Below are 111087 nucleotides of genomic sequence, written 5' to 3' on the forward strand. Positions count from 1 at the left end.
CCGCAAGCGGTTGGAGGCCCTGACCGACGCCGACCTCGGGACCGACGGCATCGCCTTCCACGAGCCGTTCGGACTCTTCGACTACGTACGCCTACAGAGCCAGGCCCGGTGCACCCTCTCTGACAGCGGGACGATCAGCGAGGAGGCGGCGATCCTCGGCTTCCCGGCGGTCACCCTGCGCGACTCGATGGAACGCCCGGAGGCGTTGGACGCCGGCGGCATCATCATGACCGGCCTCGACCCGGAGGGCGTGATCGAGGCGATCCGGGTCACAGTGGCCCAGGTCGCCGCGCAGGGGGTGCCCTGTCCGGCCGACTACCAGGTGCCGGACACCTCCCGCCGGGTGGTCGACTTCATCCTCTCCACGGTTCGCCGGCACCACGACTGGGCGGGCATCCGCCGCTGATCCGCGTACCCGACGAACGGGCCGGCGACCCTCGCGGTCGCCGGCCCCGTTCGTCTGGTCCCCGGCGTCGTGGCCGGGGTTGGTCAGCGCGACTGGAGTGGCACGCCGCGCGGGCTGTCCACCACCGGCCCGGTCGGCTGGGCGCAGAGCAGGGCGAGGTGCTCGACGACCTTCGCCGCGTCCTCGTACGGGTCGAGTCCGCTGACCTCCATCGGGTCCAGCGGCGGCACGCTGACGTGCGACACCAGCGGGTGCAGCGGTCTGTTGTCGACCTCGCCGGTGCCGAGCAGGTCCTCGTGCAGCTTCTCGCCCGGGCGCAGTCCCGTGTAGACGATGGGCACGGTGCTGGACGCCTGGTCGGCCATCTGGCGGGCCAGGTCGACGATCCGCACCGGGTCGCCCATGTCGAGCACCAGCGCCTCGCCGTCGCGACCGATCTCGGCGGCCTGGAGCACCAGGTGGACGGCCTCCTGGAGGGTCATCAGGTAGCGGGTGACCTCCGGGTGCGTGACGGTCAACGGCTTGCCGCTCTCGATCTGTCGTTGGAAGGCCGTCACCACCGAGCCCCGGCTGCTCAGCACGTTGCCGAACCGGACGCTGAGGAACGTGCCCGGGAACCGGGACGCGGCGTGGGCGGTCAACCGCTCGGTGATCCGCTTCGAGTAGCCGAGGACGCTGATCGGGTCGGCCGCCTTGTCGGTGGAGATGTTGACGAACTTGGCGACGTCCTGGCAGGCGTCGAGCACCGACAGGGTGCCCCAGACGTTCGTCTTGATCGCCTCGCCCGGGTGGCGTTGCAGCAGCGTCAGGTGCTTGAGCGCCGCCGCGTGGAAGATGATCTCCGGGCGGCGTTCCCGGATGATGCGCCGGATGCCGTCGTCGTCGCGCAGGTCGGCCAGGATCAGCTCGGGTCCGTCCAGCATGGCCCGTCCGGAGAGCGACATCTGGAGGCTGTGCAGCGCCGACTCGTCCCGGTCGAGCATCATCAGCTCGCCCGGGTTGGCCTTCATCACCTGCCGGCAGAGTTCCGAGCCGATCGACCCGCCCGCCCCGGTGACCAGGATCCGCCGCCCGGTCAGGCTGTTGGTGCTCACCGGCAGGTCGCCGACCACCTGCCGGCGGCCCAGCAGGTCGCTGACCTGCACGTCCCGCACGTCGGTGACGGTGATCCGGTGGTCGACCAGGTCCCGCACCGGCGGCAGCACCTTGAAGACCGCGCCGGCCCCGAGGGTGGCCTCGCGGATCTGCCGGATCAGCGCGGCGTCGGCGTTGGCCACCGAGAAGATCACGGCGGCGGCGCCGGTCCGCCGGACCGTGGCGGCGACATCCTGCCGTCCGCCCAGTACGCGTACCCCACCGATGCGCAGGTCGCGTTTGTCCGGGTCGTCGTCCAGCGCGCCGATCGGCAGGTACCGACCGCGCGGGTCGCTCAGCATCGCGCGGAGCAGGCCCTGGCCGGCGTCACCCATCCCGAACAGCAGCACCGGCGTCGACGACCGGACGTTCGGCCGCATGGCGAGATCGCGCCGGTGCCGGTACGCGAACCGGGCACCCAGCATGAACAGCAGGGCGAGCGCACCGCCGACCAGCGGGGTGCTCGCCGGCACCGGCCAGTCGCTCGACGGCAGCAGGCCGAGCAGCACGATGGCCGCCGTCGTGATCGTCGTACCGGCTACCCACTGCACCTCCTGAAGGCTGCCCAGCGGGTGGCGTCCGGAGTGAAGCCGTCGCAGCGCTGCCACCGCGACGTACATGGCGGCGGCGCCCGCACCGACGATCGCCGTCGGGCTGAGTTGATCCGGGGGGAGTTGGAACTCGTACCGGGTCCAAGCGGCGGCGATGAATCCACCGACCCAGGCGGCGGTGTCGGTGGCGAGGAAACCCGCGACGCGAAGTCGGGTCCTGATCCGGCGCGACCGCTGGTCTGCGCGTTCGGTGCTCGCTATGTCCTGCGGCATGGTGGCTCCCTGTTCCCTCTCCGACCGCTTCCGCCCTGGGGGCAGAAGGAGCGTTGGCCCTCTTTGTCCTTGTTACAGGCACGAGAGTGTTGTTTGGTTGTTTTCATGTTTACAGCGGCATATATCCTGTTTTTTCGGTTAGTCAGGCGAGCGCGTACGGGCGGCCACCGGGCGGGCGGGTCCCACGTCCTTGGGGCTGCGCCCCGACGGTGCTGGCCGGTCGAGGTCCAGCAGGCGCGGCGGTGATTACGCCCGGTATTCCGCCGATAGGTGATATTGAGCGAACCTGGGCGGCGCTGCGCCGCCACGGGAGTCAACCGTGAGCAGCGGCGGCGAGCGGAGTGCCGGGCCGATCGACCGCCGAGTAGCCGCCGGTCAGAGCGTCACCGGTTCGGCCCCGCCAGGCTCCGCCGCATCCGTGCGAAGCGGGCGAAGGCCGGCTCCGCGTTCGGCTGACCGCTCGCTGTCGTCACGTACCACCTGTCGATGCCCAGGAGCGGCCCGAGCACGGCGCGGACGGCCGTCCCTACGGCGCCGCCGGGTACCCGTGCCGCACGGTCGACGCAGCGGACCCTGAACTCGTCTGCCCCCATCCGGATCCGCAGGTCGCCGAAGCCGTACGCGCGTTGGTGGACGATGAACGACGCCCAGTCGACGATCCGCACCGCGGTGTCCGCCGGCGGTGTGCTCAGGTCGAGGTGGGTCCAGACCTGGTAGCCCTGGTCCTCGAAGCCGGCCCGGCGGTACAGGTGGCGGGCGGGCGCGTTCTCGACTGAGACGTCGAGCAGGAGTTCGAGGCACCCCAGCCGGCGCGCGAGTCGGGCGCCGTCCTCGAGGAGGAGCGAGCCATGTCCGTGACCCCGGTCCTCTGCCCGTACCGAGATGCCGTTCAGCAGGAGTTGGCGGCCGAGCAGCCGCCAATCCGCCACCGCCCGCACCCCGGTTTCGTCGCACACGCAGCGCAGCAACAGTGTGGCCAGTGCAGGCGGCACGAGTGAGGCCTTGAGGAAGGCCGTGAAGTCCGGGGCGTGGTACGCGACCAGCCCGGCGCACGACGACGGCACCGCCTCGGTCAGCAGGCGGGCGGCTGCGGTGACGACCGGGTCGTCCGGACGGGTCGGCGTCATGACCGCCTCGGCCGTGACCGTGTTCAGGACCCTGTCCACAACAGCTGCCGCTCCTTGTCCAGGTCGAGCATGTCCGCCGCCGGATCGGTGGCGACTCCGCTGCCGTGCAGCACCTTGCCGATGGTCCGGGCGAGGATGGCCATGTCGAGCCGCAACGACCACGAGGTGACGTACTCGACGTCGTACTCCAGTCGCTCGTTCCATGGCACGCCGTTGCGCCCACCGATCTGGGCGAGTCCGGTGATGCCGGGCCGTACCTGGAACCGGACCCGCTCCCGCTGGGTGTACCAGGGGTCGTAGCGGGGGAGAAGGGGTCGCGGACCGACCAGGCTGAGGTCTCCGCGGAGCACGTTCACCAGTTGCGGCAACTCGTCGACGCTGAGCTTGCGGAGCAGTCGCCCGATCCCCCGGCAGCGCACCCCGTCGGGTAGGAGGTCACCGTTCGCGTCCCGCTCGTCGGTCATCGTGCGGAGTTTGATGATTCGGAACGGGCGCTCCCACCGGCCCGTCCGTTCCTGCACGAAGAAGACCGGACCGCCGAGTTGGGCCCTGATGAGCAGCACCGCTATGGCCAGGACCGGACCGGTCGCGATCAACATGACCGTGGCAATCGTCAGGTCGATCAGCCGTTTCATCCACTGCTGTGCTTGGTATGACAATGCTTTGCCCTCACAAAGACCGATGGCCATCAGGATCATCTGCCCGGCAACTCGGACATCCAGCCGATCTCTATCCGTTCGTTGGTTGTCGCCAGGCAGGTCGCTCCATGGAGCAGGGGAGGTCAATGAACAGTGGCGCGATAGGCGGGAAAGAAGCCGGTCGACACCAGCTCGTCGGTGGATCTGCCCAGTTGCCGGGCGCGCGCCGCGACCAAAGCCGGGTAGCGGTCCGGATCGACCACCATGGAACCCGTCCAGAACGAGGTCCTGGTCCCTCCGAAGGACCGCTTGAATCGGAACAGGCCGTCATCGGGCCGAACCCCACCGCCGAGGTGAACCACGCGGCAGCCGCTCTCCGCGGCCCAGCTGAGGATCGTCCAGACCAGCAGGTTGTTGGCGCCGAGACGGCTGGCGGTCGGATCCGAACCAGCCAGGTGGTAATGAGCCCGGTCCCGATGGCGCAGCACGAGCGCGGACGCCACCACGTTTCCTTCCGCGTCGCGGACCTCTGCCAGGGACAGCGCCTTGTCCAGCCCGGCGGCCAACTGCCGGTAATAGTGGTCGGGGAAGAGGTACCACGGCTGGCTCTCGAGCCGGATCATGGTCGACTCGTACAGCCTCCGGAACGGAGAGCCGGGCACGAGGTCGGGTGGGCCGGCCGGCCGGACGGCGGCGGTGAGTCCGCAGGTGTGGGCCTTCCGGATCGCCGTGCGGGCGCGCCCCTGCATGCCGTCCCACACCCGGTCGGGCCCCTGGGACACTGTCACGCAGATCGTGTCTTGCCGCTGGGCGAGGTCGACCTGTCCGAGTCTCCGGACGGCCTCCAGCGACGCCGGGTCCAGGGGCGAGAAGCGCAGGAACACGGTGACGGTCCTGGTCTGCCGCCAGTGGGCGACCGTCCGGCTCCAGAACCGTGCGAGGTCGGCTGACGAGCAGCCGGGATCGACGTGGACACCGGCATATCCGTACGGAGTCACGGCGTCGGTCTCTGTCTCACTCGCGGGACGCGACACGTACGGCACGATCAACCGGTCGTGTTCGTGGGCGACCTGCCAGCGGCCGGAGTCCACCGCTGCCGTAGCCGTTCCGTACGCCGAGGTGAAGTACACGTCCGGGCAGTCGGCATCAAGTAGGCCCGACTCACCGTTGGCGCCCCCGACCGCGAACGTCGCGCTCATCGGCTGGTCAGGAAGTCGTCGATCGCCTGCCCCACTCGCGCGCGCTGGGACTCGGTCATCGCGGAGCCGCTGGGCAGCGTCAGCCCGGTGGTGAAGAGCCGCTCGGCGGCTCCGGTCAGCGCCGCCTCGACACCGATGTGGACCGGTTGCAGGTGCATCGGCATCCAGACCGGTCGGGTCTCGATGTGCCGATCGGCGAGGTAGCCGGCCAGGTCCCGGGCTTCCCAGCCCGCCTCGCCGGGGTCGACCACGATGACCGTCAACCAGCAGTTGTCGCCCTGGTCGCCCTCTCCCAGTAGGTGGACACCGGGCACGGCGGCGAACATCTTGGCGTACTGCTCCCGCATGTCCCGCCGTCGACCGATCATCGAGTCCAGGCGCCGTAGCTGTGCGCGCCCGATCGCGGCGAGGATGTTGCTGAGCCGGTAGTTGTAACCGATATCGGCGTGTTCGTAGTGCGACACGGGTCGTCGTGCCTGCGTTGCCAGGTATCGGACCCGATCGGCGACAGCCGCGTCGTCGGTGAGCAACATGCCGCCGCCCGACGTGGTGATGATCTTGTTGCCGTTGAACGACAGGACTCCGGCGCGCCCGAAGGATCCTGCCGCCTGTCCCGCCCGGGTGGAGCCGAGCGCCTCCGCCGCGTCCTCCAGGACCGGCACGCCGGACTGCGCGCAGATCGGCAGGATGCGCTCGTAGTCTGCGCACCGTCCGAACATGTCCACCGGAATCACTGCCGCTACCTGACGACCGTCCCGCCGCAGCCGGGTGAGGGTCTCGTCGAGCAGGCCGACGTCGAGGTTTCCGGTCGACGGGTCACAGTCGACGAAGAACGGTCGCGCGCCGGTGTAGACGACCGCGTTGGCGGTAGCCGCGAAGGTCAGCGTCGGCACGACCACGACCCGTTCGGGTCCGGCCCCCAGTGCCAGCAGCCCGAGGTGCAGAGCGGCCGTTCCCGAGTTGGTCGCTACTGCGTGTGCCGTGCCGACCCGGCGTGCCATCTCCGACTCGAAGGCGTCGACCTCCGGGCCCAGCGGCGCCACCCACCCGGACCTGATCGCCGCCGTCGCGTATTGCTCCTCGAGCGGGCCGATGTCGGGCGGGGACAGATGGATCGTGTCACTCGTCATGCTTGTCACCCCAGGTCCGGGATTGCGGACTCATGGCCGAGGCCGCCCCGGGGCTCCGACGCCAGGACACCAGCACCGCCCACCCTCCGATCGGCTAATTCATGTGAAACCGGTTATATAACCCAAAAGCAGAAAAGCCTTCAAATGTCGTACTGGGGACCAGCCCTCTTGAACAACGTGAAGCAGGCCGGACGGACACGGGTACTCCGGCAGGGTCATCCAGCGGGGACCCGTGCCGGTGGACGTCGGGTGCAGGACGGTCGGGCGGCTCTCGCTGTCGGACGACGCCTCCGCCGGACCGGCGGTGCGCTGCGGCCCTAGTCGTCGCTGGCGTCGAGCCGGCGGGCGAGCAGGGCACGCAGCGGGATCGACTCCCCGTCCCGGCCGCCCGCGCCGACGATCAATGGCGGTGCGGTCGGTTCGGGCTCGGCGCCGAGGACCCAGGCCCGCAGACCGCCCGCCACGGTCAGGAGGTAGAAGTTCCCGTCCACGTCGACCGCCCGGCTCCGGGCCTGGTCCACATACCATCCGGTGAGCCGGGTCCGGTACCGGCCGCGGGCATCGTAGGCACGGGCGACGAGCCGGGTGGGAGGAAGCCCGCGCCGGGTCGCCTCCGCCACGAACCAGGCCACCAGCTCCGCCGCCTCGGCCCGCTCTGCGGCCCGCCGCCGCGCGTCCGCGTCGGCGTGCGCGCGCACCGCGTGCCGCTGCTGCTCCCGCCACGTCCGGCCGTCGGGCTCACTCACGACGTCGACGGTACGCGACCGGGCCTGTTCGAGTACGACCCGCAGCGTACGCCGGGCGATCGCCGCCATCACCGGGTTCGTCTCGACGTGGTACGGAAGCGCGGTGGTCGCCTGTTCCGGTGCCCATCCGCGCCCGCCCAGGTCGGGCCGTCCACACCCAACGCCGGCCGGTACGTCTCCCGGCGACCCGGCGTCGAACAGGTTCCGCGCCTGCCGCAGCCCTGGCTGCGCCCATCTGCCGGCCCGGTCGCCCGCCGGTCCACTCGAACGACGGCCACCGGTTGAGCCCGCCCGCCTAACGGGAACTGTCCGAGATCTACCCGCGAACGTCGCCCGGGATGCCCGCCGTCCTGGAGGCACCCCGGGCGGTGTCGCCGTTGGTCTGGTCAGACCAGTCCGGCGCGGCGCAGGGCCTCCGCCATCGCGTCATTGGTCGGAGCCGAACCGCCGTGCCGTTGCTGACCACCGCGACCACCCTGACCACCGCGACCACCCTGCGAGCCGCGACCGCCCTGCCCGGTCGGCGAGCCCTGGCCGCCGCGACCGCCCGGGCCGCGCTGACCGCCGCGACCCTCCTGGTTGGTCCGGCCGCCCCGGCCGGCGTCGGCGCCCGGCTCGTCCTCCAGGCGCAGGGTCAGCGAGATGCGCTTGCGGGGTACGTCCACGTCGAGCACCCGCACCTTGACCACGTCACCGGACTTCACCACCTCGCGGGGGTCCTTGACGAAGGTCTGGGACATCGCCGAGACGTGCACCAGACCGTCCTGGTGCACCCCGACGTCGACGAACGCGCCGAACGCCGCCACGTTGGTGACCACGCCCTCCAGCACCATGCCCGGCGTCAGGTCGCTGATCTTCTCCACGCCCTCGACGAAGGTCGCGGTACGGAACTCCGGCCGCGGGTCCCGGCCCGGCTTCTCCAACTCGGCGAGGATGTCGGTGACGGTGGGCAGACCGAACCGGTCGTCGACGAAGTCGGTGGCCCGCAGGCCGCGCAGGATCGCGCTCCTGCCGATCACCGCGCGCAGGTCCTGCCCGGTGCTGGCGAGGATGCGCCGCACCACCGGGTACGCCTCGGGGTGCACGCTGGAGGAGTCCAGCGGGTCGTCGCCGTCGGGGATGCGCAGGAAGCCCGCGCACTGCTCGAACGCCTTCGGCCCGAGCCGGGCCACCTTCTTCAGGTCGGTACGCGAGCGGAACGGCCCGTTGGCGTCCCGGTGCAGCACGATGTTCTCGGCCAGCCCGGCCCCGATCCCGGAGACCCGGGTCAGCAGCGGCGCGGAGGCCGTGTTGACGTCCACCCCGACGGCGTTGACGCAGTCCTCCACGACCGCGTCCAGCGACCGGGACAGCTTCACCTCGGACAGGTCGTGCTGGTACTGACCCACACCGATGGACCGCGGGTCGATCTTGACCAGCTCGGCCAGGGGGTCCTGGAGGCGGCGGGCGATGGACACCGCGCCGCGCAGCGACACGTCCATCCCCGGCAGCTCCTGCGCCGCGTACGCGGAGGCGGAGTAGACCGACGCGCCGGCCTCGGAGACCATCACCTTGGTCAGGTTGAGCTGCGGGTGCCGGGCGATGAGGTCGCCGGCGAGCTTGTCGGTCTCCCGCGACGCGGTGCCGTTGCCGATCGCGATCAGCTCCACCCCGTGCGCGCCGGCCAGCCGAGCGAGGGTCTCCACCGACGCGTCCCACTGCCGGCGCGGCTCGTGCGGATAGATGGTGTCGGTGGCGACCACCTTGCCGGTGGCGTCGACCACGGCCACCTTCACGCCGGTGCGCAGGCCCGGGTCCAGTCCCATCGTGGGTCGGGTGCCGGCCGGCGCGGCGAGCAGCAGGTCGCGCAGGTTCGTGGCGAAGACCCGCACCGCCTCCTCCTCGGCCGCCTGCCACAGCCGCATCCGCAGGTCCGCGCCGAGGTGGATGAGGATCCGGGTACGCCACGCCCAGCGCACCGTGTCGGCCAGCCAGCGGTCGGCCGGGCGACCCGCGTCGGACACCCCGAACCGGCCGGCGATCATCGCCTCGTAGCGGCTCGGGCCGGTCGGGACGGCGTCGGCCTCGCCCGCCTCGTCGGGCTCCATGGTCAGGTCGAGCACGCCCTCCTTCTCACCCCGGAACATGGCCAGGATGCGGTGCGAGGGCAGCTTCGGGTACGGCTCGGAGAAGTCGAAGTAGTCGGCGAACTTCGCTCCGGCCGACTCCTGCCCCTCGCGTACCCGGGACACCAGGCGGCCCCGCGACCACATCTGCTCGCGCAGCGTGCCGATCAGGTCGGCGTCCTCGGCGAAGGTCTCGATGAGGATCGCCCGCGCGCCCTCCAGCGCGGCGGCCGCGTCGGCGACGCCCTTCTCCGGGTCGACGAACCCGGCCGCGGTGGCGCGCGGGTCCTGACCGGGGTCGGCCAGCAGCGTCTCGGCCAGCGGGGCGAGGCCGGCCTCCCGGGCGATCTGTGCCCGGGTCCGCCGCTTGGGCTTGTACGGCAGGTAGATGTCCTCCAGCCGGGACTTCGAGTCGGCGGCCATGATCTGCGCTTCCAGGGCCTCGTCCAGCTTGCCCTGCCCGCGGATCGACTCCAGCACCGCAGCCCGCCGCTCGTCCAGTTCGCGCAGGTAGCGCAGCCGCTCCTCCAGGGTGCGCAGCTGGGTGTCGTCGAGCAGGCCGGTGGCCTCCTTGCGGTAACGGGCGATGAACGGCACTGTGGCGCCGCCGTCGAGCAGCTCCACGGCCGCCCGCACCTGACGCTCCGCCACGCCGAGCTCGTCGGCGATCCGCTGATGAACAGACTGGGTCACGATCTCGATCCGCCTTCAGAAGTGGGTACCGCCTGCATTCTGCCGGGCGCCCCCGACGGCTGTCGTCGCGGCTGGCCGCCGACCGGCGGCGGTCCCGCGTGGCCTGCGCTAGCGTGGCGATCATGGAAACCGCTGCGGAGCCCCGCGCCCGTCGGCTCTTCGGCGGCAGCGCCCGAGCCCTCGGCGACCTCACGGCCAACCCGTTCCGGGCCGACCGGGACCGGATCGTCGGCTCGCCGTTCTTCGCCCGCCTCGGCGGCGTCACCCAGGTGATCAGCCCGGTCGGCTCCGGGCTGCTGGTGCACAACCGGCTCACCCACAGCCTCAAGGTCGCCCAGGTGGGCCGGGCGATCGCCGAGCGGTTGACCGCCGACGAGCGCTGGCGTGACCTGCTGGACAAGCTCGGCGGCCTCGACCCCGACGTGGTGGAGGCGGCGGCGCTCGCCCACGACCTCGGCCACCCGCCGTTCGGACACCTGGGGGAGCGGGTGCTGGACCGGCTGGCCCGGCAGCGCCTCGGCCTCGCCGACGGCTTCGAGGGCAACGCGCAGTCGTACCGGATCGTCACCAGCACCGAGATCGGCGGCGCGGCCACCACCGGCCTGGACCTGACCGCCGCGGTGCGCGCGGCGATGCTGAAGTACCCGTGGACGCGGCTGGACCACCCCGACCCGCACCCGCGCAGCATGGACCCGCGGCCGCGCGGGGCCACCCCGCCGCCCGACGACCCGGAGAGCGGTTCGTCGAAGTTCGGCGCGTACCGGACCGAGCTGGACGACCTGCGGCAGGCCCGGGAACCGTTCGTCGGCCGCATCCCGGACTGGCAGCAGACCGTGGAGGCGTCGGTGATGGACACCGCCGACGACATCGCGTACGCCATCCACGACGTGGAGGACTTCTACCGGGTCGGCGTGCTCCAGCAGGGAGCGGTCTCCGCCGAGCTGATGGCCTGGCAGCGGGAGAGCGGACACTTCCGGGCGATCACCGACGCGGCGCTGGCCACCGCCGCCCGTCGGCCCGGCGCGGCGATCGAACGGCTGCGGCGGCAACTGCATCGCAAGGACGCCTGGGTCGCCGACGACGACGCGTTCGCCGCCGCCGTCGAGCACGTCCGGGAGGAGCTGGTCGACGGGCTGCTCGCCATGCCGTTCGACGGCTCGATCGAGGCCGAACAGTACGTGTCGCGGTTCTCCGCCCGCTGGTCCACCCGCTTCGTCGAGGCGATCACCGTCACCGACGCGCCGTCGGTGCGCTCCGGGCACGTGCTGCTGGGCTGCGCCCAGTGGCACGAGGTGCAGGTGCTCAAGTTCGTCCACCACCGGTTCGTGCTGGCCCGCCCGGATCTGGCCCTGCACCAGCGCGGCCAGGCCCGGCTGCTGGGCACCCTGGTCGAGGCGCTGTGGGAGTGGCTGCTCGACCCGGCGGAGGAGTCCCGGCTGCCCCGCCGGCTGCACGACCTCGTCGAGTTGGCCGAGGCGGAGCTGCACCCGCGTACCCCGGACCGGATCGGCCGGGCCCGGGGCCGGGCCATCGTGGACTTCGTCGCGCAGCTCACCGACGGTCAGGCGGTGGCGATGCTGGACGCCCTCTCCGGCCGCTCCGGCGCCCTCTGGACCGACGCGTTCGTGCTCTGAACCGGCCCGGCCGAGCCGGGCCGCGCCTGGTCGGGCTGTCCCGCCCCGGTAGGTCAGGCGACGGCCTGCCACCAGCCGTCGACGGCGGGCGGCTCGTCGACCACCACCCGCTCGCCGGGGCGGGGCACGGCGAGCCGGACGTCGCGCGCCTTCGCCTCGGCCCACAGCCTGTCGACCGGCTCGGACCAGTCGTGCAGGGCCAGGTTGAACGTGGCCCAGTGCACCGGAACGAACAGCCCGCCGCGCAGGTCGAGGTGGGCGCTGACCGCCTCCTCGGGGAACATGTGGATGGCCGGCCAGGCCCTGTCGTACGCGCCGATCTGCATCAGCGTCACGTCGAACGGGCCGTGCGCGGCGCCGATCTCGGCGTACCCGTCGAAGTAGCCGGAGTCGCCGGTGTAGAAGACCCGGCGGCGTGCCCCGGCCACCACCCAGGAGCTCCAGAGCGTGCCGTCGCGGCGCAGCCCGCGCCCGGAGAAGTGCTGGGCGGCGGTGGCGGTGATCGTCAGCCCGGCGACCCGGTGCGACTCGGACCAGTCCAGCTCGATGATCCGCTCGGCGGGCACGCCCCACCGGTCCAGGTGCGCGCCCACGCCGAGCGGCACCAGGAACGGCGCGGACTGCCCGGCGAGCAGCGCCCGCACGGTGCCCATGTCGAGGTGGTCGTAGTGGTCGTGCGAGATCAGGATGGCGTCCAGCGGAGGCAGCTCCTCGATGCCCACCGGCGGCTCGTGCAGTCGGCGCGGGCCGACCAGAGCCGAGGGTGAGCACCTGTCGCTCCACACCGGGTCGAGCAGCACCCGCCGACCCTCGATCTCGACGAGCGTGGACGCGTGGCCGTACCAGACGACGGCGAGTTCGTCGGCGGCCCGCGCCGGGTCGCCCGCCGGCGCGGTGGGCCGCAGCAGTGGCACGGGCGCGCTCGGGCGGCGCTTCTGCTTGCCGAAGACCAGCTCGCGGAGCAGGTTGCGGCCCGGCTCGGCGACCATGGTGCGGGTGCCGGCCCGGTTGTGGAAGGTGCCGTCACGGAACTGGGGTGAGCGCGCGGCCCGCTCGGCCCGCGCGCCGCTGAGCCGACCGCCCAGCGCCGCCGGCACATCCCGGGCGACCCACGCCAACCCGGCCAGCGCGGCCAGGCCGGCCGCCCCCCGCATCCGTCGCGCGAGCGACCGTTCGACGTCCGTGCCCTGCGCTCGTGCCATTGCCGTCCCTCCGACGTGTCCGCCCTCCACGGTAGCCACCCGGGTCGGCCCGCGCGTCGGCGGTCGCCACCCCGGGTCGGTCGCCCGTGGCGACCGACCCGGGGACGCGGATCAGCCGCCGTTGCTCGGGCGTCGGGCGGCGCTCCGGTACGTCGTGCCCACGCCGGCGATCCGGTCCACCGCCGCCAGGAACCGGGGTCCCATCTCCGCCCGCGCCTGCACGGCCGGGTGGGTGGCGCCGAAGTCCTCCGGGTCGGCCTGCCCGTCGGCGAAGAGCGCGTAGGTGAGCACCGCCGCGCCGGAACGGTCGAAGATCACCCCGGCCTCGTGCCGGGCGTCCGCGTACCAACCGGCCTTGGTGGCGACGCGGGTCCGCTCGTCCGAGGACATGGTGCGCCGGATGCCGTCGGTGAACGCCACCGGGGAACGCAGGAGGCCCAACAGGTACGTCGTCGAGGCGGGGGAGAGCAGCGTGCCGCCGACCAGGGCGCGCAGCAGGTCGTGCGTCTCCCGGGGGGTGCTGGTGCCGAGGAAGAACCGGTTCGGGTTGGCCACCGGCTGGACCTGGGTGTTCGGGAAACCCTTGGCCAGCAGAATCGAGTTGATCTCGGCGGCCGGGGCGACCAGCCCGCACAGCCGTACCGCCGTGTCGTCGGAGACGGTCAGCAGGTTGACCAGCACGTGCCCGAGGGTCACCAGGCTCGGGTACGCGCCGTCCAGGCTGAAGATGCCGTCCCCGCCCGGCACGACGATCGCCTCGGTGACCTCGACCCGCTGGTCCAGGGTGAGCAGCCTCCGGTCGACCTTGTCGAGCACCGCCGTGGCGACCGCGATCTTGTTGACGCTGTACGCCTCGATCCGCCGGTCCGCGTCCGCCGCCACCGCCACCACCGGCGGGCCGGCCGGGTCAGCCACGCTGACGTACGCCTGCCAGTTGCCACCGGCCTCGGCGCGGTACCTCTCGAAGGTGGCGGCGACCCGGCGGGCGGCCCGGGTCGGGGTGGTCGGCGACGCGTCGGTGCTCGCGGCGGCGCCGGCCGGTGCGGCGGTGCCCAACACCGTGCCGGCGGTGGCCATGGTGCCGAGCCCGAGGGCCGTCCTGCGGTTCAGCCGGATAGTCAATCGTCTCCCCCATCGTGGTGCGCCGGAGCGCTTGCTGGCACACCAAGCTAGGCGAGATGATCGACTCAATCGATGTCCCCGATCAGTTCCGAACGATCCCGAACAGTCGGCCCGGCCCTCGACGCAGCGCGGCGCCGACCGCGTTGACCGGTCCGGACACCAGTTGCCGCAGGTCCGGCAGGTGGCCGCCGCTGACCGCCTCGCCGGACGGGTTCGGGGCGAAGACCGAGCCGTCGTGCGCCGCCACCGGCTTTCCGCTCAGCCCGGCCAGCCGCATCAACGGCCCGACCAGGACGTCGTAGACCCCCGGCAGCGCGGTGAAGCCGACCCGCATCACCACGTTGAGTCGGCCCACCGAGACCTCGCGGCGGGGCCGGTCGACGCAGTCCACGATGGCCCGCGCCACCCGTCGCGCGCTGGCGACCGGCGGCGGGGGCCGGCCGATCCGGCCCAGGTAGTTGGCCGCCTGCTGGTACACGGGCGTGTCCACGCTGCCGGGATTGACCAGGCACAACCGGATACCCGGGCTGTCCCGCAGCTCCTGCTGCACCGTCCGCGCCAGACCCTGCAAACCCCACTTGCTGGCCACGTACGCGCTCAGGTACGGCGCGGTGATGTGCCCGAGCACCGAGCCGGTGAGGATGACGGTGCCGGCCCCGGCCGCCCGGAAGTGCCGCAACGCCACCCGGACCGAGCTGGCCGCGCTGAGCAGGTCGGTGCGTACCACCTGGTCGAAGACCCGTTCGGGCACCTGCTCGAAGCTCCCGTAGACCATCACCGCGGCCGTGTGCACCCACACGTCGATCCGGCCGAAGCTGTCGATCGCCGCCGCCGCCAGCGCGTCCAGCGCCTCCGGCTCGCTGATGTCGGTCGGCACCGTCACCACCTCGGTGTCGGCGCACTCCGCGCGTACCTCGGCCAGGGTGTCGGTGGCGCGGGCGGCGAGGACGAGGCGGTCGCCGCGCGCGGCGAACGCCCGGGCTGTCGCCCGGCCGATCCCGCTCGTCGCGCCGACGACCACCACGACCCGACTCACGGTGCCTGCCAGGTGCGTGACTGCGGGGCTCGCAACCCCGGCTCACTCCTCGCACTCACGGTTGGAGCACGACCTTGATGCAGCCGTCCTCCTTCTTCTGGAACATCTCGTACGCCTGCGGCGCCCGGACCAGCGGCATCCGGTGGGTACGCAGGTCCTCCACCCCCAGCGGGTCGTCGTCCCCGGCGAGCAGCGGCAGGATCTCGTCGGTCCACCGCCGCACGTGGCACTGCCCCATCCGCAGCTGGACACCCCTGTCGAACATCTCCATCAGCGGCATCGGGTCGGCCTCGCCGCCGTACACCCCGGAGATCGACACGGTGCCACCGCGACGCACCGCCTTGAGCGCGGCGTGCAGCACCGACAGGCGGTCCACACCCACCCGGTCGGTCATCGTCTGGGCCAGCTTGTCCGGCAGCAACCCGGCGGCGGTCTGCGCCAACTTGCCGGCCGGCGAGCCGTGCGCCTCCATGCCGACCGCGTCGATCACCGCGTCCGGGCCGCGCCCGTCGACCAGGTCGATCAGGGCGCCCGGCACGTCGGACAACTCGCGCACGTCGAGCACCTCGATGCCGTGCCGGCGGGCCAGTTCCAGCCGCTCGGGCACCAGGTCCAGCCCGATCACCCGGCCCGCGCCGAGGTGCCGGCCAATCCGCGCGCAGAACTGCCCGACCGGACCCAACCCGAACACGGCGAGGGTGCCGCCGGGCGGGGTGTCCGCGTACTTCACCGCCTGCCAGGCGGTGGGCAGGATGTCGGACAGGTAGAGGTACCGCTCGTCCGCGCCGGTCTCCGGAATCTTGATCGGCCCGAACTGGGCCTGCGGCACCCGCAGGTACTCCGCCTGCCCGCCGGGGACCGCGCCGTACAGCGAGGTGTAGCCGAACAGCGAGGCACCCTTGCCCTCCGCGGTGACCTGGGTGGTCTCACACTGCGCGTAGAGCTGACGCTCGCACATCCAGCAGTGACCGCAGGCGATGTTGAACGGCACCACCACCCGGTCGCCCGGCTTCAGCCCGGTCACCGCCGGCCCGACCTCCTCGACGATGCCCATCGGCTCGTGACCCAGGACGTCACCCGGCTTCAGGTACGGGCCGAGCACCTCGTACAGGTGCAGGTCCGAGCCGCAGATCGCGGTCGAGGTGATCCTCACGATCGCGTCGGTCGGCTCCTCGATCCGGGGGTCCGGGACGTCCTCGACCCGTACGTCGCGCTTGCCCTGCCAGGTCAGTGCCTTCATGTCCCTCGTCCCCTCTCGCGGTCCGTCTCGACAGACTGCTACCCGGGTCGGGGCACTTGAACCTGCCGGGTTGGCCGTTGTCTCGCCGTCGACTCGCGGCCGGGTGATCGAGTCGGTTCCCTGACGGCGGGCCTACGACCACGCGCGGATCGCCCGACGTCAGGAAAGCCGAGTGGATCATCGCCAGGCAGCCAGGCAGCCAGGCAGCCAGGCAGCCAGGCAGCCAGGCAGCCAGGCAGCCAGGCAGCCAGGCAGCCAGGCAGCCGGGCAGCCGGGCGGGTCCGGAAACGCCGCACCGCCGCACCCGGGCGACCCGGGACACGGCGGTGCGGCACCCGCGGGTCAGGAACCGGGGGTGTTGTTGGCGCCCTTCGCGGTGGCCGCCAGGTAGTCGCGGTTGAGCCGACCGATGGTGTTCAGCGGGATGCCCTTCGGGCAGGCCGGGGTGCACTCGCCGGCGTTGGTGCAGCCACCGAAGCCGGCCTCGTCGTGCGCGTCGACCATGCCGATCACCCGGGTGTAGCGCTCCGGCTGGCCCTGCGGCAGCAGCGAGAGTTGGGTGAGCTTGGCGGCGGTGAAGAGCATGCCGGAGCCGTTCGGGCAGGCCGCCACGCAGGCGCCGCAGCCGATGCAGGCCGCCGACTCGAAGGCGGCGTCCGCGTTGGCCTTGGCCACCGGGGTGGCGTGCGCCTCGGGCGCGCTGCCGGTCGGCGCGGTGATGTAGCCGCCGGCCGCGATGATCTTGTCGAAGGCGCTCCGGTTGACGACCAGGTCCTTGACGACCGGGAAGGCGCTGGCCCGCCACGGCTCGATGTCGATCGTCTCGCCGTCCTTGAACTGCCGCATGTGCAGTTGGCAGGCGGTGGTGCCGCGCTGCGGACCGTGCGCGTCGCCGTTGATCATCAGACCGCACATGCCGCAGATGCCCTCGCGGCAGTCGTGGTCGAACGCCACCGGGTCCTCGCCGGCGAGGATCAGCCGCTCGTTGAGCACGTCGAGCATCTCCAGGAACGACATGTCCGGGGACACGTCGTCGACCGGGTAGGTCACCATCCGACCCTTGTCCTCAGGGCCCTTCTGGCGCCAGATGCGCAGGGTCAGGTTCACTTGTAGCTCCGCTGCGTGGGGTGGACGTATTCGAACTTCAGGTCTTCCTTGTGCAGCACGGACGGCTCACCGGTGGCGGTGAACTCCCACGCCGCCACGTACGCGAAGTGGTCGTCGTCGCGCTGCGCCTCACCGTCGGGGGTCTGGTGCTCGGCCCGGAAGTGGCCGCCGCAGGACTCCTCGCGGTGCAGGGCGTCGATGCACATCAGCTCGGCCAACTCGAAGAAGTCGGCCACCCGGCCGGCCTTCTCCAGCGACTGGTTGAGCTCCTCGCCGGTGCCGGACACCTTGACCCGCTGCCAGAACTGCTCGCGCAGGTCGCGGATCTCGCCGATCGCCTTGCGTAGCCCGGCATCGCTGCGCTCCATGCCGCAGTGCTCCCACATGATCTGGCCCAGCTCCCGGTGGAACGAGTCCACGGTCCGGTCGCCGTCGACGGCGAGCAGCCGCTGGATGCGGTCCTCGACGTCGGTACGCGCCTCGACCGCCGCCGGGTGGCTGGCGTCGACCTTGTCGAGGGGGCCGGAGGCCAGGTAGTTGGCGATGGTGGTGGGCAGCACGAAGTAGCCGTCGGCGAGGCCCTGCATCAGCGCCGACGCGCCGAGCCGGTTCGCGCCGTGGTCGGAGAAGTTGGCCTCGCCGATCACGAACAGGCCGGGGATCGTCGACTGGAGGTCGTAGTCGACCCACAGGCCACCCATCGTGTAGTGCACGGCGGGGTAGATCCGCATCGGCACCTCGTACGGGTCCTCGCCGGTGATCCGCTCGTACATCTCGAAGAGGTTGCCGTACTTGCCCTCGATGGCCTTGCGGCCCAGCCGGTCGATGGCGTCGGCGAAGTCGAGGTAGACGCCGAGCTTGGTCGGCCCGACGCCGCGCCCCTCGTCGCACACGTTCTTCGCGGCCCGGGAGGCGATGTCGCGGGGGACCAGGTTGCCGAAGGAGGGGTAGATCCGCTCCAGGTAGTAGTCCCGCTCGTCCTCTCCGATGTCCTTCGGGCTGCGGTCGTCGCCCTTGGCCTTCGGCACCCAGACCCGACCGTCGTTGCGCAGCGACTCGCTCATCAGGGTCAGCTTCGACTGGTGGTCGCCGGAGACCGGGATGCAGGTCGGGTGGATCTGCGTGTAGCAGGGGTTGGCGAAGTACGCGCCCTTGCGGTGCGCGCGCCAGGTGGCGGTGACGTTGCAGCCCTTGGCGTTGGTGGAGAGGTAGAAGACGTTGCCGTAGCCGCCGGAGGCGAGCACCACGGCGTCGGCCATCTCGGTGCTGATCTCACCGGTGACCAGGTCCCGCACGACGATGCCCCGGGCCTTGCCGTCGATGACGACCAGTTCGAGCATCTCGTGCCGGGCGTTCATCTCCACGTTGCCCAGGCCGATCTGCCGCTCCAGCGCCTGGTACGCGCCGAGCAGCAACTGCTGGCCCGTCTGGCCCCGGGCGTAGAAGGTGCGCTGCACCTGCGCGCCGCCGAAGGAGCGGGTGTCCAGCAGGCCGCCGTACTCGCGGGCGAACGGCACACCCTGGGCGACGCACTGGTCGATGATGTTGACCGACACCTCGGCGAGGCGGTGCACGTTCGACTCCCGGGAGCGGAAGTCGCCGCCCTTGACGGTGTCGTAGAACAGCCGGTGCACCGAGTCGCCGTCGTTTCTGTAGTTCTTCGCCGCGTTGATGCCGCCCTGGGCGGCGATCGAGTGCGCCCGGCGCGGGCTGTCCTGGTAGCAGTAGGACTTGACGTGGTAGCCCTGCTCGGCCAGCGTCGCCGCGGCCGATCCGCCGGCCAGGCCGGTGCCGACCACGATCACGGTCATCTTGCGGCGGTTGGCCGGGTTGACCAGCTTGGCCTCGAAGCGCCGGGTCTCCCAACGCTTCTCGACCGGGCCGGTGGGCGCCTTGGTGTCGGCGATCGGGTCGCCCTCGGTGAAGAGTTCCATGTCAGGACACCAATCCGGTGAGTACGGCGAACGGGACCACCAGGTACCCGGCGCAGAGCAGCACGGCGAAGAGCAGGGCCGCGGTACGCGCCGTGCGCTCACCGCGCGGGGTCTGCTGGCCGAGGCTGCGGAACGCGCTGAACGCGCCGTGGCGCAGGTGGAAGCCCACCGTGACGATGGCGAGCGTGTAGAAGAGCGTGACGTACCAGCGTTCCGGCGCGAAGTCGGCGACGACGTTGCCGTACGGCTTGCTCTCGTTCCCGACCGGGTTCAGCGTGCCGGTGGTCAGGTCGAGGATGTGGTAGATCACGAACAGCAGGATGATCACGCCGCCCCAGCGCATCGTGCGGGCCGCGTAGCTGCCGTTGATCTTCTTGCGGTGCGCGTACTTGACCGGGCGGGCGGCTCGGGCGCGCCGGGCCAGCACCGTGGCGGCGACGATATGGGCGACGACAGCGACCACCAGCACGGCGCGCAGGCCCCACAGGAACCAGACGCCGGGCAGCAGCGGCTTGCCGATGTCGCGCAACCAGTGCGCGTAGTGGTCGAACGCGGTCTCCCCCGCGAACACCTTGAGGTTCCCGAGCATGTGGGCGATCAGGAACAGCACCAGCAGGATGCCCGTCACCGCCATGACGGCCTTGAGGCCGACGTTCGAGCGGATGGGCGACCGAGTTTTCGTCATTACCACGAGACCGACGCTAGGAGCACTTGGATCAGTCGTCCAATGCATCAAACTCGCAGTGTTGATAGCCGTAAGCTATTTAGATGCAGCTCCATCAGCTCAGGTACTTCGTCGCGGTGGCCGAAGTACGACATTTCACCCAAGCCGCCGACATCGTGGGCATCACCCAGCCATCTCTCAGTAAGCAAATTCACGCTCTCGAGGCCGACCTCGGGGCGCCGCTGTTCGAGCGGGTAAGGGGCAACATCGCGCTCACCGCGGCGGGCGAGGTGCTGCTGCCGTTGGCGACCCGGATCCTCGCCGACGTGGAGACCGCGACCCGCGAGGTGCAGGAGCTGGTCGGCTTGCGCCGGGGCCGGGTCCGGCTCGGGGCCACGCCCAGCCTGGCCACCTCGCTCGCGCCGCCGGTGCTGCGCCGGTTCCGCGACGCGCACCCGACCATCGACCTGCGGGTCGAGGAGGGCGGCTCCCAGGACCTGGTGCGCGACCTGCTCCGGGGTGACCTCGACCTGGCCCTGATCATCATGCCCGCGCAGGGCGCCGACCCGGGGCTGCGGGTCGACCCGATCCTGCGGGAGAGCCTGGTGGTGGCCTCGGTGGACGAGGTGCCCACCGCGTCGACCACCCGGGAGCTGCGCATAACCGACCTGCGCGACCAGCCGATGGTGATGTTCCGGGAGGGCTACGACCTGCGCGACGCCACCATCCAGGCGTGTCGGGAGGCGGGGTTCGAGCCGACCTTCGCGGTGGACGGCGGCGAGATGGACGCCGTGCTCAGCTTCGTCGAGGCCGGGCTCGGCATCGCGCTGGTCCCGGGCATCGTGCTGGCCCGCCGGCCGGGCGTACGGATCACCCGGCTCGCCCCGCCCGGTGTGCGGCGGACCATCGCGGTGGCCCGCCGGCGCGACGTCGTGCCCACCCACGCCGGTCGGGAGCTGCGGCGCATCCTCCTCGACTACGTCCATTCGGCGATCGACCTCGGCGAGCTGCCGCCCGGCGTGGAGCCGCTGACCTGAGCCCACCCCGCGCGGCGCAGTGCCGGCCGGCCGGGACGGGCCAGCGGGTGCCGCGCCGGCCGGAGCGAGGCGCCGGGGAGCGCCCGTCCCGACCTCAGCGGCCCTCGGCGTCGTCCATCGCGCGGTAGATCCGCTGTTCCGAGACGGGGTACGGGGTGCCCAACGCCTGGGCGAACACGTTCACCCGCAGCTCCTCGATCATCCAGCGGATCTGCCGGACCGCCGCCTCCTGCCGGCGGGCCGGTGGCAGCGCGGCGAGCAGGTCGTCGTACTCCTTCTGCACCACGGCGATCCGGTCCTGCTGCTGGCGGTCGCGCTGCGGGTTGCCGCCGAGGCGGTCCAGGCGACGCTCGATGGCGGTGAGGTAGCGCAGCAGGTCGGGCAGGCGGGCGTACCCGGTCTCGGTGACGAAACCGGCGTGCACCAGCCCGGCGAGCTGCTTGCGGATGTCGGCGAGCGCGGCGACCACGGCCAGGTTGCGGGTCGCGCCGAGGCGCTGCTCCACGGCGTACGCGGCGGCGAGCACCCGGCGGACCCGGTCCATCACCTCGACGACCGTGTCGACAAGGTCGGCGCGGACCTTCTCGCGCAGGGCGGCGAAGCCGTCGGCGTCCCACGCCGGACCGCCGGCCGCGTCGATCAGCCGGTCGATGGCCGCGCCCGCGGCGTCCTCGATCAGCTCCTGCACCCCGCCGTGCGGGTTGCGGCTCAACGCCAGCTTCGCCTCGTTGCTCAGCCGCCCCTGCAGGAACCGCGCCGGGGACGGCACGGTGAGCCGCAGCAGCCGGCGGGTGCCGGCCCAGTGCGCCGCCTCCGCCTCGGCGGGGGAGTCGAAGACCTTCACCCCGACCGTCGCGCCCTCGTCGACGAGCGCGGGGTACGCGGTGACCGCGTACCCGGCCCGCACCTGCTCGATGGTCCGTGGCAGGGTGCCGACGCTCCACTCGCGCAGGCCCGTCCGGGCCACCTCCGGCGCGGCGGCCGCCACGACCTGGCGTACCTCCTGCCGCAGTTGGCGTTGCAGGGCCGGCAGGTCCTTGCCCTCGGCGACCGGCTTGTCGTCGTCGCCGAGCACCCGAAACGTGACGCGCAGGTGGGTGGGGAGCTTCGCCGGCTCCCACGCGTCGCGCGGCACGGTGACACCGGTCATCCGGCGCAGTTGGCGGGTGAGCGCGTCGAGCAGCGGCTCCTCGCCGGGGGTGATCGCCGCGAGGGCGGCGCGGGCGTAGTCCGGCACCGGGACGAAGTTGCGCCGGATCGCCTTGGGCAGTGTCCGGATCAGCGCGATCACGGTCTCCTCGCGCAGCCCCGGCACCTGCCAGTCGAAGGTCTCCGCCGGCACCTGGTTGAGCAGCGGCAGCGGGATGTCCACTGTGACGCCGTCGTCCGGCGTGCCCGGCTCGAACCGGTAGGTCAGCGGCAGACGTACCCCGTCGGCCTGCCACTCGTCCGGGTAGTCGCCCTCGTCCACCCCGGCGCGGCCGTCGTTGACCAGCAGGTCGCGGGTGAAGGTCAGCAGGTCGGGCCGCTCCCGGCGGGTCTTCTTCCACCAGGTGTCGAAGTGCCGGCCGGAGACCACGTCGGCGGGGATCCGCTGGTCGTAGAAGCCGAAGATGGTCTCGTCGTCGACCAGGATGTCCCGGCGTCGGGCCCGGCTCTCCAACTCCTCGATCTCGCCGAGCAGCCGCTTGTTGTCGGCCCAGAACCGGTGGTGGGTCTGCCAGTCGCCCTCGACGAGGGCGTGCCGGATGAACAGCTCCCGGCTCAGCGTCGGGTCGATCCGCCCGAAGTTGACCTTGCGCGACGCGACCAGCGGCACGCCGTACAGGGTGACCTTCTCGTAGGCCATCACCGCGGCCTGCTTCTTCTCCCAGTGCGGCTCGCTGTAGCTGCGCTTGACCAGGTGCTGGGCGAGGGGCTCGACCCACTCCGGTTCGACCCGACCGGCGATGCGGCCCCACAGCCGGGACGTCTCCACCAACTCGGCGGCCATCACCCAGCGCGGCGGCTTCTTGAACAGCGCCGATCCGGGGAAGATCGCGAACTTCGCCCCCCGTGCCCCCAGGTACTCGTGCTTCTGGGCGTCCTTGAGGCCGATGTGCGACAACAGGCCCGGCAGCAGCGACTGGTGCACCTTCGGGGTGTCGATCTCCTCCGGCAGGTCCGCGCCGCCCCGGCGACCCCGGCCGGCGTCCGCGTCGGCGGCGGCGTCGCGTGGCGGTCGCCCGCCGCGCCGGTCGCCCTCGCCCGGGGTACGCAGCACCTGGCGCAGTTGGCTGACGATGTCCTGCCACTCGCGGATGCGCAGGTAGTTCAGGTACTCCGCCTTGCACATCCGGCGGAACGCGCTGGAGGACAACTCCCGCTGCTGCTCGCGCAGGTAGCGCCACAGGTTGAGGTACGCGACGAAGTCGGACTCCCGGTCGGCGAACCGGGCGTGCGCCTGGTCTGCCTGGGCCTGCTTCTCCGCCGGCCGCTCCCGGGGGTCCTGGATGGAGAGCGCGGCGGCGATCACCAACACCTCGGTGGCGCAGCCGTTGCGTTCGCCCTCGACCACCATCCGGGCCAGCCGCGGATCGACCGGCAGCTGGGCCAGCCGTCGGCCCAACGCGGTGAGCCGCTTGGCCGGGTCCTCCTCGGTCGGGTTCAGCGCGCCCAGCTCGTGCAGCAGGTTGACGCCGTCGGCGATGTTGCGCTTGTCCGGCGGGTCGACGAACGGGAACGCGGCGAGGTCGCCGAGCCCGATCGCTGTCATCTGGAGGATGACCGACGCCAGGTTGGTGCGCAGGATCTCCGGGTCGGTGAACTCCGGCCGGGACAGGAAGTCCTGCTCGTCGTAGAGGCGGATGCAGATGCCGTCCGAGGTACGACCGCAGCGGCCCTTGCGCTGGTTCGCCGATGCCTGCGAGATCGGCTCGATCGGCAGCCGCTGCACCTTGAGCCGGCTGGAGTAACGGGAGATCCGCGCGGTGCCCGGGTCCACCACGTAGGTGATGCCGGGCACCGTCAGCGAGGTCTCCGCGACGTTGGTGGCGAGCACCACCCGGCGGTTGGTGTGCGCGGCGAAGACGCGGTGCTGCTCGGCGGCGGAGAGCCGCGCGTACAGCGGCAGGATCTCGGTGCCGAGCAGGGACCGCTTCTTCTGCACCAGCTTGTTCAGCGCGTCCGCGGTGTCGCGGATCTCCCGTTCGCCGCTGAGGAAGACCAGGATGTCGCCGGGGCCCTCGGCGGCCAACTCCTCGACGGCGTCGCCGATCGCCTGGATCTGGTCGCGGACGTTCTCCTCGTCGCCGTCGCCGTCCTCCTCGCCCTCGGTGACCTCCAGCAACGGCCGGTAGCGCACCTCCACCGGGTAGGTGCGTCCGGACACCTCGACCACCGGCGCGGGCACGCCGTCCGGCTGGTCGGCGGTGGGTGGCCCGGCGAAGTGTCGGGCGAACCTGTCGGTCTCGATGGTCGCCGAGGTGATGATCACCTTGAGGTCGGGTCGCCGGGGCAGCAGCTCCCGCAGGTACCCGAGGATGAAGTCGATGTTCAGGCTGCGCTCGTGCGCCTCGTCGATGATCAGCGTGTCGTACTGGCGCAGCATCCGGTCGGTCTGCAACTCGGCCAGCAGGATGCCGTCGGTCATCAGCTTCACCAGGCTGCGCTCGCTCACCTGGTCGGTGAAGCGCACCTTGTAGCCGACCACGTCGCCCAGCTCGGTGCCCAGCTCGTCGGCGATCCGGTCGGCGACCGTCCGGGCGGCCAGCCGCCGGGGTTGGGTGTGCCCGATCACGCCGTGCACGCCGCGCCCCAGCTCCAGGCAGATCTTGGGGATCTGGGTGGTCTTGCCGGAGCCGGTCTCGCCCGCCACGACCACCACCTGGTGGTCACGGATGGCGGCGGCGATGTCGTCCTTGCGCTCGCTGACCGGCAACCCCACCGGGTACGTGATGACCGGCACTGCCGCCTGGCGGGCGGCCAACCGCTGCTCGGCCCTGCCCACGTCGGCGGTGATCTCGGTGAGCGCCGCCTCCCGGCGCTGCGGGTCGCGCAGCTTCCGGGTGCCGTCCAGTCGCCGCTGGAGGCGGCGCTGGTCGCGGAACATCAGCGGGGCGATACGGCGGTGCAGCTCGCGTACCGGGTCGGTCGCGACGGAGGCGGTTGGATTCTGCATGTCGTGCCCAAGGATAGGCAGCCCGGCGACGTAGCGCCCCTGGGTTACCGCCGGACGCCGGCCGGGCGCCCGCCCACCGGCGTGATCTCCGCTGGCGCGGCGTCCGCCGGACCCGTGCGTGCCTGTTGCGGGGTGCGCAGGCCGCGGATACGCCGAGTCAGCATGGGTGCGGTTCGCCACCGTCGCCGACCTGGTCGACTTCTGCGCATCGCACGGCCTACCGGCCACCACCGTCGGCGCGGCGGACCTGGCGGCGGCCCGCCGCCTGCGTGAGGCGGTGCGGGACGCCTGCCAGGCCCACACCGGTGTGGATGTGCCGCCGGACACCGCCGCCGCACTGGCCGAGCTCTTCCGGGACGCGCCGCTGACCGTCGAGATCGACAGCGTGGGGCGGGCCCGCCCGGCCCCCCGCCCCGGACTGACCGGGGCCGCCGCGCTCACCGCCCGGGTGGGTTGTACCGTCCTCCTCGCCGAGGCCGACGGCACCTGGCCGCGACTGAAGGCGTGCGCCGCGCACGAGTGCCGCTGGGTGTACTACGACCACAGCCCGGCCGGGCGCAGCCGCTGGTGCACGATGAGCATCTGCGGAAGTCGGGCCAAGATGCGGGCGTACCGCGACCGCAGCCGACCCGACCGGGATCGGACGACGACGAGCAACCGGGGTCGACAGTGACGATGCGGGACACCGACCGGGCGTTGGTGCAGGCCGCGACGGCGGTCGCCAAGCTGCGCTGCCGCAGCCAGCGGCACACCGTCGCCTCGGCTGGCCGCACCGCCGACGGGCGGGTCTTCAGCGGGGTGAACATCGCGCACGCGAGCGGAGGCGTCTGCGCCGAGCTGGTGGTGATCGGCACCGCCGCCACCCAGGGCGTCACCGAGCTGGAGACGATCGTCACGGTCGCCGACCGGGGCCGTGCGGTGACAGCGCCGTGTGACGGCTGCGTACACGTGCTGCGGGAGGCTTTCCCGGCGCTGCGGGTGATCGTCGGCCCGGTGGACGACCCGCGGGTGGTCGGGCTCGCGGATCTGCCGACGACGGCCGGGAGCGGCGCGGCCGGCTGACCGGCGCGTCAGTCGCCGGAGGCCGCCTCCAGCATCGACCGGGGCACCGGCACGCCCTCGAACCGCAGGTTGCCCTCCGGCAGCAGCCAGGTGGTGACCCGCGCGACCAGGCGCCCGGCGCGTACGGCCGGGTCGTTGGCGAAGAGGGCGCGCGCCTCGTCGGGCGCGATGGAGAGCACGACGAACCCGCGGAGGTGCTCGTCGTCGCCGTGCAGGAACGGCCCGGCGGCGAGCACCAGTCCCTGCTCCACGAGGCCCGCCTGGTGGGCCAGGTGCGCGTCCTGCAACCTGTCGATCGCGTCCCGCGGCAGCTCCGGCGGATCCGACGGGCGGGCCAGGAGCACGACCGTGTGCTGGTCGAATCGCATGCTCGTACCCTATGGCGCGAATGTCCCCCTGCTCCGGCTGCTGGTGATTGTCGCCCCCGCCGACGTCCGGGGAGGACTCCCGGCGGCATCGACGACCACCGGTTAGGTCACTTTCCGCAGGTCGGCTAAGGTTAGGCGAACCTAAGCCTGATCGTGCAGGAGATCCGTGACCACCCTCGCCAGCCGGCCGACCCGCAGTCGTGCCAGCACCCGCACCGGGCGTCGGATCACCGTCACCGTTGGGGCCGCGCTGGTCCTGCTGCTCGCCGTGCTGGCCAGCTTCGCGCTCGGCAGCCGGCAGCTCGGCGTCGACGAGGTCTGGCGCGCCCTGGTCGCCCCGGACGGCAGCGACGCCAGCACCATCGTCCGGGAGCTGCGGATGCCCCGCACCGCGCTCGGCCTCGCCGTCGGGCTCGCGCTCGCCGTGGCGGGTGTGCTCTTCCAGGCGCTCACCCGCAACCCCCTCGCCGAACCCCGCATCCTCGGCATCAGCGCCGGCGCGTCGTTCGGGGTGGTCCTCGCGATCTCCGTCTTCGGGGTGGGCACCCTCGCCGGGTACGTCTGGTTCGGCATCGCCGGGGCGTTCATCGCCGGACTGCTGGTCTTCGCCATCGCCACCCGGGCCCGCGAGGGCGCCAGCCCGGTCACCCTCGCGCTGGTCGGCGCGGCGCTCGACGCCAGCCTGGCCTCCGGGGTGTACGCGCTGCTGAGCATCGACGCCCGCACCTTCGAGGAGTACCGGTTCTGGGTGGTCGGCGGGCTGACCGGACGGGACCTGTCGGTCACCGCGCAGGTGGCGCCGTTCGTCCTCGCCGGGCTGCTGCTGGCCGCCGTGGTCGCCCGCGGGCTGGACGCGCTGGCCCTGGGCGACGACGTGGCCCGAGGTCTCGGCCACCGGATCGGCCTGGTCCGCCTCGGTGGCGGCCTCGCCGCGGTGCTGCTCACCGGGGCTGCGGTGGCGGCGGCCGGGCCGGTCGCCTTCGTCGGACTGGCAGTGCCGCACCTCGCCCGCGCGCTGGTCGGCGCGGACCACAGGTGGACCCTCGCCGTCTCCGCGCTGCTCGGCCCGGCGCTGCTGCTCGGCGCCGACATCATCGGTCGGCTCGTTGCCCCGCCCGGCGAGGTCCCTGCCGGGATCGTCACCGCGCTGATCGGCGCGCCGCTGCTGGCCGTGCTGGTCCGTCGTGCCCGGGTGGTGACCGCGTGACCGCCACGCCCCGGACCGGCTCGTCGCGCACCGCGCCGGTCGACGACGGGGCGCGGGTGCCCGGGCGCGCGCTGCTGCGGGTCGGGTCGGTGAGCCTGCTGATCCGTCGCCGGGCGACGCTGGTGGCCGCCGTGCTGACCGTGCTGCTCCTGCTGGCCGTCGTGCTCAGCCTCTCGCTGGGCACCCCGTACGTCGCCCCGGCCGACGTGCTGCGCGCGCTCTCCGGCGCCGGCACCCCGTACGACCTGGTGGTCTTCGATCTTCGGCTGCCGCGCGTGGTGCTGGCGGCCGTGGCCGGCGCGGCCTTCGGCGTGGCCGGCACGCTGATCCAGAGCGTGGCCCGCAACCCGCTCGCCAGCCCGGACATCATCGGCATCACCCAGGGTGCGGGCCTCGCCGCGACGGTGGCGCTGACCAGTGGCATGGCCGCGGTGCTGGTGGCGCCCACCGCGCTGGTGGGCGGCCTGCTCGCGGCGGCGCTGCTGTTCGCCCTCGGCGCCCGGCACGGGCTGGCCGCGCAGCGGTTCGTGCTCGCCGGGGTGGCTGTCGCGTTCGGCTTCCGGGCGCTCACCGAGGTGGTCATGCTCACCGCCGACCCGATCGACGGGCTGCGCGCGCAGATCTGGCTGATCGGCACCCTGGCCGGCAAGGGCTGGACCGAGGCCGCGTGGATCGGCGGCACCCTGCTCGTGCTGCTGCCCGTGTTGCTCTGGGCCGGCTGGGCGCTGAACAGCACCGCGCTGGACGACGACACCGCCCGGGGCGTCGGACTACGCCCGGTGGCCCGCCGGATCGGCCTCGCCGGCACCGGCGTGCTCGTCGCCGCGATGGTCACCGCCCAGGTCGGCGCCGTCGACTTCGTGGCGCTCGTCGCACCGCAGGTGGCCCGTCGACTGGTCCGCGCCGAACGGCCACCGCTGCTCTGCGCGGCGCTGCTCGGCGCGCTCCTGCTGGTGCTGGCCGACCTGGCCGGCCGCCGGCTGCTCGCGCCCACCCAACTCCCGGCCGGCGTGCTGACCGCCGCGATCGGTGGGCCGTACCTGATCTTCCTGTTGCTGCGCGGCCGGCGGCGGTCGTCGTGACGCCTCAAGGAGTCGTGTGATGCTCTCCACCCGCGACCTGGTCGCCGGCTACGACGAGCGGACCGTGCTCGACGGGCTCGACCTGGACCTGCCCACCGACGCGTTCACCGTGATCGTCGGCCCCAACGCCTGCGGCAAGTCCACCCTGCTGCGCACGATGGCCCGGCTGCTCACCCCGCGCCGCGGCAGCGTGCTGCTGGACGGCGCCGCGATCCGCGACCTGCCGACCCGGGAGGTCGCCCGGCGTCTGGGCGTCCTGCCGCAGAGCCCGCTGGTTCCCGAGGGCGTCACGGTGGCCGACCTGGTCGGGCGCGGCCGGCAGCCCTACCAGCGCTGGTGGCGGCAGTGGTCGGCCGAGGACGGCGCGGCGGTGCGGCAGGCGATGGCCCTCGCCGACGTGACCGACCTGGCCGACCGGCCGGTGGACAGCCTCTCCGGCGGCCAGCGGCAGCGGGTGTGGATCGCCATGACGCTCGCCCAGGACACCGACGCCCTGCTGCTGGACGAGCCGACCACCTTCCTCGACCTGGCCCACCAGGTGGAGGTGCTGGATCTGCTGCACCGGCTGCGCTCCGAGCGGGGCCGGACGGTGGTCGCGGTGCTGCACGACCTGAACCAGGCCGCCCGCTACGCCGACCACCTGGTCGCGATGCGCGCCGGCGCGGTGGTGGCCGCCGGACCACCCCGGGAGATCCTGACCGCCGACCTGGTCCGCGACGTCTTCGGCCTGGCCTGCGTGGTGGTGCCCTGCCCGGTGACCGGAGCGCCGCTGGTGGTGCCCGCGTACACGGGCGGTCCGGCCGCCGCCTCCCGTGTGGGCGGCGCGGCCGCCGCCCCGTCCTCCGCTGCGGGCGGCGCGATCGCCGCCCCGTCCTCCGGTGTGGGCGGCGCGATCGCCGCCTCCGCCGACCCCGAATCGCCGACGGCGTCCGTACCGGACGCCCGACCCGCCCCCGATGCAGCGGCCAACCCGCGCGCCGGCTCGTACCCCTCGAAAGGACTCTGATGCGTCGTCTCGTCGCCGCCCTCGCCGCGGCCGTCGCCCTCGGCGTCGGACTCACCGCCTGCGGTGAGAGTGACCCGGTCGCCGGCTCCACCACCGGGGAGACCCGGGAGATCACCCACGCCATGGGAGCCACCAAGGTCCCGGCGGACCCCAAGCGTGTCGTCGTGCTCGACACCGACAAGATCGACACGGCGCTCTCGCTGGGCGTCACCCCGGTCGGCGCCGCCACCGCCGGTGAGGCGAAGAGCTGGCCCACGTACTTCGGCGCGGACAAGCTCGCCGGCATCAAGGAGGTCGGGACCCTCACCGAGCCCGACCTGGAGGCGATCAACGCGCTCAAGCCCGACCTGATCCTCGGCAGCAAGTTCCGCCAGGAGAAGTTCTACGACGAGCTGGCCGCCATCGCCCCGACCGTCTTCACCGAGAAGGTCGGCATCACCTGGAAGGACAACCTCCTCCTCGACGGCAAGGCGCTCGGCCGCGAGCAGCAGGCCAAGGACCTGCTCGCCGCGTACGAGAAGCGGGCCAAGGACTTCGGCGCGACCCTCGGCGACCCTGCCGCCCGCAAGGTGTCCATCGTGCGGTTCATCCCGGGCAACATCCGGGTGTACGGCCCGGAGTCCTTCTCCGGCATCGTCATCGGCGACACCGGCCTCGGCCGCCCGGAGCGGCAGCTGCTCGCCAACAAGGAGGACAAGCGCTTCGACCTGGTCAGCCCCGAGCGGATCAACGAGGTCGACGGTGATGTCATCTTCGTGACGGCGTACGGCGACAAGGCCGCCGCCGAGCAGAGCACGGTGACCGGCGGGACCCTCTGGAAGGGCCTGAGCGCGGTCAAGGCCGGTAAGGCGTACCCCGTCTCCGACGAGGTCTGGATGACCGGCATCGGCGTCGGCGCCGCCAACAAGATCCTCGACGACCTGACCAAGTACCTCCCCGCCGCCTGACGACATCCCACCCGCGTGCTCCGACCGCCCGCCCGCGCGGGAAGCCAAGATCCGCGCAAGTTCGGGGAAACTGGGGTCTCACGAGCTGATGAGACAGCAGGATCCCTGAAATTGCGCGGATCTTGGCGTGTCCCGATCAGGATCGGGTGGTCCGGGACCGGGAATGGAGGGCTTGGCGGAGTTCGGACAGGAAGGCGTCGAAATCCTCGCGGAACCGTTTGGCGGTGACGTGCAGAACGATCCAGTCCGCACCCACGAGACGGTTGAGGCGGCGTCGGTCCCGGTGGAACTGCTCGGGATCGTCGTGCCACAACCCGTCGTACTCGACGGCGACCTTGAGATCTGGCCACGCGAGGTCGAGGCGGGCCACGAACCTCCCGTCGCGCTCGACGATGAACTGGGTGACGGGTGCCGGAAGCCCGGCGAGCACGATCCGGACCCGCAGTAGGGACTCCGGGGTCGATTCCGCGCCCGCATCGGCCAGCTCAGCTACCCGAGCCAGCCTTCTCCAGCCCCGGTTTCCGACCCGGGACCGGGACTCTGTGCGTAGCTCGGAGACCGCCACCAAACGGTGGCTGGCCAGGTGATCCACGATGGCGACGGCTTCCTCGGTCGGCAGCCACTGAGCCAGATCCCAGCAGGTGCGTGTTGGTGTGGTCAGCGGGATCTCCTGACGCAGCGCGATGTCGGTCGCGGCGAGCTGGCTGGAATGCACAACGAACCCGGCGACCGGACCGAACCGCTGACCGGAGGGTACGAGCACATCGAGTGGCTCGTGAGTGGCGACCGATGCCGCCCCGTAGAGTGCCGCCGCGCTGCGACCGGCGATCACCACACCACTTGGCAGTACCCACCGCGCCGCGGCGGCGCAGCGAGTGCGATGAGTGACCGCCAGCCGGGCATCCATGTAGACATCCCGGAACAGCGGACGCCATGCCGCGCTACGTAATTCCGACCGGGTGAGCAGACCTTGGGCAACGACCAGGGAGCCGCGGAACACTCGGCCCTGCAGGCTGGCCGGCCGTCGAGGGGGAACAGGCATGACGACACCGTGACCGGCGGACGTGTTCGCGCGCAGCCCCTGTGGATAACCCCGGCCAAGAGTTCTGGACGCCATGATCCGCGCAACTCCGCTGTTCTTGCTGCCTTCCGGTGGCCCCGAGGCAGCAGTATCACGGCAGTTGCGCGGATCATGAGGGAATAGCGCGTGGGTGTTGGGGTGAGGGTCAGGCGGCGGTGGACCAGATGGCGCGGAAGGCGGCGGCTTCACCGGCCAGCCAGCGCTCGATCTGCTCGGGCTTGGCGTCGGTGGGCATGTGGTGGGCCGTTCCGCGACGGACGTCGACCAGGACCGGATCGGCGTGCGGCAGCACCGCGTCCATGTGCCGGGCCATCAGGTGCAGGGTGGCGAGCACCGACTCGTCACTCGGCGGGGCCTCGTCGAAGTGCAGGCGCACCGCTTCGGCGCGACCGTCGGCGTGGCGTACCCCGAAGTGGGGGTTGATCTTGACGGGTAGGTCGCCCAGCATGGCCAGGGCGTCGCGGGTCTGGGCGAGATCGATGGCGGCGGGCTCGCCGAGGGAGCGCAGCCAGGTCGTGGCGCCGGGGACGAGCGCCTGGTAGAGCGGGCGCCAGCGGGGCTTGACCAGATCGGCCACCCCGGCCAGGTGGGTGCCGCCGGTGTGGAAGGCGATGTCGGCCTTGAGCGCCTTGACGAACTGGCCGTGCGGGTTGAAGCCGGACCGACTCGCGCGCTGCTTGCGCAGGCCGCCCACGAAGGTCGCCTTGGTGGGGCCGGTGCGGTCGACGTAGCGGGTGAAACCGAGCAGGGTGGCGTAGGGGGTGAGGGGCGTGGAGGCGGGCGCGGTCACGGGCGTCCTCCCAGGTCAGGAACTCGATTAGTACATACATTCTAATCGACACCTCTGACATCGCCCAGCGATTCCGGGCACCGGAAGGGTGGTCCCGTCGGCTGATTTCAGCGCCCCGCCGGTGCGGGTCTCGGGTCAGGAGCGCAGGGCGGCGAGAATGACGTCCGCGTAGCGACGCCAGACCGCCGGCTCCCGCTCGTCGAGCACGATGAGCTGGCGGACGACGCCGCAGAGGACGATCCGGACGTCGAGCGCGCCGGCGTCCGGGTGGAGTGGACCGGCCACCCTCGCCGCCTCCACCAGTCTGCCGATCAGGTCCACGAGCCTCGCGGCGGGCACCAGTCGGGCCTGCAAAAACGCCGTCGCGAGGCCGCGGTCGCGACGGAGGGTATCGAGGAGGTCAGGCACGTAGGCCACGAGGGCGCGGTAGGCGTCGTCGGCGGCGAGGGCGGCCAGCGTGCGCTCCTCCAGCGCGTGGAAGCTGTCCCGCGCGACGGCCAGCACCAGATCCTCCTTCGTGGGGTAGCTCCGGTAGACCGTGGCCCGTCCCACCCCGGCCCGCGCGGCCACCTCGGGCACCGTGACGTCGAGGCCACGCTCGGCGAACAGCTCCCGGGCGGCCGTGACGACCCGCTCGTGGTTGCGCAGCGCGTCCGCGCGTCGGGGCGCGTTTCCGGTCGCCGTCGGTCCGGGCGCCGGGGTACGGGTGTCGCGGACCCCCTGGTCAGTCAACGTCGAAGCCGGTCTCGTGAACGTGCTGGAACCGGCCGTCCGCGGCCAGCGTCGCGAAGTAGTAGATCTCGCGGTGCACGACGGTCCCGTCGGTCAGGGTCATCCGGTAGCGGTGTCGCTCGGCGTACCGCGAACCGTCGTACAGCTCGTCGAGCACTGTCACCTCACCCCCGGCGACCTGGCTGCGGATGCCGGCGCACATGCGGGCGAACGCCTCGCGGTCGCGGGTACGGCCGTCGCTGGTGTGCGTGAAGGAGCCGACCGGTCGAGCGCCCGCGGTCAGCCGGTGCGCGGCGGTGTGTCGGCGCTGAGTGCGGCGGCCAGCCGGGTGATGCCGAACTCGAAGGTCTCGTCGAGGTCGCCGCCCAGGTTGAAGGCGCCCGCCAGCTCCATGCTGACGAAGCCGTTGGCCCAGGCGGTGATCATGCGGGCGCCGGGTAGGGCGTGCTCGGGTCCGGCGAGGTCGGCGGCGACGCGCAGGGCGGGAGCGCTGGCGGCCGCGAGGATGTCCAGGTCGGGGCGGGTCTCCGCCGGTCCGTTGTGGAAGATCAGGTGGTAGCTGGCCGGGTGGGCGTGGGCGAACGCCCGGAAGGCGTGTGCCAGCTCGCGCAGGTCCCGGCGCGGGTCGCCGCTGCCGGCCACGGCGTCGAGTTGCTCGCCCATCTCGCGGACGCTGGCCTCGGCGACGAGCCGGATCAGGGCGTCCCGGTTGCGGACCCGTTTGTACAGCGAGGGCGCGCGCACGCCGACCTGTTCGGCGACCGCCTGCATGGTCAGTCCCGGCAGTCCCTGCGACTCCAGGATCCGCCGGGCGGCGGCGACGATGTCGGCCAGGGAGGTGCGTTCGGGGGTGGGCATGCGGTGCTCCTTTGCCGGTGGTGATGCCGGACACCAGCATAGCTATGGACCGTAGGCATGATGGCTATGTATCGTAGCTATCAGATCGCATCATCGTCGAAGGTAGGCACTCATGAAGCTCGGGCCACACCTGCACCGCATCGGCAACGACATCGTCGCCGCCTACCTGATCGAGACCGAGGAGGGCGTGACGATCGTGGACGCCGGCCTCTCCGGTCACTGGTCGGATCTCGTCGCGGAGCTGTCCAGCATGGGCCGTTCGCTCGCCGACGTCCGGGGTCTGATCCTCACCCACGGCGACACCGACCACCTCGGCTTCGCCGAACGGCTGCGGCGTGAGCAGGGCGTACCGGTCTACGTGCACGCCGCGGACGCCGCCCGCGCCCGCGGCGAGGTCAAGTCCAAGGCGCCGTTCGGCGCGTTCAAGGTGGGTGCCACGGCGGGTTTCCTCTGGTACGCGAGCCGCAAGGGCGGGCTGCGCACCACCTATCTCAGCGAGGTGCACACCGTGCGCGACGGCGAGGTGCTCGACCTGCCGGGAGAGCCGCGCGTGATCGGAATGCCCGGCCACTCGCCGGGCAGCATCGCCGTGCACGTGCCGATCGCCGACGCCGTGTTCGTCGGCGACGCGCTGACCACCCGGCACGTGCTGACCGGCCGGCCGGGTCCGCAGCCCGCGCCGTTCACCGACGATCCGGCGCAGGCGCTCGCCTCCCTCGCCCGCATCGAGGACCTGGGGGCGACCTGGATCCTGCCCGGTCACGGCACGCCGTGGAACGGGGGCGCGGCCGAGGCGGTACGCCGGATCAGGGCCGTCGCTGAGTCCCGCTAGGCCGCGTCCTGGTCCAGACAATTACGTCCCTTATACGACGCTATAGTGTCGCGTGACCATTTTGTGGACGCCTCGGGTGATCGATCCCGGGCGAGGCGCACAGGTGCGATCCGTCCGACCCGCCGACCCGGGCGTGGACCGGGACCGCTACCTGGACCTGCTCCGCGCGGCGGCGCTGGTCCGCGTCGTGGTCTACCACGTCACCGGCTGGGTCTGGCTGAGCCTGCTGGTGCCGGCGATGGGTCTGATGTTCGGCATCGCCGGCTCGCTGATGGCGGCGTCGCTGGACCGGCACGGACCGGCGGCCGTCGCCCGGCGACTGCGCCGGCTGCTGCTGCCGTTCTGGGCGTTCGGCGTGGCCACCCTGGGCGTGCTCGCCGCCGCCGGTTGGCGTCCGTTCGCCCGTGGCGTGTCCGGTTGGATGGAACTCGTCTGGTGGGTGCTGCCCCTGCGGGTGCCCCCGGTGGGCGGGCCGCACTGGGCCTGGGCCTTCCACGTCGGGCTCTGGTACGTCGTCACGTACCTGTGGTTGGTGCTGCTCTCGCCGGTCCTGCTGGCGGTGTTCCGTCGCTGGCCCTGGCCCAGCGTCGGGGTCGCCACCGCCGCACCGGTCGCGATGCACCTCGCCGGCGTGCGGACCGGCTACTTCGTCGCCGCCTACCTGTCCTGCTGGCTGCTGGGCTTCGCCCACCACGACGGCCTGCTGCGCCGCGTCCCGTCGCGTGCGTACGCCTGCCTCGTCGCCGCCCTGGTCGCCGTCGGCGGGACGTGGGTGCTGCTCGCCACGATGACCGGCCGGGCCGGCGACCTCAGCCACATCGCGGGTGGCACCACGCTGTGGTCGATGGCTCTGGTCGCCGTACTGCTGCGACTCCAGCCGCGGCTGACCGGCCGGTCGCTACCCGGCCGGACCCTCCGGTTGGTCAACGCGCGGGCGGTCACCATCTATCTCTGGCACATCCCGGCCAGCCTCGGGATGTTCCTGTTGTTGGCCCCGGTGCTGCCGTACACCTCGGCCGTCTCGATCGTGCTCCGGCTGGCCGGGGTGTGCGTGCTGACCGCCGGAGCGGTGCTCCTGCTCGGCTGGATCGAGGACGTCGCCGCCCGGCGTGCCCCGACACTGCTCGGCCCACCCCCGCCCGGCGGCCGGCGGGCGCACCGGGGTCGGCACCTCAGAGTTGGCCGACGTCGGTGATCCTGACGACCGCGGCCCCGACCTCGTCCGACGCGGCCAGGTCGACCTCGGCGCTGATGCCCCAGTCGTGGTCGCCGTCCGGGTCGTCGAAGATCTGCCGCACGGTCCAGCGTTCCCGACCCTGCTCGATCATCAGCAGCGCCGGGCCGCGGGCGTCCGGGCCGACCCCGATCGAGTCGTACGCCTCGAAGTACGGGCCCAGCGCGTCGGCCCAGGCGTCGTAGTCCCAGCCGTCCTCGGCGTCCAACTCGGCGAGCAGGTCCCAGCGGCGCAGCGCGGCCAACTCGACCCGCCGGAACAGCGCGTTGCGGACCAGCACCCGGAACGCCCGCGCGTTGCGGGTCACCGCCGGCGGCCGGTCGGCCAGGGCGGCGTGCGCCTGGGCCACCTCGGCCACGTCGGACGGGTTGCGCAGCCGCTCCCACTCGTCGATGAGGCTGGAGTCGACCTGGCGGACCAGCTCGCCCAACCACTCGATGAGGTCGATCAGCTCCTCGGTCTTGGCGTCCTCGGGAACCGTCTGCCGCAGCGTCTTGTACGCGTCGGCCAGGTAGCGCAACACCAGGCCCTCCGAGCGGGTCAGCCCGTAGAACTGCACGTACTCGGTGAAGGTCATGGCCCGTTCGTACATGTCGCGGACCACGGCCTTGGGAGAGAGCTGGTGGTCGGCGACCCAGGGGTGGCCCTGCCGGTACATCTCGTACGCGGCGTCCAGCAGCTCCGCGAGGGGCTTCGGGTGGGTCACCTCCTCGAGCAGTTCGAGGCGTGCCTCGTACTCGATGCCCTCGGCCTTCATCGCGGCCACCGCCTCGCCGCGTGCCTTGAACTGCTGCGCGGAGAGGATCTGCCGGGGGTCGTCGAGGATCGACTCGATCACGCTCAACACGTCGAGGGCGTACGACGGGGACTCGGCGTCGAGCAGTTCGATGGCGGCCAGCGCGAGGGGGGAGAGCGGCTGGTTGAGCGCGAAGTCGAGCTGAAGGTCGACGGTGAGCCGGATCCGCCGGCCGGTCTCGTCCGGCTCGGGCAGTTCCTCGACCACCCCGCCGGCGCGTAGCGCCCGGTAGATGGCGATCGCCCGGCGGATGTGCCGGCGCTGCGCGGCGGCGTCCTCGTGATTGTCGGTCAGCAGGTGGCGCATCGCGGCGAACGCGTCCCCGGGCCGGCCGATGACGTTGAGCAGCATGGAGTGGCTGACCTGGAAGCTGGAGGTCAGCGGCTCCGGCTCGGAGTCGACGAGCCGGTCGAAGGTGGGCTGACCCCAGCCGATCGAGCCCTCCGGTGGCTTCTTGCGGACCACCTTGCGCCGCTTCTTGGGGTCGTCGCCCGCCTTGGCGAGGGCCTTCTCGTTGTCGATGACGTGCTCCGGCGCCTGCACCACGACCCGGCCGATGGTGTCGTAACCGGCCCGACCGGCCCGACCGGCGATCTGGTGGAACTCGCGGTTCTTGAGCAGTCGGGTACGGACCCCGTCGTACTTGGACAGGCCGGTGAACAGCACGGTGCGGATCGGCACGTTGATGCCGACACCGAGCGTGTCGGTGCCGCAGATGACCTTGAGCAGGCCGGCCTGGGCGAGGGTCTCCACCAGGCGGCGGTACTTGGGCAGCATGCCGGCGTGGTGCACACCGATGCCGTGGCGCACCAGCCGGGAGAGCGTCTTGCCGAAGCCGGCGGTGAACCGGAAGTTGCCGATCGCCTGGGCGATCATGTCCTTCTCGGCGCGGGTGCAGACGTTGACGCTGGTCAGCGCCTGGGCGCGCTCCAGCGCGGCGGCCTGGGTGAAGTGGACCACGTACACCGGGGCCTGCTTGGTCTCCAGCAGCTCCTCCAGCGTCTCGTGCAGCGGCGTCATCGCGTACGAGAAGATGAGCGGGACCGGTCGCTCGGCCGAGCGCACGACGGCGGTCGGCCGGCCGGTGCGCCGGGTCAGGTCGTCGACGAACCGGGTGGTGTCCCCCAGCGTGGCGGACATCAGGATGAACTGGGCCTGCGGCAACTCGATGATCGGCACCTGCCACGCCCAGCCCCGGTCGGGCTCGGCGTAGAAGTGGAACTCGTCCATGATCACCTGGCCGACGTCCGCCCGATCGCCCTCGCGCAGGGCCAGGTTGGCAAGGATCTCGGCGGTGCAGCAGATGATCGGGGCGTCGGCGTTGACGCTGGCGTCGCCGGTGAGCATTCCGACGTTCTCCGCGCCGAAGACCTCGCAGAGCGCGAAGAACTTCTCCGACACCAACGCCTTGATCGGCGCGGTGTAGAAAGTCGTCCGGCTGTCGGCGAGGGCCGCGAAGTGCGCGGCGATCGCCACCAGGCTCTTGCCCGAGCCGGTGGGCGTGTTCATGATCAGGTTGGCGCCGGAGACGATCTCGATGACCGCCTCCTCCTGATGGGGATAGAGGTCGAGGCCGCGATCCTTCGCCCAGCCGGCGAACGCGTCGAAGAGGGTGTCGGGGTCGGCGCTTCTCGGCAGCGCGGCGGTGAGCGTCATAGCCTGTCCATGGTGCCTGGATCATGCCCCGCTACGCCAACCCGGCCTCGACCGGGCCCCCGTCCGCCGGGTCCGGACGCCCCCTCGGGCCGGCCCCGGTCGGTCAGCGGCGGCTCGTCGCGTGCGGCGGGTCCCGTGCGCGCGGTGTTGGCCAGCGGTGGCTCGTCGCGTGCGGCGGGTCCCGTGCGCGCGGTGTTGGCCAGCGGCGGCTCGTCGGGGGCGGCAGGTCCCGAGCGCGACGTGTTGGTCAGCGGCGGCGGTAGAGCAGGTCGGCGACCGGCCGGCCGGCGGTGATCGCCCGCCGCTCGAACTTGGTCACCGGGCGGTGCGCCGGACGCGGCGCGAAACCGCCGTACGCGTCCACCAGCTCCGGGTCCGCCTCCAACGTCTCCCGCATCGCCTCGGCGTACTCGGCCCAGTCGGTCGCGCAGTGCAGCATGCCGCCGACCCGCAGGCGGGACCGCAGCAGAGCCACGTGCGTCGGCTGGATGATCCGCCGCTTGTGGTGGCGCGACTTCGGCCACGGGTCCGGGAAGAACACGTGTACGGCGTCCAGCACGCCCTCTGGCAAGCCGCTGACCAGGGACAGCGCGTCGCCCTGGGCGACCCGGACATTGTCCAGGCCACGACGGGCCACCAGGTCGACCAGGTTGGCGATTCCCGGCGTGTGCACCTCGACCGCCAGATAATCTCGATCCGGGTCGGCGGCGGCCATCGCGGCGGTGCTGTCGCCCATGCCCGAGCCGATCTCCAGCACCACCGGGGCCCGACGTCCGAACAGGTCGGCAAGATCGACGGGTACGACGGGTCCGTCCGGAACGTCAAGGCCGTAAACGGGCCAGAGTCGGCGCAGCGCGTCGGTCTGCCGCTCGCTCATCCGACCCCGACGGGGATGGAACGTGCGGATCGTCCGGCTCGCGGGCGGGACGGCGGGGTCATGGTCGGTGACTGTCACAGCGACCCGAGCGTACGCGACGGCGTCGGCGGATCGGATGTGATGTGCGACGGGAAGTGAGAGGATCAAACAGGTACGGCGGGTGGGGTGCTCCGCTGCCCGACCCGGCCGCACGGCGTCGAGAGGGGGCATCGTGACACCGAACCGCGGCGTCGTGACCCTGTCGGTGGCGGCCGTGCTCGCCGCGCCGCTGCTGGCCGCCGTTCCTGCCGTCGCCGCGCCGGTTGTCGCCGCTGTTCCTGTCGCTGCGCCGCTGCCTGTCGCTGCGCCGCTGCCTGTCGCTGCGCCGCGGCTTGCCCCCGCCGTCGCGCCCGCGCCGCAGCCCGGGGGCCCGCCCGGCGGCGCGCCCCAGCCAACGTCGGTGCAGGACATCTTCGTCGAGGTGAGCCCCAGCACCGTGCAGCCCGGCTATCTGGTCGGCATCCGTGCCAGCTGTCGGGACAACTCGGTGGGCGCCACCGTCGTTTCCGACGCGTTCGGGGCGGTCGGGGTGCAGCCGCAGGGTGGGGTGCTCACCGCCGCGCCGATGGTCCGCGAGCGCACCCGGCCCGGCAACTACCGCGTCAAGCTGGAGTGCCGCGACGGCGAGACCGCCTCGACAATGCTCCAGGTGGTCAAGAAGGTCCCCAGCTACCCGAGTCGTGGCCCGGCCACCGGCTTCGGTGGTGGCGCCGGTGGGATGACCGGCTCGCTGCTGCTGCCCGGCGGCGCGGCGTTGACCGTCACCGGCCTGATCCTCGCCGTGGTGACGCTGCGCCGGCCCCGGACCGCCCGAGCCGCCCGCCGCTGAGGCCGCCATGGAGATCTTCCGTCCCCCGTCGCCGCCGGGCGATCCCCGCCGGTCAGGTGCTCCCGGCTCCGTACCCCTGCCGGGTTCTGGCCGGCCCTCCGGCGCCCGCCCGCCGCGCGACGACCGGTGGCCGGACGACGACCCGCGAAACAGCCGCCCACCGGTGGCCGACCGCCGGTCGCCGGACGCCAGGCAATCGGTCACCGAACGCCCGCCGGGGGCGGGGCGTCCACCGGTCCCCGATCGTCCGGCGGTGGCTGCTCGCCCGGCGACGGCCGTCGCGCCCCGACGGAGTCGTCCGCCCGGGCGCAGCCCGTGGTCGGTGCCGGTGGCCGTGCTACTGGTGCTGCTGGGGGTCTTCGCCACCGGGGCCGGGCTCGGTCGCTCGGTCGGCCCGCTCGACCTGACGCCGGCAGCCGGCGACCGGCCATCCCGCAGCGAATCGGCGGGCCTGTCCGCCAGCCGTCCGATACGCCTCACGGTTCCGGCGATCAAGGTGGCCGCGCCGGTGGCGCCGGTCGGGCAGGCACGGGACGGCTCCATCGCCGTACCGCCGCTGGAGAAGCACAATGAGACCGGCTGGTACGACCGCGGGCCGACCCCGGGGGAGCCCGGCCCGGCGGTGATCGTCGGCCACGTGGACACCAAGACCGGCCCGTCGGTCTTCTACGACCTGGGCAAACTGAAGCCCGGCGACCTGATCGAGGTGACCCGGGCGGACCGGTCCGTGGTGGTGTTCCGGGTCGACACTGTCGAGCACTTCCCGAAGGATCGGCTGCCAGCCGAACGGATCTACGGCACGGGCGGGCCACCCGGGCTGCGCCTGATCACCTGCGGCGGGCAGTTCATCGGCGGCCGCACCGGCTACGCCGACAACGTCATCGCCTTCGCCACCCTCCAGTCCTCCCGCAAGCCCTGACCGGCCACAACCATCCAGGGCTCGCCAAGATCAACACGCCCTCCCTGAATCCGGGCCATCCACACCCCCGGATACCCCGCTGTCATGAACCCCGAGTGGATCACCCCGGCCCCGCCCACCCTCCGCCCACCCTCCCCGGCGCAGCCCCGCACCGAGGCTCCGCGCCGCGCCCCTCCGCCGCTCCGCTCCGCTCCGCTCCGCTCCGCGCAGTTGATCATGAAGTTATTGCCCCGGAAAGCGCTTGCCGGGGGCCATAACTTCATGATCAACCGGTTGGGTCGGGGGGCAGGGTGGGGGTGGGGCGGGGGTGGGGTTGGTTAGGGGTGGGGGACCTGGAGGGCCACCTCGAACTCCAGCAGGGTGGCGCCGGTGGAGACCGGCGGGCGGGGCTTCTCGCCGGGGGCGGTGGCGTGGGCGGCGCGTGACGGGCCGGCGGCCCACGCCTGGTACGCCTCTTCGCTCTCCCACTTGGTGTAGACGAAGTAGCGGGTCTCGCCGGCTACCGGCCGCAGTAGTTCGAAGCCGAGGAAACCGGGGGAGTTCTCCACAGTGCCGGCCCGCGCGGCGAACCGCTTCTCCAGCTCCGCACCCCCACCGGGCGGGACGTCGATTGCGTTGATCTTCACGACTGCCATCTGCCCACCCTAGCCACCCCGGCCGCCCCCAGCGGTCGGTCCATCGGAGGTCGCGCCGGCGGCCGTCCGGCACCCCCGCGCCGGGTGGTGCCGCCAGTTGGGTCCTCGGCGCCGGCGGTGCCGGCAACGGTGTTTTGAGATCTTGGACAGTTTTCGTTCGCGAAGGACGGAAACTGTCCAAGATCTCCCGTTCGGCAATGTAGCGGAGTGGCGTGCGGTGGGCGCAGCGTGATCCGGACGGCAGAGAGTACGCATTTCCGGGCGGGCCGGTGGGGAGATGGCACTGACTAACGGCGCGGACGGTCAACCGCTCGCAGAGCACGGCCGGCCCAGGCCGACTGCCGGCCCGTGCCGACTGCCGGCCGATTCCAACGGCCGGCCCGTGCCAGCAGTCGGATCGCCCTGCGGCCGGTCCGGTTGAGCTGCCGGCCCACCGCCGGGCGGGTGAAAAACCAGGAGCTCAGCGCGACCGCGCAGGGTCAGAACGCCTCAACCGCCGGGACCAGGTCCGCGTCGACCACGATCGGCGCGTGGTCGGATGGGCCCTTGCCCTTGCGGGCCTCGCGGTCGACGTAGGCGGCCCGGACCGCGCGGGCGAACGGCGCGGACGCGTACACGAGGTCGATGCGCATGCCCTTGTTCTGGTGGAACATGCCGGCCCGGTAGTCCCAGTAGGTGAAGGGGTGCGGACCCTTCATCGGGGTCGGTACGACATCGTTGAGGCCCAGGTCGCGTAGTGCCGCCAGGGCTGCCCGCTCGGCCGGGGTGACGTGCGTGGAGTGGGTGAAGACAGCGGGGTCCCACACGTCGGCGTCGGTCGGGGCGACGTTGAAGTCACCGCTGACCACCAGCGGGAGCCCGCCGGTCAGCTCCGCCTCCAGCGCGTCGCGCAGCGCCGCGAACCAGGCCAACTTGTACGCGTAGTGCGGGTCGTCGGGGGTCCGGCCGTTGGGCACGTACACCGACCAGATCCGTACCCCGTCGCAGGTGGCGGAGATGGCGCGGGCCTCCGGCTCGGGAAAGCCGGGCTCGCCGGCGAACCCGACCCGGACGTCGTCCAGGCCCACCCTCGACAGGATGGCGACCCCGTTCCACCGGCCGTCGCTGTGGCTGGCCACGCGGTAGCCCAGCGCGCCCACCTCGGCCACCGGGAAGGCGCCGTCCGGGCACTTCGTCTCCTGCAGGCAGGCGACGTCCGGCCCGGTGTCGGCCAGCCACTCCAGGAGCCGGGGCAGGCGGGCCTTCACCGAGTTGACGTTCCAGGTCGCCAGGCGCATGCCCCCAGCCTGCCCCATTCGCGGCCGGGCCGCCGGGTCAGCTGCCCGGGGTGTCGCCGGGACGGGTCTGTTCGGCGAGGAAGCGTTCCAGCTCCGCGCCGAGTTCGTCGGCGGTGGGCAGTGGGCCGGCGTCCGGGGCGAGCAGGCTCTTCTCGCCCCGGCCCCGGGCGAACGCGTCGTACTGCTCCTCCAGCGCCTGGACCAGAGCGGCGGCGTCGTCGGTCTGGGCGACCTGCCGGTCGATCTCCACCCGCACCACCTCGGCGGCGGAGCGCAGCCCGTCGCCGGGCAACAGCAGGCCGGTGCTGCGGGACACCGAGGAGAGCAGCACCTCGGCGGCGGCCGGGTACTCGGTCTGCGCCACGTAGTGCGGTACGTGGGCGGCGAAGCCCAGCGCGTCGCGCCCCTGCTGGCCGAGGCGGAACTCCAGCAGGTGACCGACGCTTCCGGGCACCTGGACGCGTTGCAACCAGGGCTCGTAGCCGGCGATCAGCTCGGGCCGGGTGGCGTGTGCGGTCACCCCGGTCGGCCGGGTGTGCGGAACGGCCATCGGGATCGAGTTGAGCCCGACGGTGAGCCGGACGTCGAGCCGGGCGGCGAGCCCGGCGACGGAGGCCACGAAGCGTTCCCACTGTAGGTCCGGCTCGGGGCCGGTGAGCAGCAGGAACGGCGTCTCGTCATCGTCGTGGAGCAGGTGCAGCACCAGCTCCGGGGCGTCGACGCTCTCCCAGTGGTCCTCGACGAAGGTCATCACCGGCCGTCGCGAGCGGTAGTCGAAGAGCTGGTCGACGTCGAAGGTGGCGATCGGCCGGCCTTCGAGCGAGGTGAGCAGCTGCTCACGCGCCAGTCGGCTGGCGTTCCCGGCGTCCACGAACCCGGTGAGGGCCTGGATCATGACCGGCTGCCCGAGGTCGGGCAGATCGTCGGTGAGCTGGTACAGCTCGTGTGGGTCGAGCACCGGTGCGGACCTCCCTGGAATGTGCCTGCGGGGCGCCCACACGCGGAGGGCACCCGTTCGGGCAACGTACCCGCCATCCTGGTGCATTCCTGCGCGGGGCGATCCGTTGACCGGGGCGTGGGAGTGACCGGACCAATCACCCGATTACGCCACCGGGCCGCCAGCTCTGGCCATTCGGCGGAGGGGTGGTTCGACCCAAAGGCCTAGTTTGTCGATCATGTCGGCGTCGCCGGTGTCCTGTCCGGTGTTGTCCGCCGCGATGCCGGTCCGCGTGCCGCGCCGGCTTCATCCGGTACGCGAGGTGCGTTCCCTGGTGGAGTCACCCCACCCCGGTCGTCCCCCGGTGGCCGTCGGATCTGTGGCGATCGCCACGTGATCACCGTGCGTGATCGGCGGTTGGGCCTGCCTAGCCTCGGCTGATGCGTGACGACGGCACCCTCGACGACCCGTACGCCCCGAGCACCCCCACTACCGGTACGGAGGATGGCACCTCAGCCGAACGGACAACCGCCGCGAGTCGGCTCCGGGCGTACACCCGGGACCTGACCGGACGGCGGCGGGCGCAGCTCGCCCTCGCCACCGGTGTGGTCTGCTGCCTCGGCCTGACCGCCGTCGCCCAGGTCCGGAACGAGAGCGCCGACGCGTCGACGGGCGGCGGGTCGCCCTCCAGCGCGGCGCTGGCGCAGCGCGCCGAGCAGCAGTCCGCCTCCCGTGGCCTGGACCGCGCGGCCTCCCCGACCGCGACCGCCACTGCGACACCCGCCGACCCGGACACCACCGCCCCGGCCCATACGGTCGCCCCGGCGCGCCCGACCCGCCCGGCTCCCGTCGCCGGCCTGGACCGGGACCAGATGCGCAACGCCGAGGCGATCGTCCGTACCGGCCGCAAGATGGGTGTGCCGCGCCGGGGTCTGGTGATCGCGGTGGCCACCGCCATGCAGGAGAGCAACCTCTATAACGTGGCCAGCGGCGTGCTGCCCGAGTCGCAGGAGTACCCGCACCAGGGTGTCGGTTGGGACCACGACTCGGTCGGGTTGTTCCAGCAGCGCTCCAGCAGCGGCTGGGGCCCGGTGGGTCGGCTGATGGACCCCGAGTTCGCCACCCGGCAGTTCCTCTCCGCGCTGGAGCAGGTGCCCGGCTGGGAGGGGATGCGGCTCACCGACGCCGCCCAGGCCGTGCAGGTCTCCGCGTACCCCGAGCACTACCAGCAGCACGAATGGCGGGCCACCCGGGTCGTCGACGCCATCGTGCCGGCGGGGCGGTAACCTACCGACCACTATGGACGGTCAGGGTTGAGGCTGTCGCATCCCGGGTACATGTGTTGCGGGTTCGGGGTACACATGACTGAGGGATCACCGACAGGAGGACGCCATGTCACTGATGCAACGGATCATCATGTTCCTGCGATCACCGAAGGGGCAGCAGTTGGTGGAGCGGGGTCGTCGGGAGATGGCGAAGCCGGCCAACCAGCAGAAGCTGAAGGGCCTCGCGGCGCGACTGTCCAACCGCCGCCGCTGAACGCCGCATCGGCCGCCCCGTCCGCCGTTCCCACCCCTGGGGAGACCTGGTGACCGACACCCCGCCCGCGGGCGGACAGCCCGCCGTTCCCGGTTCGCAACCGTCCGCGAGCCCGCCCTCCGGCCCGGTGGCCGCCCCCGACGGTCCACCGGCCCGGCTCTGGGACCGGATGCGCGACGACCCGCAGTACGCGCCGGAGCACCTCGCCCTGGAGGCGGTGCGCCGCCTCGGGCCGGAGGCCGCGCAGTGGGCGGCTCGGGCCCGGACGGAGCAGCCCGGCGTCTCAGCCGACGTCCTGGCCGACCAGGCGGCCCGCAAGTTCGTCAACCTGGCCCGTCTCTCCGGCGCCGTCTCCGGCGCGGCTGGGCTGCCCGGCGCGGTGATCGACGTGGGCGTGCTGGCCTGGACCCAGGCGCGGATGGTGCTGCACATCGCCGCCGCGTACGACGTCGACCCGCTGCACGGCGATCGGGCCACCGATCTGTTGGTCCTGCAACGGGTGCACAAGGTCGCCGAGAGCGCCCGACTGGCGCTCGGGGTGGCGGCCGGTCGGGAGCGCGCCGACGCGCTGTTCGGGTTGGGCGGTCAACGTCCGCTCGGCCGGGTCATGCTGCAACTCGGGGTCCGGCTCGCGCAGATGGCCGGCGTGCGGGCCGCCAAGCGGATGGTCGCCAAGATCGTGCCCGGTGCGGCCATCGTGCTCGGCACCTGGGCCAACTCGTCGGCCACGAAGGACCTGGCGCAGCGCTCCCGGGCGCTCTACCGCAGCCGCGGCACGGCCGTCCCGGAGCCCCGCCAGCCCTGACGCCCGTCCGACGTGCTCAGCCGGCCAGGCCGGAGGCCCGCCAGGTCACCTCGGCGATGCGACCCTGGCCGGTGGCGTTGGGGTGGAACCAGTCCAGCGGGTTGAGCAGGTCCAGCGTGAAGCGCACCCGGTGCAACGCGCCGCCGTCGTGCCGGCAACGTGATCCGTACGCCCGGCAGGCCGCCCTCAGCTCGGCGTTGTACGCGTCGATGCGGGCCCGCACGGCGGCCCGGCGCGCCCTGTCGGCGGGCGCCGTGGACGTCGCCTCGGCCAGCAGGGCCGGACAGATGCCGCGCCGCCAGGCGCGGGTGGCCCGGGAGTCGTCGTGCCCGACCTCCCAGAGCCGGTACAGGTCGGGGATGCTGACCACCAGCACCCGGGCCTTCGGCCGGCCGGTCCGCAGCACCCGCAGCCCCCGGTCCACAGCGGCCCGGAACTCCGCGACCGGCGTCATCGCGTCCACGCCGCCCCGGCAGACGTCGTTGGCGCCGATCAGCACGGTGACGTAGTCGGGCCGGTCGCGTACGGCTGCCTGGGCCTGGCCCTCCAGCGCGTCCGCGCGGGCGCCGGGGCGGGCGTGGTTGTACCGCCGGTCGCGGATCGCCGGGTTCTGGTCGAGCAGTCGCCGGTAGTGACTCTGCACCCGCAGCCCGTCCCCGGTGGACCAGGAGTTGCGCTCGCAGGAGGTGAGCACCAGGCAGGAGGCGAAGCCGGTGCTGATCGAGTCGCCGAGCGCGGCGATGCCGCCGGGCCCGCCGGCCGCGGGGGCGCTCTTGGTGGGGCGGGGCGTCGCGGAGGTCCCGCCCTCGCAGGCCAGCGCGACGAGCGCCGCCAGGCAGGCAACGGCGGTGACCCAGCGTCGAGGCATGACGTCCCCCGTTTCCGCAGCAGAGCGCGACAGCGCGGTAACTCTATGCGCAGGACGGTGCTGACCGGGAAGTTGCTGTCGGGTATGCGGCAGAGCGCGCACAAAGGTGTCGCCGAGGTGGTAAGGCGCTCGGGTTAATCGGCGGGGCCTCGCTCCGCTGGTTAACCCGGACGATCGGGGGTAGGTCGGTGGGTATGACGAGATCGCAGCCCCGGCGCGCCCGTGGCACGGTCGGCCACGCCTACAGCGCGCTGAACCTCCGCCTCACCCTCGCCAGCTTCGGCCTGGTGACCATGGTGGTGTTCGCGGTGCTCGCGTTCTGGGCCGGCATCGCCTGGCTCGGCGTCCTCTGTGCGATCTTCGCAGTGGTCGCCGTGGTCGACCTGGTCGTGATCCAGCGCCGCCGCGCCGCCCGCCGCCGCGAGGAGCCGGGTGTACGACACTCGCTGTTCGAGTGACAGGAGGACGAGATGCCCCACATCGCCACCACCAACCCCGCCACCGGACAGGTGCTCAAGACCTACGAGGCGATGTCCACCGAGCAGCTCGACGGCGCCATCGAACGCGCCCACCTCGCCTTTGGGCAACTGCGGGCGACGACAGTCGACCAGCGGGCCCGGTGGATGAACGCCGCCGCCGACCTGCTGGACGCCGAGCGCGACGAGATCGCCCGGATCATGACCACCGAGATGGGCAAGACGTACGTCGCGGCGCAGGCCGAGGTCACCAAGTGCGCCGCCGCCGCACGGTTCTACGCCGACCAGGCGCCGGCGTTCCTCGCCGACGAGCCGGCCGACGCTCCCGCCGTGCAGGCCACCCGCGCGTTCATCAGGTACCAGCCGATCGGCGTGGTGCTCGCGGTGATGCCGTGGAACTTCCCGCTCTGGCAGGTGATGCGCTTCGCCGCCCCGGCGTTGATGGCCGGCAACACCGGCCTGCTCAAGCACGCCTCGAACGTGCCGCAGACCGCGCTGCTGCTGGAGGACGTGTTCCGGCGTGCCGGTTTCCCCGAGGGGGCGTTCACCACGGTGTTGGTCGGCTCGGACGCCGTCGAGCGGATCCTCGGCGACCCCCGGGTGCGCGCCGCCACCCTGACCGGCAGCGAGCCCGCCGGCCGGTCCATCGCCCAGATCGCCGGGCGGGAGCTGAAGAAGACGGTCCTCGAACTCGGCGGTAGCGATCCCTTCGTGGTGATGCCCTCGGCCGACGTGGATCGGGCCGCCGAGGTCGCCACCACCGCCCGCTGCCAGAACAACGGCCAGTCCTGCATCGCCGCGAAGCGGTTCATCGTGCACACCGACGTGTTCGACGCCTTCGCCGAGAGGTTCGCCGCGAACATGGCGGCGCTGCGGGTCGGCGACCCGATGGACCCGGACACCGACGTGGGACCGCTGGCCAGCGAGCGGGGGCGCGACGAGGTGCACGCCCAGGTCCGCGACGCGGTGGACAAGGGGGCGACGGTGCTCTGCGGGGGCGAGCCGCCGACCGGCGACGGCTGGTTCTACCCGCCGACGGTGGTCACCGACCTCACCCCCGAGATGCGGATGTGGACCGAGGAGGTCTTCGGGCCGGTCGCCGGCCTGTACCGGGTCTCGTCGTACGACGAGGCGATCGCTGTCGCCAACGGCACCAGCTTCGGGCTCGGCTCCAACGCCTGGACCCGGGACCCGGCCGAGCAGGAGCGCTTAGCCACCGACCTGGACGCGGGCAACGTCTTCATCAACGGGATGACCACGTCGTACCCGCAGTTGCCGTTCGGGGGCGTGAAGAACTCCGGCTACGGGCGGGAGTTGTCCGCGCTGGGCATGCGGGAGTTCTGCAACACGAAGACGGTCTGGGTGGGCGAGGGTGCCGCCTCCGCCGGGGCGGGCGCGCACGCCGAGTAGCGCACGCATCAGCGGCGGTCGTCCTGGGTAGGTACTGCGCCCATGACGACGTTCGGCTTCCACGCCTCGCACGAGCAGATCGGTCCGCGCGCCCTGCTGGAGGCGGTGACCCACGCCGAGCGGGCCGGCTTCGACGCCGCCATGTGCTCCGACCACTTCTCCCCGTGGAGCGCGCGGCAGGGTGAGTCCGGCTTCGCCTGGTCCTGGCTCGGGTCCGCGTTGCAGGCCACCAACCTGTCCTTCGGCGTGGTCAACGCGCCCGGCCAGCGCTACCACCCGGCGATCATCGCGCAGGCCATCGGCACCCTCGGCGCGATGTACCCGGGCCGATTCTGGGCGGCGCTCGGCACCGGCGAGGCCAGCAACGAGCACATCACCGGCGACCCGTGGCCGCGCAAGGACGTCCGCGCGGCCCGGCTGCGCGAGTGCGTCGACGTGATCCGGGCGCTGCTCGCCGGCGAGGAGGTCAGCCACGACGGTCTGGTCCGGGTGGACCGGGCCCGGCTGTGGACCCGCCCCGAGCAGCCGCCCGCGCTGGTCGGCGCCGCGGTCAGCGTCGCCACCGCGCGCTGGTGCGCCGAGTGGGCGGACGGGCTGATCACCGTCAACGCCCCGGTGGCGCACCTGCGCGAGATGATCGACGCCTACCGGGACGCCGGCGGGCGCGGGCCACTGCACCTGCAGGTGCACGTCTCCTGGGCCCCGGAGCAGGCGCAGGCCGAGGCCATCGCGTACGACCAGTGGCGCAGCAACGTCTTCGCCCCGCCGGTCTGCTGGGACCTGGAGACCGTCGAGCACTTCGACGTGGTCTCCGCCGAGGTGCCGGCGAGCCGGGTGGGTGAGGTGGTGAACATCTCGGCGGACCTGGGCCGGCACGTCGGCTGGCTGGAGGAGTACGTGGACCTCGGCTTCGACCAGATCGCCCTGCACCACGTCGGGCAGGAGCAGCGCGGCTTCATCGACGCGTTCGGCGCCGAGGTGCTGCCGAAGCTGCGCCCGGCCGGCTGATCAGGAGCCGATTCGCGTACCCCTAGGCTCGTACCCCATGGAAAGCCTGTTTCCGGTCATCGTCTTCCTGGCGATCGCCACCCTGGGCGCCGCGCTGGCCCGCCGTCTCGGCCTGCTCGCGCCGATCGTGCTGGTCGTGTTCGGCCTGGCGCTCTCCTTCGTGCCGGGCTTCCCGCAGGTCGAACTGGACCCGGAGCTGGTGCTGGTCGGCATCCTGCCGCCGCTGCTCTACGTGGCGGCGCTGGAGACCTCGGTGCCGGCGTTCAAGACCAACATCCGTCCGATCCTGCTGCTCGCCGTCGGCCTGGTGCTGTTCACCGCGTTCGTGGTCGGGCTGGTGCTGCACCTGCTGCTGCCGCAGCTACCGTTCGCGATCTGCCTGGCCCTCGGCGCGGTGGTCGCCCCGCCGGACGCGGTCGCCGCCACGGCGGTGGCCCGGCGGGTCGGCCTGCCGCGCCGGGTGGTCACCATCCTGGAGGGCGAGAGCCTGGTCAACGACGCCACGGCGCTGGTGCTGCTGCGGGTCGCCACGATGGCGACCGTCGGCTCGGCGGTCGGCAGCGTGGACGTCGCCATCGAGGTGCTGCGCTCCACCGGCGGCGGCATCCTGGTCGGGGCGCTCGGCGCTGTCGTCTTCGGCTTCCTGCACCGGCGGATCACCGATCCACTGCTGGACAACGCGCTGTCGTTGATCATCCCGTTCGCCGTGGTGTTCACCGCCGAGCACCTGCACGCCTCGGGTGTGGTCGCGGTGGTGGTCACCGGTCTGGTGCTCGGCCACCAACTGCCGCAGCTGATGTCGGCCGCCTCCCGGTTGCAGACCGGCGCGTTCTGGCGGCTCATTCGCTTCCTGCTCGAAGGTCTGGTGTTCCTGCTGGTCGGGCTCCAACTGCGGGAGGTGCTGGGCGACCTCGACGAGCCGGTCGGCTCGGTCGTCCTGATCACCGCCGCGGTCCTCGCCACCGTCTTCCTGAGCCGGTTCGTCTGGCTCTTCCCGGCCACCTACCTGGCCCGGCTGGTCCCCCGGGTACGACAGCGCGAAACCCGGCCCTCACCGAGGTTCCCGATCATCATCGGCTGGGCCGGCATGCGCGGCGTGGTGACCCTGGCCGCCGCGCTGGCCCTGCCGCTTACACTGGCCGGCGGCGAGTCGTACCCCCGGGGGTTGTTCATCTGGCTGGCCTTCGCGGTGATCGTGTTCACACTGGTCGGGCAGGGCGCCACGTTGCCGATGGTCGCCCGCCGGCTGAAACTGCCGCAGGACGACCCGGTGCAGGACGCGCTGTCCGCCGCCGGGGTGCAGCAGCAGGCCAGCCGGGCGGCCCAGGAGCGCCTGGACTCGCTGGCCGACAGCGCCCCGGCCTCGGTGGTGGAGCGGCTACGTCGGGCGGTGGAGGACCGCACCAACCTGGCCTGGGAGCGGCTCGGCGGCTCCGAGCGGGAGACCCCGTCGCAGGCGTACGGTCGGCTACGACAGGAAATGATCGACGCCGAGCGGGAGGTGTTCCGGGCTGCCCGGGACTCCGGTCGGATCCCCGAGGAGGTGCTGGTGCGGGCCTACCGTGACCTGGACCTGGAAGAGTCGTTGCTGCGGGAGGTCGAAAAGTGAGCTGTGTACATCTGACCGAGGCCGGCGTCGCCGAGCCGCGTACTCCCGACGAGTGCGCGGACTGCGTCGCCAGCGGTGAGACCTACTGGGTGCACCTGCGCACCTGCCTCAGTTGCGGCCAGGTCGGCTGCTGCGACTCGTCACCGAACCAGCACGCGAGCAAGCACTTCGCGTCCACCGGTCACCCGGTGATCCAGTCCGCCCAGCCGGGCGAGGCCTGGCGCTGGTGCTACGTCGACGAGGCGATCGGCTGACTACTGTCCCGGACCGGCCCGGCGCGCCAGGACGGGGGTTGGCATGATCAGCGCGGTCTTCTTCGACGTCGGCGGGACGATCCTCGACGAGTCCCGGGAGTTCGCGGCCTGGGCGGACTGGCTCGGCGTGCCCCGGCACACGTTCTCGGCGGTCTTCGGCGCGATGGTCGCGAGGGGCCTGGACTACCAGGAGACGTTCCGGGCCTTCCGGCCCGACTTCGATCTCGCGGTCGAGGTGGACCGCCGGGAGAAAGCCGGCCTGCCGGAGACGTTCGGCGAGGAGGATCTCTACCCGGACGCGCGGGGGTGCCTGCGCGCCCTGCGGGACCAGGGTCTGGTGGTGGGCCTGGCCGGTAACCAGCCGGCCCACGCGGGCTGGGGGTCAGTCACGACGGCCATCGGGGTCGACGCGCTTCCGGCGCTGGTCGCCGCGCACAACGCGGCGCGCGGCCGGACCGGTAGATCCTGACTCGCGGGGTTCGGGCCGTGCGGTGTCGCCGGTCGCCCCTGCCGAGCTCCTGTTGAGCGGTATGCCTGTGAGTCATATTCATACCGCTGAGGCATACCGCCGAACACCACATCCGCCCGTGGCGAGGCGACCGACGGTCACCGTCGGCCCACCGGGGCGGTGGCGGGCGGGCCGCGTGGCCCTGGTGGCCGCCCCGGGGGAAGGGCGGCCACCAGGCGCGGGGTCAGGTCAGCGAGCAGGCTGCTCCGTTGACCGTGACCAGGCCGGGGTTGGGGTTGGCGCCGCCGGCAGTGGTGGCGTTGAAGCCGAACGTCACCGTCCCGCCGGGGGCGATCTTGGCGTTGTGCGACTCGTTGCGGGCGGTCACCGTCGCGCCGGACTGGGTGACCTTGGCCAGCCACGCCTCGCGGACGCGCTGGTCACCGGTGAACGCGAACCGCACGTTCCACCCGTTGACGGCCGTCGTGCCGGTGTTGCGGATGGTCAGCTGGGCGGTGAACCCGGTGTTGCCCTGCCAGGCGCCGTAGTTGGTGTAGGCCACCGAGCAGGTGGTGGCCGGCACCGCGCCGGAGTCACCCTGGTCGGCCAGGAACGAGGAGATCCAGGCCAGTGCCGAGTTCCAGTTAATCGCCACCTCGTTCGTCGAGTACGAGTTGATGTCGTCGACGTAGCAGAACATCGGCTTGCAGCCGGTCAGCAGTTGCGCCACGAACGGGTCCTGGAGGGCCGCGTTCGGGCCACCGGCGATCGAGCCGGCCGGCGGACGGGGCATGCTCGGGTCGAGCTGGTGGCCGAAGATGCGGCTGTGCTGGTTCTGCGCGGCGTGCTCGCCCCAGCCGGTGACGTAGGAGATGTTCAGGGCGTTGCGACCGAAGATGTAGTCCATCGCCTGCACGGCGCCGTCCCGGTAGGCGGCGTTGCGGGTCAGGTCGAACGCGGTCGCGAGCACCACGGCGTTGTTGATGACGTTGCTGTTGCCGCCCCAGAAGTAGCTGTTCGCGTCACCGGGCATCGGCAGCCCGTACGCCTGCCGGCGCAGCTCGGCGAGGTACGCGTCGGCGGCCGTGACCACCGAGGCGCGGACCCGGGCCAGGTCGGCGGCGGGCAGCCCGTTCGGCACGGTGGCCAGGTCGAGGCGGCCCAGCGCGGCGACGCTCTGCCAGCCGAAGCCGCGCGGTTCGAACACGTCGCCGGTGTGGTGCGGCGAGGCGGTCAGGTCGGTCAGGTAGGTCTGCGCCCCGGTGGTGAGGTACAGCTCGGCCGCCGCCCAGTAGAACTCGTCGGTGACGTTGCTGTCGTCGTACGCGCCGCCGCCGGTGCCGTCGGTCGGGCTGGCGTACACCGCGGGGTTGGCCCTGGCCGCGGCGTAGGCCGTCTTCGCGGCGGTGGAGCAGCGGTTGGCGAACGCCGCGTCGTACGGCGCGAAGAGGCGGGCGCACTGCGCGGCGGTGGCGGCCAGGTTGAGGGTGGCCGCCGTCGACGGCGGGTGCAGCTCGCGGCGCTGCGGGTCGTCCTCCGGGGCGAGCGGCAGGCCGGTCCAGTTCTGGTCGTGGATCTTGTGGTGGGCCATGCCGGCGAGCGGCTTGCCGGCCGGGACCTGCATGCGGAGCAGGAACTCCAGCTCCCAGCGGGCCTCGTCGAGGATGTCCGGCACGGCGTTGCCGCGCTCGGGCACCCGCAGCGTGCTGTCGGCCAGCGCGGCGCCGCCGGCCGCGGTGGCCGCCGTCTTCGTCCGCTCGAAGGTGTTCAACAGCTGGTAGGTGGCGATGCCGCCGTTGACCACGTACTTGCCGTGGTCGCCGGCGTCGTACCAGCCGCCGCGTACGTCCAGCGAGTAGTCGCAGACACCCGGCTGGCAGGGCACGTTGGTGTCACCCTGGTTGGGCGCGACGCCGAGGTGGCCGGCGGGTCGGGCGTACTCGTCGCCGATCAGGTCGCCGTCGATGGCGATACCGCTGCGCTGCGCGTAGAAGAACTGCAACGAGTCGGAGCGCAGCTGGTTGTAGATGGTGCCGGAGATGTCGAACGGGTGGCTGGTCTCGCCGTCCACGGTGAGCGTCAGGCCGCTGCCCGGGGTGCGGTAGCTGGAGAAGTCCACCGAGTGGACGTTCTGCCCGGAGGCGGCGTCGACACCGCGCGCGGTGGTGGTGCCGCTGGCCACGACGGTGCCGGCGGCGGAGCGCAGCTGCCAGGGCAGGGCGGTGGTGGCCTCGGTGACGACGGTGGCGTTCTTCGGGCCACCGGGGAGGTAGCCGACCTGGTTGACGCGCACCCGTGGCCCGGTGTCCGGCTCGTACGGCTCGGGCGGCTCACCGCCGCGCAGCGAGACGTCGTCCAGGCAGATGGTCTGCGCCTCGGCGGCGCCACCGACCTGGAAGATCAGTTGGGCGTTGGGGTTGGTGTCCGGGACGGTGAAGGTCTGCTCGACCCGTTGGGCGGTGCCGGTCGCCGTGGCGTCCACCGCGGCGTACGTGGTGTAGGGGGCGCTGCCGAGTTGCAGCACGGCCTTGACCGCCGCGCCGGGCGTGGCGGAGACGGCGAAGCCGAGGGTGTATTCGGCGCCCGCGATCAGCGGCACGCCGTCCTGGCCGATGCCGGCGTCCCACGGGTTGGCCAGCCCACCCGGGACGGTGGTGCAGAGCCGGCCGTCGGTGACCGCGAGCGCGCCGGTGCCGAAGGAGAACCAGGGGCTGACCCCGGCGCTGAAGTCCCCGTTGTCGATCTGCTCGGGGGCGTCCGGTGGTGGGTCGGCGTGGGCCGCGCCGGCACCCACGGCGGTGAGGGCCAGAGTGGTCGCCGCGGCCAGCAAAAGGCGGCGTCGGGATGACGTCACGGGGAGTCCTTCCGGGACGGAAACAGGGTGGTGGTGGCGACACAGAGCTGGGAGCGCTCCCAGCCATCAGCTCGATGTTTCCAGCGTCGGTAGGCGATGTCAATTGATCCGGTTGGATGGGTTGTGCCATCCGACGAGGGAGGTCGGCCCACCGGGTGCGCCGACCCGGGCCGTCACCCGGACGTGAGATTGGCCGCGCCACGCGCCGACGTCCTGATCTCCTAGAGACAACTGCGCCCTCCGCCTGGCAGGCTGCCTCCCATGACCCTGAAGCTGCGTTCGGTGGGAACGAGCGACCGTGGGCTGATCCGCAGCGGAAACCAGGACGCCCTGCTCGCCGGCACCTGGCTCGTCGCCGTGGCCGACGGCATGGGCGGGATGGCCGCCGGCGACCTGGCGAGCTCCCTCGCCATCGACGCCGTCGCTCCACTGGACGTGGAGACCCCGGAGGACGCCCTGGTCGCCGCGCTCGAAGGCGGCATCGCGCTGGCCACCTCCCGGATTCGGCAGGCGGTCGCCGAGGACGCCGAGCGCCAGGGCATGGGCACCACACTGACCGCCCTGCTCTTCGCCCGTACCGGTAGCTGCCTGGCCCTCGCCCACGTCGGCGACTCCCGGGCCTACCTGTTCCGGGAGGGGGTGCTCAAGCAGGTCACGCGGGACGACACGTTCGTCCAGATGCTCGTGGACCAGGGCGTCATCACCCCCGACCAGGCCAGCAGCCACCCGCGCCGGGCGGTGGTGACCCAGGCGTTGCAGGGCGACGAGGTCTCCCCGTCGTACGCGACGATGGTGCCCCGGGCCGGCGACCGGTGGCTGCTGTGCAGCGACGGACTCTCCAACGTCGTCCGGCCGGACACCCTGACCGAGGTGCTGGCCGGCTACCCGGACCGTGGCGCCTGCGCCGGCAAGCTGATCGACCTGGCCCTGCGCGCCGGCGCGCCGGACAACGTCACCGTCGTGGTGGCCGACGTGGTCGACGAGTAGGCCGGTCCTCAGCGCCGTCGCGGGTTGGCGCGGCGGGTGGGCGTCGCCGCCGTGGGGTCCTCCGGCCACGGGTGCCGGGGGTAGCGTCCGCGCAGCTCGGCGCGGACCTGCTGATAGCCGGTGCGCCAGAACGACGTCAGGTCGGCGGTGACCGCCACCGGCCGGCCGGCGGGGGAGAGCAGGTGCAGCAGCACCGGCACCCGACCGTCGGCCACCCGGGGAGCCGCCGTCCAGCCGAACGTCTCCTGGAGCTTGACCGCGAGCACCGGCGCGGCCGGGTCGGCGTAGTCCAGCCGGACGCGCGAGCCGCTGGGCACCTCGATCCGCTCCGGCGCCAGCTCGTCCAGGCGGGCGGCCTGCGCCCAGGGCAGCAGCCGACGCAGCGCCGACGGCACGTCCACCCGTCCGAGGTCGGCGCGTCGCCGCGCGGCGGCCAACTCCGGGCCCAACCAGGTCGGGGCGGCGTCGCACAACGCCTCGTCGCCGACGTCCGGCCACGGATCGCCCAGGTGGTGCCGGAGGAACGCGAGCCGCTCGCGCAGCTCCCGTGCCGCGGGGGTCCACCGCAGCAGCCCCAGCCCCTCCTGGCGCAGGCCGGTCAGCAACGCCGCGGCCACCGCCGCCCGGTCCGGGCGGTCCTGTCGCCGCTGGACCAGCTCGACCGCGCCGAGCCGGGTCACCTCCCGGGCCACCACGTCCCCGTCGGACCAGCCGACCTCCCGGGCGGTGTGCAGCAACGGCCCGGCGGCCTCGCGCGCCGTCGCCTCGTCCACCGGCGCGGCCCGCCTGATCCGGGCCGACGGCGTACCGGGGGCGCGGTCCGCCACGGCCACCGCCAGCCAGTCGGACCCGGCCAGGCCCGAGCCGGCGGCCAGCTCCGCGGCGGTTCCGCCGGTCATCAGGTACGCCGAGCCGCCCGGTCGCCGCACCCGGGCCAACCGCTCCGGGTACGCCAGACCGACGAGCAGCCCGGCGGCGAGGTCGTCGGTCAGCCCCGCCGCCCCGGCGCGACCCTCGGCGGGCAGCGCGGCGCGCAGCCGGCGTACCTCGGTGCGCCAGCGGGCGGTCGCGCCCGCGTCGACGCCGCCGCGCAGCCGACGCCAGCCGGCCACCAGATCGTCGCCGGGGGCGCTCTCCTCGGCGAGCACCGCGACCACCTCGGCCGCCCGGTCCGCGCCGACCCGGTCGGCGCCGTCGAGCAGTGCACGGGCCAGCCGGGGGTGCGCGCCGACGGCGGCGATGGCCCGCCCCCGCGCGGTGATCCGACCGTCCGCGTCGACGGCGCCCAGGGTCAGCAGGGTCTCCCGGGCGACCGTCAGCGCGGCGACCGGCGGCGGGTCGGGCAGCGCGAGCCCGACGCCGTCCGGCCGGCCCCAGGCGGCCAGCTCCAGCGCGAAACCGGTCAGGTCGGCGGTGGCGATCTCCGGCTCGGCGCGGGCGGGCAGCCGTTCGTGGGTCGCCTCGGACCAGCACCGGTAGACGCACCCCGGGGCCTCCCGGCCGGCCCGGCCGGCCCGCTGGGTGGCGGCGGCCCGGGAGACGCCGACGGTGACCAGCGCGCCGAGCCCACGGGCCAGGTCGACCCGGGGCACCCGGGAGAGCCCGGCGTCCACCACGACCCGTACCCCCGGCACGGTCAGGCTGGTCTCGGCCAGCGCGGTGGCCAGCACCACCCGCCGGGTGTCGGCGCGACGCAGGGCGGCGTCCTGCTCCGCGCCACGCTGCCGGCCGTGCAACGGCAGCACCGCCACCGTGCCCCGGAGGTCGCCCAGCCGGCCGGCGACCGCCGCGATCTCGCCGGCCCCGGGCAGGAAGACCAACACGTCGCCGTCCTGCTCGCGCAGCGCGCGCCAGACCGTGGCGGCCACGTGGTCGAGCAGGGCCCGGTCCACCGGCCCCGCCCCCGGCGGGGCGATCGGGCGCGCCGGCGGCGCCCAGATCCGCCGTACCGGGTGCAGCGCCGAGTCGGCCCGCACCACCGGCGCCGGGGTGTCTCCGCCGAGCAGCGCGGCGAACCGGTCGGTGTCCGGGGTCGCCGACATGGCGAGCAGCCACAGGTCCGGCCGGAGGGTGGCGCGCGCCTCCACGGCGAAGGCCAGCGCGAGGTCGGCGTCGAGCTGGCGTTCGTGGCACTCGTCGAGCAAAACCGCGCCGGTGCCGGGCAGCTCCGGGTCGTGGTGCAGGCGGCGGACCAGCAGGCCGGTGGTGACCACCTCGATCCGGGTGGCCGGGCCGACCCGGCGCTCGCCGCGGACCGCGTAGCCGACGCGCTCGCCGACCCGTTCGCCGAGCAGTTCGGCCATGCGTCGTGCGGCGGCGCGGGCCGCCACCCGCCGGGGCTGGGCGATCACCACCCGACCGGTCACCCGTTCGGCCACGGCCAGCGGCGCGAGGGTGGTCTTCCCGGTGCCCGGCGGGGCCACCAGGACGCCCGCGCCGGCCGTGTCGAGCGCCGCGAGCAGCGCCGGCAGCACCGGACGTACCGGCAGGTCGACTGTCACCTCGGAGAGCACGGCCCAGTCTCGCACCGGCGCGTCGGGTGGCCGGCCGGGGCCGCACGTGACGGTGCGGGCACGGCAGCGGGGCCGGGTCAACCGACCCGGCCCCGCCGTCGTCAACTGCTCAGTAGGTGCCGTCGAGCTGACCGCGCAGCTTGGTCAGGGCCCGGGTCAGCAGCCGCGAGACGTGCATCTGGGACACACCGATCTGCTCGGCGATCTGCGACTGGGTCAGGTTGCCGTAGAAGCGCAGCGTGAGGATCTTCTGCTCGCGCTCGTCGAGGGTGGCCAACGCCGGGCCGAGGGCGACCCGCAGCTCGGCCAGCTCGAACTCGGTGTCCTCCCCGCCGAGCATGTCGCCCAGCTCGGTGGCGCGCTCGCCGTCGCCGGTCGGGGTGGACAGCGACACCGCGTTGTAGGCGCGGGCGCCCTCCAGCCCCTCCAGCACCTCTTCCTCGGTGAGCTTGAGGTGGGCGGCGATGTCGGCGACCGTCGGCGAGCGGCCGAGGGTCTGCAACAGCGAGCTGTTGGCGTCGGAGATGGCCAGCCGCAGCTCCTGGAGCCGGCGGGGGACGCGGATGTCCCAGGTGCGGTCGCGGAAGTGCCGCTTGAGCTCACCGATGATGGTCGGGATGGCGTAGCCGGCGAAGTCGACGCCGCGCGTCGGGTCGAACTTGTCGATCGCCTTGATCAGGCCGATCGCCGCGGTCTGGGCGAGGTCGTCGTTGGGCTCGCCGCGTCCGCTGTAGCGGTGGGCCAGGTGGTTGGCCAGCGGCAGCCAGGCCTCGATCGCCCGGTCCCGCAGGGCGGCCCGCGAGGGGTGGTTGGCCGGCAGCGCGGCCATGGCGTTGAGTAGGTCGGCGGCGCTGTCGGTGAGCGCGCGCGGGTCGAGCTTGGTGCTGGCCTTGACAGCGGTGCCCGACTGCTCGGTGATCGTTGGCGCGGTCATGGTGGTCCTCCCTGCACCTCGTCCGCGAACAAAAAGACGTGACGCTTTGGTTTAGCTTCCAATGGGCCGTTCGGGAGTCACCTTAACCTGATCGGCTCCCGGAAATCTAGCCGAAAGGTTGATGTACTTAAGGTGTGTTGAGTCATAAATCCGGCATAAAAGACGGAAGTCGCGGCGGCTGTGAGGTTCCTTACCCGTTTTTTGGCCGCCATTCGCCCAACCGATCGTCCACCCCCGGTGAGCCGGTCGGCCTGGCGACCGGGTTGAGCGGTCAACAGGGAATCCGACATCCGGCGGCAGTGTCGACTATCCGTCGTTGTTCCGCTGGTGGGACCGGCCGTAGCGTCGCGTGTACACATCCGGTTCGGAGGCACCGTGCTCGATCCAGCCGCTCCCCAGCTCGTCGTGAACAGTCGCACCCTCTATTTCAGCTGGCTGCCGGCGGACCCCGACGCGGTCGCCGCCCTGGTCCCCGCAGGGCTGTGCGTGCGCCCCGACCGTCAGGTGTTCCTCAACCAGTACGTCGTCGACGACGAGACGCAGACCTCCGGCTTCGGCGCGTACTCGCTCACCTACCTCGGCGTCTCACTGCTGGGTGTGGACGCGCCCGGGGGCCTCAACCCGGGCGGCTGGTGGACCCATTACGTGGCCTCCAGCCGGCGGGTCCGGGAGTACGCTGCCGCGCGCGGCGCCCCGGTGCACGCCGGCCGTACCCGGATCGTCGTGCACGGCGACTGCCTGGTGGCCGAGACGGAGATCGACGGGACGCCGTTGATCCGGGCCCGGTGCCGGGTGGGGGAGACCGGGCACGTCATCAGCAGCGGCCACCACCGCTACTTCACCCGCCGCGACGACCAACTGCTCAGCTCGGCGTACCCCTTCGTCGCGGAGCCGGTCGCCCCGTTCGAGATCGAGTCGGTGGAGTTCCTCCAGCCCGGCCACCCGATCTACGACCTGCGTCCGGCCAACCCGCTGACCATCGGCTTCGGCTACTACTCGCCACGCTCCTCGTTCGCCTACCCCGGCGGGCTGAGCGTGCACCCGGTGGCCGCGCCGGAGCCGGCCCGACCGGTTCACCAGGTGCCGGCCAGCCTCGCGCGCAGCGGCCTGCCGTCCGGGTCGTAGACCAGGCGGTACACCGGCAGGGCCCAGCTCCGGGTGTACCACGGCAGCCGGTCCGGGCGGTGTGGGCGCAGTCGTCCGGGCGGTCGTTCACCCACCTGACCGTCGTCGTACCACCGCTGGAGCGCGTCGGCGGCGGCCGTGATCGCCGCGACGGCGTCCGCCGGGTCCAGCAGGTCGGCGTCGTCCCCGCCGTCCGGGTCCCGGTCCAGGTGCTCGCGCCAGAGACGCAGCCGCAGGTCCCGGGCGAAGACCCGGGCGCCGTCGCCCTGGCCGGCGGGATCGGCGGGCGCCCGCTGGTCGCGGGTGTCGTCGAGCACCGCGCAGGACAACTCGCTGTCGTGCGTCCAGGACCGGCGGTTGAAGTTGTCGCTGCCCACACTGGCCCACACGTCGTCGACCACGCACACCTTCGCGTGCACGTAGACCGGGCCGCCGGCGTGGTTCTCCACGTCGAACACGTGCACCCGGTCCGGCGCGGCCCGTTCACACAGCGACAGCGCCTGCTCGCGCCCGACCATGTTCGGCGGCAGCGCCAGCCTGCCGTCCACGTCCGGGTGCCGGGGCACGACGGCGACCAGGTGCAGGTCCGGGTTGTCCCGCAGCGCGTGCGCGAAGAGGTCGGCCACCTCCGCCGACCACAGGTACTGGTCCTCCAGGTAGATCAGCCGTCGGGCGCGGCGTACCGCCTTGGTGTAGCCCCGGGCGACGGTCCGCTCCCCGTTCGGCGCGAACGGGTAACGGGGGCGCACGGCGGGGTAGGTGCGCAGCACCTGGATCTGGTGCGGGCCGCAGGGCGGCGGATCGGCCGGCTGCGCGGGCAGCGGGTCCGGACGCAGGTCGGAGCCGCGCAGCCGGTCCCGCAGGTAGGCCATCGGGTTCTCCGAGTCCAGCGGCATCGGGTCGGTCCAGCGCTCCCGGAACAGCGTGTCCAACGCGCCGACCACCGGACCGCGCACCGCGAGCTGCACGTCGTGCCAGGGCGGGTTCGGCCCGTACCTCGCCGACATCTGCACCGGTTGCGGGTCACCGTGGTGCTCGGCGTCGTCGCGGCGGCTGTGGCACAGGTCGATACCGCCGGCGAAGGCGACGTCCCGCTCCGGCGCGCCCGGGTGTCGCAGCACCACGAGTTTCTGGTGGTGTGACCCGCCACGGCGGACCCGCTGGTCGAGCAGCACCTCGCCGCCGGCCGCGGAGATGGCCTCGCTGAGGTCGCGGTTCTCCGCCTCGCTGTACGCGAGTACGTCGAGGTGGGAGCGCCAGATCAGGCCCTTGACCACCACCCCGCGCTGGGCGGCCCGGGCGAAGAGCTGGGCCACCGTCGGTCCGTCCGGGCGCAGGCGCTGGTCGGGGTCGCCGCGCCAGTCGGTGAAGAACAGGTGGTCGCCCTCGCCCAGCGCCTCCACCTCGTCGACCAGCCGGTCGAAGTACGCGGCGCCGTGAATCAAAGGCTCGGCCAGGTTTCCCGTGGTCCAAACGGGTATGCCAGAGGCCGGGTTGGCGCGTTCCTCAGCGGTGAGAAACCAGTCCTGCGACGGCACCGTCCAGCCCTCCTGGAGGTCGGCAACGTCCTCACCGTAGGACCCCCGACTCGGGTCCGCACGCCAGGCCCGCAGACCGGTGACCTGGCCAACGTCAACGCCAGCGACGCGACAACAGCCGAGGAGGCCAGACCATGCCCCGCGACACGACGAACCCCGTAACCGAGAACCGCGAGCCGGCGGTGGAGAGCGAACGGGGTGCGCTGGTAGCGGTGTTGCTGATGGTGATCCTGGGCGTCGCCGGGATCTTCGCGGTCTCCTGAGGCGGTGCCGGCGCTCCCGGGACGAACCGGAAGCGCCGGCGTCCTGCTCAGGGCCGTGCGCCCTGGCCGTCGGTGTGCGGCAGCCGTTCGGCGGGGATCACGCCGAGGCGGCCGGCCTGGAAGTCCTCGAACGCCTGGAGCAACTCGTCGCGGGTGTTCATCACGAACGGGCCGTACTGTGCCACCGGCTCCCGGATGGGCTGCCCACCCATGATGTAGAGGTCCAGCGCGGGGGTCCTGCTGTCCTGCGTGGTGTCGGCGGCGAACCGCAGCGCGTCGCCCGGACCGTGCACCGCGAGTTGGCCGGTACGCACCGGCCGGCGCTCGGTCCCGACGGTGCCGCGACCGCCCAGCACGTACACCAGGGCGTTGAACTCGGGCCGCCAGGGCAGGTCGACCTGGGCCCCCGGCTGCACGGTGACGTGGGTGATGGTGATCGGGGTGAAGGTCGAGCCCGGGCCGCGGTGCCCGGCGACCTCGCCGGCGATGACCCGGATGAGCGCGCCGCCGTCGGGGGTGCTGAGCAGCGCCGACTCCCGACCCCGGATGTCCTGGTAGCGGGGCGGGTTCATCTTGGCCGACCGGGGCAGGTTGACCCAGAGCTGGGTGCCGTGGAAGAGCCCGCCGCTGACCACCAGGTGCTCCGGCGGCGCCTCGATGTGCAGCAGGCCGCTGCCCGCCGTCATCCACTGGGTGTCGCCGTCGGTGATGGTGCCGCCGCCGCCCTGCGAGTCTTGGTGGTCGAAGACGCCGTCGATGATGTACGTGACCGTCTCGAAGCCCCGGTGCGGATGCCACGGGGTGCCCTTCGGCTCGCCCGGCGCGTAGTCGACCTCGCCCATCTGGTCGAGGTGGATGAACGGGTCCAGGTCGGCGGTCGACACCCCGGCGAAGGCGCGCCGGACCGGGAAGCCCTCGCCCTCGAAGCCGCTCGGCGCCGTGGTCACGCTGCGAACCCTGCGGAACGCGGTGGTCTCGTCGAGGCGGGGGAGGCGGGGTAGGACGAGAACGTTGTCGACGGTGATCGCGGGCATCGGAGGCTCCTAGTTCGTGGTGTGGGTGCTCGTGGTGGCCCGGGACGCCCGCAGGCGTTCACCGAGCCGGTCGAAGACCCGGGTGAGGCAGGCGACCTCGGCGTCGTCGAGGTCGTCCATCAGGTGGGTGCGCACCGACGCCAGGTGGTGGGGTGCGGCTTCCCGCAGGACGAGCAGGCCGGCGGCGGTGAGCACCGCCTCGCTGCCGCGCCGGTCGTCCGGGCACGGCTCCTTGCTGACCAGGCCCCGGCGCTGCATGGAGGAGACCTGGTAGGTGAGCCGGCTGGGCGAGAAGATCAGCCGGTTGGCCAGCTCGCCCATCCGCAGACGTTGACCGGGCGCCTCGGAGAGCAGGACGAGCACGTGGTAGTCGGCGAAGCTGAGGTCGCTGGCGGCCCGCAGGTCCTCTTCCAACTGGGTGTAGAGCCGCTGGCTGGCCTCGATGTAGGCCCGCCAGGCGGCCTCCCGCGTGCTGCCCAGGCTCTCGGTCATGCCCACGACGATAGCACTATTTCAAAATTTAACTAGTTTGCCGGAGCGTGGCCTGGCTCACTAATATGCCGGCTTCCTAGCTGGGTATTCCAGCTTTGAAAGAAACATTCCGGCGGTGGTGCGCCGGCCGGTGTGTCAGACTCCGGCCTCGTGGAACACGTGCACCTCACCGTCGACGACCTGCTGCTGCGTCCCTGGCACGACGAGGATGCTCCGGCGGTACGCGACGCTCTCCGGGACCCGGCCATTGCCCAGTGGAACCCGCAGGGTGGCGGCCCGATCGACGACGAGGCCGCGCTGCTCTGGGTGCGCCGCCGCGCCGACTGGTCCGCCGACGACCACGTCTCGCTGGCGGTGACCCCGGCGACCGGCGGCGACCTGCTGGGCTCCGTCTCGCTGCACCGCATCCACGACGGCGACGCGTCGATCGGCTACTGGACGACGCCGGCGGCGCGCGGGCGCGGCGTGGCGTCGCGCGCGGTCGCCGGGCTCACCGACTGGGCGTTCGCCAGTCTCTCGTTGCACCGGGTGGAGTTGTGTCACGCCGTGGCCAACCCGGCGTCCTGTCGGGTCGCCGACCGGGCCGGCTACCGGGCCGAGGGCACGCTGCGCGAGTCGTACCGCTACGGCGACGGCCGCCGCTACGACGAGCACCTGCACGCCCGGCTGGCCAGCGACCACTAGCGGATCACTCGGTAACCCGGCTGAGGAAGGCGGCGAGAGCGGCCCGGGTGCGGTCGACCTTCTCCGCCAGCGTCAGCGTCTCGTGCATCCGCGGCCCGGCGTGCTTCCTGCCCCGCAGGTACAGCGAGCAGGCCAGGTCGGAGCAGGCGTAGATGCCCACCGAGTTGCCCTGCCGCCCACCGGAGCCGGCCTTGCGGGCGGTCATCAGCGACACGCCGTCGCCGCTGTGCGTGGTCAGGCAGAGCGAGCACATGCTGCGGCGGGTGCGGCCGGTCTGCTGCGGCGCGACCCGGAGCGCCACCCCGAGCAGCCCGTCGTCGGTCTCGGCGACCAGGTAGGCCCGCTGCGGCGCGGCCGGATCTCGCCAGCCGAGAAAGTCGAGGTCGTCCCACTGTCGCAGGCCGAGGTCGTTCGGCAGGGCCAGCCGCTTCGACTCGCCCTGGGTCAGGTTGACGAAGGAGGTGCGGATGGAGGATTCGGTTGCGACTAACATAGACTTTAGCCTAGTTCCCCTAGGCAAATGATTAAGGGAGTGTGGTGGATGGCACGTGCCGGGCTGACCATCGAGCGCCTGACGCTGGCCGCGGCCGACCTGGCCGACGAGGTGGGCGTGGAGAACGTCACCGTCGCCGCGCTCGCCCGCCAGTTCGGGGTGAAGGACGCGAGTCTGTACTTCCATCTCAGGAACGCGGGGGAGCTCCGTGTGCGGATCGCCCTGCTGGCGTTGGCGGAGCTGGCCGACCGGGTCGCCGCCGCGCTCGCCGGGCGGGCCGGCAAGGACGCGTTGGTGGCCTTCGCCAACGCGTACCGGGACTACGCGCGAGCGCACCCGGGCCGCTACGCCGCCATGCAGATCGACCTCGACCCGGAGACGGCCGCCGCGAGCGCCGGCGTCCGGCACGCCGAGATGACCAGGGCGATCCTGCGCGGCTACCGGCTCGCCGAGCCCGACCAGACCGACGCGGTCCGGATGATGCACAGCACCTTCCACGGGTTCGTGAGCCTGGAGAGGACCGGCGGCTTCCGGCACACCCCGCGCGGCACCGACGAGTCCTGGATCCGCACGCTCGACGCCCTGGACGCCGTGCTCACCAACTGGCCGCCGCGCTGAGCGGCCACCGGACCAGGGCATAGGCTCGACGACGTGGATGACCTGGAACTGGCCGACTGGCGGGAGCGGGTGGCCCGGCTGTACCTGTCCGACGCCGACCTGGCCGGCTTCCGCGCCGGCCGTGACGAGCTGTTCGCCACCCACCCGCAGAGCCCGATCCCACCTGCGGACCGGCCGAACTTCACCGGCCTGCGGTACTTCCCGCCCGACCCGGATGCTGTGGTCGAGGCCCCGCTACGCCCTGCCAGCGGCGAGCTGCGCATCGACACCGGCGGTCCGGACGGGGTGGTCGCGTACCGGAGGGTGGCGGTGGCCGAGACGCGGTGGGGTCCGCTGACGCTGTGGTGGATCGAGGCGTACGGGGGCGGGTTGTTCGTCCCGCTGCGCGACGGCACCTGCGGGCGGGAGAGCTACGGGGGCGGCCGGTACCTCACCGACACCGTGAAGGGCACCTTCGGCCGGGGCGTCGAGCTGCTGCCCGGCGACCGGGTCCGGCTGGACGCCAACTACCTCTACAACCCGAGCTGCGCCTACGACGACCGCTGGGCCTGCCCACTGGCGCCACCGGAGAACCGGGTCGACGTGCCGCTGCGAGCCGGCGAGCTGGCGTACCACGACTGACCGTCCGCCGCCCCGCCCCCCTTTCCCGCCCCCCTTTCCCGCGATCTTGCACTTTCTGCTGCGGCATAGAGTGCATTACGGGCATTTCGGCGTACGCAAGTGCAAGATCGACGCGGGTGGACGGGGGCGACCGCCCCGGCGACGCCGGGGCGGCCGTCCGAACCTTCGCTCAACGGTTGGTCGCGCTTGAACCGGGCACCTGCATGCGAGCGAGCAACTGTCGGGCCTGGTCGGCGAGCGGGGCGTCGACCGTCACCGCGTACCGGCCGGCCCGCAGCGAGCTGGCCGAGGTGAAGTCGCGCTGCCCGCCGGTCATCGCGTGCGCGACAGCGCCGAACACGGCGCCCCAGATCGCGCCGATGACCAGCCCGACCAGGATCACCGCCAGCCAGTTGCCGACGGTGAAGATGCCGAACAGCAGGCCGATGAAGAGCCCGAACCAGGCGCCGGTACCGGCGCCGAGCAGGCCCGCGCGACCGGTGGTCATCCGCCCGAGCACCGTCTCCACCAGGGTGAGATCGGTGCCGACGATGGCGCTGTGCTCCACCGGGAAGCGGTTGTCGGCCAGATAGTCGACGACCCGCTGCGCGGCCGGATAGTCCGGATACGAGCCGATCGTCACGGTCGGCGGACCGGTCTCCGGCCCGTGGCCGTCACCGCCCGGCGTGGACACCCGCCCGGCCGGCCCGGACGGCAGCAGGTCACCACCCTGTGTGCCGGACCGCCACGCGGCGGTCGGCCCCGAAGCTGACGTCATGAGCATCCTCCCTCGTCAGCTCCCGGCGTTCCCCGCCAGGCCGACCGGTAACGCCGGACCCGCCGTCGCCGGGGCAGGGGAATGCGGGGAGGCCGCCCGGGTAACCAGTCGGGTGCGGAGCGGACAGATCAGCGACTACGGCCTCCTCGCCGACGGGCGTAGCGCGGCGCTGGTGGACCAGAACGGCTCGGTGAACTGGTGGTGCCCGGGCCGGTTCGACGCGCCGTCGGTCTTCGCCCGGTTGCTCGACGACGGTGCCGGGCACTGGTCGATCCGGCCGGAGGACGACTACACGGTCGAACGCCGCTACCTCGACGACACCCTGGTGCTACGGACGGTCTTCCGTACCGCGCGGGGTGAGGTCGCGCTGACCGACGCGCTCGCGTTGGAGCCCGGCGCGCGCGGTCACGACATCGGGATGGAGTCACCGCAGGTGCTGGTCCGGTCGGTGCGTGGGCTCTCCGGCACGGTGCCGATGCGGGTGCTCTACCGGCCACGCTTCGAGTACGGACGCACCACCGCGTACCTGATCGAGCGGGAGGACATGCTGGAGGCCATCGCCGGGGCCGCCCGGCTCACGATGCGCGCCAGCGTGCGGATGAACGCCGGCGACGGCGAGGCGACCGCGACGTTCACCGTCCGCGCCGGCACGAGCCACACCTTCACCCTGGGGTACGCCCCGACCTATGACTCCCCGTTGCCGCAGGTGCCGGACGCCGACTCGGCCATCGCCGACACCGTCGCGGGCTGGCGGTCCTGGGCCGACCAGCACAACTACCAGGGGCTCTACGCCGACCAGGTACGGCGCAGCCGACTGGTGCTGCGGGGCATGACCTACGGACCCAGCGGCGCGGTGGTGGCGTCGGTGACCACGTCGTTGCCGGAGAAGCTCGGCGGGAACCGCAACTACGACTACCGCTACGTCTGGGTGCGCGACTTCAGCCTCACCCTGCGGGCGCTGTGGCGGTCGACCTGCTACACCGAGGTGCAGCGGCAGTTCGCGTGGTTGGGCCGGGCGATGGGCCGCGTCGACGAACGACCCGTACCCATCATGTACGGCGTGCTGGGGGAGCGCGACCTCACCGAGCACCGCCTGGACCAGCTCGGTGGCTACCGGGACAGCCCGCCGGTGGTGATCGGCAACGACGCCTGGCAGCAGCGGCAGACCGACATCTTCGGCGAGACGATGGACGCCGCCTGGTTGATGCGCGACGACCTGGAGCCGCTGAAGCACGAGGTGCGCCACCTGCTGCGGGTGCTCGCCGACGAGGCCGCGCGGAACTGGAAGCTGCCCGACGCGGGAATGTGGGAGGAGCGGGGCGTCGAGCACCACCACGTCTCCTCGAAGGTGCAGTGCTGGGTCGCCCTGGACCGCGCGGTACGGTTCGGCGACCGGCTGGGCGAGCCGCCGGACGTCGCCCGTTGGGCGGCAGCCCGCGACGAGGTACGCGCCCAGGTGCTCACCCGGGGGTGGAGCGAGCGGCTCCAGTCGTACACCGGGCGTCTCGACACCGACGACCTGGACGCCTCCGTGCTGATCATGCCGCTGGTGGGGTTTCTCCGGGCCGACGACCCGCGGATGCGCGCCACGATCCACGCGGTGGAGCGCCAACTGTCGCACGACGGCCTGCTGCGACGCTGGGACGGTGACCCGGCGGGCTTCCTCATCTGCTCGTTCTGGCTGGTGTGCTGCCTGGCGTTGGCCGGTGAGCGGGACCGGGCGCACGAGCTGTTCCATGCGCTGGCCGGACGGGTGAACGACCTCGGCCTGTTCGCGGAGCAGATCGACCCGCTGACCGGCGAGCAGGTCGGCAACTTCCCGCAGGCGTTCTCCCACATCGGCCTGATCAACGCCGCCGGGGTGCTGACCGACGTCGAGCGCGACCCGACGCTGCGCAGCCTGGGCACGTCCCCGCCCCACTTCACCCCGGCGCGATCCTGAGGCGGCCGGCCGGGCGGCACAATGTCGGAATGCGTCTGGTGCTCACGGCGGACACCCACCTACCCAAGCGGGCCCGTGACCTGCCCAGGGCCCTCTGGGCCGCCATCGAGGACGCCGACGTGGTGGTGCACGCCGGTGACTGGGTGGACGAGAGCCTGCTGGATGCCCTGACCGCGCGCTCACGCCGGCTGATCGGGGTGTACGGCAACAACGACGGCCCGGCCCTGCGCGCCCGGCTGCCGGAGGTCGCCCGAGCCGAGCTGGACGGCCTGCGGGTCGCCGTGGTGCACGAGACCGGGCCGCGCGCCGGCCGGGAGAAGCGGTGCGCGGCCCGCTTCCCCGACGTCGACCTGCTGGTCTTCGGGCACTCACACATCCCCTGGGACACCGAGGCGCCCGGCGGGCTGCGGCTGCTGAACCCCGGCTCACCCACCGACCGCCGCGCCCAACCCCACGCCACCTACCTGACCGCCGACATCCGCGCCGGCCACCTGACCGAGGTAAAACTCCACAACCTCCCCCACCGCTAAACCCCGACGCCCAGCGCGTCCTCGCGGGTCCGCGCCCGTGCCCGGGTCCGCGGGCCCGCTCCCGCGGCCCGTCCACGTCGATCTTGCACTTTCTGCTGCGACATAAGCGGCACAAGGGGCATAACCTCGACCAAAAGTGCAAGATCGACGGGGGCCGGGGCCGGGGCCGGGGCCGGGGCCGGGGCCGCCCCGGCCCGCCCCGGCCCGGCCCGGCCCGGCCCGGCCCGCCCCGCCCCGGCCCGGCCCGGCCCGGCCCGCCCCGCCCCGGCCCGGCCCGGCCCGCCCCGCCCCGGCCCGGCCCGGCCCGGCCCGCCCCGCCCCGGCCCGGCCCGGCCCGCCCCGGCCCGGCCCGGCCCGCCCCGGCCCGGCCCGCCCCGCCCCGGCCCGCCCCGCCCCGGCCCGGCCCGCCCCGGCCCGGCCCGGCCCGGCCCGGCCCGCCCCGGCCCGGCCCGGCCCGGCCCGGCGCGGCGCGGGGCGGGGCGGCGGGGGGAGTACGGGGAATGTGCGGCGGGGGGCTACTGGCCTCGGCCTGTTTCGGCTTGGAGTTCGTCGATGCGCTTGGACGCCTCGGCCTTGGTCAGGTCGTCGGGCACGTCCGCGTTGGCCTCCCGGGCCAGGGTGGCCAGGTAGGACTCCTGGGCCGCTGTCGGCGGCTCGTCGCCGGTGACCCACTCGTCCGGGTCCTTGATCGCGCGCGGGTCGGTGTGCTCGTTGTTGCGGTCCGTCATGGCCATCACCCTTTCTTCGAACAGGTGTGCCACTACCCCGATACCGTGTCGTTCATGCCTGCCGGGCTTCCGCCTGCCGGGTCGCCCCCTACGATCACCGGATGAGCGTGGACCGGTCGGGTGTGGTGGTGGTCGGGGCGGGTATCGCCGGCGTGGCCTGCGCGGTCGAGTTGACCCGGGCCGGGGTGCCGGTGCGGGTCAGGGAGCGGGGGCACGTGCGCGGCGGCCGGATGGCCAGCAAGCGATTTCAGGGGCGGCCCGCCGACATCGGGGCGGCGTACTTCACGGTCGACGACCCGGACTTCGCCGAGGTGGTCGAGCGGTGGCGCGCGGCCGGGCTGGTCCGGGAGTGGACCGACACCTTCCAGGCGTACGGCCCTGGCGGGCGGCACGAGGTGCCGGGTCCGATGCGCTTCGCCGCCCCGCGTGGCCTGCGCTCGCTGGTGGAGCACCTGGCCGACGGGGTGCCGGTGACCGTCGACCGGCTGGTGCTCGGGGTGGAGCCGGGGCCCGTGGTGGACGGCGAGCGGTGCGCGGCGGTCGTGCTGGCCATGCCCGGCCCGCAGGCCGCCCTGCTGCTCGACCCGGCGCTGACCGAGGCCACCCGGGTCGTGCAGGCGCAGCGCTGGTCGCCGACGCTGGCCGCGGTGCTGCGCTTCCCGACCCGACGGTGGCCGGGCTTCCGGGGCGCGTTCGTCAACGACCACCCGATTCTCAGCCTCGTCTGCGACGACGGCGACCGGCGCGGGGACGGCGCGCCGGTGCTTGTCGCGCACACCGTGCCGGACTTCGCCGCCGGCCACCTGGCCCAGCCCACCGGGGCCGGGCCGGCCATCGAGCAGGCCGTCCGGGACCTGCTGGGGCTGCCCGAGCCGGCGGTCGACACGCACGTGCACCGCTGGACGTACGCGAAGCCGACCGGTGACGTCCCCGCCGTCACCCACCACCTCGACGCCGACGGGATCGGCCTGGCCGGCGACGCGTTCGGCGAGCCGAAGGTGCAGAGCGCCTGGCGTTCCGGGACGGATCTCGGCCGTGCGTTGGTCGCCCGCCTGGGCTGAGCCCTCGCGCTCAGGCGTGTCCGGCCGCTGCGACCGGGCGGGCGTCGTCGTCCCGCTCGGACGGGTCGGCGGTCCGCTCGCCCTCGGCGTCGAGCAGTTGCATGACCGGTGTCGCGGCGATGCCGTGCACGACCACGGAGACGAGCACCACCAGACCGACGGTCGCCCAGATCAGCTCGGCCTGCGGGAAGTCCGCCTTCGTGGTGGCGTACGCGAGGTAGTAGAACGAGCCGACGCCGCGGATGCCGAACGACGAGATGACCCAGTGTTCGGCCGGTCGACCCCGCGCGCCACGCAGTGACAACCAGCCGGTCAGCGGTCGGATCAGGAACACCAGCGCCAACCCGACGGCGGCGGCCGGCCAGGTGAGCGGCGCCAGCAGGCCACCCACTATCGCGCCGCCGAGCAGCAGCAACAGCACCAGGGTGAGCAGCCGTTCGACCTGTTCGGCGAAGTCGTGCAGCACCGAGTGGAACTCGTGGGTCCGCTCGGCGGCGCGGATGGCCCGCGCGGCCACGAACACCGCCAGGAAGCCGTACCCGCCGATCACCTCCACCAGCCCGTACGCGAGGAACGTGGCGGCCAGCGCCAGGAAGCCCTCGGCGTGCCGGGCCAGCCGCAGCTCGCTGGGCGCGCGGAAGAACAGTTTGCCGAGCAGCCAGCCGATGAGCAGGCCACCGCCGACGCCGACGCCGACCTTCCAGAGCACGTCGACGGCGAACCACTCGGCCAACCAGTCGCCGGGGGCGAGGCTGGTCGAGGCGATGGCGATGGCGGCGTAGACGAACGGGAACGCCAGCCCGTCGTTGAGGCCGGCCTCGGAGGTCAACGCGAAGCGGACCTCGTCCTCGGAGTCCTCCACGTCGGTCGGCTCGCCGACCTGCACGTCGGCGGCGAGCACCGGGTCGGTCGGGGCGAGCGCGGCGGCCAACAGCAGCGCGGCGGCCGGCACCAGCCCCGCCCACCACCAGCCGAGCACTGCCACCGCCGCGATGCACAGGGGCATCGCGATCGCCAGCAGTCGCCAGGTGGACGACCACCGCCGCCAACTCAACGGCCGGTCGATCTTGAGTCCGGCGCCCATCAACGCGACGATCACACCGATCTCGGTGAGGTGGGTGGCCAGCTCCGGGTGGGCCAGCGGGTCCGGTGTCGGCAGGCCGACCGGCAGCAGGAACACCAGCATGCCGAGGGCGAGGAAGGCGATCGGCATGGACAGCGGGCGCTGCTCCAGCACCCGAGGGAGGATGCCCGCCAACAGGGCGCCCACGCCCACCAGCGCGAACGCGACATCTACCGGCTCCACGGCACCACCTTTCCGCCGCACCCGCGACGCGCGGGGCAGGTGGTGACAGACCATGCCCCGCGGGGCTCCCCGCTATGCGCGCACGGGCCGGTGAAAAGGAGTGGGTCTCAGCGGGGCCGGACGAGTGGCGAGGTCGTCAACTCGTCGAGCAGCGCGCCTGGGTCGTCGTACACCGCCACCGCGCCGGCGCCGGCCAGCTCGCCGCGGCTGGTCCCCCCGCAGGTCAGTCCCACGCAGGGGATCTGCAACGCGCCGGCCGCGGCGACATCCCACACGGAGTCGCCGACGAACACCACCCGCTCGGCGGCCAACCCGGACTGCTCCAGCGCGGCGACGAGGATGTCCGGCGCCGGTTTGCTCTGCTGGGCGTCGCTGGAGGAGGTGACCGTGTCGATCACGTCGTCGGCGGCCAGCGCCCGGCGCAGCGACTCCACCTCGGGACCCGAGGCGGAGGTGGCGAGGACGACCCGCAGCCCTCGCTCGGCGCAGGCGCGCAGCAGGTCGGCGGCCCGGGGCAGCGGTGTGAGCCGTTGCCAGTACTCGGCGTAGAGGGTGTCGTGGGCGTCGCGTAACCGCGTGTCGCCGTCCCGGTCCCGCTCCGGGCCGAGGAGGTGGTCGAGGAGTTTGTCCGACCCCATACCGATCGAACGGTGCACACTCGCCATCGGCACCTGCTGGTCGGTCTGCCGTAACGCCTCCCACCAGGTCACCGTGTGCAGGTAGGTGGTGTCGACAAGGGTGCCGTCGACGTCGAAGAGCACCCCGGCGGGCCGATCGGTACGCATGGGTGTCCTCCTGCCCGTCCGATGGTCTTACTAACGCGGCGTCAGGATCTCGAACCAGACCGTGGAGCCGCGGACCGACGGGTCGGTGCCCCAGGCGTCGCTCAGCTCCTCGATCAGCCCGAGACCCCGCCCACGACTGCTCAACGTGTCGGTGCGGGCGCGGGTCACGGTGCCCCGGGTGCCGGAGTCGGCGACCGAGACCAGCAGCCGTTCGGGGCTGAGGTCGATCTCCACCCGGGCGGCGGTGCCGGCGTGCAGCAACGCGTTGGTGGTCAGCTCGCTGGTGCAGAGCACCGCCGCTCCGATCACCGACTCGGGAACCTGCCACTCGGTGAGCTGCCCGGTGAGCCAGTGCCGGACCCGGCTCGGCGCGGTCGGCTCGGCCGGCACCTCCATGCTCGCCGACCGACTCGGCATGAGCGCGTGCTCGACCGCCAGCACCGCCACGTCGTCCTCGGTGCCGCCCGGGATCGCCGCGGTGGCCACCGCACAGAGCGCGCGCGGGTCACCGCTGCCGGCCTTCGCGACCGCCTCGCCGAGGGTGGCCAGGCCGGCGCTGAGACTCTGCCGGCGACGTTCCACCACCCCGTCGCTGAACAGCAGCAGGGTGTCGCCCGGCCGGAACGCGACGGTCGCGGTGCCCGGCCGTCCGCCCAGGCCGAGTGGAGGGCCGGCCGGGACGTCGACGTACTCGGCGTGGAACCGACCCTCCGGGCCGCCGCGGCGGATCAGCGGCGCGGGGTGACCGGCGCTGGCCACTGTCAGCTCCCGCCGGTCGGCGTCGATCACCCCGAACGCCACGGTGACGAAGAGTTCGTGCGTGCCGGCCTCCGCGCCGAGGCTGGTCACCAGCCGGTCCAGGCCGGCGAGCACCGCGTCGGGCGCGGGGTCGGCCAGGGCCAGCGCGCGCAACGCGGCCCGGACCTGCCCCATCCGCGCGGCGGCCTGCACGTCGTGGCCGGCGACGTCACCCAGCACCACACCGAGCGCCCCGTCGGGTAGCAGGAACGCGTCGTAGAAGTCGCCGCCGGCCGCGTTGCCGTCCACACCCGGGTCGTAGCGGGCCGCGAGCCGTAGCCGGGGCAGGTCGGGCAGGTGCTCCGGCAGCATGCTGCGTTGCAGCAGTTGGGCGGTGCCGTGCTGGGTCTCGAACCGGCGGGCCCGCTCCGCGGCCTGGCCGATCAGCTCGGCCGACGCGGCCAGCAGCGCCCGTTCGGCGGGCGACCAGGTATGCGGGGCCTGGTAGCCGACCGCCAACCCGCCCCGGACCACCGAGGTGCCCAGAGGTAGGGCGGCCATGGCCCGGACCTTCTGGTCGTGGCGGTCCACGGCGGTGTCCCGCAGCGGTTGCCCGTCGCGGACGAACGAGGGAGCGCTGGAGCGGGCCGCCTGCACCACCGGGGCCGACCAGTCCGGCGCGGCCCGCCGCCAGAGCGGGGGAAGCCGTTCGTCGGCCTCGTCCAGCAACTCGCCACGGACGCGGCGCACCATGCGCCAGCCGCCGCCGCCCTCGTCGACGGCGAACGAGGCCTGGTCGGGGTCGAACGTGGTGATCGCGTACCGCAGCGCCACCCGGGCCACGTCGTCGAGAGTGAGCGTGCCGGCGAGCGCCGCGGCCACCTGGCTGAGGCTCTGCAACTGCTCGGTGACGTGGGTGGTCTCGGCCGCCACCGTCAACACGCCCACGATCCGTCCGGTGCTGTCGCGTACCGGCGAGTGGCCCCGGGTGAAGACCGCCTGCCGGGCCGTCGCGGAGTGCCCCCGCACCAGCGGCAGCGTGGACTCCTTCTCCAGGAACGGCACTCCCTGCCGGTAGCAGCGCTCGACCACGGCGCCGACCCCCGGCAGCGCCCAGATCTCCGCGAACACCTCGGCGGCCGGACGGCCGAGGGCCCAGGGATGGCTGGCGCCCAGCAACTCCGCGTAACCGTCGTTGTAGAGCAGGACGAGGTCGTCGCCGTAGGCCAGGACCATCGGCATGGGCGAGGCGAGGATCAGCTCGATCACGGCCCGGACCGCCACGTCCCAGGACTCGGGTGGGCCCAGGGGGGTGCTCGCCCAGTCGTGCGCGAGCACGGCAGCGGTCGCGCCGGACCGGTCGGGTGCGCCCGGGCCCGGAGTTGCTGGCGTGGGGACTCGCCCGACCGTTCCTGGCATGTCCGCAGCCTAGTCGGCCGGTCGAAAGAGGTATCCGACCGCGGCGGGTGGGCCGTCGCCCCGGTCGTCGACCCGACCGTCCGGGCAGTTCACGGCCCCTGTTCGGGGTTCTGTCGGAAAAAACGCCGCATGCTGCGCGGACTGCCGGACCGGTTGCCGGGTATGCGCCCGGCGCAGTTCCATGCGACAGGAGGGGACATCATGCTGAAGACCCTCGCGGTCCGGCAGGCCGACATCGGCGATGCCATCGCCGACACCTGGAGGTCGGTGCTGCTCTTCATCCCGAAGGCAGTGGCCTTCATCGTCATCCTCGTGGTCGGCTGGCTCATCGCCAGAGCCGTCCTCAAGATCGTGGATACGGTGCTGGAGCGGGTGCGCTTCGACCAGGCGGTCGAACGGGGTGGCATCAAACGGGCCCTGGAGAGAACGAAGTACGACGCCAGCGACATCCTGGCCAGACTGGCGTACTACGCCGTACTGCTGTTCACGTTGCAGTTCGCCTTCGGAGTCTGGGGACCCAACGCGATCAGTGACCTGATCAGCGGCGTGGTGGCCTGGCTGCCGCGAGCGTTCATCGCGATCGTCATCGTGGTGGTCGCGGCCGCGATCGCCAACGCCGTCCGGGATCTGGTCACCGGGGCGCTGGGGGGACTCTCGTACGGCAAGGTCCTCGCCGACCTGACGGCGATCTTCATCATCGCCCTCGGCGTGATCGCCGCGCTGAACCAGGTGGGTATCGCCACCACGGTGACCACGCCGGTCCTGATCGCGGTGCTCGCCACGGTGGCCGGCATCCTGATCGTCGGTGTCGGTGGTGGCCTGGTGAAGCCGATGCAGAGGCGCTGGGATGGCTGGCTGGACCGGGCTGCGAGGGAAGCCCGGGCGGTGCAGCAGCAGCGTCAGGCCCAGTCGGCCGGACGCAGCGACGTGGAGCGGCAGATGGCCGACCGCGGGGGCGACCGTACGCAGGCCATGCCACGGGTGGACGAGGCCCAGCAGTACCGCTCGTAACGGGACGTACCGTACGGCAGGTGGGAGGGTGTTCCGCGGACGACGCGGGACGCCCTCCTCGCGCGTCAGTCCCGGTCGAGGGCGCGGGCCAGCGCGCAGACCGCGAGCAACCGGGCGAGCGGCCACTCCGGGTTGCTCCAGTCCACCGGCCCGACCGGCGGCGACCACCCGTGCTCCAGGGCCGCGGAGCGGACCCCCTCGGCGTAGCCGGCCAGCGCCGCGCTGGTCAGCGGCCGGCGGTCCCCGTCGAGGCTGTCCCGTACGGCGGCGGCGTGCTGGTCGACGAGGGCCAGCAACCCCGGACGCGCGGCGGCGGCGGCCAGCCCGACCGTGCCGACGGAGACGGTGAGGGCGGCCAGGGTGGACCGCGCCGAGTCGACGGCGGTACCGGAGGCGACCCGGTGGAACGGCACACGCATGGTGACCGAGGCTAACCGACAGGTGACGGCGTCGACCTCGGCCGCTCGGCGGATGTCGGCTGCGCCACCGGGGTGAACGTCGCTGACCCCGAGGGTTGATCCGGCGCAGACGGGGCAGCAGGTGATCCGGCGCCGAAAGCGGCACCGCGGAGGCCGCCGGAGGCGGCACCGGCATGGAGGGCCGCCGGAGGCGGCACGCGGCACGGAGGTACGGATGGGACAGCAGGCGGATGGGCCGGACGAGCGGCACCGGCGACCGGACGGGGTCAGCGACGCGACGGTGGCCGCGCTCGGCAAGCTCAGCGAGGCGCTTGAGTGTGTGGAGCGGGCCCGGGGGCACCTGTACTCCCTGCACCAGTTGATCGGGCACGCCGACCTGATGCTCGACGACGCGGTGCGACAGTTCCGCGACGCCGGGCACGCGCCGATCGCCGAACGGATCGACACGGAGCTGGTGGGCCGCAACGTCATCGCAGGACGGTGGACGTTCCAGATCGTCGAGGACTTCGACGACGGCTACCACGCGCTCTTCCGCGAGCTGGACCAGTGGGCCCGCGACGAGTTGGTGGGTGGACGGCGGCACCTGTACGAGGCGGAGATGAAGGAGCGCCGCCGTACCCGGGGACGGCCGGGGCACGAGGCCCGGCCGGAGGAGACGAGTTAGTCGGTCGCGTCGGCCGGACGACGCCGCGCCGCGTCGTCGGCGATGATCACGGTGGCCACCATCAGCGCGACGCAGAGGCTGAACAGCCAGGAGTCGTCGCTGACCAGCCAGGCGGACACGGGTGCCTGCAACGCCGCGAGCAGGAAACCGAGCCAGGCGAGCCGGCGCTGACGCGTCGAGAGGATTCCGGAGCCTTGATGCATCCCGAAATTCTTACGCGAACACGCCGCTTTGCCGTCCTCCGATCGGCCGATTCTGGATGAGCTGTCCGTTTTCTCGACCGTACGGACACGACTTCTTTGCGCGGCGCGCGATCGGGTGCCGACGACGTTAGGGTGCGCCTGCGGCAGGATGGTGAGTCGTGTCGACCCCGCCCGCGCGCCCCCGCGCCTCGCTGCTCCTGCTGGCCTACCTCGCCTTCGTCAGCCTCGGCCTCCCGGACGGGCTGCTCGGCGTCGGCTGGCCCTCGATCCGCGACGACTTCGGCGTACCGACCGAGGCGGTCGGGTGGGTGATCACCACCGGCACCATCGGTTACCTCACCTCCAGCGTGCTGGCCGGCTTCACGTTGGCCCGGATCGGCGTGGGCGCCCTGCTCGCCGGCAGCACCGTGCTGGCCAGCCTGGCGCTGACCGGCTACTCGCTGAGCCCGGCGCTGGTCGTGCTGGTGGCCTGTGCGCTCCTGCTCGGGCTCGGCTCCGGCGCGATCGACTCCGGGTTGAACGCGTACGCCGCCGGGGCCTTCGGGCCGCGGCACATGAACTGGATGCACGCCTTCTTCGGGCTGGGCGTGGCGATCGGCCCGCTGATCATGACGGCCGTGCTGAGCGCCGGGCTGGCCTGGCGCTGGGGGTACGGCATCGTGGCCGCCGCCCAGCTCATTCTCGCCACCGCGTTCGCGCTCACCGTCCGGGCCTGGCAGCGCGGGGCGCTGAGCAGCGCCGACGCGGACACCGCGGGCGCGGGGGCGTCGAGCGTCCGGGTGCCGGTCCGGGACACGTTGCGGCTGCCGGCGGTCTGGTCCGGAACGCTCGCCTTCGCGCTGTACGTGGCGATCGAGGTCTCCGCCGGGCTGTGGGCGTTCCTGCTGTTGACCGAGGGGCGTGGGCTAAGCGCGGCGGTGGCCGGCGGCTGCGTCTCGGCGTACTGGGGAAGTCTCTTCGTCGGCCGGGTCGTGCAGGGCGTGGTGGCCGAGCGGTTGGGGGCGGGGCTGGTGCTGCGGCTCAGCCTCGTCGGGATGGTCGTCGGCGCGGCGCTGATCGCGGTCCCCGGACCGGCGGCGCTGGCGGTGCTCGGCCTGGTCGTGGTCGGCTTCGCCGCCGCGCCGGTGTTTCCGCTGCTCACCCTCACCACCGCCGAACGGGTGGGCGCGGCGCACGCGGATCGCGCCATCGGGTTGCAGATCGGCGCGGCGGGCATCGGCGCCGCGCTCGTGCCGGCCGGACTGGGCGTGCTGATCGGCAACACCTCGGTGCAGGTGTTGGGCTCGGCACTGCTGGCGCTCGCCCTGGGGTTGCTCCTGCTGCACGAGTGGGGGGCGCGCCGCCCGGCCGCGGGCTCGCCCGTTTCGGTGCTGCCCGCCCAGCCGGCCGCGCCGGATCAGACGTCCGGCCCGGTCCGGCCGGTGGTGGACGGGCGGTAGGCGCGCTGCGGGTCGGTGGCCTCCCGGGTGTTGCCCGGCCCGTCGCGGTCGGCCGCCGCCGGACCGTGTCCGAAGGCCGCCTCTTCGCCGGCATCGTTGGCGGTCACGTCGTCGGCCTGCCCGTCGAGGGTGGAGCCCGACACGGCGCGCTCCAACTCCTCCAGCGGCAGCCGTTCCTCGTCCCGCCACACCCTGTTGTCATCTGTCATGTCCACAGCCGTACCCGGGCCGATTGATCGCAAACGGCGCCGGACAGCACGATGGCCGCCGGGAACTCCGGCGGCCATCGGGCGACAGTGCTGCGGGTCAGGGCTGCGGGCGGTCCACCGAGCCCCGCCACGCGCCGGTCTCCTGACCGCGTCGCTCGATGAAGGTCTTGAACCGCTCCAGGTCACCCTTGGCCCGGCGGTCGACGATGCCGAGCTTGTCGCCGGCCTGCTCGACCACCCCGTGCGGCTCGAACTCGAGTTGCAGGGTGACCCGGGTCTTGTCGGCGTCGAGCCGGTGGAAGGTGACCACGCCGGCCTGCTCGGTGCCGTCGGTCGAGCGCCAGGCGACCCGCTCGTCCGGGAGCTGTTCGGTGATCTCCGCGTCGAACTCGCGCTTCACCCCGGCGATGTCCACCGTCCAGTGCGTCATCGTGTCGGAGAGCTGTCGGACCTCCTGGACGCCCTCCATGAACTGGGGGAACTCCTCGAACTGCGTCCACTGGTCGTATGCGGTGCGGACGGGAACGGAAACGTCGACGTGTTCGGTGACATTACCCATCGGGAACCTCCTTCAGTCGCTGGTGGATTGCCGGGTCGGGGGCGACCCGCTCACCAGCGCGTTGTCTCGTTCTTGTTGCCCAGGGCGGCCCAGACCTCGGACACCGTCTGGTAGACGGTGCCCTCGGGCAGCCGTTGCAGCGCCGCCACGATGTCGTCGGGCGCCTCGTTCTCGCGGGCGCTGGCGACGAGCACCAGGCGGTCACCCGGCAGCGCGCTCATCGAGATGAACCGGCCCAGCCGGCTGCGCTGCTCGACGTCGGTGGAGCTCATGCCCTGCGGGGTGCCGGTGCGCAGGTCACCGCCCGGGGCGGTGGTCGTCTCCGGCTGGTCCTCCCCGGCCGGTTCCGGCACCCGCGACTCGTCGACCCGCGAGCCGCCGGTCCCGGGGCCCTGCACGAGCCCGCTGACCTCCTGACTCAGCTGCTCGTCGATCCTCGGTCCGTGCTTGCTGTTGCCACGCTCCATGCCTTCTGCGCTACCCGGCACCCCGCCCGGTAAACCGGCACCGGACCACGAACCGGCAGTCGCGCCGGCCCCGGATCGGACAGTCGGCGCGCGGGCGGAGGTCAGTCGTCGGCGGGCCGGCGTGGCGGCAGCACCGGGTCCTCCGGGTCCGAGTCGCCGGCCTGCAACCGCCGCCCACGCTGCACCTCCGCGTTGATCTGCACACCGAGCATCAGCGCCGAATTGGACAGGTAGAGCCAGACCAGGAAGGCGATGGCCGCACCCAGGCTGCCGTAGGTGGTGTCGTACGAGCCGAAGTTCGCCACGTAGAGGCCGAAGCCGAAGGAGGCCACCACCCAGGACACCAGGGCCACCGCGCCGCCCGGGGTGAGCCAGCGGAACCGTGGTTGCCGCACGTTCGGGGCGATCCAGAACAGCAGGGACAGCAGCACCATCATGATCATGGCGAGCACCGGCCACTTCGCGACGCTCCAGGTCGTGCGGGCCAGGCCGCCGGCGTTGATCAGGTCGCCGACCGCGTCGGTGACCGGGCCGCTGACGATCAGGCCGAGGGCGACCACCGCGAGCAGCACCAGCGTGACGGCCGCCAGGCCGATCTGCAGCGGACGCAGCTTCCACACCGGTCGACCCTCGGTCACCCCGTACACGGCGTTGGAGGCGCGGGTGAACGCGCCGATGAAACCGGACGCGGACCACAGCGCGCCGAGCAGGCCGAAGCTCAGCAGCAGCCGCGGGTTGCTCTGGTCGACCACCACCGACCGGATCACCCCGACGACTCCGCCGTTGTCGTCGGTCAGCACCGACCCGGCGCCGACCTGGTTGGCCAGGTCGACAACGGTGTCCACGGTCTGCTCGCCCGAGGAGACCAGGCCCACCAGCGCCACCACCACGATCGCGGACGGAAAGAGCGCGAGGACCCCGTAGTAGGTGAGCGCGGCGGCCCAGTCGGAGCAGTTGTCGGTGACGAAGTTGCGGACGCTGCGGACCAGCACCCCACGCCACGTCCGCCAGCTCAGCTGCCGTACCCGCCGGGGCACCCGCGCGCGCGGTGCGCCGTCGAGCGTCGTTCCGGGCTCCATGGTCGTCATGCCCGCTCCCTGCGCCCCGGCCGCCGGATGACCGGTCGTCCGGTCTGGCCTGGCCCGCCGGTACCCGGATGGGGAAATCGACAAACCCGCCCAGCGGCCGGCGCCGCCCGCTAGGGTTTGCCGCCGCCCGAGCGGGGAACGGTCATGGTGACACTGTCGACACGGAGGAGGACGAGATGCCCGGGCGCGAGGACATGCCCAGCACGCTGCGACGCTCCCCGGACAAGGCGCAGCGCACCTGGGAGAAGACGCACGACTCGGCGGTCGAGACCTACGGCGAGGGGGAGCGGTCGCACCGGACCGCCTTCGCCGCCGTGAAGCACCAGTTCGAGAAGGTGGGCGACCACTGGGAGCCGAAGGGCCGCAAGGGCCCCAGCGACCAGCAGGCCGAAGGTGGCGGACCGGAGCGGCGCGCCCCCACCGCCGGTGGAGTCGACGCCAACGCCACGAAGGACCACCTGATGTCGGTGGCCCGCAAGCTCGACGTGCCCGGCCGCTCCAGCATGACGAAGCCGGAGCTGGTCACGGCGATCGAGAAGGCCAACGACCGCGCCACCCGCAAGGCCCGCGGCGACTGACCGCGCCGCGCGTGGCGCACCCCTCGACGCGGTACGGGCGGGCGCTCCACCCCTGCGTCCGCCCGTGCTGTCCGCCTCACCAGTGCCCGCCGCCCGGCGCCTCGATGTGCACCGCCTTCGTGGCGGTGAACTCGTCCAGCAGCTCCGGGCCGTACCCGAAGCCCTGCCCACTGGCGCGGCGCGGGTGCGCGGCACCGCCGGGCGCGCCCCCGAACACCGCGTTGACCTTGACGGTGCCCACCGGCAGCTCCCGCCAGGCCCGCTGCGCGTGACTCATCGACGCGGTCAGCACGGTGGCGGCCAGCCCGTACGGCGAGTCCGCAGCGCAGCGCAACGCCTCCTCGAACGAGTCGACGACCACCACGGGAGCCACCGGCCCGAACGTCTCCTCCCGCACCAACGGCATGTCGTGCCGGCAGTCGGTGACCACGGTCGCCGGGTAGAACGCCCCGGGCCCGTCCGGCACCTCGCCACCCACCCGCACCCGGGCGCCGGCCGCCACCGCCGCCGCCACCTGCCCGTGTACGTGGTCCCGGTGCCGCCGGTCGACGAGCGGGCCCAGCTCGGTGCCCGGGTCCCGACCGGGTCCGACCCGCAGCGCCCCGGCCCGCCGCACCAGCGCGGCCACGAAGTCGTCGGCAACGTCGCGGTGCACGTAGATCCGCTCCACCGCCACGCAGATCTGCCCCGCGTTGGCGAACGCGCCGAGGGCCGCCTGCTGCGCCGCCCACTCCGGGTCGACACCCGCGTCCACCACCAGCGGGTCGCTGCCGCCGTTCTCCAGCAGCACCTTCGCCCCGGTGCGCGCCGCCGCGGCGGCGATCGACCGCCCGGTCGCGGTGGCACCCACGTGGGCCACCACGTCGACCTCCTGCGCCGCCAGCGCGGCACCGACCTCCGGGCCGCCGGTGAGCAGCGACAGCACCCCGGCCGGCAGCGCCCCGTCCAGCGCGCGGGCCAGTAGCCAACCGGTCGCCGGTGTCCGTTCACTCGGCTTGTACAGCACCACGTTGCCGGTCACCAGCGCCGCGCCCAGCAGGCCGCAGGAGACCGCCACCGGGTCGTTCCACGGGGTGATCGCGGCGACCACGCCGCGGGGCTGCGGGGTCAGGAAGTCCACCGCGTCCGCCGCGCCGTTCAGCGTGCGCCCGCCGCGCAGCGGCGCCAGCTCCGCGTACTGTCGCAGGGTGCCGATGCCCGCCTCGACGCCGCCGCGGGCGTCCGCCAACGGCTTGCCCATCTCGGCGGTGACCGCCGCGGCCAACTCCTCGGTGACCGCCGCGACCGCGTCGGCGGCCCGGTGCAGCGCGGCCGCCCGCTCGGCCGGCGCGGTCGCCGCCCACTGTGCCGCCACGTTGCGGGCCGCCTGGGTAGCCTTGCCGACCTCGTCGGCAGTCGCCACCGGCGCCGTGCTCACCGGCGTGTCGTCGGCCGGATCACGCACCACCAGCTCGCCGCCGTCACCGCCGGCGCCCCACACCCCGCCCACCAGCTGCGCAACCGTGTACATGCGGCGCTGCATGCCCGGGGCCGGTCGCGGCAAACGCGTTTCGTCCGGTCGCGTGCCGGGTAGGCGGATCGGATGACAACCACCGCCGCACCGAGCGCGGACGCCGTCGTCGTCGGGGCCGGTCACAACGGCCTGGTGGCGGCCAACCTGCTGGCGGACGCCGGCTGGGAGGTGGTGGTGCTGGAGGCGACAGCGGTGCCCGGCGGCGCGGTCCGCTCCGCCGAGGTCACCGCGCCCGGCTACCTGAGCGACCTCTACAGTTCGTTCTACCCCCTGGGGTACGCCTCACCGGTGCTGGGCGGCCTCGACCTCGGCCGCTACGGGTTGTCCTGGCGGCACGCGCCGGACGTGCTGGCCCATCTGCTGCCGGACGGCCGCGCCGCGGTGATCAACCGGAACCCGGACGTCACCGCCGCGTCGCTGGAGCAGTTCGCGCCCGGTGACGGCAAGCGCTGGCTCAACGCGTACACCGACTGGGTCGAGGTGGCCGAGCCGATGCTGGACGCCATCACCTCGCCGTTCCCACCGGTGCGCGGCGGGTTGGGTCTGCTGCGTCGGCTCCGGGTCGCCGGCGCGCTGCGGCTGGCCCGTCGGCTGGTCGTACCGGTCCGCAAACTCGGCGACGAACTCTTCGACGGGCCCGGCGGGCCGGCGCTGCTGGCCGGGTGCGCCCTGCACACCGACCTGTCCCCGGAGGAGGCCGGCTCCGGCGTGTACGGGTGGCTGCTGGCCATGCTCGGGCAGCAGGTCGGCTGGCCGGTGCCGGACGGCGGCGCGCAGCAGATCACCAACGCGCTGGTGGCGCGGCTACAGCAGCGCGGCGGCGCGATCATCTACGGCGCCCGGGTCGACCGGGTGCTCACCGCCCGGGGTCGGGCGATGGGCGTGCGCACCGTCGGTGGCGCGCTGTGGCGGGCCCGTCGGGCAGTGCTCGCCGACGTGCCGGCGCCGGCGCTCTATCTCGACCTGGTCGGCGCGGCGGCGCTACCGCCACGGCTGGTGGAGGACCTGGCGCACTTCCGTTGGGACGGCTCGACGCTCAAGGTGGACTGGGCGCTCTCCGCGCCGGTGCCGTGGACGAACCGGGAGCTGAGCGGCGCGGGCACCGTGCACCTCGGCGCGGACCTGGACGGGCTCACTCACTACGCCGGCGAGCTGGCCCGGGGCGAACTGCCCCGCGACCCGTTCCTGCTGGTCGGGCAGATGTCGGTTGCCGACCCGGGGCACTCCCCGCCGGGCACCGAGTCGCTCTGGTCGTACACCCATCTGCCGTTCCGGCCCGACTGGCGGGCCGAGGACGTCGCCGGGCACGTGCAGCGGATGGAGGACGTGCTGGAGGCGGCGGCCCCAGGCTTCCGGAGCCTGATCGTCGGTCGACACGTGGCCGGGCCCGCCGATCTGGAGAAGGGCAACCCGAGCCTGGTCGGTGGCACCCTCGGCGGCGGGACCGCCGCGGCGTACCAGCAGCTGTTCCTGCGGCCGATTCCCGGCCTGGGCCGGGCGGACACCCCGGTGGACCGGCTCTTCCTGGCCAGCGCGTCGGCGCACCCGGGCGGCGGGGTGCACGGCGCGCCCGGCGCGAACGCGGCCCGCGCCGCCCTGGCCCGCGACCGTGCCCTCACCGGCCGGGCCTACGCCGCAGCAGTCGCCACCGCCCACCGCGCCATCTACCCAGACTGAGCCACCCACCTGCCGCGCCTTCCGTGCCCGCCCGCCCCCCGCACGGTTGATCATGAAGTTATCGCTGCGACACGCCGCGGCGAGTGGCCATAACTTCATGATCAACGGGGCGGGGCGGGGCGGGGCGGGGTGGGGGTTGGGGTTAGCGGGTGATGTTGCGGTGTTTGCTGCGGAGGCGGAAGGGCATCAGGGCGCTCTCCACCTTGGTCGCGGTGGTCATCTTGGAGACGCCGTCGCGCCGCTCCTCGAAGCGGATCGGCACCTCCAGGATGGTGTGCCCCAGCTTGGTCGCGAGGTAGTGCATCTCCACCTGGAAGCTGTAGCCGTTGGACTGCACCCGTTCCAGGTCGATGTCGCGCAGCGCGTCGGCGCGCCAGATCTTGAAGCCGGCGGTGAGGTCGCGGATGCGGACCCGCAGCAGCGTGTGCACGTAGAGGTTGGCCCAGCCGCTGAGCGCCCGACGGTAGAGCGGCCAGTTCTCGTCCAGCTCACCGCCGGGCACGTAGCGGGAGCCGATGACGACGCTGGCCTGGGTGGAGAGCAGCGCGCCCAACATCCCCGGCAACGCCTCCGGCGGGTGCGAGAGGTCGGCGTCCATCTGCGCCACGTACTCGGCGCCGCCGTCGATGGCCCGGCTCATCCCGTCCACGTACGCCCTGCCGAGGCCCTCCTTGCCGGCGCGGTGCACGACCTCGACCCGGTCCGGGTGCTCGATGGCCAGCTTGTCGGCCACCTCGCCGGTGCCGTCCGGGGAGTTGTCGTCGGCCACGAGGATGCGCAGCCCCGGCAGCCCCAGCGCGAGCAGCCGCTCGACCAGCGCCGGGAGGTTGCCCGCCTCGTTGTAGGTGGGCACGACGACGGTCAGGCGTGCGTCCCGCCACGGTGACGGCAACTGCACCGGCTTGATCATGTCGGACATCCTCGGTTTGCGGACAGGGGTTCCCCGAAAGGGTATCCAGTTGCCGCATTCGGTGGGAAAGAGGCACCCCTCCCGGGCGTTGCGGAGCGTCCCCCGCAGGGGTCCGCCCCGGCCCGGGGCCGCCGTGTGCGGTCAGCGCCGACGCCGGGCGACGACGGTGAGCGTCAGCGCCGCGACGGTGAGCGCGACGCCGGACAGCACCGGTTTGTGCGTACCGACCCAGAGCGCCGCGGAGCGGTCCCGCGCCTGGTCCCGGAAGACTCCCGCCGCGCCCCGGTCGGTGTCCTCGTCGCCCGGGTGGTCGAGATTGTCCCGCCAGGTCGCCCTGTCGATCTCCGCGCCGGTCTGCTGGCTGTCGTAGCCGTCCCGGGCCAGCTTCCGGTCGAGCAGGCCCGGAAAGAGGATGTCGGCCAGCCGCGCCTGCCACGTCGGCCCGCCCACGTTCAGCTCCCGGGTGCCCCGGTCGGCGGCCCACAGGATGGACCGGGCGGCCAGCTCCGGCGTGAAGATCGGTGGCACCGGCTGCGGGTGCCGGGGCAGCCGGGTACGCACCCAGGAGAACTGCGGCGTGTTGATCGCCGGGAGCTGCACCATGGACAGTTTCACCTTCGGGCAGTCGTGCAGCAGCTCGGCGCGCAGCGAGTCGTTGAACCCCTGGATGGCGTGCTTGCTCGCGCAGTAGGCCGACTGCAACGGAATCCCCCGGTAGGCCAACGCCGAGCCCACCTGCACGATCGTGCCGCGCCCGTGTGCCCGCATGTGCCGCAGCGCCGCCAGGGTGCCGTGCACGGTGCCCAGGTAGGTGACCTCGGTGACCCGGCGGAACTCCCGTGCCGGGATCTCCCAGGCCGGCGCGAACACCGAGACCATCGCGTTGTTGACCCACACGTCGATGCCGCCCCAGTGGTGCGTCACGTCGTCGGCGGCCTGCTGCACCGCGCCCGCGTCGGCCACGTCGACCCGGTACACGCGGACGTCGCGCGCGCCGCGCAGCCGGCACTCCCGTGCCGCCGCGGCCAGGCCGGCCTCGCCCCGGGCCAACAGCGCCAGGCGGGCCCCCCGGTCGGCGTACGCGTGGGCGACGGCCCGGCCGACGCCGGCGCTCGCGCCGGTCACCACGACGGTCTCCGTCACGGCGCACCCTTCTGCCGCGTCGCGATGTCGGCCAGCCGGTCCAGCGTCTCCCTGTTACGCAGGTGCAGGACCATGTCGTTGAGCTTGTTGTGCAGCCACCGCAGCGGACCGGCGGCGAACTCCTCGCCGATCCGCACCCGGGTGGCGCCGTCGCCGACCGGTTGCAGGGTGAAGGCCACTATCGCCTCCCCCGCCGGCCAGAGCCCGGCCTTGAGCACGAGGCGGTGCGGCGGTTCGCAGACCAGCACTGTCGAGGCGTCCTGGAGGGAGAACGGCCACGGCCCGGCCCGGTGGTGCAGTTGGCTGCCCACCCGGGGCCAGGCGTCGTCCACGTCGCGCATGTGCGCCGTGCCCACCACCCAGTCGCTGTACGTCCACCCGTCGGCGAGCACGTCGAAGATCTGCTGCGGGGGAGCTTGGATCACTTTTTCCACAATCGCCACTGGGCTCCCATACCCGCGTCGAGGCGAGGCTAACGAGCGGCGGGGTTAGCTCTCCCCGCGCGGCGGGTAAGGCCGATCCGGGGCGCCGCTGCCGGCGCTGGCCCACCGCCTCGACGACCACGTTTACTCCTCGGGGCGCCGGGAACCCGCCGGCTGTGCGACAGGACCAGGAGGATCCGTATCAGCGCAGGTCAGCCCGGGTGTACGCCGCCGCTGGCCGGGCCGGCTCCGGGTCTGTCGCCGATCCCCGACCGGTCCTGTACGACGCCGTGCTGCTGGACCGCGACGGCACCCTGATCGAGGACGTCCCGTACAACGGTGACCCGGAGAAGGTGCGCCCGGTGCCGGGGGCGCGGGCGGCGCTGGACCGGCTGCGCGCCGCCGGCCTGCGCCTGGCGGTGGTCACCAACCAGTCGGGCCTGGCCCGGGGGCACTTCACCGAGGAGCAGATGCGGGCGGTGCACGCCCGCGTCGAGGAACTGCTGGGCCGGTTCGACGCCTGGCTGGTGTGCCCGCACGACGACGCCGACCGTTGTGACTGCCGCAAGCCGGCGCCCGGTCTGGTGCACGCCGCAGCCCGTGAGCTGGGCACCACCGCGTCCCGGTGCGTGCTGGTGGGCGACATCGGCCGGGACGTCGGCGCGGCGCTGGCCGCCGGGGCGGCGGGGGTGCTGGTGCCCACCCCGGTGACCCGGCCGGAGGAGGTCGCCGCCGCCGGCTGGGTGGCCGCCGACCTGCCGGCGGCGGTGGCGGAGATCCTGCGCCGGCAACACGCCGTGCGGCCCGCGGCCCCGGCCGGGGACCCGGTGCGGACCGCGCTGGTGGTCCGGTCGGACTCGGCGGGGGACGTGCTGGTCACCGGGCCGGCGATCCGCGCCGTCGCGGCCGGCGCGGAGCGGGTGGTGCTGCTGTGCGGGCCGCGCGGTCGTGCCGCCGCCGACCTGCTGCCCGGAGTGGACGAGATCATCGAGCATCCGCTGCCGTGGATCGACCCGAACCCGTCGCCGGTCGACCCGGCGGCCATCGGGCGTCTGACCGAGCGTCTGCGGGCCGTCGACGCCGACCAGGCGGTGGTCTTCACGTCGTTCCACCAGTCGGCCCTGCCGCTGGCGCTGCTGCTGCGGATGGCCGGGGTCGGCCGCGTCGCCGCGATCAGCGACGACTATCCCGGCTCCCTGCTGGACGTCCGGCACCGGGTGCCGGTGGGCGTTCCCGAACCCGAACGGGCCCTCTCCCTGGCCGCCGCCGCCGGCCACCGGCTGCCCGACGGGGACGAACCGGTGCTCCGGCTGCGCCCCGACGCCCTGCCGCCGCGCCCGCCCGACGCCGGCGAGCCGGGGTACGTGGTGCTGCACCCCGGCTCGGCGGCGTCCAGCCGGGCCTGCCCACCCGAGGTGGCGACCCGGATCGCCGGGGCGTTGACCGCGGCCGGGCACCGGGTGCTGGTCACCGGCGGACCCGACGAGAAGAGGGTCACCGCCCGGGTCGCGGCGGCCGGCGGCACCGACCTGGGCGGTCGCACCGACCTGGCCGGACTGGCCGCGATCATCGCGGACGCCAGCGCCGTCGTGGTCGGCAACACCGGGCCCGCGCACCTGGCCGCCGCGGCCGGCGTGCCGGTGGTCAGCCTGTTCGCGCCGACCGTCCCGTTCGGTCAGTGGGGGCCCTACCGGGTGCCCACCGTACGGCTCGGCGACGCCACCGCGCCCTGCCGCGACACCCGGGCGGCCAACTGCCCGGTCCCCGGTCACCCCTGCGTCAGCGGCATCGACCCGGGCCAGGTCGTCGACGCGGTGCGGACCCTCGCCGCCGGTGGTGGCGGCCGATGAACATCCTGCTCTGGCACGTGCACGGCTCCTGGACCACGTCGTTCGTGCACGGCGGCCACCGCTACCTGATTCCCACCACACCCGACCGCGGCCCGTACGGCCTCGGCCGGGCCCGCACCTACCCGTGGCCGGACAGCGCCGTGGAGATCACCCCGGAGGAGCTTCCGGACGCCGACGTCGACGTCGTCATCCTGCAACGCCCCGAGGAGCTGGACAGGGCCGAGGAGTGGCTGCGCCGCCGCCCCGGCCGGGACCTTCCGGCGATCTACGTGGAGCACAACACCCCCAAGGGCGACGTGCCCAACACCCGCCACCCGATGGCCGACCGTGACGACCTGCTGATCGCCCACGTCACCGGGTTCAACCAGATCTTCTGGGACACCGGCGCCAGCCGCACCACGGTGGTCGACCACGGTGTCGTCGCGCCCTCGGCGTCGTACACCGGGGAGCTGGACCGGCTCGCCGTGGTGATCAACGAGCCGATCCGGCGAGGGCGGGTCACCGGCACCGACCTGCTGCCCCGCTTCGCCGAGATCGCGCCGCTGGACGTGTTCGGCATGGGCGTCGCGGGTCTGGCCGACCACCTGGGGCTGCCCGCCGACCGGCTCACCAGCCACGACGACGTGCCCCAGGACCGGATGCACGCCGAGTTGGCGCGGCGGCGCGCGTACCTGCACCTGTGCCGCTGGACCTCGCTCGGGCTCAGCCTCATCGAGGCGATGACGATCGGCATGCCGGTCGTCGCGCTCGCCACCACCGAGGCGGTGGTGGCGGTGCCTCCGCAGGCGGGGGCGCTCGCCACCCGGATCGACACCCTGCTCGACGCCGCCCGCCGGTTCGTCGCCGAACCGGAGACCGCGCGGCGGGCCGGCGCGGCGGCCCGGACCGCCGCGCGCGACAGGTACGGCCTGGACCGTTTCCTCGCTGACTGGGACCGGCTGCTGGAGGAGGAAGTATGCGGATCGCGATGATCTCGGAGCACGCCAGCCCGCTTGCCGTCCTCGGAGGGGAGGACGCCGGCGGTCAGAACACCCACGTCGCCGAGCTGTCCGCCGCGCTCGCCGCCGCCGGGCACGAGGTACGGGTCTACACCCGCCGGGACGCGCCCGACCTGCCGGTGACAGTCCGCAGCCCGGACGGGTACGACGTCGTGCACGTGCCGGCGGGCCCGGCCGAGCCGGTGGCCAAGGACGCCCTCCTGCCGCACATGCGGGAGTTCAGCGGTTGGCTGATCGAGCGGTGGCGGGGCGGCGACTGGGTGCCCGAGGTGATCCACGCGCACTTCTGGATGAGCGGCCTGGCGGCGCTGACGGCCGGCCGGCAGACCCGGGTGCCGGTGGTGCAGACGTACCACGCGCTCGGCACCGTGAAACGCCGCCACCAGGGCGTGCAGGACACCAGCCCGGCCCGACGGATCGCCTACGAACGGGAACTCGGCCGCTCGGTGGACCGGATCATCGCGCAGTGCCGCGACGAGGTGGGGGAGCTGGTCCGGATGGGCGTGCCCCGGTCCCGGATGACTGTCGTGCCTTCCGGGGTGAACCTCACGACGTTCGCACCGCTCGGGCCGGCCGCCGACCGGGAACCGGGACGGGCCCGGATCCTCACCGTGGGCCGGCTGGTCGAGCGCAAGGGCTTCCAGACCGTGGTCCGCGCGATGGCCCTGGTTCCGGACGCCGAGTGCGTCGTCGTCGGCGGTCCGCCGGAGGGGCTGTTGGAGACCGACCCGTACGCCCGGCGGCTGCGGGCCCTGGCCGCGTCGTGCGGGGTCGCCGACCGGGTGCACCTCATCGGCGCGGTGCCCCGGGAGGAGATGGGCCGCTGGTACCGCTCGGCGGACCTGCTGGTCGCCGCACCCTGGTACGAGCCGTTCGGTTTGACCCCGCTGGAGGCGATGGCCTGCGGGGTGCCGGTCGTCGGCACCGCCGTCGGCGGCATCCGGGACACGGTGGTCGACGGGACGACGGGCGATCTGGTGCCGGCGCGGGACCCCCGCGCGCTGGCCGCCGCGATCCGTGGGTTGCTCGACGATCGGATCCGGCGCTTCGGGTACGCCGCGGCGGCCCGCGAGCGGGCGCGTGCCCGGTACTCCTGGGCGGCCACCGCCGAACGGTTGGTCGAGGTCTACAGCGAGGTGGCCGCCGTCCGCCGGCCGACCGGGGTGGTGGCCTGATGCCGGCGGCAAGCCCGCTCGACACCCACCTGACCAATCTCGCCGCGGCCCTGGTGCCGTACCGGGAGTGCGAGCGGCAGTTGGCAGGCTGGGGCGCCGACCTGGCCCGCCGGTTGGCCACCGGGGGTCGCCTGCTGGTGGCCGGCAACGGCGGCAGCGCCGCCGAGGCCCAGCACCTCACCGCCGAGCTGGTCGGCAAGCTCCACGACGACCGGCAGCCGCTCTCCGCCATCGCGCTGCACGCCGAGACGAGCGCGCTCACCGCCATCGCGAACGACTACGGCTACGACGACGTGTACGCCCGTCAGGTGCGCGCGCACGGCCGGCCCGGGGACGTCCTGCTGCTGCTGAGCACCAGCGGCGCGAGCCCCAACCTGGTGGCCGCCGCGCGGGCCGGCCGTGCCGTCGGCCTGACCACCTGGGCGCTGACCGGTGCCGCCCCCAACCCGCTCGGCGACGCCTGCGACGACGTGTTGGCGGTCGCCTCCCCGGACACCCAGGTCGTCCAGGAGCTGCACCTGGTGACCAGTCACCTGCTCTGCGAGTACCTCGAACAGGAGTTGCCCGCCGCCCTGGCCGGGGTTGCCGCCGCGACCGTCGTCCACCCCGGGCCGGACCGGGCCGTCGCGGCCGGTCGGCTGCCGTCCGGGCCGGTGCGCGCCGGTGTCGAGGTGGTGCTCGACGGCGGGACCGGGACGCAGGTCGACGCGTGAGGATGAGGAGGCAAGCGTGAGGGGACCGGTGGTGGTGCTCGGCGACACCCTGCTCGACCGGGACGTGGACGGTGTGGTGAACCGGCTCTGCCCGGACTCCCCGGTGCCCGTGCTCGACGAGATCGCGGCGACCGACCGGCCCGGCGGCGCTGGTCTGGCGGCGGTCTTCGCCGCCGCGCTCGGCGTCGAGGTGGTGCTGGTGACAGCGCTCGCCGAGGATGCCGGCGGGGCCCGGCTGAGCGCCCTGCTCGCCGCCGCCGGCGTGCGCGTGTACCCGCTGCCGCTCGCCGGCGCGACACCGGAGAAGATCCGGCTGCGCGCCCGGGGCCGGGTGTTGCTGCGCCACGACCGTGGCGGGGCGTCCGGGGAGCCGGGGCAGCCCGCCGAGGAGGTGCTGCGGGTCATCGGGGCGGCGTCGGCGGTGCTGGTCAGCGACTACGGGCGCGGTGTCGCCCGGCAGCCCGCGCTGCGTGCCGCGTTGGCCGCGACCCGCGCGCCGGTGGTCTGGGACCCGCACCCGCGTGGCCCGGCCGCGGTGCCGGGCGTCCATCTGGTCACACCCAACGAGTCGGAGGTACGCGATCTGGTGCCCGCCGTGCCGGGCGCCTCCCGGTTGGCCGCCGCGTCCCGTGGCGCCCAGGAGCTGCGTCGGCGCTGGCGGGCGGGCGCTGTCGCGGTGACGCTCGGCGGTGACGGCGCGCTGCTGTGCCACGCCGGGTCGACGCCGCTCGTGGTGCCGACGCCGGGCAGCGCCGAGGGGGACACCTGCGGGGCCGGTGACCGGTTCGCCGCCGCCGCCAGCCTCGCGTTGGCGCGCGGCGCGCTGGTGTCCGAGGCGGTGCAGGCAGCGGTCGCGGAGGCGTCCGGTTACGTGGCGGGCGGGGGAGTGGCGGCGGCCCTGCCGGCCGAACCGGTCTCCACGACGCCCGACCGGCGGGTCCCGCTGTCGCCGGCGGGCGGCGGCGCGGTGCGCCCGGGTGGCGACCGGATCGGCGTCGCCGCGGTCGCGACGCTGCTGCGGGAGGTGCGGGCCGGCGGCGGCACCGTGGTGGCCACCGGCGGGTGCTTCGACCTGCTGCACGCCGGGCACGTGGCCACCCTTCAGGCCGCCCGGCAGCTCGGCGACTGCCTGATCGTCTGCCTCAACTCCGACGCGAGCGTGGCGGGGTTGAAGGGGCCGGACCGGCCGGTGACGTCCGAGGGCGACCGCGCCCGGCTGCTGGCCGCGCTGAGCTGTGTCGACGCGGTCCTCGTCTTCGACGAGCCGACCCCGGAAGCGGTGCTGTCCTGGGTGCGACCCGACGTCTGGGTCAAGGGCGGCGACTACGCCACCGGTGCCGGGGAGACCGCCGCCACGCTGCCGGAGGCGGACGTCCTACGTCGGTGGGGCGGGAACACGGTGGTGGTGCCCTATCTCGACGGCCGCTCCACCACCGACATGATCGTCCGGTCGCTCGCGGAGCGGACCCGATGACCGCCACCCGGCCCGGCGACGGGCCCACCGTCCTGGTCTCCGGCGGCTCCAGCGGGCTCGGGGCCGCGGTGGTCGCCGCGGTCACCGCCTCGGGCGGTCGGCCGATGGTGCTGGACCGGCAGCCGCCGGCCGACGGGGTGTCCTGGACCGAGTGCGACCTCGCCGACACGCGCGCCGCCGAGGAGGCCACCAAACACCTGGCCGAGCAGGCCGGTGGCCTGGACGCGGTGGTCACCGCCGCCGGCATGGACGTGCCGGGTCGACTCGTCGACGTGCCGGGGGAGACCTGGGACCGGATCGTCGCCGTCGACCTGCTGGCCACCGCGGCGGTGATCCGCGCCGCGCTGCCGTTCCTGCTGGACTCCCGGGGCCGCATCGTCACCGTCGCCTCCACACTGGGCGTCAAGGCGGTCAGCGATGCCACCGCGTACTGCGCGGCGAAGTTCGGCGTGGTGGGCTTCACCCGTGCCCTCGCCGCCGAACTCGCCGGTCAGGTCGGTGTCACGGTGCTCATCCCGGGCGGCATGCGCACCGCCTTCTTCGACGAGCGCGACCCGCAGTACAAGCCGGGCCCGGACGCCATTCTCAACGACCCCGCCGACACCGCCGCCGCGATCATGTTCGCGCTCAACCAACCGTCCGGCTGCGCGGTGCGCGAGCTGGTGGTCTGCGCCGAGCAGGAGACGTCGTACCCGTGATCCTGGTGCTGCGCGCCCTCGGCGTCGGCGATCTGGTCACCGTGGCGCCCGCGCTGCGGGCGCTGCGGGCCGCGTACCCCGCTGACGAGCTGGCGCTGGCCGCGCCCGCCTGGTTGGCCCCCCTCGTCGACCTGGTCGGTGGCGTCGACCGGCTGGTGGACACCGCCGGCCTGGACCGGCCGGTACGGGTCCGGTCGGCCCCGCGGGTGGCGGTCAACCTGCACGGGCAGGGCCCGCAGTCGCACCGGCTGCTCGGGGCGACCCGGCCGGCCCGGATGTTCGCCTTCGCCAACCCGGACGCCGGCTTCGTCGACGGTCCTCGCTGGGTTGTCGACGAGCACGAGGTGGACCGGTGGTGCCGGCTGCTGTCCTGGTACGGCGTCCCCGCCGACCGCGCCGACCTCAGCCTGCGCCGACCCCTGCCGGCCGGGCTGCCCAGCGGCGTCACCCTGCTGCACCCGGGCAGCAAGGTCCCGGCCAAGCGCTGGCCCGCCGAGCGGTTCGCCGCGCTGGCTCGGGCGCTGACCGACAGGGGGCACCGGGTGCTGCTCACCGGCTCGGCCGACGAGCGGGAGCTGGCGGCTCGGGTGGCCGGTTCGGCGGGCCTGCCGTCGGACCGGGTCCTGGCCGGCCGGACCGATCTGGGCACCCTCGCCGCGTTGGTGGCCGATGCCCGCCTGGTGGTCAGCGGGGACACCGGGATCGCCCACCTGGCCACCGGATACGGCACCGCGTCGGTGGTCCTCTTCGGGCCGGTGCCGCCGGGGCTCTGGGGCCCGCCGCCGGACCGGCCGCGGCACCGCGCGCTCTGGGCGGGTGCGGGGGATTGGCCCAGGTGGGACGGGGTAGGAAGCCACCCGACGATGGCAGCTCTGCGCCTCGACGAGGTGCTGGACGCCGTGGCTGAGGCGGAAAGGGCGGTGCGGGTCTCCGGTGCGGTTACGGCGTAGCGACCCGGGTCGGGCGGGGTACGGACGGCGTCGGCGGGGACGGGGCTGGCTCTTCGTCGACCCGACCGGCGCTCCGGTGCGAGACCCGGACGTCCTGGCCCGGTTGCGGGAGTTGGTCATCCCGCCGGCCTGGCAGGACGTGTGGATCGCGCCGCATCCGAACGGGCACATCCAGGCGGTCGGGATCGACGCGGCCGGACGCCGGCAGTACGTCTACCACCCGGTGTGGCGGGAGAAGCAGGACGAGGCGAAGTTCGACCACATGCTGGAGGTGGCCCGGAGGCTGCCGGCGCTGCGCGAGCGGGTCGGTCGTGACCTGGACGGCCGGGGGTTGGGTCGGGACCGGGTGTTGGCCACCGTGGCCCGACTGTTGGACATGGGCATGTTCCGGGTCGGCAGCGACCAGTACGCCTCCGGTGACGACCCGACCTACGGGGTGTCCACCCTGCGCCCGGAGCACGCCCGGTCCCGGGGCGGGTGCGTGGTCTTCGAGTTCCCGGCGAAGGGCGGCATCGAGCAGGTGCGCCGGATCGAGGACCCGGAGCTGTGCCGGGTGCTTGTCAACCTGCGCCGGCGGCGGCGGCGCGCGGACCGGTTGTTCGGCTACTGGGACGGCCGGGAGTGGCGTGACGTGCGCAGCGACGAGGTCAACGGCTACCTGCGCGATGCCAGCGGCGGGGAGATGACAGCGAAGGACTTCCGCACCTGGCACGCCACGGTGCTCGCCGCCACCGAGTTGGCCACCGCGGCGCCGGCCCGTTCGGTGACGGCGCGGCGCAGGGCGGTGGTGGCGGTGATGCGCGAGGTGGCCGACCTGTTGGGCAACACCCCGACGGTGGCGCGCACGTCGTACGTGGACCCCCGTGTCGTCGACCTCTACCACGACGGGGTGGTGGCGTCGGTGGACCCGGGCGCGCCCCGCGAGGAGGCCGAGCGGGTGGTCCTGGAGTTGCTGGAGAAGGCCTGACCGGCCCCGTCAGATCCCGGGGGGAAAATGACGGAGCCGGAGCCTCGGGCCTGGTGCGGGCCCACCGGGCGATCGCCCGCCGCGCGTGCGGCGGGCGCGTCGCCACGGCCCCCGTTGGCGGCCGGGCGGAACCCGTGGAGGTGGGTGCCGACCGGCGCGTTGGTGTCAGTCTGCCGGCTGCGGTTTGACAGTGGACGCCGCGCTGTTGACGTTCCGTGCCAGATGTGAGCCGGCGTCGCGATGCTCCCGTGGGCTCAGCCCGTACGCCGCCCGGAACACCCGGCTGAAGTGGGCCCGGTCCGGGAAGCCCCAGCGTGCCCCGATGGCGTGCACGGTCTGGTTGCGCAGCGCCGGGTCGGTCAGGTCGCGCCAGCACCGGGACAGGCGGAGCTGCCGGATGTAGGACGCCGCCGTGGCGTCCTCGGCCGCGAACAGCCGGTGCAGCGACCGCACCGAGATGTGGTGGGCGTCGGCGACGGCCTGCGGGCTGAGCGTGGTGTCGCCGAGGTGCCCGTAATTGTATGCCTGCACCTGGGCGAAGAGTGTCCGGCGGCGGACCTCGGTGGGCACCACGTCCTCGGCGAGGTGCCGCCCGAGCATCGTGGTGACCAGGTCCAGCCCCACCGCGCCGAGTCGGCTGGCGTCCGCGGCGTCGTACTGCTCGGGGTGCGCGGTCACCTGGAGCAGGAACTGCGCCACGAGGGCCCCCACCCCCGTACGGCCGGACAGTCGACCGCTGTAGAGCGGGGCTATGCGGTGCATCGGCATCGGCAGCACGGCGTGCGGGATCATGGTGACGATCGAGTTGGCGAGCTCCCGCTCCGGCTCGGTCGCGTGGTGGGCGAGTTCGTGCGGCCGGGACCCGTTGTAGAAGGTGAAGTCGCCAGCGCTGATCTCGCTGTGGTTGCCGTCCTGGCTGGCCGTGCCGACCCCGTTGTTGGTGAGGGCGAGCATGTACAACTCCGTGTCCGACTGGCGGATCAGTTTCGGCGTGCGGACCGCGTCGAGCGACGGTTGCCGATACTTGATCAGCTGGATCGGGCCAAGGTCCAGGAAGGCGGCGCGGGCGCTGAAGTCGTGGGCGTGCGCGGACCAGATCCGCATCGGCGCCGACGTCCGCGCGATCAGGTCCAGCCACATCCCGAACCGCTCGCCCGGGGGTAGGACGCTGGTGTCGACGGTGTCTTGCGGCAGCATGGGTCTCCTCAACCCGTACGGCGTCGGATCAGGGCCTCGATGCCGTCGAGGATCCGGTCCAGGCCGAAGGTGAACTCGTCGTCCGGGTCGTCGTCCTGGGTGAGCACGCCGGCGGTCAGCACCCGGTGCAGCGCCGGGAAGCGGGCCGGGTCGATGAGCCGGGCCATCATCCGGCCGTACGCCGGCATCACCTCGCTGGGCGCGACGCCGGCCGCCCGGCTGCCCTCGGCGAGTTGTGCGGTGAGGGTGGCCTCGTTGCGGACGTAGCCGGTGATCAGCAGCAGCGTCGACATCTTCTCGCTCTCGGCGAGCGCGGTGCCGTCGAGGCAGCGCAGCCCGTCCTCCATCCAGCCGAGTTGCTGGGGGGTGACCGGCGGGCCGGTGATCGGCACGTGCAGCAGCCAGGTGCGTCGCCGCAGCACCTCGTGCTCGGCCCAGGCCCACCGCCTGCGTGGCGCCCGGCCGGCCGACCCCGCGGCGCCGGCCGCGGAGCCGACCGGTCCGGTCGACGCCCCGCTGCCGTCGGTCAGTCGATGAGCACGTGCGCGAGCCGGTCGCGGAAACGCCGCTCGGAGTCGCTGACGGTCTCGCCGCCGATGCCCAGCAGCCCGCCGGTGGACGCCGCGCCCACCACCTGCTCGGCGATCTTCACGAGCCAGTGCTTGTACGCGCCCGCCTCGCCCTCGTCCACCCGGGCGGCGAGCAGCGCGCCGGCCTCGCCGGCCCGCAGCAGCACGTCGTCGATCAGCGCCTTCGGGTCGGCGGGCGCGATGACCGGCAACTCCTCGCCGGTCTCCGGGTCGCCGACCCGGGTCACGATCTCGCCGGCCACGGCGGCGACCAGCGGGCTGGCCGACTCCCGACCGGCGGCGATGGTCTCCAGCCCGGCCGCGGTCTCCGCCATGGTCCGGCGGGTGCCGTCGGACTCGGCGGCGCTCGCCGCGGTCAGGACCGACTGCGGCAGGCCGACCAGCAACCCCCACTCCGCGTCGGAGAAACCGAAACCGGTGTACGCCGGCTGCTCGATCACGGCAATGCCCCTTCCGCCCTGCTCTGCTTGGTCAATCGGTGTGCGATCCACGGGGCCGAAACCAGCGCCCGGGTCAGGCTAGTCCAGGGTCAGCAGGCCCTGTTCGGACACCACGCGCACCGACAGCGTCTTGTACCCGACCTCATCGAAGAGAACCGTCATCTTGTCGTCCTCGTAGGAGAGCACCATGCCCTGCCCCCACTCCGGATGACGCACGTGGCTGTGCACCGGGAACGGTCCGACGGCGCCCTGGTCGGCCACGCTGGTGCCGTTGTGGCAGTTGTCGCAGTGCCCGCAGACCTCGCTCATCTGCTCGCCGAAGTAGGCCAGCAGGGTCTGCCCCCGGCACGCCGTGGTCTCGGCGAAGGCCCGCATCATGTCGGTGCGGGACCGGGTCACCGTCTGCTGCCGCTCCGCCTCGGCCAGCGCCGCCGCGGCGGCCTCCACCGGGGTGGGCGAGTAGCGCGGCGCGCCGACGCGCTGCCGGGAACGTGGCTCGGCGGCCCCGATCTGCTCCAGCAGGGACAGGTACTGGCCCAGCTTGCGCGGCCCGAGGCCGGTGGTCTCGCGCAGCTCGGTCTTGGTGGCCGGCTCGCGGCGGAGCAGCGCGGCCAGGTCGCGCAGCTCGTTCTCGTCGGGGAGCCCGCCGGTGAAGAACCGTTGCAGACCGACGTCCTCGGCCTGCCAGAGCAGCAGCACCCGGGCCGGTTTCCCGTCCCGGCCGGCCCGGCCGATCTCCTGGAAGTAGCTGTCCGGCGAGTCGGGCAACGCCATGTGCACCACCCAGGCGATGTTCGGCTTGTCGATGCCCATCCCGAACGCCGAGGTCGCCACCATGATGGGGACCTGGTCGGCGAGGAACGCCTCGTGCAGGTCGGCGCGGGCGCCGGCGGCCATCCCACCGTGGTAGAACTGCGCCGGGAAGCCGGCGTCGGTCAGTCGGGTGGCCAACTCCTCGGCGGCGCGGCGGGTCGGCACGTAGATGATCCCCGGCCGCTCGTCGTCGCGCAGCAGCGCGATCAGCCGCCGCCACCGGTAGTCCTCGGTCGGGCAGTGCGCCACCTCGAGGAACAGGTTCGGCCGGTCCAGCCCGGAGACGACGACCTCCGGCTCGCGCAGCCGCAGTCGGGCGATGATGTCGTCGCGGACCGGCGGGGACGCGGTGGCGGTCAGCGCGACCACCGGCGGCCGGCCGATGCCCTCGATGAGGTGCCCGAGCGCCAGGTAGTCGGGGCGGAAGTCGTGCCCCCAGGCGGAGATGCAGTGCGCCTCGTCGATCGCCACCAGCGCCGGCTTGAGCGCCGCCACCTCGGCCATCCGGTCCGGGTTGCTGAGCTGTTCCGGGGTGATGAACAGGAACTCGGCCCGACCTTCCCGGATCTCGGCGATCGCCTCGGCCTGCTGGGCCGACGACTCGTTGGAGCTGATCCGCACCGCCCGCAGTTCCGGACGCTGCCGCTCGTTGAGACTGGCGATCTGGTCCTGCTGAAGCGCCAGCAGGGGGGAGATCACCACGGTGGGGCCTGGGATCAGGCTGGCCGGGATCTGGTAGATCGCCGACTTGCCGGCGCCGGTGGGCAGCACCACCAGGGCGTCGCGTCGCTTCATCACCGCGCGCATGGCGGCCAGCTGATTGGGCCGCAGGGCCTTCCAGCCGAACAGGCTGCGGGCCGCGCGTCGCAGGTTCATCGAGTGCGTGGACAGTTTCATCGAGGGCCGGAGGTACCCGAGCCCATGATTCCCGAAACGCCCTCGGGAAGATCATGGGCTCGGTCACCGCCGCGGCTCACCGCAGGCGGGGCAGCACCTCGCGCTGGTAGAGGTCGAACAGGCCCTGGTAGTGCGGGCCGGTGTTGGCCACGTAGACCTCGTCGAAGCCGGCCTTCGCGTACCTGTCGATCATCTCCAGGTGCGCGTCCGCGCTGTTGCCGCAGACGAACGCCTCCTTGAGCATCTCCGGCCGGACCAGCTCGCCGGCCTGCTCGAAGTGCCGTGGCGAGGGCAGCACCTGGGACAACTCGCCCGGTACCCCGGCGTTGGGCCAGCGCTCGTAGGCGATCCGCATCCCCTCGTCCTCGCTGTCCGCGTACGCCGCCTTGAAGCCGGCCTGGCAGGGCTTGTCGCCACCGCCGTTCTCCCGGAACCGCCGGACCATGTCGCCGTCGGGCATGGTGCTCACGTAGCCGTCGCCGATCCGGGCGGCCAGGTCGATGGCCTTCGGTCCGAAGCCGGAGACGTAGATCGGCGGCGGGGTTTCCGGCAGCGTGTAGATCCGGGCGTGCTCGACCGTGTAGTGCGTGCCGTGGTGGTTGACGAACCGGCCGGTCCACAGCTTGCGCAGCACCTCGACGGCCTCCTCCAGCATCTCCAGCCGGACGTCGGCCTGCGGCCAGGCGTCGCCGAAGATGTGCTCGTTGAGCGCCTCGCCGGTGCCGACGCCGAGCACGAACCGTCCACCGTGCAGCACCGCGCTGCTCGCCGCCGCCTGCGCGACGACGGCCGGATGGATCCGCACGGTCGGGCAGGTCACCGCCGTGGTCACCGGCAGTGAACAGACCTGGCTGAGCGCGCCGATCATCGACCAGACGAACGGGCTCTGCCCCTGGGCGTCCACCCACGGGTGGTAGTGGTCGGAGATCCACAGCGCCTCGAAGCCCGCTCGTTCGGCGCCGCGCGCCTGCTCCAGCAGCTCGGCTGGCGTGAACTCCTCACTGGACAGAAAGTATCCGATCTTCATCGCTTCCCCTTCGGCGCGCGGACCCGCTGACGGGGAAGCCGTACCCCGGTCGGGGTCGGTCACACCGGCCGGACCGGAGCCGATCGGTCAGCGCCGACCGAACATGGCCCGGATCGCGGCGAACAGCAGCAGGCCGCCGACCACCAGGCCGAGCAGGCGTACGCCGGGGATGTCGGCCGGGCTCGTCGCGTCGGCCAGCAGCACGGGGTCCATCCCCGAACTCTCCCCGCAGGACCGGCGTTCCAGCAACTGTAAGGTTTATTGACTATTGAATCGCTCAGTGTGACCATGGCAGGACCGCACGCCGGTGGCGGTGCGCCGAGGGCGCGCGAGAGATGGGGTACGGGGGCCGCATGAGCGAGCGCAACCAGGGGATCGACGGGGGCGTACCGGCGCCGGTGATCGACGCCGATCACCACGAGGGGGCACGGTGACCGCCCCCACCGGGCACCTCCCGGCGCTCGCCGCCGCCGTTCTGCAACCCGGGTTCGTGGGCACCACCCCGCCGCCGTGGGTGTGCCGCTGGCTCGGCGAGGGTCTCGGGTCGGTGGTGCTCTTCGCCCGCAACGTCGTCGACAGCGAGCAGGTGACTGCGCTCACCGCCACCCTGCGCGCCGAACGGCCGGACGTCATCGTCGCCATCGACGAGGAGGCCGGCGACGTCACCCGGCTCGAATCGGCGCACGGCAGCTCCCGGCCCGGGAACTTCGCCCTCGGCGCGGTGGACGACCCGGCGCTGACCGAGGCGGTCGCCCGGGACCTCGGCGTCGAGCTGGCCGCGACGGGAATCACCCTCGACTACGCGCCGGACGCCGACGTCAACTCCAACCCGGCGAACCCGGTGATCGGGGTCCGGTCGTTCGGCGCCGACCCGGCGCTGGTCGCGAGGCACACCGCCGCCTGGGTCCGCGGGCTCCAGGCCGGTGGTGTCGCGGCCTGCGCCAAGCACTTCCCCGGGCACGGCGACACCCGCGTCGACTCCCACCACGACCTGCCCCGGATCACCGCCGACCGGGACCGGTTGGACGCCTGCGAGCTGGCCCCGTTCCGGGCCGCCGTCGCCGCCGGGGTGCAGGCGGTGATGACCGGTCACCTGCTGGTGCCGGCGCTCGACCCGCGGCTGCCGGCGACGTTGAGCCAGCGCATCCTGGGCGGGCTGCTCCGCGACGAGCTGGGCTTCTCCGGGGTGGTGGTGACCGACGCGATGGAGATGCGCGCCGTCGCCGACCGGTACGGCTTCGCCGGCGCGACGGTCCGTGCCCTGATCGCCGGGGCCGACGCGATCTGCGTCGGCGGCGAGCGGGCCGACGAGCAGGCGGCCGTCGAGCTGCGCGACGCCATCGTGGCCGCCGTGGTCTCCGGTGAGCTGCCCGAGGAACGTCTCGCCGAGGCGGCCAAGCGCGTCGGCCAGCTCGCCGCCTGGACGATGACCGCCCGCACGCGCGGGGCGGCCGGGGCGCGCGACGCGCACGTGGGACTGGTCGCCGCCCGACGGGCCGTCCGGGTCACCGCCGACCCGGCCGCGCCGGCCGCGTTGCCGCTGACCCGTCCCGCGTACGTCGTCGAGTTCGAGCCGCTGCGCAACATCGCGATCGGCGCGGAGACCCCCTGGGGGATCGGCGCGCCGCTGGGCGCGCTGCTGCCCGGCACCCGAACGGTCCGGTACGCCGAGCCCGACGTGCCGACCGACCCCGGCGCCGGGGCGGGCGCCGACCCCCTGGTCCTGGTGGTCCGCGACCTGCACCGGCACGACTGGATGCGCGCCGCGGTGCACCGCGCGCTGGCCGTCCGGCCGGACGCTGTCGTTGTCGAGCTGGGCGTGCCCGAGCTGGTCGTCGGTGCGGCGCACGTGGCCACCCACGGCGCCACCCGGGCCAACGGGCGAGCCGCGGCCGAGGTGCTGACCGGCGCCCGCTGACCGGCCGGTGCGTCCGTGCCGCCGGGGCCGGCGCGGACGCGTCGGCCCTACGGCAGGTCGGCGACCAGGTCGGCGTACTCGGGGTGCTTGTCGATGAACGCGGCCACGAAGGGGCACTGCGGCACCACCTTGGTGCCCCGGGCGCGCAGCTGGTCCAGCGTGCCCCGGATCAGCGCGCCGCCCACCCCCCTGCCCTGGAAGCCCCGGTCCACCTCGGTGTGCGTGAAGACCAGGACCTCCCCGCGCGGCAGGTACGCGGTGAAGCCGGCCAGCGCGTCGTCGACCAGGATCTCGAAGCGGCGCTTCGCCGGGTTGTCCTCGACCAGGGTGCTCATCCGGCCATTCTCCCCGGGCCGTCGATCAGCGCGTCCAGTTCGGCGAGCAAGCCGTCCACCTCGTCGGCGGTGTTGTAGTGGTAGATGCTGGCCCGCACCGCCCCGCCGCTGTCGCCCAGACCCATCAGCTGGAAGTACTCGTACGCGTAGTAGTCGCCGACGGAGAGGCAGAAGCCGGCGGCGCCCAACGCCTCCTGGGTGGCGGCCGGCGACCTGCCGGCGACCCGGAACGAGACCGTCGGGCAGCGCCGGGCCGGCGAGCCGTACACGGTGATCGCGGGCCGCTGCGCCAACCCGGTGAGCAGCCGGTCCAGCAGCGCCTCCTCGTGCGCCCGCGCGGCGGTCAACCCGGCCCGCACCCGCTGCCGCCGGGTCCCGACCGCGTCCGGGTCCAGTGTCGCCAGGTGGTCCACGGCGGCGGTCACGCCGGCCAGCAGCGGGAAGCTGGGGGTGCCGTACTCGAACCGGTCCGGCACCGCGTCCGAGGACGGCGTCAGCTTCGCCGGGCGCAACGCCGCCCACCGGACCGGGTCGGCCACCATCGCCGCCAGGTGCGGGCCGGACCACTTGTACGCGCTGGTGACCAGGACGTCGGCGCCGAGCGAGGTCAGGTCGGTCGGCCCGTGCGGGACCGCGTGCACGCCGTCGACACAGACCACCGCGCCGACCGCGTGCGCGATCTTGGCGATGGCCGGCACGTCGGGGATGGTGCCGATCGCGTTGCTGCCGGCGGTCACCGCGACCAGCCGGGTCCGCTCACCGACCAGGTCGTCGTACTGGGTCGCGGGAAGCTCACCGGTGTCCCGGTCCACCTCGGCCCAGCGCACCGTCGCGCCGGCCGCCTCGGCGGCCTGCACCCACGGCCGCACGTTCGCGTCGTGGTCGAGCCGCGAGACCACCACCTCGTCACCCGGAGCCCAGGTCGCGCCGAGCGTCCGGGCCAGGGTGTACGTCAGCGCGGTGGCGCTCGGGCCCAGCACCACCCCGGCCGGGTCGGCGTCGAGCAGGTCGGCCACCGCCGCGCGGGCTCCGGCCACCAGCTCCAGCGAGCGACGCCCCGGCACGTTGGCGGCGCTGCGGTTGCCGACCGCCGTACGCATGGCGTCGGTGACCGCGTCGATCACACCGGCCGCGGTCTGGGTTCCTCCGGCGCCGTCGAAGTGCACGAAACCCTCGGTCAGGGCGGGGTAGGCGGCCCGGGTGCGGGCGATGTCGAAGGGCATGTCCCGGACCCTAACCGGGGCGCCCCGCACGTTCGCAGTCGCCCGGGTTCGCGGGCGTCTCGTACCCTTGGCGGGGTGACGAACCGATCCGCCACCATTCCCCCTTCCCCCGTCCGAGGCGCTGCCGGCCTCCTCGCCGGTCTGGCGCTCGGCCTCGCCGTGCTCGCCGGCTGCAGCTCCCAGGGCGCGTCCACCGACTGCGGCCTCGACGCCTGCACCGTCACCTTCGAGAAGGGCGTCGAGGCGAGCGCCACCATCCTGGGCGTCGAGGCCAAGCTGGTCGGCGCCGAGGGCGACCAGGTGACCGTCGAGGTCGCCGGCGAGCAGCTCACCCTGACCACCGGGCAGCAGGCCACCGAGGCCGGCGGCTTCGCCGTCACGCTGGACAGCGTCACCGACCAGCAGGTCAAGATCCGCGTTTCCCGCAACCCGGGCAGCTGACCAGCGGCGGGCGGCGGTGGCCGACGTTTGGAAATCTTCCCAATGGGAGATTGTGACGCCATGTCACTCACCCGTAGCGCCGAAGCCACCGCCTCCCGCACGGCGGACAGCCGGTGGCTGGAACTCCTCGCCCGGGCCGGCTTCATCGGCTACGGCATCGTTCACCTCCTCTTCGCCTGGTTGGCGTTGCAGATCGCGTTCGGCACGTCGTCCCGCGACGGCGACCAGTCCGGCGCGCTGCGTACCCTCTCCCAACAGCCCCTCGGTAAGTTCCTCGTCATCGCCGTCGCGGTCGGCCTGCTCGCCATGGCGATCTGGCAGGGCCTCGAAGCGGCCGGCGGGCACCGCGCCGAGCGGGGCAAGGAGCGGGTCATGGAGCGGCTGGCCTCGGCCGGCCGGACCATCGTCTACCTCTACTTCGCCTGGACCGCCTTCAAGGTGTTCAAGGACGCCGGGTCGAACAGCGCCGACCAGCAGGAGGCGCTGACCGGCAAGCTGATGACCTCCACCGGTGGCCGTTGGCTGGTCGGCCTGGCCGGGCTGGTGGTCGCCGTGATCGGCGTCGGTCTGGTCATCTACGGCATCCGCAAGACGTTCGAGAAGCACCTCAAGACCGGCGAAATGAGCCCGAAGACCCGTCAGCTCGCCCGCCGTCTCGGCATCGCCGGCTACGTGGCCAAGGGTGTCGCGTACGGCATCGCCGGCCTGCTGGTCATCGTCGCGGCGGTGAACTACGACCCGGAGAAGGCCCGCGGTCTGGATGCCGCGCTGCACACCCTGCGCGAGCAGTCGTACGGCTCGTTCCTGCTGACCCTGGTCGCCCTGGGCATCGCCTGCTTCGGCGTCTACTGCTTCCTCCAGTCCCGGTACCGCAAGGTCTGAACTGGTCGATCGCGCGGACGTCGGGCACCCTTGGGCCTTTGCCCAGCGTGCTCGACGTCTGGACGAAGGGAAGCCTCGAAGCCGTGCAGAACTATCTCGAAACGGCCGTCGCCGCGCTCGTCGCGGCGGCGGTCGCGCTCGTCCTGGTCGAGCTCGTGCACCGGTTGACCCGGCGGTTCGGCCGCCGGTCGCTGCTGATGACGGAGTTGACCGAGCACGCGCACCGTCCGTTCCAGGTCGCCGGCACGGTCCTCGCCGTGCAGTTCGCGGTCCGGTTCAGCACCGGATACGCGGTCGGCGAGGGGTGGCGTCGACTGCTGCTGCACCTGCTCATCCTCGGCGTCATTGCCACCACCGCCTGGCTGGTCGCCTCCCTGCTGATCGTGGTGGAGGACACCGCGCTGGCCCGGTTCCGGGTCGACGTGCCAGACAACCGGCACGCCCGGCGGGTCCGCACCCAGGTGGTGATGCTGCGCCGGCTGACCATCGCGGTGATCGTCATCCTGACCGTCGGGGTGATGCTGATGACGTTCCCCAGCGTGCGTGGCATCGGCGCCGGTGTGCTGACCTCGGCCGGTGTGGTCGGTGTGGTGGCCGCGCTCGCCGCGCAGAGCCTGCTGGGCAACGTCTTCGCCGGCCTGCAACTCGCCTTCAGCGACGCCGTCCGGCTCGACGACGTGGTCGTCGTCGAGGGGGAGTGGGGCCGGATCGAGGAGCTGACCCTCAGCTACGTCGTGGTGCAGATCTGGGACGACCGCCGGCTGATCCTGCCGACCTCGTACTTCACCAGCAAGCCGTTCCAGAACTGGACCCGTACGGAGGCGGCGGTGCTCGGCACCGCCGAGTTCGACGTGGACTGGGCGGTGCCGGTGCAGGCCATGCGGGAGGAGCTGCGCCGCCTGGTCGAGGGCACCGAGCTGTGGGACGGGCGGGTCTGCGTCCTCCAGGTCACCGACGCCACCGGCGGGACGGTGAAGCTGCGGGCGCTGGTCAGCGCCGCCGACGCGGGCAGCCTCTGGGACCTGCGCTGCCTGGTCCGTGAGCACCTGGTCGCCTGGATCCGGGACACCCGCCCGACCGCGATGCCCCGGGTGCGCACCGAGCTGGGCGACGCCTCCAGCGACCTGCCCTGGCAGTGGGTGCAGCCGCGCCGGCCGACCCGCCGCCGGTCCGACACCGAGGCGCCGGACGACGCCCGCGTCTTCGGCGGCAGCGACGACGGCGACGCCCGCAGCGAAGCCTTCGTAGGCCCCGAAGAGTCCCGCCCCTAAACCCCCCACCCCCACCCCCGGCCCCCCCGGCCCCCCACCCCCCGCCCTGGTCGATCATGAAGTTATGGCCCGTGGGAACGGCGTGTCGTGGTCACAACTTCATGATCAACCGGGGGCAGGCCGGGCGGGGCGGGGCAGGGCGGGGCAGGGCGGGGCAGGGCGGGGCAGGGGGCAGGGCCGGGCCGGGCAGGGCGGGTGGGGGTGGGAGGTTTGGTCGGGCTTGGGTGGGGGATGTGCTGCCGGACGTCTCTGCGCGGATCGTGGACGTGCGCTGCCGGTTCGGTGGCGCGGCGTGCGGACAACCGAGACGATCCGCTGCTCGGCGCGCTTTAGGATTGACGGGCGGCGACTCCGGGCATACAGCGCGGTGATGAGGAAAGGAGGACAGCATGGCTGACGTGGCGAACGCCCGCACATCCCGTAACGGGAGCGAGCCCTCCACCGCCGAGCTGGTGCAGCGGGCCACCGAGCAGATTTCCCGCCTCGTGCGCGACGAACTGGCGCTGGCTCGAGCGGAGTTGACCCAGAAGGGCAAGCACGCCGGCATCGGCATCGGCCTGTTCGGTGGCGGCGGAGCGCTCGCGTTCTTCGGTCTGGGGGCACTGGTCGCCACGGCGATCCTGCTGCTCGACCTGGTGTTGCCGGCCTGGGCCGCCGCGTTGATCGTGGCGGTGGCCTGTTTCCTGGTGGCCGGCATTCTCGCCCTGGTGGGCAAGAAGCAGGTCAGCCGTGCGGTCCCACCCGTGCCGGCGGCCACGGTCCGCAGCCTGCGCGCTGACATGGACACTGTCACCGCCGCGGTGAAGGACAGGGGGCGGCAATGACCGGCAACGGGACGGGCGACACCGAGGCTCTCCGGGAGGAGATCCGTCGCACCCGGGTCGAGTTGGGCGAGACGATGGAGGCGTTGGCCGCCAAGGCCGACGTCAAGGCGCGGCTGAGGGAGTCCGCCGAGCAGGCGAAGGAGCGGATGCGCGAGCAGGCGGCGCAGACCGTCGCCCGGGTTCGCGGGCAGGCCGCGCGAGGCGCCGGGATGGCGCGGGCGCAGGCGTACGAAAAGGGCGGCCTGGTGCGCGCCCAGGCGCAGGACAAGGGCGAGTTGGTACGACGCCACCCGCTGCCGTGGGCGGCCATCACGGCCGGCGCGGTGGCCACCGTGGTGATACTGATGATCGTGCGGGGGAGGCGTAGGTGAGTAAGAGCATCAGCCGGGTGGCATACCGGCCGGTCGGCGTGTTGCTGGGTATCGCCGCGGGCACGGTGGCCGGGGCGATCTTCCGGCAGGTCTGGAAGGTCACCGCTGGCGACGGCGAGGCGCCCAACGCGACCGACGAGGATCGCGGCTGGGGCGAGATCCTGGCCGCCGCGGCGTTGCAGGGCGCGATCTTCGCTGTCGTCCGGGCCGCTGTGGACCGGGGTGGCGCGGTCGGCGTCCGCCGGATGACCGGCAGGTGGCCCGACTGACCAGCGACGTCAGCCCTCTTCCCAGATCGATGGGAAGGGGGCTTTTCGCATGACCCCGGACGCCGCCCAGGGGATCTCAGGCATCCGTCAGGTCACATGTCGGAGAAATTCGTCGGAGAGGTCGTGACAGATATTTTGCGTACGTGATTTGCTGGTCCACGCTGTTGCGAGATGGCGTGGGTTGAGAGAAGTCTCCTTCGTGGGGCCACCTCAGGCGCTGCTGCTCGAAAACGGCCGATCGGCCGGACGGCGTGCACGGCCACCAGTTTTTAGAGGGAGATACACATGGCGCAGGGAACCGTGAAGTGGTTCAACGCTGACAAGGGCTTCGGCTTCATCACCGTGGATGGTGGGGGTGCTGACGTGTTCGTCCACTTCTCGGCCATCCAGACCAGCGGCTACCGCTCGCTGGAGGAGAACCAGCGGGTGGAGTTCGAGATCGCTCAGGGTCAGAAGGGCCCGCAGGCGGAGCAGGTCCGTCCCATCTGAGCCTCGCCGGCCACTGGGACGATCCGACAGGCGGTCGTTTGCGAGAAGCCCCGTATCCCACCGGGATACGGGGCTTCTCCCTGCTCTGGCCTGGGTCAGCGACGGCGGCGTGAGCGCAGGCCGAACCAGATCGTCACCAGCCCGGCCGCCGCCACGATCGGACCGATCACCGCCCAGATCTTCTGGTCGGTCATCAGGCTGCCGCTGACGTAGCCGAGGCCCTGGACCGTCCACAGCGCACCGACCACCACGGCCAGCAGGCCGAGAGTGAGCGTCAGCCAGCCCCTCATCGCGTCCCCTTCCGGCCGCCCGGGGCGGCGCGCCGCTGTCCAGCATCGTCGGCCGGGCGGTGCGACGCGAGCACCCGGGGCGCGTGGGTCACCACCGGTCGTGCACCTGCGGGCGGATCAGCTCGTCGTAGGTCGCGCGGACGGCCGCCAACTGCTCCTCGGTGAGCGGCGACAGGGCCGCCGCCGCGGCGTTGCGCCGGGCCTGGTCGGCGTCGCGGGCGCCGGGGATGACCACTGTGACCCCGGCCTGGTCGAGCACCCAGCGCAGCGCGAACTGCGCCATCGTGCGGTCCGCGTCGACCAGCGGCGCCAGCCGGCGTACGGCGGCCAGCCCCAACTCGTAGTCGACGCCGGAGAACGTCTCGCCGACGTCGAAGGCCGCGCCGTGCCGGTTGTAGTTGCGGTGGTCGTCGGCGGGGAACTCGGTGTGTTCGTCGTAGCGGCCGGAGAGCAGACCACTGGCCAGCGGCACCCGGGCGATGATGCCGACCCCGGCCGCCGAGGCCGCCGGCAGGACCCGCTCCAGCGGCTTGTGCCGCACCG

111 protein-coding genes (2 of these 111 cut by a window edge) are annotated in these 111087 nt (G+C 72.9%); 52 read left to right on the plus strand and 59 right to left on the minus strand.

The window, feature by feature from the left end:
* On the plus strand, positions 1–406 hold the end of the coding sequence (gene wecB / locus O7634_RS19925) for a UDP-N-acetylglucosamine 2-epimerase (non-hydrolyzing) (protein ID WP_278151628.1). 719 nt of this gene lie to the left of the window's left edge; the window shows 406 of its 1125 coding nt (coding positions 720–1125); its start codon lies off the left edge, out of view; the stop codon is at positions 404–406.
* Between the two features lie 83 nt (positions 407–489).
* On the opposite strand, the gene O7634_RS19930 is transcribed toward wecB, so the two are convergent.
* From O7634_RS19930 to O7634_RS19960, 7 genes are all read right to left on the minus strand, one after another.
* Positions 490–2364, minus strand: a complete 1875-nt coding sequence (locus O7634_RS19930; protein WP_278151629.1) for a nucleoside-diphosphate sugar epimerase/dehydratase — start codon at positions 2362–2364, stop codon at positions 490–492.
* 383 nt (positions 2365–2747) lie between these two features.
* On the minus strand, positions 2748–3530 hold the full coding sequence (locus tag O7634_RS19935; protein ID WP_278151630.1) for a GNAT family N-acetyltransferase: 783 nt from the start codon (positions 3528–3530) through the stop codon (positions 2748–2750).
* The gene (locus tag O7634_RS19940; RefSeq protein WP_278151631.1) at positions 3515–4126 is read right to left on the minus strand and encodes a sugar transferase; all 612 of its coding nucleotides are present in this window, start codon (positions 4124–4126) and stop codon (positions 3515–3517) included. Before O7634_RS19940 ends, O7634_RS19935 begins: the two co-directional genes overlap by 16 nt.
* 146 nt (positions 4127–4272) lie before the next feature.
* Positions 4273–5328, minus strand: a complete 1056-nt coding sequence (locus O7634_RS19945; protein ID WP_278151632.1) for a GNAT family N-acetyltransferase — start codon at positions 5326–5328, stop codon at positions 4273–4275.
* Positions 5325–6458, minus strand: a complete 1134-nt coding sequence (locus O7634_RS19950; RefSeq protein ID WP_278151633.1) for an aminotransferase class I/II-fold pyridoxal phosphate-dependent enzyme — start codon at positions 6456–6458, stop codon at positions 5325–5327. The genes O7634_RS19945 and O7634_RS19950 overlap by 4 nt, the downstream gene beginning before the upstream one ends.
* 317 nt (positions 6459–6775) lie before the next feature.
* Entirely contained in the window at positions 6776–7204 is a 429-nt protein-coding gene (locus O7634_RS19955) for a hypothetical protein (RefSeq protein WP_278151634.1), read from the minus strand.
* A gap of 386 nt (positions 7205–7590) precedes the next feature.
* On the minus strand, positions 7591–10002 hold the full coding sequence (locus O7634_RS19960) for a Tex family protein (protein WP_278151635.1): 2412 nt from the start codon (positions 10000–10002) through the stop codon (positions 7591–7593).
* 122 nt (positions 10003–10124) lie between these two features.
* Between O7634_RS19960 and dgt the strand changes: the two genes are divergently transcribed.
* Positions 10125–11636 carry a dGTP triphosphohydrolase gene (dgt, locus tag O7634_RS19965; protein ID WP_278151636.1) on the plus strand — a complete coding sequence of 504 codons (1512 nt, stop codon included), beginning with the start codon at positions 10125–10127 and terminating at the stop codon, positions 11634–11636.
* A gap of 53 nt (positions 11637–11689) precedes the next feature.
* Here dgt and O7634_RS19970 read toward each other — a convergent pair whose 3' ends face one another.
* The 7 genes from O7634_RS19970 to O7634_RS20000 form a co-directional block, all read right to left on the minus strand.
* Complete coding sequence (locus tag O7634_RS19970) at positions 11690–12790, minus strand: MBL fold metallo-hydrolase (RefSeq protein ID WP_278154022.1); 1101 nt, start codon at positions 12788–12790, stop codon at positions 11690–11692.
* Positions 12791–12949: 159 nt separating this feature from the next.
* Positions 12950–13960: a serine hydrolase gene (locus tag O7634_RS19975; protein ID WP_278151637.1), complete on the minus strand. Its 1011-nt coding sequence runs from the start codon at positions 13958–13960 to the stop codon at positions 12950–12952.
* Positions 13961–14042: 82 nt separating this feature from the next.
* Entirely contained in the window at positions 14043–14996 is a 954-nt protein-coding gene (locus O7634_RS19980) for an SDR family NAD(P)-dependent oxidoreductase (RefSeq protein WP_278151638.1), read from the minus strand.
* A 55-nt stretch (positions 14997–15051) separates the two neighbouring features.
* Complete coding sequence (locus O7634_RS19985) at positions 15052–16236, minus strand: zinc-dependent alcohol dehydrogenase (protein ID WP_278151639.1); 1185 nt, start codon at positions 16234–16236, stop codon at positions 15052–15054.
* Positions 16237–16578: 342 nt separating this feature from the next.
* On the minus strand, positions 16579–17343 hold the full coding sequence (locus O7634_RS19990; RefSeq protein WP_278151640.1) for a succinate dehydrogenase/fumarate reductase iron-sulfur subunit: 765 nt from the start codon (positions 17341–17343) through the stop codon (positions 16579–16581).
* Positions 17340–19277: a fumarate reductase/succinate dehydrogenase flavoprotein subunit gene (locus O7634_RS19995; protein ID WP_278151641.1), complete on the minus strand. Its 1938-nt coding sequence runs from the start codon at positions 19275–19277 to the stop codon at positions 17340–17342. Before O7634_RS19995 ends, O7634_RS19990 begins: the two co-directional genes overlap by 4 nt.
* A 1-nt stretch (position 19278) precedes the next feature.
* On the minus strand, positions 19279–19962 hold the full coding sequence (locus O7634_RS20000; protein ID WP_278151642.1) for a succinate dehydrogenase cytochrome b subunit: 684 nt from the start codon (positions 19960–19962) through the stop codon (positions 19279–19281).
* Positions 19963–20045: 83 nt separating this feature from the next.
* On the opposite strand from O7634_RS20000, the gene O7634_RS20005 reads away from it, so the two are divergent.
* On the plus strand, positions 20046–20978 hold the full coding sequence (locus tag O7634_RS20005) for a LysR family transcriptional regulator (RefSeq protein WP_278151643.1): 933 nt from the start codon (positions 20046–20048) through the stop codon (positions 20976–20978).
* A gap of 94 nt (positions 20979–21072) precedes the next feature.
* On the opposite strand, the gene hrpA is transcribed toward O7634_RS20005, so the two are convergent.
* Complete coding sequence (gene hrpA, locus O7634_RS20010; protein ID WP_278151644.1) at positions 21073–25137, minus strand: ATP-dependent RNA helicase HrpA; 4065 nt, start codon at positions 25135–25137, stop codon at positions 21073–21075.
* A 166-nt stretch (positions 25138–25303) separates the two neighbouring features.
* On the opposite strand from hrpA, the gene O7634_RS20015 reads away from it, so the two are divergent.
* The gene (locus tag O7634_RS20015) at positions 25304–25810 is read left to right on the plus strand and encodes a CGNR zinc finger domain-containing protein (protein WP_278151645.1); all 507 of its coding nucleotides are present in this window, start codon (positions 25304–25306) and stop codon (positions 25808–25810) included.
* A 2-nt stretch (positions 25811–25812) separates the two neighbouring features.
* Positions 25813–26199: a cytidine deaminase gene (locus O7634_RS20020; RefSeq protein ID WP_278154023.1), complete on the plus strand. Its 387-nt coding sequence runs from the start codon at positions 25813–25815 to the stop codon at positions 26197–26199.
* A gap of 8 nt (positions 26200–26207) precedes the next feature.
* Here the strand turns inward: O7634_RS20020 and O7634_RS20025 are convergent, their stop codons facing one another.
* On the minus strand, positions 26208–26567 hold the full coding sequence (locus tag O7634_RS20025) for a YciI family protein (protein WP_278151646.1): 360 nt from the start codon (positions 26565–26567) through the stop codon (positions 26208–26210).
* 166 nt (positions 26568–26733) lie between these two features.
* On the opposite strand from O7634_RS20025, the gene O7634_RS20030 reads away from it, so the two are divergent.
* From O7634_RS20030 to O7634_RS20045, 4 genes are read left to right on the plus strand one after another with little or no spacing between them, the layout of a single operon-like run.
* Positions 26734–27774 carry an iron ABC transporter permease gene (locus O7634_RS20030; RefSeq protein ID WP_278151647.1) on the plus strand — a complete coding sequence of 347 codons (1041 nt, stop codon included), beginning with the start codon at positions 26734–26736 and terminating at the stop codon, positions 27772–27774.
* The gene (locus O7634_RS20035; protein ID WP_278151649.1) at positions 27771–28856 is read left to right on the plus strand and encodes an iron ABC transporter permease; all 1086 of its coding nucleotides are present in this window, start codon (positions 27771–27773) and stop codon (positions 28854–28856) included. Before O7634_RS20030 ends, O7634_RS20035 begins: the two co-directional genes overlap by 4 nt.
* A 19-nt stretch (positions 28857–28875) precedes the next feature.
* Positions 28876–29862: an ABC transporter ATP-binding protein gene (locus O7634_RS20040; RefSeq protein WP_347404270.1), complete on the plus strand. Its 987-nt coding sequence runs from the start codon at positions 28876–28878 to the stop codon at positions 29860–29862.
* Positions 29862–30809, plus strand: a complete 948-nt coding sequence (locus tag O7634_RS20045; RefSeq protein WP_278151650.1) for an iron-siderophore ABC transporter substrate-binding protein — start codon at positions 29862–29864, stop codon at positions 30807–30809. Before O7634_RS20040 ends, O7634_RS20045 begins: the two co-directional genes overlap by 1 nt.
* A 136-nt stretch (positions 30810–30945) precedes the next feature.
* Here O7634_RS20045 and O7634_RS20050 read toward each other — a convergent pair whose 3' ends face one another.
* The 5 genes from O7634_RS20050 to O7634_RS20070 form a co-directional block, all read right to left on the minus strand.
* Positions 30946–31851, minus strand: a complete 906-nt coding sequence (locus O7634_RS20050) for a hypothetical protein (RefSeq protein WP_278151651.1) — start codon at positions 31849–31851, stop codon at positions 30946–30948.
* A gap of 184 nt (positions 31852–32035) precedes the next feature.
* Positions 32036–32680, minus strand: coding sequence for a hypothetical protein (locus O7634_RS20055; protein WP_278151652.1), 645 nt, complete (start codon positions 32678–32680; stop codon positions 32036–32038).
* 135 nt (positions 32681–32815) lie between these two features.
* The gene (locus O7634_RS20060; protein WP_278151653.1) at positions 32816–33412 is read right to left on the minus strand and encodes a TetR/AcrR family transcriptional regulator; all 597 of its coding nucleotides are present in this window, start codon (positions 33410–33412) and stop codon (positions 32816–32818) included.
* A complete protein-coding gene (locus O7634_RS20065) occupies positions 33405–33614 on the minus strand; it encodes a hypothetical protein (protein WP_278151654.1) in 210 nt (69 codons plus the stop codon). Before O7634_RS20065 ends, O7634_RS20060 begins: the two co-directional genes overlap by 8 nt.
* A gap of 77 nt (positions 33615–33691) precedes the next feature.
* Positions 33692–34270, minus strand: a complete 579-nt coding sequence (locus tag O7634_RS20070) for a TetR/AcrR family transcriptional regulator (protein WP_278151655.1) — start codon at positions 34268–34270, stop codon at positions 33692–33694.
* A gap of 112 nt (positions 34271–34382) precedes the next feature.
* On the opposite strand from O7634_RS20070, the gene O7634_RS20075 reads away from it, so the two are divergent.
* Positions 34383–35102, plus strand: a complete 720-nt coding sequence (locus O7634_RS20075) for an MBL fold metallo-hydrolase (RefSeq protein WP_278151656.1) — start codon at positions 34383–34385, stop codon at positions 35100–35102.
* Positions 35103–35205: 103 nt separating this feature from the next.
* Entirely contained in the window at positions 35206–36297 is a 1092-nt protein-coding gene (locus O7634_RS20080) for an acyltransferase family protein (protein ID WP_278151657.1), read from the plus strand.
* Here O7634_RS20080 and O7634_RS20085 read toward each other — a convergent pair.
* Positions 36275–38788, minus strand: a complete 2514-nt coding sequence (locus tag O7634_RS20085; protein WP_278151658.1) for a DEAD/DEAH box helicase — start codon at positions 38786–38788, stop codon at positions 36275–36277. The genes O7634_RS20080 and O7634_RS20085 overlap by 23 nt on opposite strands.
* A 247-nt stretch (positions 38789–39035) precedes the next feature.
* Positions 39036–39743: a tRNA (guanosine(46)-N7)-methyltransferase TrmB gene (trmB, locus tag O7634_RS20090; RefSeq protein WP_278151659.1), complete on the minus strand. Its 708-nt coding sequence runs from the start codon at positions 39741–39743 to the stop codon at positions 39036–39038.
* A 130-nt stretch (positions 39744–39873) separates the two neighbouring features.
* Between trmB and O7634_RS20095 the strand changes: the two genes are divergently transcribed.
* Positions 39874–40533 carry a hypothetical protein gene (locus O7634_RS20095; protein ID WP_278154024.1) on the plus strand — a complete coding sequence of 220 codons (660 nt, stop codon included), beginning with the start codon at positions 39874–39876 and terminating at the stop codon, positions 40531–40533.
* A 253-nt stretch (positions 40534–40786) separates the two neighbouring features.
* Positions 40787–41452 (plus strand): class F sortase, encoded by a 666-nt coding sequence (locus O7634_RS20100; protein ID WP_278151660.1) that lies wholly within the window; start codon positions 40787–40789, stop codon positions 41450–41452.
* Positions 41453–41769: 317 nt separating this feature from the next.
* Here the strand turns inward: O7634_RS20100 and O7634_RS20105 are convergent, their stop codons facing one another.
* The 3 genes from O7634_RS20105 to O7634_RS20115 all read right to left on the minus strand — a co-directional run bounded on the left by O7634_RS20105 (position 41770) and on the right by O7634_RS20115 (position 44322).
* Complete coding sequence (locus tag O7634_RS20105) at positions 41770–42087, minus strand: antibiotic biosynthesis monooxygenase (RefSeq protein ID WP_278151661.1); 318 nt, start codon at positions 42085–42087, stop codon at positions 41770–41772.
* A 479-nt stretch (positions 42088–42566) separates the two neighbouring features.
* A complete protein-coding gene (locus O7634_RS20110; protein ID WP_278151662.1) occupies positions 42567–43364 on the minus strand; it encodes an exodeoxyribonuclease III in 798 nt (265 codons plus the stop codon).
* A 37-nt stretch (positions 43365–43401) separates the two neighbouring features.
* Positions 43402–44322 (minus strand): PAC2 family protein, encoded by a 921-nt coding sequence (locus tag O7634_RS20115; protein WP_278151663.1) that lies wholly within the window; start codon positions 44320–44322, stop codon positions 43402–43404.
* 419 nt (positions 44323–44741) lie between these two features.
* Here O7634_RS20115 and O7634_RS20120 point away from each other — a divergent pair, with 419 nt between their 5' ends.
* From O7634_RS20120 to O7634_RS20130, 3 genes are all read left to right on the plus strand, one after another.
* On the plus strand, positions 44742–45587 hold the full coding sequence (locus tag O7634_RS20120) for a peptidase M23 (protein WP_278151664.1): 846 nt from the start codon (positions 44742–44744) through the stop codon (positions 45585–45587).
* Between the two features lie 106 nt (positions 45588–45693).
* A complete protein-coding gene (locus O7634_RS20125) occupies positions 45694–45840 on the plus strand; it encodes a hypothetical protein (RefSeq protein ID WP_278151665.1) in 147 nt (48 codons plus the stop codon).
* Between the two features lie 49 nt (positions 45841–45889).
* A complete protein-coding gene (locus O7634_RS20130; protein ID WP_278151666.1) occupies positions 45890–46645 on the plus strand; it encodes an EcsC family protein in 756 nt (251 codons plus the stop codon).
* Positions 46646–46661: 16 nt separating this feature from the next.
* On the opposite strand, the gene O7634_RS20135 is transcribed toward O7634_RS20130, so the two are convergent.
* Complete coding sequence (locus tag O7634_RS20135) at positions 46662–47513, minus strand: GDSL-type esterase/lipase family protein (protein ID WP_278151667.1); 852 nt, start codon at positions 47511–47513, stop codon at positions 46662–46664.
* A gap of 194 nt (positions 47514–47707) precedes the next feature.
* Here O7634_RS20135 and O7634_RS20140 point away from each other — a divergent pair, with 194 nt between their 5' ends.
* From O7634_RS20140 to O7634_RS20165, 6 genes are read left to right on the plus strand one after another with little or no spacing between them, the layout of a single operon-like run.
* Positions 47708–47971: a DUF6343 family protein gene (locus O7634_RS20140; RefSeq protein ID WP_278151668.1), complete on the plus strand. Its 264-nt coding sequence runs from the start codon at positions 47708–47710 to the stop codon at positions 47969–47971.
* Positions 47972–47983: 12 nt separating this feature from the next.
* Positions 47984–49399: an NADP-dependent succinic semialdehyde dehydrogenase gene (locus O7634_RS20145; RefSeq protein WP_278151669.1), complete on the plus strand. Its 1416-nt coding sequence runs from the start codon at positions 47984–47986 to the stop codon at positions 49397–49399.
* 42 nt (positions 49400–49441) lie between these two features.
* Positions 49442–50407, plus strand: coding sequence for a TIGR03885 family FMN-dependent LLM class oxidoreductase (locus O7634_RS20150; RefSeq protein ID WP_278151670.1), 966 nt, complete (start codon positions 49442–49444; stop codon positions 50405–50407).
* 37 nt (positions 50408–50444) lie between these two features.
* Entirely contained in the window at positions 50445–52016 is a 1572-nt protein-coding gene (locus O7634_RS20155; RefSeq protein ID WP_278151671.1) for a Na+/H+ antiporter, read from the plus strand.
* Positions 52013–52270 carry a UBP-type zinc finger domain-containing protein gene (locus tag O7634_RS20160; RefSeq protein WP_278151672.1) on the plus strand — a complete coding sequence of 86 codons (258 nt, stop codon included), beginning with the start codon at positions 52013–52015 and terminating at the stop codon, positions 52268–52270. The genes O7634_RS20155 and O7634_RS20160 overlap by 4 nt, the downstream gene beginning before the upstream one ends.
* A gap of 43 nt (positions 52271–52313) precedes the next feature.
* Positions 52314–52739: an HAD family hydrolase gene (locus O7634_RS20165; protein WP_347404271.1), complete on the plus strand. Its 426-nt coding sequence runs from the start codon at positions 52314–52316 to the stop codon at positions 52737–52739.
* A gap of 223 nt (positions 52740–52962) precedes the next feature.
* Here O7634_RS20165 and O7634_RS20170 read toward each other — a convergent pair whose 3' ends face one another.
* Positions 52963–55572 (minus strand): glycoside hydrolase family 9 protein, encoded by a 2610-nt coding sequence (locus O7634_RS20170; protein ID WP_278151673.1) that lies wholly within the window; start codon positions 55570–55572, stop codon positions 52963–52965.
* Positions 55573–55833: 261 nt separating this feature from the next.
* Between O7634_RS20170 and O7634_RS20175 the strand changes: the two genes are divergently transcribed.
* Positions 55834–56559 carry a protein phosphatase 2C domain-containing protein gene (locus O7634_RS20175; RefSeq protein WP_278151674.1) on the plus strand — a complete coding sequence of 242 codons (726 nt, stop codon included), beginning with the start codon at positions 55834–55836 and terminating at the stop codon, positions 56557–56559.
* A gap of 8 nt (positions 56560–56567) precedes the next feature.
* On the opposite strand, the gene hrpB is transcribed toward O7634_RS20175, so the two are convergent.
* On the minus strand, positions 56568–59072 hold the full coding sequence (hrpB, locus tag O7634_RS20180; protein WP_278154025.1) for an ATP-dependent helicase HrpB: 2505 nt from the start codon (positions 59070–59072) through the stop codon (positions 56568–56570).
* A 109-nt stretch (positions 59073–59181) separates the two neighbouring features.
* Positions 59182–60006, minus strand: coding sequence for a SigB/SigF/SigG family RNA polymerase sigma factor (locus tag O7634_RS20185; protein WP_278151675.1), 825 nt, complete (start codon positions 60004–60006; stop codon positions 59182–59184).
* A 375-nt stretch (positions 60007–60381) separates the two neighbouring features.
* Here O7634_RS20185 and O7634_RS20190 point away from each other — a divergent pair, with 375 nt between their 5' ends.
* Positions 60382–61131, plus strand: coding sequence for a hypothetical protein (locus tag O7634_RS20190; protein ID WP_278151676.1), 750 nt, complete (start codon positions 60382–60384; stop codon positions 61129–61131).
* Here the strand turns inward: O7634_RS20190 and O7634_RS20195 are convergent.
* On the minus strand, positions 61080–62669 hold the full coding sequence (locus tag O7634_RS20195) for a phospholipase D-like domain-containing protein (RefSeq protein WP_278151677.1): 1590 nt from the start codon (positions 62667–62669) through the stop codon (positions 61080–61082). The genes O7634_RS20190 and O7634_RS20195 overlap by 52 nt on opposite strands.
* Before the next feature lie 134 nt (positions 62670–62803).
* On the opposite strand from O7634_RS20195, the gene O7634_RS20200 reads away from it, so the two are divergent.
* The gene (locus tag O7634_RS20200) at positions 62804–62932 is read left to right on the plus strand and encodes a hypothetical protein (protein ID WP_255750115.1); all 129 of its coding nucleotides are present in this window, start codon (positions 62804–62806) and stop codon (positions 62930–62932) included.
* A 47-nt stretch (positions 62933–62979) separates the two neighbouring features.
* Here the strand turns inward: O7634_RS20200 and O7634_RS20205 are convergent, their stop codons facing one another.
* Positions 62980–63966 (minus strand): pirin family protein, encoded by a 987-nt coding sequence (locus O7634_RS20205; protein ID WP_278151678.1) that lies wholly within the window; start codon positions 63964–63966, stop codon positions 62980–62982.
* Positions 63967–63975: 9 nt separating this feature from the next.
* Positions 63976–64458: a MarR family transcriptional regulator gene (locus O7634_RS20210; RefSeq protein ID WP_278151679.1), complete on the minus strand. Its 483-nt coding sequence runs from the start codon at positions 64456–64458 to the stop codon at positions 63976–63978.
* Between the two features lie 150 nt (positions 64459–64608).
* Between O7634_RS20210 and O7634_RS20215 the strand changes: the two genes are divergently transcribed.
* Complete coding sequence (locus O7634_RS20215; RefSeq protein ID WP_278151680.1) at positions 64609–65142, plus strand: GNAT family protein; 534 nt, start codon at positions 64609–64611, stop codon at positions 65140–65142.
* Positions 65143–65146: 4 nt separating this feature from the next.
* Here O7634_RS20215 and O7634_RS20220 read toward each other — a convergent pair whose 3' ends face one another.
* Positions 65147–65635 (minus strand): FBP domain-containing protein, encoded by a 489-nt coding sequence (locus O7634_RS20220; protein ID WP_278151681.1) that lies wholly within the window; start codon positions 65633–65635, stop codon positions 65147–65149.
* 48 nt (positions 65636–65683) lie between these two features.
* On the opposite strand from O7634_RS20220, the gene O7634_RS20225 reads away from it, so the two are divergent.
* Together O7634_RS20225 and O7634_RS20230 are read left to right on the plus strand one after the other, a co-directional pair.
* On the plus strand, positions 65684–66253 hold the full coding sequence (locus tag O7634_RS20225; protein ID WP_278151682.1) for a TetR/AcrR family transcriptional regulator: 570 nt from the start codon (positions 65684–65686) through the stop codon (positions 66251–66253).
* Between the two features lie 33 nt (positions 66254–66286).
* Positions 66287–66874: a DUF1684 domain-containing protein gene (locus O7634_RS20230; RefSeq protein WP_278151683.1), complete on the plus strand. Its 588-nt coding sequence runs from the start codon at positions 66287–66289 to the stop codon at positions 66872–66874.
* A gap of 169 nt (positions 66875–67043) precedes the next feature.
* On the opposite strand, the gene O7634_RS20235 is transcribed toward O7634_RS20230, so the two are convergent.
* Positions 67044–67631, minus strand: a complete 588-nt coding sequence (locus tag O7634_RS20235; RefSeq protein WP_278151684.1) for a general stress protein — start codon at positions 67629–67631, stop codon at positions 67044–67046.
* Between the two features lie 112 nt (positions 67632–67743).
* On the opposite strand from O7634_RS20235, the gene O7634_RS20240 reads away from it, so the two are divergent.
* Both O7634_RS20240 and O7634_RS20245 read left to right on the plus strand, forming a co-directional pair.
* The gene (locus O7634_RS20240; protein ID WP_278151685.1) at positions 67744–69573 is read left to right on the plus strand and encodes a glycoside hydrolase family 15 protein; all 1830 of its coding nucleotides are present in this window, start codon (positions 67744–67746) and stop codon (positions 69571–69573) included.
* A gap of 29 nt (positions 69574–69602) precedes the next feature.
* Complete coding sequence (locus O7634_RS20245; protein WP_278151686.1) at positions 69603–70103, plus strand: metallophosphoesterase; 501 nt, start codon at positions 69603–69605, stop codon at positions 70101–70103.
* Positions 70104–70618: 515 nt separating this feature from the next.
* On the opposite strand, the gene O7634_RS20250 is transcribed toward O7634_RS20245, so the two are convergent.
* Positions 70619–70831, minus strand: a complete 213-nt coding sequence (locus O7634_RS20250) for a DUF3072 domain-containing protein (RefSeq protein WP_278151687.1) — start codon at positions 70829–70831, stop codon at positions 70619–70621.
* A gap of 122 nt (positions 70832–70953) precedes the next feature.
* Between O7634_RS20250 and O7634_RS20255 the strand changes: the two genes are divergently transcribed.
* Positions 70954–71892 (plus strand): FAD-dependent oxidoreductase, encoded by a 939-nt coding sequence (locus O7634_RS20255; RefSeq protein ID WP_278154026.1) that lies wholly within the window; start codon positions 70954–70956, stop codon positions 71890–71892.
* Between the two features lie 10 nt (positions 71893–71902).
* On the opposite strand, the gene O7634_RS20260 is transcribed toward O7634_RS20255, so the two are convergent.
* The 3 genes from O7634_RS20260 to O7634_RS20270 form a co-directional block, all read right to left on the minus strand.
* Positions 71903–73198: a cation:proton antiporter gene (locus tag O7634_RS20260; RefSeq protein ID WP_278151688.1), complete on the minus strand. Its 1296-nt coding sequence runs from the start codon at positions 73196–73198 to the stop codon at positions 71903–71905.
* Positions 73199–73305: 107 nt separating this feature from the next.
* The gene (locus O7634_RS20265; protein WP_278151689.1) at positions 73306–73983 is read right to left on the minus strand and encodes an HAD family hydrolase; all 678 of its coding nucleotides are present in this window, start codon (positions 73981–73983) and stop codon (positions 73306–73308) included.
* Positions 73984–74013: 30 nt separating this feature from the next.
* Entirely contained in the window at positions 74014–76140 is a 2127-nt protein-coding gene (locus O7634_RS20270) for a SpoIIE family protein phosphatase (RefSeq protein WP_278151690.1), read from the minus strand.
* A 201-nt stretch (positions 76141–76341) separates the two neighbouring features.
* Between O7634_RS20270 and O7634_RS20275 the strand changes: the two genes are divergently transcribed.
* A complete protein-coding gene (locus O7634_RS20275) occupies positions 76342–77151 on the plus strand; it encodes a hypothetical protein (protein ID WP_278151691.1) in 810 nt (269 codons plus the stop codon).
* A 65-nt stretch (positions 77152–77216) separates the two neighbouring features.
* On the opposite strand, the gene O7634_RS20280 is transcribed toward O7634_RS20275, so the two are convergent.
* On the minus strand, positions 77217–77570 hold the full coding sequence (locus O7634_RS20280) for a DUF6401 family natural product biosynthesis protein (protein ID WP_278151692.1): 354 nt from the start codon (positions 77568–77570) through the stop codon (positions 77217–77219).
* A 214-nt stretch (positions 77571–77784) separates the two neighbouring features.
* Here O7634_RS20280 and O7634_RS20285 point away from each other — a divergent pair, with 214 nt between their 5' ends.
* Positions 77785–78234: a hypothetical protein gene (locus O7634_RS20285; RefSeq protein WP_278151693.1), complete on the plus strand. Its 450-nt coding sequence runs from the start codon at positions 77785–77787 to the stop codon at positions 78232–78234.
* Here the strand turns inward: O7634_RS20285 and O7634_RS20290 are convergent.
* Complete coding sequence (locus O7634_RS20290; RefSeq protein ID WP_278151694.1) at positions 78231–78437, minus strand: hypothetical protein; 207 nt, start codon at positions 78435–78437, stop codon at positions 78231–78233. The two genes, O7634_RS20285 and O7634_RS20290, sit on opposite strands and share 4 nt — an antisense overlap.
* 158 nt (positions 78438–78595) lie before the next feature.
* On the opposite strand from O7634_RS20290, the gene O7634_RS20295 reads away from it, so the two are divergent.
* A complete protein-coding gene (locus O7634_RS20295; RefSeq protein ID WP_278151695.1) occupies positions 78596–79876 on the plus strand; it encodes an MFS transporter in 1281 nt (426 codons plus the stop codon).
* Here O7634_RS20295 and O7634_RS20300 read toward each other — a convergent pair.
* The 4 genes from O7634_RS20300 to O7634_RS20315 all read right to left on the minus strand — a co-directional run bounded on the left by O7634_RS20300 (position 79834) and on the right by O7634_RS20315 (position 82199).
* On the minus strand, positions 79834–80085 hold the full coding sequence (locus O7634_RS20300; RefSeq protein ID WP_278151696.1) for a hypothetical protein: 252 nt from the start codon (positions 80083–80085) through the stop codon (positions 79834–79836). The genes O7634_RS20295 and O7634_RS20300 overlap by 43 nt on opposite strands.
* A gap of 97 nt (positions 80086–80182) precedes the next feature.
* On the minus strand, positions 80183–80644 hold the full coding sequence (locus O7634_RS20305; protein WP_278151697.1) for an SRPBCC family protein: 462 nt from the start codon (positions 80642–80644) through the stop codon (positions 80183–80185).
* Positions 80645–80694: 50 nt separating this feature from the next.
* Positions 80695–81111, minus strand: a complete 417-nt coding sequence (locus tag O7634_RS20310; protein WP_278151698.1) for a DUF2795 domain-containing protein — start codon at positions 81109–81111, stop codon at positions 80695–80697.
* A gap of 101 nt (positions 81112–81212) precedes the next feature.
* Positions 81213–82199 (minus strand): YihY/virulence factor BrkB family protein, encoded by a 987-nt coding sequence (locus O7634_RS20315; RefSeq protein ID WP_278151699.1) that lies wholly within the window; start codon positions 82197–82199, stop codon positions 81213–81215.
* Between the two features lie 176 nt (positions 82200–82375).
* Between O7634_RS20315 and O7634_RS20320 the strand changes: the two genes are divergently transcribed.
* On the plus strand, positions 82376–82777 hold the full coding sequence (locus O7634_RS20320) for a ChaB family protein (RefSeq protein ID WP_278151700.1): 402 nt from the start codon (positions 82376–82378) through the stop codon (positions 82775–82777).
* A 76-nt stretch (positions 82778–82853) separates the two neighbouring features.
* Here O7634_RS20320 and O7634_RS20325 read toward each other — a convergent pair whose 3' ends face one another.
* Positions 82854–84287: an aldehyde dehydrogenase family protein gene (locus O7634_RS20325; RefSeq protein ID WP_278151701.1), complete on the minus strand. Its 1434-nt coding sequence runs from the start codon at positions 84285–84287 to the stop codon at positions 82854–82856.
* Between the two features lie 72 nt (positions 84288–84359).
* Here O7634_RS20325 and O7634_RS20330 point away from each other — a divergent pair, with 72 nt between their 5' ends.
* Positions 84360–85967, plus strand: a complete 1608-nt coding sequence (locus O7634_RS20330) for an NAD(P)/FAD-dependent oxidoreductase (protein ID WP_278151702.1) — start codon at positions 84360–84362, stop codon at positions 85965–85967.
* Between the two features lie 142 nt (positions 85968–86109).
* Here O7634_RS20330 and O7634_RS20335 read toward each other — a convergent pair whose 3' ends face one another.
* From O7634_RS20335 to O7634_RS20345, 3 genes are all read right to left on the minus strand, one after another.
* The gene (locus O7634_RS20335; RefSeq protein WP_278151703.1) at positions 86110–86877 is read right to left on the minus strand and encodes a polyprenol monophosphomannose synthase; all 768 of its coding nucleotides are present in this window, start codon (positions 86875–86877) and stop codon (positions 86110–86112) included.
* Between the two features lie 141 nt (positions 86878–87018).
* The gene (locus tag O7634_RS20340) at positions 87019–88020 is read right to left on the minus strand and encodes an SDR family oxidoreductase (RefSeq protein ID WP_278151704.1); all 1002 of its coding nucleotides are present in this window, start codon (positions 88018–88020) and stop codon (positions 87019–87021) included.
* Positions 88017–88445 carry an SRPBCC family protein gene (locus tag O7634_RS20345; RefSeq protein ID WP_347404272.1) on the minus strand — a complete coding sequence of 143 codons (429 nt, stop codon included), beginning with the start codon at positions 88443–88445 and terminating at the stop codon, positions 88017–88019. The genes O7634_RS20340 and O7634_RS20345 overlap by 4 nt, the downstream gene beginning before the upstream one ends.
* Positions 88446–88618: 173 nt before the next feature.
* On the opposite strand from O7634_RS20345, the gene O7634_RS20350 reads away from it, so the two are divergent.
* From O7634_RS20350 to O7634_RS20385, 8 genes are read left to right on the plus strand one after another with little or no spacing between them, the layout of a single operon-like run.
* The gene (locus tag O7634_RS20350) at positions 88619–90292 is read left to right on the plus strand and encodes an HAD-IIIA family hydrolase (RefSeq protein WP_347404273.1); all 1674 of its coding nucleotides are present in this window, start codon (positions 88619–88621) and stop codon (positions 90290–90292) included.
* A complete protein-coding gene (locus tag O7634_RS20355) occupies positions 90289–91263 on the plus strand; it encodes a glycosyltransferase (RefSeq protein WP_278151706.1) in 975 nt (324 codons plus the stop codon). The genes O7634_RS20350 and O7634_RS20355 overlap by 4 nt, the downstream gene beginning before the upstream one ends.
* The gene (locus O7634_RS20360) at positions 91248–92465 is read left to right on the plus strand and encodes a glycosyltransferase (RefSeq protein ID WP_278151707.1); all 1218 of its coding nucleotides are present in this window, start codon (positions 91248–91250) and stop codon (positions 92463–92465) included. Before O7634_RS20355 ends, O7634_RS20360 begins: the two co-directional genes overlap by 16 nt.
* Positions 92462–93178 carry an SIS domain-containing protein gene (locus O7634_RS20365; protein WP_278154028.1) on the plus strand — a complete coding sequence of 239 codons (717 nt, stop codon included), beginning with the start codon at positions 92462–92464 and terminating at the stop codon, positions 93176–93178. The genes O7634_RS20360 and O7634_RS20365 overlap by 4 nt, the downstream gene beginning before the upstream one ends.
* A 16-nt stretch (positions 93179–93194) precedes the next feature.
* Positions 93195–94652 (plus strand): PfkB family carbohydrate kinase, encoded by a 1458-nt coding sequence (locus O7634_RS20370; protein ID WP_278151708.1) that lies wholly within the window; start codon positions 93195–93197, stop codon positions 94650–94652.
* Positions 94649–95350, plus strand: coding sequence for an SDR family oxidoreductase (locus tag O7634_RS20375; RefSeq protein ID WP_278151709.1), 702 nt, complete (start codon positions 94649–94651; stop codon positions 95348–95350). Before O7634_RS20370 ends, O7634_RS20375 begins: the two co-directional genes overlap by 4 nt.
* Positions 95347–96300, plus strand: coding sequence for a glycosyltransferase family 9 protein (locus O7634_RS20380; RefSeq protein ID WP_278151710.1), 954 nt, complete (start codon positions 95347–95349; stop codon positions 96298–96300). The genes O7634_RS20375 and O7634_RS20380 overlap by 4 nt, the downstream gene beginning before the upstream one ends.
* Positions 96284–97267 (plus strand): DNA topoisomerase IB, encoded by a 984-nt coding sequence (locus tag O7634_RS20385; RefSeq protein ID WP_278151711.1) that lies wholly within the window; start codon positions 96284–96286, stop codon positions 97265–97267. The genes O7634_RS20380 and O7634_RS20385 overlap by 17 nt, the downstream gene beginning before the upstream one ends.
* A 165-nt stretch (positions 97268–97432) precedes the next feature.
* On the opposite strand, the gene O7634_RS20390 is transcribed toward O7634_RS20385, so the two are convergent.
* The 6 genes from O7634_RS20390 to O7634_RS20415 all read right to left on the minus strand — a co-directional run bounded on the left by O7634_RS20390 (position 97433) and on the right by O7634_RS20415 (position 102444).
* Positions 97433–98464 (minus strand): helix-turn-helix domain-containing protein, encoded by a 1032-nt coding sequence (locus O7634_RS20390; RefSeq protein WP_278151712.1) that lies wholly within the window; start codon positions 98462–98464, stop codon positions 97433–97435.
* A gap of 8 nt (positions 98465–98472) precedes the next feature.
* The gene (locus O7634_RS20395) at positions 98473–98886 is read right to left on the minus strand and encodes a TetR/AcrR family transcriptional regulator C-terminal domain-containing protein (protein ID WP_278151713.1); all 414 of its coding nucleotides are present in this window, start codon (positions 98884–98886) and stop codon (positions 98473–98475) included.
* Positions 98887–98990: 104 nt separating this feature from the next.
* Complete coding sequence (locus O7634_RS20400; RefSeq protein WP_278151714.1) at positions 98991–99494, minus strand: hypothetical protein; 504 nt, start codon at positions 99492–99494, stop codon at positions 98991–98993.
* A gap of 78 nt (positions 99495–99572) precedes the next feature.
* A complete protein-coding gene (locus tag O7634_RS20405; protein WP_278151715.1) occupies positions 99573–101204 on the minus strand; it encodes a RecQ family ATP-dependent DNA helicase in 1632 nt (543 codons plus the stop codon).
* A gap of 76 nt (positions 101205–101280) precedes the next feature.
* Positions 101281–102231 (minus strand): TIGR03557 family F420-dependent LLM class oxidoreductase, encoded by a 951-nt coding sequence (locus O7634_RS20410; RefSeq protein ID WP_278151716.1) that lies wholly within the window; start codon positions 102229–102231, stop codon positions 101281–101283.
* Between the two features lie 87 nt (positions 102232–102318).
* Positions 102319–102444, minus strand: coding sequence for a hypothetical protein (locus O7634_RS20415; RefSeq protein WP_278151717.1), 126 nt, complete (start codon positions 102442–102444; stop codon positions 102319–102321).
* Positions 102445–102661: 217 nt separating this feature from the next.
* On the opposite strand from O7634_RS20415, the gene O7634_RS20420 reads away from it, so the two are divergent.
* Positions 102662–104149: a glycoside hydrolase family 3 N-terminal domain-containing protein gene (locus tag O7634_RS20420; RefSeq protein ID WP_278151718.1), complete on the plus strand. Its 1488-nt coding sequence runs from the start codon at positions 102662–102664 to the stop codon at positions 104147–104149.
* A gap of 47 nt (positions 104150–104196) precedes the next feature.
* Here the strand turns inward: O7634_RS20420 and O7634_RS20425 are convergent, their stop codons facing one another.
* Both O7634_RS20425 and O7634_RS20430 read right to left on the minus strand, forming a co-directional pair.
* A complete protein-coding gene (locus tag O7634_RS20425; RefSeq protein WP_278151719.1) occupies positions 104197–104484 on the minus strand; it encodes a GNAT family N-acetyltransferase in 288 nt (95 codons plus the stop codon).
* Positions 104481–105707, minus strand: coding sequence for a cysteine desulfurase-like protein (locus tag O7634_RS20430; RefSeq protein WP_278151720.1), 1227 nt, complete (start codon positions 105705–105707; stop codon positions 104481–104483). Before O7634_RS20430 ends, O7634_RS20425 begins: the two co-directional genes overlap by 4 nt.
* Before the next feature lie 75 nt (positions 105708–105782).
* On the opposite strand from O7634_RS20430, the gene O7634_RS20435 reads away from it, so the two are divergent.
* The 7 genes from O7634_RS20435 to O7634_RS20465 all read left to right on the plus strand — a co-directional run bounded on the left by O7634_RS20435 (position 105783) and on the right by O7634_RS20465 (position 110254).
* Positions 105783–106148 (plus strand): hypothetical protein, encoded by a 366-nt coding sequence (locus tag O7634_RS20435; RefSeq protein WP_278151721.1) that lies wholly within the window; start codon positions 105783–105785, stop codon positions 106146–106148.
* A 60-nt stretch (positions 106149–106208) separates the two neighbouring features.
* On the plus strand, positions 106209–107030 hold the full coding sequence (locus O7634_RS20440) for a DUF1206 domain-containing protein (protein ID WP_278151722.1): 822 nt from the start codon (positions 106209–106211) through the stop codon (positions 107028–107030).
* 83 nt (positions 107031–107113) lie between these two features.
* Complete coding sequence (locus O7634_RS20445) at positions 107114–108301, plus strand: mechanosensitive ion channel domain-containing protein (RefSeq protein ID WP_278154029.1); 1188 nt, start codon at positions 107114–107116, stop codon at positions 108299–108301.
* 389 nt (positions 108302–108690) lie between these two features.
* Positions 108691–109125 carry a phage holin family protein gene (locus O7634_RS20450; RefSeq protein WP_278151723.1) on the plus strand — a complete coding sequence of 145 codons (435 nt, stop codon included), beginning with the start codon at positions 108691–108693 and terminating at the stop codon, positions 109123–109125.
* Positions 109122–109496 carry a DUF3618 domain-containing protein gene (locus O7634_RS20455; protein ID WP_278151724.1) on the plus strand — a complete coding sequence of 125 codons (375 nt, stop codon included), beginning with the start codon at positions 109122–109124 and terminating at the stop codon, positions 109494–109496. Before O7634_RS20450 ends, O7634_RS20455 begins: the two co-directional genes overlap by 4 nt.
* A complete protein-coding gene (locus O7634_RS20460) occupies positions 109493–109765 on the plus strand; it encodes a DUF4235 domain-containing protein (RefSeq protein ID WP_278151725.1) in 273 nt (90 codons plus the stop codon). Before O7634_RS20455 ends, O7634_RS20460 begins: the two co-directional genes overlap by 4 nt.
* A gap of 285 nt (positions 109766–110050) precedes the next feature.
* Positions 110051–110254, plus strand: coding sequence for a cold-shock protein (locus O7634_RS20465; protein ID WP_030338233.1), 204 nt, complete (start codon positions 110051–110053; stop codon positions 110252–110254).
* A gap of 95 nt (positions 110255–110349) precedes the next feature.
* On the opposite strand, the gene O7634_RS20470 is transcribed toward O7634_RS20465, so the two are convergent.
* Together O7634_RS20470 and O7634_RS20475 are read right to left on the minus strand one after the other, a co-directional pair.
* Complete coding sequence (locus tag O7634_RS20470; protein WP_278151726.1) at positions 110350–110544, minus strand: hypothetical protein; 195 nt, start codon at positions 110542–110544, stop codon at positions 110350–110352.
* A gap of 88 nt (positions 110545–110632) precedes the next feature.
* Positions 110633–111087, minus strand: partial view of an aldo/keto reductase gene (locus O7634_RS20475; protein WP_278151727.1) — the final stretch only. The gene runs 529 nt beyond the window's last position; the window shows 455 of its 984 coding nt (coding positions 530–984); its start codon lies off the right edge, out of view; the stop codon is at positions 110633–110635.

Origin of the sequence: Micromonospora sp. WMMD1120, assembly GCF_029626235.1 — a bacterium.
Lineage (GTDB): Bacteria > Actinomycetota > Actinomycetes > Mycobacteriales > Micromonosporaceae > Micromonospora.

Excerpts from the sequence above, each read along its gene's own strand:
- O7634_RS19930 (WP_278151629.1), bottom strand. The coding sequence starts at position 2,364 with ATGCCGCAGGACATAGCGAGCACCGAACGCGCAGACCAGCGGTCGCGC.
- O7634_RS19940 (WP_278151631.1), bottom strand. The coding sequence starts at position 4,126 with ATGAAACGGCTGATCGACCTGACGATTGCCACGGTCATGTTGATCGCG.
- O7634_RS19945 (WP_278151632.1), bottom strand. The coding sequence starts at position 5,328 with ATGAGCGCGACGTTCGCGGTCGGGGGCGCCAACGGTGAGTCGGGCCTA.
- O7634_RS19950 (WP_278151633.1), bottom strand. The coding sequence starts at position 6,458 with ATGACGAGTGACACGATCCATCTGTCCCCGCCCGACATCGGCCCGCTC.
- dgt (WP_278151636.1), top strand. The coding sequence starts at position 10,125 with ATGGAAACCGCTGCGGAGCCCCGCGCCCGTCGGCTCTTCGGCGGCAGC.
- O7634_RS19970 (WP_278154022.1), bottom strand. The coding sequence starts at position 12,790 with ATGCGGGGGGCGGCCGGCCTGGCCGCGCTGGCCGGGTTGGCGTGGGTC.
- O7634_RS19985 (WP_278151639.1), bottom strand. The coding sequence starts at position 16,236 with ATGAAGGCACTGACCTGGCAGGGCAAGCGCGACGTACGGGTCGAGGAC.
- O7634_RS19995 (WP_278151641.1), bottom strand. The coding sequence starts at position 19,277 with ATGGAACTCTTCACCGAGGGCGACCCGATCGCCGACACCAAGGCGCCC.
- O7634_RS20000 (WP_278151642.1), bottom strand. The coding sequence starts at position 19,962 with ATGACGAAAACTCGGTCGCCCATCCGCTCGAACGTCGGCCTCAAGGCC.
- O7634_RS20005 (WP_278151643.1), top strand. The coding sequence starts at position 20,046 with ATGCAGCTCCATCAGCTCAGGTACTTCGTCGCGGTGGCCGAAGTACGA.
- hrpA (WP_278151644.1), bottom strand. The coding sequence starts at position 25,137 with ATGCAGAATCCAACCGCCTCCGTCGCGACCGACCCGGTACGCGAGCTG.
- O7634_RS20020 (WP_278154023.1), top strand. The coding sequence starts at position 25,813 with ATGCGGGACACCGACCGGGCGTTGGTGCAGGCCGCGACGGCGGTCGCC.
- O7634_RS20025 (WP_278151646.1), bottom strand. The coding sequence starts at position 26,567 with ATGCGATTCGACCAGCACACGGTCGTGCTCCTGGCCCGCCCGTCGGAT.
- O7634_RS20040 (WP_347404270.1), top strand. The coding sequence starts at position 28,876 with ATGCTCTCCACCCGCGACCTGGTCGCCGGCTACGACGAGCGGACCGTG.
- O7634_RS20045 (WP_278151650.1), top strand. The coding sequence starts at position 29,862 with ATGCGTCGTCTCGTCGCCGCCCTCGCCGCGGCCGTCGCCCTCGGCGTC.
- O7634_RS20050 (WP_278151651.1), bottom strand. The coding sequence starts at position 31,851 with ATGCCTGTTCCCCCTCGACGGCCGGCCAGCCTGCAGGGCCGAGTGTTC.
- O7634_RS20065 (WP_278151654.1), bottom strand. The coding sequence starts at position 33,614 with ATGTGCGCCGGCATCCGCAGCCAGGTCGCCGGGGGTGAGGTGACAGTG.
- O7634_RS20070 (WP_278151655.1), bottom strand. The coding sequence starts at position 34,270 with ATGCCCACCCCCGAACGCACCTCCCTGGCCGACATCGTCGCCGCCGCC.
- O7634_RS20075 (WP_278151656.1), top strand. The coding sequence starts at position 34,383 with ATGAAGCTCGGGCCACACCTGCACCGCATCGGCAACGACATCGTCGCC.
- O7634_RS20085 (WP_278151658.1), bottom strand. The coding sequence starts at position 38,788 with ATGACGCTCACCGCCGCGCTGCCGAGAAGCGCCGACCCCGACACCCTC.
- O7634_RS20105 (WP_278151661.1), bottom strand. The coding sequence starts at position 42,087 with ATGGCAGTCGTGAAGATCAACGCAATCGACGTCCCGCCCGGTGGGGGT.
- O7634_RS20110 (WP_278151662.1), bottom strand. The coding sequence starts at position 43,364 with ATGCGCCTGGCGACCTGGAACGTCAACTCGGTGAAGGCCCGCCTGCCC.
- O7634_RS20120 (WP_278151664.1), top strand. The coding sequence starts at position 44,742 with ATGCGTGACGACGGCACCCTCGACGACCCGTACGCCCCGAGCACCCCC.
- O7634_RS20125 (WP_278151665.1), top strand. The coding sequence starts at position 45,694 with ATGTCACTGATGCAACGGATCATCATGTTCCTGCGATCACCGAAGGGG.
- O7634_RS20135 (WP_278151667.1), bottom strand. The coding sequence starts at position 47,513 with ATGCCTCGACGCTGGGTCACCGCCGTTGCCTGCCTGGCGGCGCTCGTC.
- O7634_RS20140 (WP_278151668.1), top strand. The coding sequence starts at position 47,708 with ATGACGAGATCGCAGCCCCGGCGCGCCCGTGGCACGGTCGGCCACGCC.
- O7634_RS20145 (WP_278151669.1), top strand. The coding sequence starts at position 47,984 with ATGCCCCACATCGCCACCACCAACCCCGCCACCGGACAGGTGCTCAAG.
- O7634_RS20150 (WP_278151670.1), top strand. The coding sequence starts at position 49,442 with ATGACGACGTTCGGCTTCCACGCCTCGCACGAGCAGATCGGTCCGCGC.
- O7634_RS20155 (WP_278151671.1), top strand. The coding sequence starts at position 50,445 with ATGGAAAGCCTGTTTCCGGTCATCGTCTTCCTGGCGATCGCCACCCTG.
- O7634_RS20165 (WP_347404271.1), top strand. The coding sequence starts at position 52,314 with ATGATCAGCGCGGTCTTCTTCGACGTCGGCGGGACGATCCTCGACGAG.
- O7634_RS20175 (WP_278151674.1), top strand. The coding sequence starts at position 55,834 with ATGACCCTGAAGCTGCGTTCGGTGGGAACGAGCGACCGTGGGCTGATC.
- O7634_RS20185 (WP_278151675.1), bottom strand. The coding sequence starts at position 60,006 with ATGACCGCGCCAACGATCACCGAGCAGTCGGGCACCGCTGTCAAGGCC.
- O7634_RS20200 (WP_255750115.1), top strand. The coding sequence starts at position 62,804 with ATGCCCCGCGACACGACGAACCCCGTAACCGAGAACCGCGAGCCGGCG.
- O7634_RS20205 (WP_278151678.1), bottom strand. The coding sequence starts at position 63,966 with ATGCCCGCGATCACCGTCGACAACGTTCTCGTCCTACCCCGCCTCCCC.
- O7634_RS20210 (WP_278151679.1), bottom strand. The coding sequence starts at position 64,458 with ATGACCGAGAGCCTGGGCAGCACGCGGGAGGCCGCCTGGCGGGCCTAC.
- O7634_RS20220 (WP_278151681.1), bottom strand. The coding sequence starts at position 65,635 with ATGTTAGTCGCAACCGAATCCTCCATCCGCACCTCCTTCGTCAACCTG.
- O7634_RS20225 (WP_278151682.1), top strand. The coding sequence starts at position 65,684 with ATGGCACGTGCCGGGCTGACCATCGAGCGCCTGACGCTGGCCGCGGCC.
- O7634_RS20235 (WP_278151684.1), bottom strand. The coding sequence starts at position 67,631 with ATGACGTCAGCTTCGGGGCCGACCGCCGCGTGGCGGTCCGGCACACAG.
- O7634_RS20245 (WP_278151686.1), top strand. The coding sequence starts at position 69,603 with ATGCGTCTGGTGCTCACGGCGGACACCCACCTACCCAAGCGGGCCCGT.
- O7634_RS20250 (WP_278151687.1), bottom strand. The coding sequence starts at position 70,831 with ATGACGGACCGCAACAACGAGCACACCGACCCGCGCGCGATCAAGGAC.
- O7634_RS20265 (WP_278151689.1), bottom strand. The coding sequence starts at position 73,983 with ATGCGTACCGATCGGCCCGCCGGGGTGCTCTTCGACGTCGACGGCACC.
- O7634_RS20270 (WP_278151690.1), bottom strand. The coding sequence starts at position 76,140 with ATGCCAGGAACGGTCGGGCGAGTCCCCACGCCAGCAACTCCGGGCCCG.
- O7634_RS20275 (WP_278151691.1), top strand. The coding sequence starts at position 76,342 with ATGCTGAAGACCCTCGCGGTCCGGCAGGCCGACATCGGCGATGCCATC.
- O7634_RS20280 (WP_278151692.1), bottom strand. The coding sequence starts at position 77,570 with ATGCGTGTGCCGTTCCACCGGGTCGCCTCCGGTACCGCCGTCGACTCG.
- O7634_RS20285 (WP_278151693.1), top strand. The coding sequence starts at position 77,785 with ATGGGACAGCAGGCGGATGGGCCGGACGAGCGGCACCGGCGACCGGAC.
- O7634_RS20290 (WP_278151694.1), bottom strand. The coding sequence starts at position 78,437 with ATGCATCAAGGCTCCGGAATCCTCTCGACGCGTCAGCGCCGGCTCGCC.
- O7634_RS20300 (WP_278151696.1), bottom strand. The coding sequence starts at position 80,085 with ATGACAGATGACAACAGGGTGTGGCGGGACGAGGAACGGCTGCCGCTG.
- O7634_RS20305 (WP_278151697.1), bottom strand. The coding sequence starts at position 80,644 with ATGGGTAATGTCACCGAACACGTCGACGTTTCCGTTCCCGTCCGCACC.
- O7634_RS20310 (WP_278151698.1), bottom strand. The coding sequence starts at position 81,111 with ATGGAGCGTGGCAACAGCAAGCACGGACCGAGGATCGACGAGCAGCTG.
- O7634_RS20315 (WP_278151699.1), bottom strand. The coding sequence starts at position 82,199 with ATGACGACCATGGAGCCCGGAACGACGCTCGACGGCGCACCGCGCGCG.
- O7634_RS20320 (WP_278151700.1), top strand. The coding sequence starts at position 82,376 with ATGCCCGGGCGCGAGGACATGCCCAGCACGCTGCGACGCTCCCCGGAC.
- O7634_RS20325 (WP_278151701.1), bottom strand. The coding sequence starts at position 84,287 with ATGTACACGGTTGCGCAGCTGGTGGGCGGGGTGTGGGGCGCCGGCGGT.
- O7634_RS20330 (WP_278151702.1), top strand. The coding sequence starts at position 84,360 with ATGACAACCACCGCCGCACCGAGCGCGGACGCCGTCGTCGTCGGGGCC.
- O7634_RS20335 (WP_278151703.1), bottom strand. The coding sequence starts at position 86,877 with ATGATCAAGCCGGTGCAGTTGCCGTCACCGTGGCGGGACGCACGCCTG.
- O7634_RS20355 (WP_278151706.1), top strand. The coding sequence starts at position 90,289 with ATGAACATCCTGCTCTGGCACGTGCACGGCTCCTGGACCACGTCGTTC.
- O7634_RS20360 (WP_278151707.1), top strand. The coding sequence starts at position 91,248 with ATGCGGATCGCGATGATCTCGGAGCACGCCAGCCCGCTTGCCGTCCTC.
- O7634_RS20375 (WP_278151709.1), top strand. The coding sequence starts at position 94,649 with ATGACCGCCACCCGGCCCGGCGACGGGCCCACCGTCCTGGTCTCCGGC.
- O7634_RS20390 (WP_278151712.1), bottom strand. The coding sequence starts at position 98,464 with ATGCTGCCGCAAGACACCGTCGACACCAGCGTCCTACCCCCGGGCGAG.
- O7634_RS20405 (WP_278151715.1), bottom strand. The coding sequence starts at position 101,204 with ATGAAACTGTCCACGCACTCGATGAACCTGCGACGCGCGGCCCGCAGC.
- O7634_RS20410 (WP_278151716.1), bottom strand. The coding sequence starts at position 102,231 with ATGAAGATCGGATACTTTCTGTCCAGTGAGGAGTTCACGCCAGCCGAG.
- O7634_RS20415 (WP_278151717.1), bottom strand. The coding sequence starts at position 102,444 with ATGGACCCCGTGCTGCTGGCCGACGCGACGAGCCCGGCCGACATCCCC.
- O7634_RS20425 (WP_278151719.1), bottom strand. The coding sequence starts at position 104,484 with ATGAGCACCCTGGTCGAGGACAACCCGGCGAAGCGCCGCTTCGAGATC.
- O7634_RS20430 (WP_278151720.1), bottom strand. The coding sequence starts at position 105,707 with ATGCCCTTCGACATCGCCCGCACCCGGGCCGCCTACCCCGCCCTGACC.
- O7634_RS20440 (WP_278151722.1), top strand. The coding sequence starts at position 106,209 with ATGTCACTCACCCGTAGCGCCGAAGCCACCGCCTCCCGCACGGCGGAC.
- O7634_RS20450 (WP_278151723.1), top strand. The coding sequence starts at position 108,691 with ATGGCTGACGTGGCGAACGCCCGCACATCCCGTAACGGGAGCGAGCCC.
- O7634_RS20455 (WP_278151724.1), top strand. The coding sequence starts at position 109,122 with ATGACCGGCAACGGGACGGGCGACACCGAGGCTCTCCGGGAGGAGATC.
- O7634_RS20465 (WP_030338233.1), top strand. The coding sequence starts at position 110,051 with ATGGCGCAGGGAACCGTGAAGTGGTTCAACGCTGACAAGGGCTTCGGC.
- O7634_RS20470 (WP_278151726.1), bottom strand. The coding sequence starts at position 110,544 with ATGAGGGGCTGGCTGACGCTCACTCTCGGCCTGCTGGCCGTGGTGGTC.